At 70.3% G+C, this 113,666-nt stretch carries 106 protein-coding genes and 2 pseudogenes (1 of these 108 only partly in view); 26 read left to right on the plus strand and 82 right to left on the minus strand.

What is annotated here, in order from left to right; translation table 11 throughout:
• Positions 1–73: 73 nt before the first annotated feature.
• From ABZ622_RS01280 to guaA, 4 genes are all read right to left on the minus strand, one after another.
• Positions 74–1,342, minus strand: a complete 1,269-nt coding sequence (locus tag ABZ622_RS01280; protein ID WP_360539201.1) for a hypothetical protein — start codon at positions 1,340–1,342, stop codon at positions 74–76.
• Between the two features lie 134 nt (positions 1,343–1,476).
• A complete protein-coding gene (locus ABZ622_RS01285) occupies positions 1,477–2,247 on the minus strand; it encodes a class II aldolase/adducin family protein (protein ID WP_124716877.1) in 771 nt (256 codons plus the stop codon).
• A gap of 115 nt (positions 2,248–2,362) precedes the next feature.
• Positions 2,363–2,971: a Uma2 family endonuclease gene (locus ABZ622_RS01290; RefSeq protein WP_360539204.1), complete on the minus strand. Its 609-nt coding sequence runs from the start codon at positions 2,969–2,971 to the stop codon at positions 2,363–2,365.
• Positions 2,972–3,085: 114 nt separating this feature from the next.
• Positions 3,086–4,681 (minus strand): glutamine-hydrolyzing GMP synthase, encoded by a 1,596-nt coding sequence (guaA, locus tag ABZ622_RS01295; protein WP_360539206.1) that lies wholly within the window; start codon positions 4,679–4,681, stop codon positions 3,086–3,088.
• Between the two features lie 387 nt (positions 4,682–5,068).
• On the opposite strand from guaA, the gene ABZ622_RS01300 reads away from it, so the two are divergent.
• Together ABZ622_RS01300 and ABZ622_RS01305 are read left to right on the plus strand one after the other, a co-directional pair.
• The gene (locus ABZ622_RS01300) at positions 5,069–5,401 is read left to right on the plus strand and encodes a chorismate mutase (RefSeq protein WP_360539208.1); all 333 of its coding nucleotides are present in this window, start codon (positions 5,069–5,071) and stop codon (positions 5,399–5,401) included.
• 577 nt (positions 5,402–5,978) lie between these two features.
• Positions 5,979–7,043 carry an LAETG motif-containing sortase-dependent surface protein gene (locus ABZ622_RS01305; RefSeq protein WP_360539210.1) on the plus strand — a complete coding sequence of 355 codons (1,065 nt, stop codon included), beginning with the start codon at positions 5,979–5,981 and terminating at the stop codon, positions 7,041–7,043.
• A gap of 75 nt (positions 7,044–7,118) precedes the next feature.
• Here ABZ622_RS01305 and ABZ622_RS01310 read toward each other — a convergent pair whose 3' ends face one another.
• From ABZ622_RS01310 to ABZ622_RS01330, 5 genes are all read right to left on the minus strand, one after another.
• Positions 7,119–8,951 (minus strand): GMC family oxidoreductase, encoded by a 1,833-nt coding sequence (locus ABZ622_RS01310; protein ID WP_360539212.1) that lies wholly within the window; start codon positions 8,949–8,951, stop codon positions 7,119–7,121.
• 65 nt (positions 8,952–9,016) lie between these two features.
• Entirely contained in the window at positions 9,017–10,645 is a 1,629-nt protein-coding gene (locus ABZ622_RS01315) for a succinic semialdehyde dehydrogenase (protein WP_360539214.1), read from the minus strand.
• Between the two features lie 141 nt (positions 10,646–10,786).
• A complete protein-coding gene (locus ABZ622_RS01320; RefSeq protein WP_360539217.1) occupies positions 10,787–12,499 on the minus strand; it encodes a serine/threonine-protein kinase in 1,713 nt (570 codons plus the stop codon).
• A gap of 131 nt (positions 12,500–12,630) precedes the next feature.
• Positions 12,631–15,834, minus strand: coding sequence for a protein kinase (locus ABZ622_RS01325; RefSeq protein WP_360539219.1), 3,204 nt, complete (start codon positions 15,832–15,834; stop codon positions 12,631–12,633).
• Between the two features lie 205 nt (positions 15,835–16,039).
• Positions 16,040–18,046, minus strand: coding sequence for a serine/threonine-protein kinase (locus ABZ622_RS01330; RefSeq protein WP_360539221.1), 2,007 nt, complete (start codon positions 18,044–18,046; stop codon positions 16,040–16,042).
• Positions 18,047–18,166: 120 nt separating this feature from the next.
• Between ABZ622_RS01330 and ABZ622_RS01335 the strand changes: the two genes are divergently transcribed.
• Positions 18,167–19,252 carry a serine hydrolase domain-containing protein gene (locus ABZ622_RS01335; protein ID WP_360539223.1) on the plus strand — a complete coding sequence of 362 codons (1,086 nt, stop codon included), beginning with the start codon at positions 18,167–18,169 and terminating at the stop codon, positions 19,250–19,252.
• Here ABZ622_RS01335 and ABZ622_RS01340 read toward each other — a convergent pair.
• Positions 19,249–20,955 carry a glycerol-3-phosphate dehydrogenase/oxidase gene (locus ABZ622_RS01340; protein WP_360539225.1) on the minus strand — a complete coding sequence of 569 codons (1,707 nt, stop codon included), beginning with the start codon at positions 20,953–20,955 and terminating at the stop codon, positions 19,249–19,251. The two genes, ABZ622_RS01335 and ABZ622_RS01340, sit on opposite strands and share 4 nt — an antisense overlap.
• A gap of 259 nt (positions 20,956–21,214) precedes the next feature.
• Between ABZ622_RS01340 and ABZ622_RS01345 the strand changes: the two genes are divergently transcribed.
• Positions 21,215–22,477: a nucleotide sugar dehydrogenase gene (locus tag ABZ622_RS01345; RefSeq protein ID WP_360539227.1), complete on the plus strand. Its 1,263-nt coding sequence runs from the start codon at positions 21,215–21,217 to the stop codon at positions 22,475–22,477.
• Between the two features lie 104 nt (positions 22,478–22,581).
• Positions 22,582–23,157: a hypothetical protein gene (locus ABZ622_RS01350; RefSeq protein ID WP_360539229.1), complete on the plus strand. Its 576-nt coding sequence runs from the start codon at positions 22,582–22,584 to the stop codon at positions 23,155–23,157.
• A 76-nt stretch (positions 23,158–23,233) separates the two neighbouring features.
• On the opposite strand, the gene ABZ622_RS01355 is transcribed toward ABZ622_RS01350, so the two are convergent.
• The 4 genes from ABZ622_RS01355 to ABZ622_RS01370 all read right to left on the minus strand — a co-directional run bounded on the left by ABZ622_RS01355 (position 23,234) and on the right by ABZ622_RS01370 (position 27,612).
• A complete protein-coding gene (locus ABZ622_RS01355) occupies positions 23,234–24,358 on the minus strand; it encodes a GuaB3 family IMP dehydrogenase-related protein (RefSeq protein WP_003966886.1) in 1,125 nt (374 codons plus the stop codon).
• A gap of 104 nt (positions 24,359–24,462) precedes the next feature.
• Positions 24,463–25,968, minus strand: coding sequence for an IMP dehydrogenase (guaB, locus tag ABZ622_RS01360; RefSeq protein ID WP_124716890.1), 1,506 nt, complete (start codon positions 25,966–25,968; stop codon positions 24,463–24,465).
• A 159-nt stretch (positions 25,969–26,127) separates the two neighbouring features.
• Positions 26,128–26,703, minus strand: a complete 576-nt coding sequence (locus ABZ622_RS01365; RefSeq protein WP_259932496.1) for a sigma-70 family RNA polymerase sigma factor — start codon at positions 26,701–26,703, stop codon at positions 26,128–26,130.
• A gap of 297 nt (positions 26,704–27,000) precedes the next feature.
• Entirely contained in the window at positions 27,001–27,612 is a 612-nt protein-coding gene (locus ABZ622_RS01370) for a response regulator transcription factor (protein WP_003948568.1), read from the minus strand.
• Positions 27,613–28,024: 412 nt separating this feature from the next.
• On the opposite strand from ABZ622_RS01370, the gene ABZ622_RS01375 reads away from it, so the two are divergent.
• Complete coding sequence (locus ABZ622_RS01375) at positions 28,025–28,360, plus strand: WhiB family transcriptional regulator (protein ID WP_124716892.1); 336 nt, start codon at positions 28,025–28,027, stop codon at positions 28,358–28,360.
• Between the two features lie 93 nt (positions 28,361–28,453).
• Here the strand turns inward: ABZ622_RS01375 and ABZ622_RS01380 are convergent, their stop codons facing one another.
• A complete protein-coding gene (locus ABZ622_RS01380) occupies positions 28,454–29,344 on the minus strand; it encodes a LysR family transcriptional regulator (RefSeq protein WP_360539232.1) in 891 nt (296 codons plus the stop codon).
• A gap of 108 nt (positions 29,345–29,452) precedes the next feature.
• On the opposite strand from ABZ622_RS01380, the gene ABZ622_RS01385 reads away from it, so the two are divergent.
• Both ABZ622_RS01385 and ABZ622_RS01390 read left to right on the plus strand, forming a co-directional pair.
• The gene (locus ABZ622_RS01385) at positions 29,453–30,127 is read left to right on the plus strand and encodes an MOSC domain-containing protein (RefSeq protein ID WP_360540218.1); all 675 of its coding nucleotides are present in this window, start codon (positions 29,453–29,455) and stop codon (positions 30,125–30,127) included.
• A 35-nt stretch (positions 30,128–30,162) separates the two neighbouring features.
• Positions 30,163–30,936 carry an SDR family oxidoreductase gene (locus tag ABZ622_RS01390; protein WP_360539234.1) on the plus strand — a complete coding sequence of 258 codons (774 nt, stop codon included), beginning with the start codon at positions 30,163–30,165 and terminating at the stop codon, positions 30,934–30,936.
• An 8-nt stretch (positions 30,937–30,944) separates the two neighbouring features.
• Here ABZ622_RS01390 and ABZ622_RS01395 read toward each other — a convergent pair whose 3' ends face one another.
• Positions 30,945–32,474, minus strand: a complete 1,530-nt coding sequence (locus tag ABZ622_RS01395) for a right-handed parallel beta-helix repeat-containing protein (protein WP_360539236.1) — start codon at positions 32,472–32,474, stop codon at positions 30,945–30,947.
• Between the two features lie 224 nt (positions 32,475–32,698).
• On the opposite strand from ABZ622_RS01395, the gene ABZ622_RS01400 reads away from it, so the two are divergent.
• From ABZ622_RS01400 to ABZ622_RS01420, 5 genes are all read left to right on the plus strand, one after another.
• Entirely contained in the window at positions 32,699–33,787 is a 1,089-nt protein-coding gene (locus ABZ622_RS01400; protein ID WP_360539238.1) for a substrate-binding domain-containing protein, read from the plus strand.
• Positions 33,788–34,038: 251 nt separating this feature from the next.
• Positions 34,039–35,367 carry a sugar ABC transporter substrate-binding protein gene (locus ABZ622_RS01405; RefSeq protein ID WP_360539240.1) on the plus strand — a complete coding sequence of 443 codons (1,329 nt, stop codon included), beginning with the start codon at positions 34,039–34,041 and terminating at the stop codon, positions 35,365–35,367.
• Entirely contained in the window at positions 35,367–36,260 is an 894-nt protein-coding gene (locus ABZ622_RS01410) for a sugar ABC transporter permease (RefSeq protein ID WP_259932504.1), read from the plus strand. The genes ABZ622_RS01405 and ABZ622_RS01410 overlap by 1 nt, the downstream gene beginning before the upstream one ends.
• Complete coding sequence (locus ABZ622_RS01415) at positions 36,257–37,111, plus strand: carbohydrate ABC transporter permease (RefSeq protein ID WP_360539243.1); 855 nt, start codon at positions 36,257–36,259, stop codon at positions 37,109–37,111. Before ABZ622_RS01410 ends, ABZ622_RS01415 begins: the two co-directional genes overlap by 4 nt.
• A gap of 35 nt (positions 37,112–37,146) precedes the next feature.
• Positions 37,147–38,175 (plus strand): hydroxyacid dehydrogenase, encoded by a 1,029-nt coding sequence (locus ABZ622_RS01420; protein ID WP_360539245.1) that lies wholly within the window; start codon positions 37,147–37,149, stop codon positions 38,173–38,175.
• A 112-nt stretch (positions 38,176–38,287) separates the two neighbouring features.
• Here the strand turns inward: ABZ622_RS01420 and groL are convergent, their stop codons facing one another.
• The 4 genes and pseudogenes from groL to ABZ622_RS01440 all read right to left on the minus strand — a co-directional run bounded on the left by groL (position 38,288) and on the right by ABZ622_RS01440 (position 41,787).
• Complete coding sequence (gene groL / locus ABZ622_RS01425; protein ID WP_124716901.1) at positions 38,288–39,913, minus strand: chaperonin GroEL; 1,626 nt, start codon at positions 39,911–39,913, stop codon at positions 38,288–38,290.
• Between the two features lie 99 nt (positions 39,914–40,012).
• Positions 40,013–40,321 carry a co-chaperone GroES gene (groES, locus tag ABZ622_RS01430; RefSeq protein WP_093540722.1) on the minus strand — a complete coding sequence of 103 codons (309 nt, stop codon included), beginning with the start codon at positions 40,319–40,321 and terminating at the stop codon, positions 40,013–40,015.
• Between the two features lie 312 nt (positions 40,322–40,633).
• Positions 40,634–40,759 (minus strand): annotated as a pseudogene (locus ABZ622_RS01435) (polysaccharide deacetylase family protein); the annotation flags it as partial.
• Positions 40,756–41,787 carry a polysaccharide deacetylase family protein gene (locus tag ABZ622_RS01440; RefSeq protein WP_360539247.1) on the minus strand — a complete coding sequence of 344 codons (1,032 nt, stop codon included), beginning with the start codon at positions 41,785–41,787 and terminating at the stop codon, positions 40,756–40,758. The gene ABZ622_RS01440 and the pseudogene ABZ622_RS01435, both read right to left, overlap by 4 nt.
• Before the next feature lie 115 nt (positions 41,788–41,902).
• On the opposite strand from ABZ622_RS01440, the gene ABZ622_RS01445 reads away from it, so the two are divergent.
• Positions 41,903–43,165 carry an SAM-dependent methyltransferase gene (locus ABZ622_RS01445; RefSeq protein ID WP_360540221.1) on the plus strand — a complete coding sequence of 421 codons (1,263 nt, stop codon included), beginning with the start codon at positions 41,903–41,905 and terminating at the stop codon, positions 43,163–43,165.
• A gap of 10 nt (positions 43,166–43,175) precedes the next feature.
• Here the strand turns inward: ABZ622_RS01445 and ABZ622_RS01450 are convergent, their stop codons facing one another.
• The 6 genes and pseudogenes from ABZ622_RS01450 to ABZ622_RS01475 form a co-directional block, all read right to left on the minus strand.
• Positions 43,176–43,541 (minus strand): hypothetical protein, encoded by a 366-nt coding sequence (locus tag ABZ622_RS01450; protein ID WP_360539249.1) that lies wholly within the window; start codon positions 43,539–43,541, stop codon positions 43,176–43,178.
• A gap of 59 nt (positions 43,542–43,600) precedes the next feature.
• Positions 43,601–44,266, minus strand: a complete 666-nt coding sequence (locus ABZ622_RS01455; protein WP_360539251.1) for a hypothetical protein — start codon at positions 44,264–44,266, stop codon at positions 43,601–43,603.
• Between the two features lie 100 nt (positions 44,267–44,366).
• A pseudogene (locus ABZ622_RS01460) lies at positions 44,367–44,487 on the minus strand (VOC family protein); the annotation flags it as partial.
• Between the two features lie 62 nt (positions 44,488–44,549).
• Complete coding sequence (locus ABZ622_RS01465; RefSeq protein WP_360539253.1) at positions 44,550–45,815, minus strand: RNA polymerase sigma factor; 1,266 nt, start codon at positions 45,813–45,815, stop codon at positions 44,550–44,552.
• A gap of 46 nt (positions 45,816–45,861) precedes the next feature.
• Positions 45,862–46,227, minus strand: coding sequence for a YciI family protein (locus ABZ622_RS01470; RefSeq protein ID WP_360539255.1), 366 nt, complete (start codon positions 46,225–46,227; stop codon positions 45,862–45,864).
• 41 nt (positions 46,228–46,268) lie between these two features.
• A complete protein-coding gene (locus tag ABZ622_RS01475) occupies positions 46,269–47,897 on the minus strand; it encodes an MFS transporter (RefSeq protein WP_360540223.1) in 1,629 nt (542 codons plus the stop codon).
• A gap of 111 nt (positions 47,898–48,008) precedes the next feature.
• On the opposite strand from ABZ622_RS01475, the gene ABZ622_RS01480 reads away from it, so the two are divergent.
• Positions 48,009–48,716: a TetR/AcrR family transcriptional regulator gene (locus tag ABZ622_RS01480; protein WP_360539257.1), complete on the plus strand. Its 708-nt coding sequence runs from the start codon at positions 48,009–48,011 to the stop codon at positions 48,714–48,716.
• 33 nt (positions 48,717–48,749) lie between these two features.
• Here the strand turns inward: ABZ622_RS01480 and ABZ622_RS01485 are convergent, their stop codons facing one another.
• The 4 genes from ABZ622_RS01485 to tsaB are packed head-to-tail and all read right to left on the minus strand — an operon-like array spanning position 48,750 to position 51,323.
• Positions 48,750–49,037, minus strand: a complete 288-nt coding sequence (locus tag ABZ622_RS01485) for a hypothetical protein (protein ID WP_360539259.1) — start codon at positions 49,035–49,037, stop codon at positions 48,750–48,752.
• Entirely contained in the window at positions 49,034–50,140 is a 1,107-nt protein-coding gene (gene tsaD, locus ABZ622_RS01490; RefSeq protein WP_360539261.1) for a tRNA (adenosine(37)-N6)-threonylcarbamoyltransferase complex transferase subunit TsaD, read from the minus strand. Before tsaD ends, ABZ622_RS01485 begins: the two co-directional genes overlap by 4 nt.
• Entirely contained in the window at positions 50,140–50,637 is a 498-nt protein-coding gene (rimI, locus tag ABZ622_RS01495; protein WP_360540225.1) for a ribosomal protein S18-alanine N-acetyltransferase, read from the minus strand. The genes tsaD and rimI overlap by 1 nt, the downstream gene beginning before the upstream one ends.
• A 23-nt stretch (positions 50,638–50,660) precedes the next feature.
• Positions 50,661–51,323, minus strand: coding sequence for a tRNA (adenosine(37)-N6)-threonylcarbamoyltransferase complex dimerization subunit type 1 TsaB (gene tsaB / locus ABZ622_RS01500; protein WP_360539263.1), 663 nt, complete (start codon positions 51,321–51,323; stop codon positions 50,661–50,663).
• A 177-nt stretch (positions 51,324–51,500) separates the two neighbouring features.
• Between tsaB and ABZ622_RS01505 the strand changes: the two genes are divergently transcribed.
• Positions 51,501–52,037 (plus strand): L,D-transpeptidase, encoded by a 537-nt coding sequence (locus ABZ622_RS01505; RefSeq protein WP_360540227.1) that lies wholly within the window; start codon positions 51,501–51,503, stop codon positions 52,035–52,037.
• Between the two features lie 35 nt (positions 52,038–52,072).
• On the opposite strand, the gene ABZ622_RS01510 is transcribed toward ABZ622_RS01505, so the two are convergent.
• From ABZ622_RS01510 to glmS, 8 genes are all read right to left on the minus strand, one after another.
• Positions 52,073–52,252 (minus strand): hypothetical protein, encoded by a 180-nt coding sequence (locus ABZ622_RS01510; RefSeq protein WP_360539265.1) that lies wholly within the window; start codon positions 52,250–52,252, stop codon positions 52,073–52,075.
• 192 nt (positions 52,253–52,444) lie between these two features.
• The gene (tsaE, locus tag ABZ622_RS01515; protein WP_360539267.1) at positions 52,445–53,017 is read right to left on the minus strand and encodes a tRNA (adenosine(37)-N6)-threonylcarbamoyltransferase complex ATPase subunit type 1 TsaE; all 573 of its coding nucleotides are present in this window, start codon (positions 53,015–53,017) and stop codon (positions 52,445–52,447) included.
• Positions 52,986–54,254, minus strand: a complete 1,269-nt coding sequence (locus ABZ622_RS01520; RefSeq protein WP_360539269.1) for an alpha/beta hydrolase — start codon at positions 54,252–54,254, stop codon at positions 52,986–52,988. The genes tsaE and ABZ622_RS01520 overlap by 32 nt, the downstream gene beginning before the upstream one ends.
• Before the next feature lie 93 nt (positions 54,255–54,347).
• Positions 54,348–55,502, minus strand: a complete 1,155-nt coding sequence (alr, locus tag ABZ622_RS01525) for an alanine racemase (protein ID WP_360539271.1) — start codon at positions 55,500–55,502, stop codon at positions 54,348–54,350.
• A gap of 107 nt (positions 55,503–55,609) precedes the next feature.
• Complete coding sequence (locus tag ABZ622_RS01530; protein WP_360539273.1) at positions 55,610–55,993, minus strand: DUF488 family protein; 384 nt, start codon at positions 55,991–55,993, stop codon at positions 55,610–55,612.
• 60 nt (positions 55,994–56,053) lie between these two features.
• Positions 56,054–57,541, minus strand: a complete 1,488-nt coding sequence (locus tag ABZ622_RS01535) for an NAD(P)H-hydrate dehydratase (protein ID WP_360539275.1) — start codon at positions 57,539–57,541, stop codon at positions 56,054–56,056.
• Between the two features lie 4 nt (positions 57,542–57,545).
• A complete protein-coding gene (locus tag ABZ622_RS01540) occupies positions 57,546–57,914 on the minus strand; it encodes a holo-ACP synthase (protein ID WP_360539277.1) in 369 nt (122 codons plus the stop codon).
• A 20-nt stretch (positions 57,915–57,934) separates the two neighbouring features.
• A complete protein-coding gene (gene glmS, locus ABZ622_RS01545) occupies positions 57,935–59,782 on the minus strand; it encodes a glutamine--fructose-6-phosphate transaminase (isomerizing) (protein ID WP_360539279.1) in 1,848 nt (615 codons plus the stop codon).
• Between the two features lie 214 nt (positions 59,783–59,996).
• Here glmS and ABZ622_RS01550 point away from each other — a divergent pair, with 214 nt between their 5' ends.
• The 4 genes from ABZ622_RS01550 (at position 59,997) to ABZ622_RS01565 (ending at position 64,704) form a co-directional block, all read left to right on the plus strand.
• Positions 59,997–61,730 carry a hypothetical protein gene (locus ABZ622_RS01550; RefSeq protein WP_360539281.1) on the plus strand — a complete coding sequence of 578 codons (1,734 nt, stop codon included), beginning with the start codon at positions 59,997–59,999 and terminating at the stop codon, positions 61,728–61,730.
• Positions 61,731–62,054: 324 nt separating this feature from the next.
• Positions 62,055–62,651 carry a hypothetical protein gene (locus tag ABZ622_RS01555; RefSeq protein WP_360539283.1) on the plus strand — a complete coding sequence of 199 codons (597 nt, stop codon included), beginning with the start codon at positions 62,055–62,057 and terminating at the stop codon, positions 62,649–62,651.
• A gap of 73 nt (positions 62,652–62,724) precedes the next feature.
• Positions 62,725–63,720: a type I pantothenate kinase gene (gene coaA / locus ABZ622_RS01560; protein ID WP_360539285.1), complete on the plus strand. Its 996-nt coding sequence runs from the start codon at positions 62,725–62,727 to the stop codon at positions 63,718–63,720.
• 27 nt (positions 63,721–63,747) lie between these two features.
• Entirely contained in the window at positions 63,748–64,704 is a 957-nt protein-coding gene (locus tag ABZ622_RS01565; RefSeq protein ID WP_360539287.1) for a DUF389 domain-containing protein, read from the plus strand.
• A 55-nt stretch (positions 64,705–64,759) separates the two neighbouring features.
• On the opposite strand, the gene glmM is transcribed toward ABZ622_RS01565, so the two are convergent.
• The 4 genes from glmM to ABZ622_RS01585 form a co-directional block, all read right to left on the minus strand.
• A complete protein-coding gene (glmM, locus tag ABZ622_RS01570) occupies positions 64,760–66,118 on the minus strand; it encodes a phosphoglucosamine mutase (RefSeq protein ID WP_360539289.1) in 1,359 nt (452 codons plus the stop codon).
• Positions 66,119–66,356: 238 nt separating this feature from the next.
• Entirely contained in the window at positions 66,357–66,884 is a 528-nt protein-coding gene (gene rpsI, locus ABZ622_RS01575; protein WP_030979658.1) for a 30S ribosomal protein S9, read from the minus strand.
• A gap of 44 nt (positions 66,885–66,928) precedes the next feature.
• Positions 66,929–67,372 carry a 50S ribosomal protein L13 gene (gene rplM / locus ABZ622_RS01580; RefSeq protein WP_360539291.1) on the minus strand — a complete coding sequence of 148 codons (444 nt, stop codon included), beginning with the start codon at positions 67,370–67,372 and terminating at the stop codon, positions 66,929–66,931.
• Positions 67,373–67,901: 529 nt separating this feature from the next.
• Positions 67,902–69,530 (minus strand): ATP-binding cassette domain-containing protein, encoded by a 1,629-nt coding sequence (locus ABZ622_RS01585; protein ID WP_360540229.1) that lies wholly within the window; start codon positions 69,528–69,530, stop codon positions 67,902–67,904.
• A 57-nt stretch (positions 69,531–69,587) separates the two neighbouring features.
• Between ABZ622_RS01585 and ABZ622_RS01590 the strand changes: the two genes are divergently transcribed.
• Both ABZ622_RS01590 and ABZ622_RS01595 read left to right on the plus strand, forming a co-directional pair.
• Positions 69,588–70,442: a hypothetical protein gene (locus ABZ622_RS01590; protein WP_360539293.1), complete on the plus strand. Its 855-nt coding sequence runs from the start codon at positions 69,588–69,590 to the stop codon at positions 70,440–70,442.
• 171 nt (positions 70,443–70,613) lie between these two features.
• Positions 70,614–73,718 (plus strand): glycosyltransferase, encoded by a 3,105-nt coding sequence (locus tag ABZ622_RS01595; RefSeq protein WP_360539295.1) that lies wholly within the window; start codon positions 70,614–70,616, stop codon positions 73,716–73,718.
• A 28-nt stretch (positions 73,719–73,746) separates the two neighbouring features.
• Here ABZ622_RS01595 and truA read toward each other — a convergent pair whose 3' ends face one another.
• The 31 genes from truA to rpsJ form a co-directional block, all read right to left on the minus strand.
• The gene (truA, locus tag ABZ622_RS01600) at positions 73,747–74,601 is read right to left on the minus strand and encodes a tRNA pseudouridine(38-40) synthase TruA (RefSeq protein ID WP_360539297.1); all 855 of its coding nucleotides are present in this window, start codon (positions 74,599–74,601) and stop codon (positions 73,747–73,749) included.
• Between the two features lie 106 nt (positions 74,602–74,707).
• Positions 74,708–75,208, minus strand: coding sequence for a 50S ribosomal protein L17 (gene rplQ / locus ABZ622_RS01605; RefSeq protein ID WP_124716932.1), 501 nt, complete (start codon positions 75,206–75,208; stop codon positions 74,708–74,710).
• A 182-nt stretch (positions 75,209–75,390) separates the two neighbouring features.
• On the minus strand, positions 75,391–76,413 hold the full coding sequence (locus ABZ622_RS01610; protein WP_024755423.1) for a DNA-directed RNA polymerase subunit alpha: 1,023 nt from the start codon (positions 76,411–76,413) through the stop codon (positions 75,391–75,393).
• A 133-nt stretch (positions 76,414–76,546) separates the two neighbouring features.
• Complete coding sequence (gene rpsK, locus ABZ622_RS01615; protein ID WP_003956432.1) at positions 76,547–76,951, minus strand: 30S ribosomal protein S11; 405 nt, start codon at positions 76,949–76,951, stop codon at positions 76,547–76,549.
• A gap of 105 nt (positions 76,952–77,056) precedes the next feature.
• Positions 77,057–77,437 carry a 30S ribosomal protein S13 gene (rpsM, locus tag ABZ622_RS01620; protein WP_014047799.1) on the minus strand — a complete coding sequence of 127 codons (381 nt, stop codon included), beginning with the start codon at positions 77,435–77,437 and terminating at the stop codon, positions 77,057–77,059.
• A 194-nt stretch (positions 77,438–77,631) separates the two neighbouring features.
• The gene (gene rpmJ, locus ABZ622_RS01625) at positions 77,632–77,745 is read right to left on the minus strand and encodes a 50S ribosomal protein L36 (RefSeq protein WP_003956441.1); all 114 of its coding nucleotides are present in this window, start codon (positions 77,743–77,745) and stop codon (positions 77,632–77,634) included.
• A 60-nt stretch (positions 77,746–77,805) separates the two neighbouring features.
• The gene (gene infA, locus ABZ622_RS01630; RefSeq protein WP_003956442.1) at positions 77,806–78,027 is read right to left on the minus strand and encodes a translation initiation factor IF-1; all 222 of its coding nucleotides are present in this window, start codon (positions 78,025–78,027) and stop codon (positions 77,806–77,808) included.
• Between the two features lie 335 nt (positions 78,028–78,362).
• Positions 78,363–79,199 (minus strand): type I methionyl aminopeptidase, encoded by an 837-nt coding sequence (gene map / locus ABZ622_RS01635; protein ID WP_266913322.1) that lies wholly within the window; start codon positions 79,197–79,199, stop codon positions 78,363–78,365.
• Between the two features lie 138 nt (positions 79,200–79,337).
• Entirely contained in the window at positions 79,338–79,994 is a 657-nt protein-coding gene (locus tag ABZ622_RS01640; protein WP_360539300.1) for an adenylate kinase, read from the minus strand.
• Entirely contained in the window at positions 79,994–81,313 is a 1,320-nt protein-coding gene (gene secY / locus ABZ622_RS01645) for a preprotein translocase subunit SecY (RefSeq protein ID WP_093540755.1), read from the minus strand. Before secY ends, ABZ622_RS01640 begins: the two co-directional genes overlap by 1 nt.
• Before the next feature lie 215 nt (positions 81,314–81,528).
• Positions 81,529–81,984: a 50S ribosomal protein L15 gene (gene rplO, locus ABZ622_RS01650; protein ID WP_018550610.1), complete on the minus strand. Its 456-nt coding sequence runs from the start codon at positions 81,982–81,984 to the stop codon at positions 81,529–81,531.
• Between the two features lies 1 nt (position 81,985).
• Positions 81,986–82,168 (minus strand): 50S ribosomal protein L30, encoded by a 183-nt coding sequence (gene rpmD / locus ABZ622_RS01655; RefSeq protein ID WP_018550611.1) that lies wholly within the window; start codon positions 82,166–82,168, stop codon positions 81,986–81,988.
• Positions 82,168–82,773 (minus strand): 30S ribosomal protein S5, encoded by a 606-nt coding sequence (rpsE, locus tag ABZ622_RS01660; RefSeq protein ID WP_266913326.1) that lies wholly within the window; start codon positions 82,771–82,773, stop codon positions 82,168–82,170. The genes rpmD and rpsE overlap by 1 nt, the downstream gene beginning before the upstream one ends.
• 46 nt (positions 82,774–82,819) lie before the next feature.
• Positions 82,820–83,203 (minus strand): 50S ribosomal protein L18, encoded by a 384-nt coding sequence (gene rplR, locus ABZ622_RS01665; protein WP_093540756.1) that lies wholly within the window; start codon positions 83,201–83,203, stop codon positions 82,820–82,822.
• A 2-nt stretch (positions 83,204–83,205) separates the two neighbouring features.
• Positions 83,206–83,745 (minus strand): 50S ribosomal protein L6, encoded by a 540-nt coding sequence (rplF, locus tag ABZ622_RS01670; RefSeq protein ID WP_124716935.1) that lies wholly within the window; start codon positions 83,743–83,745, stop codon positions 83,206–83,208.
• 21 nt (positions 83,746–83,766) lie between these two features.
• A complete protein-coding gene (gene rpsH / locus ABZ622_RS01675; RefSeq protein WP_124716936.1) occupies positions 83,767–84,165 on the minus strand; it encodes a 30S ribosomal protein S8 in 399 nt (132 codons plus the stop codon).
• A 224-nt stretch (positions 84,166–84,389) separates the two neighbouring features.
• Positions 84,390–84,575 carry a type Z 30S ribosomal protein S14 gene (locus ABZ622_RS01680; protein ID WP_024491590.1) on the minus strand — a complete coding sequence of 62 codons (186 nt, stop codon included), beginning with the start codon at positions 84,573–84,575 and terminating at the stop codon, positions 84,390–84,392.
• 2 nt (positions 84,576–84,577) lie between these two features.
• Positions 84,578–85,135: a 50S ribosomal protein L5 gene (rplE, locus tag ABZ622_RS01685; protein ID WP_326767226.1), complete on the minus strand. Its 558-nt coding sequence runs from the start codon at positions 85,133–85,135 to the stop codon at positions 84,578–84,580.
• Entirely contained in the window at positions 85,135–85,458 is a 324-nt protein-coding gene (gene rplX, locus ABZ622_RS01690; RefSeq protein ID WP_003966949.1) for a 50S ribosomal protein L24, read from the minus strand. The genes rplE and rplX overlap by 1 nt, the downstream gene beginning before the upstream one ends.
• Before the next feature lie 2 nt (positions 85,459–85,460).
• Entirely contained in the window at positions 85,461–85,829 is a 369-nt protein-coding gene (rplN, locus tag ABZ622_RS01695) for a 50S ribosomal protein L14 (RefSeq protein ID WP_003966950.1), read from the minus strand.
• 106 nt (positions 85,830–85,935) lie between these two features.
• Positions 85,936–86,220, minus strand: coding sequence for a 30S ribosomal protein S17 (rpsQ, locus tag ABZ622_RS01700; protein ID WP_030977953.1), 285 nt, complete (start codon positions 86,218–86,220; stop codon positions 85,936–85,938).
• Positions 86,220–86,444, minus strand: coding sequence for a 50S ribosomal protein L29 (gene rpmC, locus ABZ622_RS01705; protein ID WP_124716937.1), 225 nt, complete (start codon positions 86,442–86,444; stop codon positions 86,220–86,222). Before rpmC ends, rpsQ begins: the two co-directional genes overlap by 1 nt.
• Positions 86,444–86,863, minus strand: a complete 420-nt coding sequence (gene rplP, locus ABZ622_RS01710) for a 50S ribosomal protein L16 (RefSeq protein ID WP_014047785.1) — start codon at positions 86,861–86,863, stop codon at positions 86,444–86,446. Before rplP ends, rpmC begins: the two co-directional genes overlap by 1 nt.
• Before the next feature lie 5 nt (positions 86,864–86,868).
• Positions 86,869–87,711 (minus strand): 30S ribosomal protein S3, encoded by an 843-nt coding sequence (gene rpsC / locus ABZ622_RS01715; RefSeq protein WP_093540760.1) that lies wholly within the window; start codon positions 87,709–87,711, stop codon positions 86,869–86,871.
• Complete coding sequence (gene rplV / locus ABZ622_RS01720) at positions 87,711–88,058, minus strand: 50S ribosomal protein L22 (RefSeq protein ID WP_004571827.1); 348 nt, start codon at positions 88,056–88,058, stop codon at positions 87,711–87,713. The genes rpsC and rplV overlap by 1 nt, the downstream gene beginning before the upstream one ends.
• Positions 88,059–88,098: 40 nt before the next feature.
• Positions 88,099–88,380, minus strand: coding sequence for a 30S ribosomal protein S19 (gene rpsS / locus ABZ622_RS01725; RefSeq protein ID WP_003966956.1), 282 nt, complete (start codon positions 88,378–88,380; stop codon positions 88,099–88,101).
• Positions 88,381–88,392: 12 nt separating this feature from the next.
• Complete coding sequence (gene rplB / locus ABZ622_RS01730) at positions 88,393–89,229, minus strand: 50S ribosomal protein L2 (protein WP_360539305.1); 837 nt, start codon at positions 89,227–89,229, stop codon at positions 88,393–88,395.
• 40 nt (positions 89,230–89,269) lie between these two features.
• Positions 89,270–89,593, minus strand: coding sequence for a 50S ribosomal protein L23 (gene rplW, locus ABZ622_RS01735; RefSeq protein WP_093897250.1), 324 nt, complete (start codon positions 89,591–89,593; stop codon positions 89,270–89,272).
• The gene (gene rplD, locus ABZ622_RS01740) at positions 89,593–90,243 is read right to left on the minus strand and encodes a 50S ribosomal protein L4 (RefSeq protein WP_360539307.1); all 651 of its coding nucleotides are present in this window, start codon (positions 90,241–90,243) and stop codon (positions 89,593–89,595) included. Before rplD ends, rplW begins: the two co-directional genes overlap by 1 nt.
• Positions 90,244–90,247: 4 nt before the next feature.
• The gene (gene rplC / locus ABZ622_RS01745; protein WP_072485542.1) at positions 90,248–90,892 is read right to left on the minus strand and encodes a 50S ribosomal protein L3; all 645 of its coding nucleotides are present in this window, start codon (positions 90,890–90,892) and stop codon (positions 90,248–90,250) included.
• 13 nt (positions 90,893–90,905) lie between these two features.
• Positions 90,906–91,214, minus strand: a complete 309-nt coding sequence (gene rpsJ / locus ABZ622_RS01750) for a 30S ribosomal protein S10 (RefSeq protein ID WP_003948644.1) — start codon at positions 91,212–91,214, stop codon at positions 90,906–90,908.
• A 509-nt stretch (positions 91,215–91,723) separates the two neighbouring features.
• Between rpsJ and ABZ622_RS01755 the strand changes: the two genes are divergently transcribed.
• The 4 genes from ABZ622_RS01755 (at position 91,724) to ABZ622_RS01770 (ending at position 98,669) form a co-directional block, all read left to right on the plus strand.
• A complete protein-coding gene (locus ABZ622_RS01755) occupies positions 91,724–93,394 on the plus strand; it encodes an RNA ligase family protein (RefSeq protein ID WP_360539309.1) in 1,671 nt (556 codons plus the stop codon).
• A 94-nt stretch (positions 93,395–93,488) separates the two neighbouring features.
• Positions 93,489–95,894 carry an RNA repair domain-containing protein gene (locus tag ABZ622_RS01760; RefSeq protein WP_360539311.1) on the plus strand — a complete coding sequence of 802 codons (2,406 nt, stop codon included), beginning with the start codon at positions 93,489–93,491 and terminating at the stop codon, positions 95,892–95,894.
• Between the two features lie 47 nt (positions 95,895–95,941).
• Positions 95,942–96,400 (plus strand): GNAT family N-acetyltransferase, encoded by a 459-nt coding sequence (locus ABZ622_RS01765; protein ID WP_360539313.1) that lies wholly within the window; start codon positions 95,942–95,944, stop codon positions 96,398–96,400.
• A 202-nt stretch (positions 96,401–96,602) separates the two neighbouring features.
• Positions 96,603–98,669 (plus strand): PIG-L family deacetylase, encoded by a 2,067-nt coding sequence (locus ABZ622_RS01770; RefSeq protein ID WP_360540230.1) that lies wholly within the window; start codon positions 96,603–96,605, stop codon positions 98,667–98,669.
• 122 nt (positions 98,670–98,791) lie between these two features.
• On the opposite strand, the gene tuf is transcribed toward ABZ622_RS01770, so the two are convergent.
• The 9 genes from tuf to ABZ622_RS01815 form a co-directional block, all read right to left on the minus strand.
• A complete protein-coding gene (gene tuf, locus ABZ622_RS01775) occupies positions 98,792–99,985 on the minus strand; it encodes an elongation factor Tu (protein WP_266913357.1) in 1,194 nt (397 codons plus the stop codon).
• Positions 99,986–100,145: 160 nt separating this feature from the next.
• Entirely contained in the window at positions 100,146–102,275 is a 2,130-nt protein-coding gene (gene fusA / locus ABZ622_RS01780; protein WP_360539316.1) for an elongation factor G, read from the minus strand.
• A 38-nt stretch (positions 102,276–102,313) separates the two neighbouring features.
• The gene (rpsG, locus tag ABZ622_RS01785) at positions 102,314–102,784 is read right to left on the minus strand and encodes a 30S ribosomal protein S7 (protein ID WP_007445917.1); all 471 of its coding nucleotides are present in this window, start codon (positions 102,782–102,784) and stop codon (positions 102,314–102,316) included.
• A 2-nt stretch (positions 102,785–102,786) separates the two neighbouring features.
• Positions 102,787–103,158, minus strand: coding sequence for a 30S ribosomal protein S12 (rpsL, locus tag ABZ622_RS01790; RefSeq protein ID WP_003948652.1), 372 nt, complete (start codon positions 103,156–103,158; stop codon positions 102,787–102,789).
• A gap of 456 nt (positions 103,159–103,614) precedes the next feature.
• Entirely contained in the window at positions 103,615–107,514 is a 3,900-nt protein-coding gene (locus ABZ622_RS01795; protein WP_360539318.1) for a DNA-directed RNA polymerase subunit beta', read from the minus strand.
• A gap of 129 nt (positions 107,515–107,643) precedes the next feature.
• Complete coding sequence (rpoB, locus tag ABZ622_RS01800; RefSeq protein ID WP_360539320.1) at positions 107,644–111,129, minus strand: DNA-directed RNA polymerase subunit beta; 3,486 nt, start codon at positions 111,127–111,129, stop codon at positions 107,644–107,646.
• Between the two features lie 619 nt (positions 111,130–111,748).
• Entirely contained in the window at positions 111,749–112,132 is a 384-nt protein-coding gene (gene rplL, locus ABZ622_RS01805; RefSeq protein WP_116511090.1) for a 50S ribosomal protein L7/L12, read from the minus strand.
• A 111-nt stretch (positions 112,133–112,243) separates the two neighbouring features.
• Positions 112,244–112,774 (minus strand): 50S ribosomal protein L10, encoded by a 531-nt coding sequence (gene rplJ / locus ABZ622_RS01810; protein WP_093540771.1) that lies wholly within the window; start codon positions 112,772–112,774, stop codon positions 112,244–112,246.
• 274 nt (positions 112,775–113,048) lie between these two features.
• Positions 113,049–113,666: the 3' portion of a hypothetical protein gene (locus ABZ622_RS01815; RefSeq protein ID WP_360539322.1), read on the minus strand. 285 nt of this gene lie beyond the right edge of the window; only the last 618 of its 903 coding nucleotides appear in the window; its start codon lies beyond the right edge, outside the window — the gene reads right to left on this strand; its stop codon occupies positions 113,049–113,051.

The following is a 113,666-nucleotide window of genomic DNA, read 5'->3' on the forward strand; positions in this document are numbered from 1 at the left end:
GGGGCGCAGGAGCCTGGAGCCAGGAGTCGCGGGAGCCGGGGGCCGCAGGAGCCGGGAGTCGCAGGAGCCGGGGTCAGTCCGTCACATCGATCTCGACGCGGTTCGTCTCCACTCCGGCGGCGGTCACCACTTGCACCTGGACCACCCCCGGTTCGACCTCCACCGGCACCGGCACGGTCAGCACGCCGTCCGTCGGGTTGGCGAAGCCGCCGGTGACCGGGATCAGCGGCACGTGCACATGGACCCGGCCGATCCGGACGACCAGCCGGGCCAGCCGCTCCGGCGTCCCGGCGCCGGGCGGCACGAAGCCCGCGCCGCGGATCTCGATGTCGTCCCCGGTGCGGACCGGCGCGTCCAGGTCCCCGGCCTCACGGGCCCGGACCACCGAGAGGATCACCGGGCGCCCGCCCTCCGCGTACTTCCCGGCGAAGTAGGCGAGCGCCGAGACGGTGACCAGCAGCGCCAGACCCCAGGGCAGGTCCGGCAGCTGCTCGGGCCGGCGGGCGAGGCGGACCGCGGCGAACAGCACGGCGACGGTGCTCACCAGCACGTACTGCACGTCCGTGAAGCTGCCCCGGCCCGAGTCGTCGGTGAGCAGATCGGCGGCGCGCGGCCGGACGGCCCGCAGCTTCTGGAGCCGCCCGGACAGCGTCCGTACGGTCACCACCCGGCGTACGACGACGGCGACGGCGCAGACCAGCGCGAGCACGGTCACCACCCCGGCGCCCCGGGCCAGGTCCAGCCCCTCGATCAGCTCGTCCCGCTCGGCGTGGCCGGAGGCGCCGGCCAGCTGGAGCGCCAGCACGAGGACGGAGAAGACCGCGAGCAGCACCCAGGAGGCGGCGACCGCCCGGGAGGTGGAGAGCCGGTGGTCCTCGCCGATCAGCGGGGCGAGCAGGCCGCCCCGGGCACGGTGGACATGGGCGGCGCCGGTCAGCAGGCCCGCGGTGACCAGTCCGGCGACCAGCCCGGCCGTACGGGCGTTGGTCCAGCCCGCGCCGATGGCGGTGGCGGCCTCACCGATGACCAGCAGGGCGACGCCCGCCCACACCGCGATCAGGGTGCGCCGCCAGACCCGGTACAGCCAGACCTCGCCCGCCTCCCGGCCCCGTTCGGCGACGGTCCTGGCGGACTGGGTCAGCTCGTCCGAGACCCACTGGCGGGTCGCCGAGACGGACTGCGCGACCCCGGGCGGCAGCCCCTGCCCGGCGGCGAGTTCGTCCCGCTTGGCCAGGAACGCGGCCACCGCGCGCCGGTGGCCCTCGCGCGCCCCGTGCGGGCAGTCGCCGCACGTGCAGCCCCCGCCGTGCGTGCTGCCCGCCCTCGCCTCGTCCAACGCCACTGGGAACGCCGCCCTTTCAACCCCCGGTACAGCCAACTCGGCTGTGATTGCTGCGAATTGTGCCGTACGGAGGGGCTCGGGACCGCATCGGGGCGGCCCGTGGGCGTGGATCGCCGAAATGCGCGAAGGAATCGTCAGTACGTGCGACTGATCCGGCGCCAGAGTGGCTGGTAGTTGATCCAGGCCACCAGGTCGCTGCCCAGCTGTTCACGGGTGGCGAGCGCGTCCGGGTGCTCGATCGGCACCGGCTTCCCGGCCGCCCGCGCGGCCAGCTGCACCTGGCAGGAGCGCTCCAGCGCGATGAACCACCAGGCGGCCGCGTCCACCGAGTCGCCGACGGTCAGCAGCCCGTGGTTGCGCAGCACGATCGCCTTGTGCCCGCCGAGCGCGGCGGCGATCCGGCGCCCCTCGTCCTCGTCCACGACGACCCCGGTGTAGGCGTCGTACAGGACGTGGTCCTCGTAGAAGGCGCAGGATTCCTGGGTGATCGGCTCGATGAGCTCGCCGAGCGCGGACAGGGCCCGCCCGTGCAGGGAGTGGGTGTGGGCGACGGCCACGACGTCCGGGCGGGCCCGGTGTACCTGTGCGTGCACGGCGAACGCCGCCTGGTTGACGTGGTGGCGCCCCTCGACGACCTGGCCCTCGCCGTTGACCAGAATCAGTTCGTCCGGCGCCAGTCCGGCGAACGGGGCCCCGAAGGGGTTGACCCAGAAGCAGTCGGCGAATTCCGGGTCGCGTGCGGTGATGTGACCGGAGACCCCGTCCTCGTACCCGAACTCCCCGAACAGCCGGAGCGCCCCGGCCAGCCGTTCCTTGCGGTGCGCCCGCTCGTCGGCCACGGACTCGTGGACGGGCGGCAGCGCGAAGTGGAGCTGGTCCACGGGTATGGGTGTGGGCTCGGACATGGCGGCTCCTCGGGGCTCCCAGGGCGTACGGGATCGGAAGTTACCGCCGGTTGCCGCAAGTGGCCAGGGGTGCGGGGGGACGGCCGGACGCGGGGCCGCCCCGGGGACGCGCCCCTTACCTGCCGCGGTTGTAGATCTGAGTGAGGTCCGCTTCGATCAGGAACGGAACGTCCAGCTTGAGCTTGTTGTGGTAGATACCCGTCGGGGTGTACGCCTGTCGGGCCGGGTCGAGTTCGTACACGTACACGATCGGCAGACCGTCGGCGTCCGCTTCCACCCGCCAGAAGTGAACGACTCCGGCAGCGGCGTACTTGCGCGGCTTGACGTCGCGGTCACGGTCCTGGGAGTCGGGCGACACCACTTCCACGGCCAGGACGACGTCTTCGGGCTCGTACCAGGTCTGGTCGGCTCCGGTGTCCGCCTCCGCCCGGTAGACCACCATGTCGGGCTCCGGGCGATTCCGCTTGTCGATCCTGATGGTCATTTCCCGGTCGACATCGAGATCCTGCGGCAGATGCGCGAGCAGCGCCTGCTCCAGCAGCCACATCGTGCGGGTGTGGAATTTCCGCTGCGGACTCATGAAGACGAGACTCCCGTCGATCAGCTCGGTGTGGGGCGGGAGGCCCGGAATCCGGTCGAGGTCGTCCGCTGTCCATCCGCCCTCGGGCGGGACGGGCCACCGGTACCGCTGCTTCTCAAGCCTGGGCTCGGGTGCGGCGCTCATGATTGCTCCCATGGGGCAGAGTCTCGTCTCCACAGCCAGCGTACCCAGCTCATACGACGATGCCGCCGCCCAAACGAATGAGCGACGGCATCGGCGTTGACCTTGCGGGAGGGGTCACTCCCACTCGATGGTGCCCGGCGGCTTGCTCGTGACATCGAGCACGACGCGGTTGACGTCGGCCACCTCGTTGGTGATGCGGGTGGAGATCCGGGCGAGGGTCTCGTAGGGCAGCCGCGACCAGTCGGCCGTCATGGCGTCCTCGGAGGAGACCGGGCGCAGCACGATCGGGTGGCCGTAGGTGCGGCCGTCGCCCTGGACGCCGACCGAGCGGACATCGGCGAGGAGGACCACCGGGCACTGCCAGATGTCGCGGTCCAGGCCGGCTGCGGTCAGCTCCTCGCGGGCGATGGCGTCGGCCTCGCGGAGCAGGTCGAGCCGCTCCTTGGTGACCTCTCCGACGATCCGGATGCCGAGGCCGGGGCCGGGGAACGGCTGGCGCTGGACGATCTCCTCCGGCAGGCCGAGCTCCTGGCCGACCATCCGGACCTCGTCCTTGAACAGCTGGCGCAGCGGCTCGACGAGCGAGAACTCGATGTCCTCGGGGAGGCCGCCCACGTTGTGGTGCGACTTGATGTTGGCGGTGCCGGTGCCGCCGCCGGACTCGACGACGTCCGGGTAGAGGGTGCCCTGGACGAGGAAGGCGACTTCCTCGCCGCCCGCGGCGCCCTCGGCGACGATCTCGGCCTGGGCCTGCTCGAAGACCCGGATGAACTCGCGACCGATGATCTTCCGCTTCTGCTCGGGGTCGGAGACCCCGGCCAGCGCGGTCAGGAAGCGCTCCTCGGCGTCGACGACCTTCAGCTGGACTCCGGTGGAGGCCACGAAGTCCTTCTCGACCTGCTCGCTCTCGCCCTTGCGCATCAGACCGTGGTCGACGTACACGCAGGTCAGCTGGGAGCCGATGGCCTTCTGCACGAGGGCCGCGGCGACCGCCGAGTCCACCCCGCCGGACAGACCGCAGATGGCGCGCCTGGTGCCGACCTGCTCGCGGATCAGCGCGATCTGCTCCTCGACCACATTGGTCGTGGTCCAGGTCGGCTCGATGCCGGCACCCCGGTAGAGGAAGTGTTCCAGAACCTGCTGGCCGTGCGTGGAGTGCAGGACCTCGGGGTGGTACTGGACGCCGTAGAGCTTCTTCTCGTCGTTCTCGAAGGCGGCGACCGGTACGACGTCGGTGGACGCGGTGACGGTGAAGCCCTCGGGGGCGGCGGAGCAGGCGTCGCCGTGCGACATCCAGACCGACTGCTCGGCGGGGGTGCCCTCGAAGAGCGTGGAGCCGGTCTTGGAGACGGTGAGCGGGGTACGGCCGTACTCACGGGCACCGTTGTCGTCGACGGTGCCGCCGAGCGTGGTGGCCATCAGCTGGAAGCCGTAGCACATGCCGAAGACCGGGACCCCGGCCTCGAACAGCGCACGGTCGAGGGTGGGCGCGCTCTCCGCGTAGACCGAGGAGGGGCCGCCGGACAGGATGATCGCCCGGGGGTTCTTGGCCAGCATCTCGGCCACCGGCATGGTGGACGGGACGATCTCGCTGTATACCCGGGCCTCACGGACGCGTCGGGCGATGAGCTGGGCGTACTGCGCGCCGAAGTCGACAACGAGGACCACGTCGGTGGCGGTGTCGGGGGCGGCGGGGGGTGCTGCTGGCACGGGCGGCCTTCCGGCGGTGAAGGGGGGTCTGTTTTGTCGATTCTACCGGGGTTGCGGAGTCCGTCGTCGTCCCGCCCGTACGGGGGCACGGGGGCCGTCGTCGTCCCGCCCGCATGGGCGGCGGGGAGGCCGTCGTCCGCGGATGCGGCGTCTCAGCATCCGGTCGCCGTGTTGGTCCGCCCGCGGCGGCCGGGCCATACTGGTTCCATGCTTCAGCACACGACCTACGTCTTTACCTATGGCACCCGGCCCGCCGGCTGCCGTGGTCGTGCTGCTTGATCCCACCGACAAGCAACGTTCCAGGCGCCCCGGGCCGAAAGGCCCGGGGCGCCTTGGCGTTACGGACCGGCCGGCCTCGGGGACCACACCCCACGAGGAGTCACCACCATGACCAGCACCGCCCCCGCGAAGACCGCCCCGGCGAAGAGCACCGCCGAGAAGACCGCCGCTGAGAAGACCGGCGCGCACACGGAGGAGGCCGCCGCGCTGATCGACGACGCGCGGGCCCGGATCGACACCCTGGACGACCGGATCATCGGGCTCGTCCAGGAGCGGATGGCCGTCTCGGCGGTCATCCAGGAGGCCCGGATCACCTCCGGCGGCCGCCGGATCAGCCTCTCCCGCGAGATGGAGATCCTCGGCTCGTACCGGGACGCGCTCGGCCGGCCCGGCACCTCCCTCGCCATGACGCTGCTGGAGCTGTGCCGCGGCCGGGCGTGACACCCCGGGGGCCGGGGGTACCCCGGCGTATCCCAGTTCGGGCCGACTCTCACCCGTACGGCGCGTGACCGGGTCCGGCGCGGCTTCGTTGGTCCCGGTGTCCGCGCCAGCCAGGGGCGGCTCCGGCAAGAAACCACGCGTGGCTCCGCTGGTGCGTGTGGCGTACCGCAGGTACGCCGTGGGACCGCGCCCCGGCGTGCGTGACCGGTCGGCAGGGGACAGCAGCCCGGTCACCCCAGGAAACGGCCGGCTTCGGGGACGCCCGGGGCCGGCCGTTTCCGTTCGGGGTCCAGGTGGAATCCGGTCGAAGCGGCCCGTGCGACGCGGGCCGTGTCCCGGCGCAGACGTTACGAGGGCCCCGCAGGCCGACTCCCGGTCCGCGGGGCCTTTTCCCTGTTCCGGGCCGCTCTCCGCGTGAGGGGCGTCACATAAATGTTCTGTGAGCGCCCGGACAACCATTGCGGCGGACCACGGGTCAACCATGCGGAACCACCGGCCCCGCTCGTGCTGCGCGCGCGGCGGGCCCGTCCCGAAACCCGTATCGCCCATCGCGGTGCGCCGGACTCCTGAGGTCACCATGAAGCTTCGCCGAACCCTGGCGCTCGCCGCCGCCACGGCAGTCATCACCCCTGCCGCGGTCCTGGCCGCCCCCGCCGCGTTCGCCGTGACGACGGACGGGACCGCTGCCGCCGAGACCACCGTCTCGCCCTCGCCGAGCGACTCCGGACCGCCGGAGACCGAGCCGGCCCCGGCCGCCTCCGAGTCCGGGTCCGGGTCCGGGTCCGGGTCCGGGTCCGGGTCCGGGTCCGCCGAGGACCCCGCCGGGGAGACCGGCGAGCCCGCTCCGGCGGAGACCCCCGGGACCGCCGAAAGCTCCGCTCCGGCGCTGGACGAGACCCCCGGAGCGACGCCCAGCGACTCGGCGAGCGCCTCGGCGTCCGCGTCCGCCTCCCCGTCGGAGTCCGAGGACCCGGAGGAACCGGCGCAGTGCGCCAAGTCCGACCTGGACATCTCCGTCAACGGCCTGCCCGGACGGATCGCCCGGGGCAGCGGCTGGCACAAGTTCAAGATGAACGTCTACAACTCCTCGAAGTCCGCCGTGAAGGAGATCGACTACTTCGCCGGCGCCTCCTCCGACCAGGAGGGCAACGACCTCTTCCGCTCGAAGCAGGTCAGTCTCCAGGCCCTCGACCCGGAGACCGGCACGTGGGTGGAGCTCAGCGAGGACGGCCGCGCGGTCGGTTACGTCGGCCAGTCCGACGAGATCCCCGCGGGCTACGAGGTCGACATCCCGCTGCGCGTCAATGTGCGGCCGACCGCCCCCGTCGGCGCCGGCTTCACGCTCGGTGCCGGTCTGTACGTGGGCGACAAGGACTGCATGGGCGTCAGCGACGTCGCGTACAGGTTCAAGATCGTGAAGTCCGGCGACAGCGGCTCGACGCCGCAGACCGGTGGCAGCGCCCCGGTCCCGGCCGCGAAGCCGGCCGACAACCCGGCGGGCAAGGTGTCCGGCAGCCTCGCGGAGACCGGTTCGTCCTCCGCGCTGCCGGTGTTCGCCACCGCGGGCGGCGCGGCCGTGGTGCTCGGCGCGGGCGCGATGTTCATCGTGCGGCGCCGCAGGAACGGTGCTGCCGGCGCGTGACGCGTCCGGCTCGCCGTAAGCATGGAGGGGCTGCACTCGGAGGGGGGTGCAGCCCCTTTCTGCTGTCCCGACCGGCTAGGACTCCTGTGGTTTCTTCGGCGGGACGGCCGGCAGCCCGAGGAACGGCAGCTTCAGCGCGCCGAACGCCTCCTTCGGCACGGCCGGTGACCGCGGCTCGACCGCGGCCAGCCGCTCGTAAGCCTCGCCCTGCGCCGGACGCGGGTCCGCCTCGCCCTTGTTGGGCCACAGCGACATGGCGCGCTCGGCCTGTGCGGTGATGGTGAGCGACGGGTTGACGCCGAGGTTCGCGGAGACCGCCGAACCGTCGACCACCGAGATGCCGGGGTGTCCGTAGAGCCGGTGGTACGGGTCGATCACCCCGTCGTCGGCGGTGGCGCCGATGGGGCAGCCGCCCAGGAAGTGCGCGGTGAGCGGGGTGCCCATCAGCTCTCCCACGTTCGAACCGGCGAAGCCGTTGATCTCCTCGGCGAGCAGTGTGGCGCTGCGCGTCGCCGCCTCGATCTGGTTCGGGTTGGGCGCGCCGTGCCCCTGCCGGGCGGTGAGCAGGCCCTTCCCCAAGCCGCCCGGCTTGCGGTACGTCGTCAGGGAGTTGTCGAGCGACTGCATGACCAGCCCGATGATGGTCCGTTCCGACCAGCGGCGGTTGGAGAGCGACCGGGCCGCGAGCGTGGGGTGCTTGACCAGTTCGAGCAGCCACCTGCGCACCCGGTGCGCGCCGTACGGCACCTGGAGGACGGTCAGCGCGCCCATCGAGTTGGAGCCCTTGCCGTATCGGACCGGTTCGATGTGGGTGTTCTCGTCCGGGTGGATCGAGGAGGTGATGGCGACGCCCCGGGTGAAGTCGGCCCGCGCGGTCCCGTGCTTCTTCCGGTAGCGCCGGTCGCTGGTCTGCGAGCCGACCAGACCCTCGGAGTTGGTACGGGTCAGCTCGCCGAGCCGGGACGAGATCCGGGGCAGGAGGCCGGTGTCCTTCATCCGGTGCAGCAGGGTCTGGGTGCCGTACGTGCCCGCGGCGACGACGACCTCGCGGGCCGTGAAGGTGCGGCCCCTGCCCTTCTTCCGGTTGTCGGTGGGGAGGGTCTTGACCGCGTAGCCGCCCCGGGAGTTCTCGGTGACCGCGACGACCGAGGTCATCGGGTGGACGACCGCGCCCGCCTGCTGAGCGAGGTGGAGGTAGTTCTCGTTGAGGGTGTTCTTCGCGCCGTGGCGGCAGCCGGTCATGCATTCGCCGCACTCCGTGCAGGCCTTGCGGGAGGGCCCGGCCCCGCCGAAGAACGGGTCGGGCACCTCGCCGCCCGGCCGGGCCTTCGCCGTGCCGTCGCCGTCCTCGCCGTCCCCGAAGAAGACGCCGACCGGCGCCATGTGGAACGTGTCGCCGATGCCCATGGCCTGCGCGGTCGCCTTCAGGTGGACGTCCGACGGGGTCGTGGTCGGGTTGAGCCGGACCCCCAGCATCCGCTTGGCCTGGTCGTAGTACGGGCCGAGCTCCTCGCGCCAGTCGGTGATGTCCTTCCACTGCGGGTCGTCGAAGAACGGCGCGAGCGGCTCGTACAGGGTGTTGGCGTAGTTCAGCGAACCGCCGCCGACGCCCGCGCCCGCCAGCACCATGACGTTGCCCAGCAGGTGGATGCGCTGGATGCCGTACAGACCGAGCGTCGGGGCCCACAGGAAGTTCTTCAGGTCCCAGGAGTTCCTGGGCAGTTCGGACCGGGTGAAGCGGCGGCCCGCCTCCAGCACCCCGACGCGGTACCCCTTCTCGGTCAGCCGCAGCGCCGACACCGCACCGCCGAAGCCCGAACCGACGACGAGCACGTCGTAGTCGTGGGCGGCGTCGTCGGTCCTTTCCGGGGCAACGGGCCGATTCTGGGCAGGGCTGTCCTGGGACATGGCTCTCCTCGGTGCGAAACGGGCGGAAAGTGCCGCGGTACCGGGAAGCGCCGCGGTACCCGGTGTCAGCGCAGGCGGAACGCCTTCATCGCCTTGAGGCTGACGCTCATGAACGCCGCGTACTTCTCGTCGTCCATCCCGAAGGACGGGGCGAGCGGGATCAGCCGCTGCTGGGCGACGGTCTGCGCCTCGGTGTACTTGAGGATGCCCTCGGAGCCGTGCCGGCGGCCGAGACCGGAGTCCTTCATGCCGCCCATCGGGGACTGCACGCTGCCGTACGCGGGGGCGTACCCCTCGTTGATGTTGACCGTGCCGGTGCGCAGCCGGGCGGCGACCTGGTGGCCGCGCCTGGAGTCCTTGGTCCAGACGCTGGAGTTCAGGCCGTACGGGGTGGCGTTGGCGAGGGCGACGACCTCGTCCTCGTCGGTGAAGCGGTAGATGGAGACGACCGGGCCGAAGGTCTCCTCGCCGCACACCGCCATCGGCGCCTCGACGCCGTCGAGGATGGTCGGCTCGTAGAACAGCGGGCCGATGTCGGGGCGGGCGACGCCGCCCGCGACGAGCTTGGCGCCCTTCTCGACGGCCTCCGCGACGTGCCGGGTGACGGTCTCCAGCTGGCGCACGCCGACCAAGGAGCCCATGTCGGCGCCGTAGGCGAGGGAGTTGCCGAGCCGCATGGCCTTCGTACGGGCCGCGAAACGGGCCACGAAGTCGTCGGCGACCGACTCGTGGACGTACAGCCGCTCGATGGAGATGCAGAGCTGGCCGGCGGAGGAGAAGCAGGCGCGGACGGCGCCCGCGGCGGCCTTCTCCACGTCGGCGTCCTTCAGGACCAGCATGGCGTTCTTGCCGCCGAGCTCCAGAGAGACGCCGACGAGCCGGGCCGCCGCGCCCTGCGCGACCTCGCGGCCGGTGCGGGTGGATCCGGTGAACGAGACGTAGTCGGCGTGCTTGACGACCTCGGGGCCGACGACGGGGCCCTCGCCGAGGACGACCTGGAAGACCTCGGCGGGCAGTCCGGCCTCGATCAGCAGGTCACGGGCCCACAGCGCGGTCAGCGCGGTCTCCGTGTCGGGCTTCATCACGACGGCGTTGCCGGAGACGAACGCGGGCAGCGCGTCGCCGACGGACAGCTCGAACGGGTAGTTCCACGGCGCGATCTGGCCGATGACACCGCGCGGCTGGCGCAGCTCGGTGACCTTGGTGAGGGTCGGTACGACCCCGGTGTGCCGCTTCGGCTTCAGGTACGCGCCGGCCTTGCGCCCGTAGTGGCGGGCCGCGACGGCGACGGCCTGCACCTCCTCGTGGGCGTGCAGCCGGGCCTTGCCGGTCTCCAGCTGGATGAGGTCGAGCACCTCGGCCTGGCGGCTGAGCACCAGGTCGTGGAAGCGGAGCAGTACGGCGGCCCTGGCGCGGACGGGGGTCGCGGCCCAGGCGGGCTGGGCGGCACGGGCCCGCTCGAAGGCGCCGGCCACGTCCTCGGGGGTGGACTCCGGCAGGTCGGCCAGCTTCTCCCCGGTGAAGGGGGTGTGGTTGGCCGTACGGCCCGAGCCGGCCACGCCCCGGGTCAGCTGGGCGACCACCTCGGGGGTCACCACATCGGCGGCGGTGCGTACGCCCGCCGGGGCGGCGGCCACCGGGTTGGTGCCGACCGGGGCTGCGGAGGTGGATGTGGAGGCCTGCGAGTCCGTCATGAGGGCGAGAGTACGTCCAGCCGCACGCTTTGGGTACCCGTGGGTAACGGGTTTTCACAGTCCCCACAAACGAGCCAGCGATCACTGGCAACAAAGCCCCTGATCAGGAGCCCTGCCGTTTACGGAACGGTCCGGCGGGCCTCAGCCGGAGCTGCCCGGCGGACGCCATCCGCGCAGCATCGTGTCGAACTGCGCCCGGGTCGTGTCCCAGTCGTCCGCCGGGCCCGTCATGTACAGCGCGTACTCGGGACCGCCCTCCTCGCCGAAGTACATCTGGTCGATGGCGTGGCGCGGGCCCGGGTGGTCCTTGGTCTCGGTCCAGGTGAACTCCCACAGCGAACCCGGCCGATCCCGGTACGTGTTGGAGTGCAGGGTCTTGCGCTCGTAGCCGGGCAGCCGCTTGGCGAGCTGGGGCTCCAGGCTCGTCACCATGTGCATGTACGGGTTCTCGAAGTCGGGCGCCGGGTCGATGCTGATCCGGATGTAGTGCACGCCGTTGTCCGGGGTGTAGTCGATCTGGTTGCCGTCCGCCCGGCGCTCCCAGCCCTCGGGCACGGTCAGGCTGAAGCCCTCGGGGTCGTCCACCCGCTTCCAGCCGTCGGGCACGTCCTTGACCGGCTCATCGGCCTTGCCGGCCTTGCCGGCCTTGTCGGTCTTGTCGGTCTTGTCGGGCTCCGTCGAGGGCGGGGTGGCGGCGGGGTGCTTCCCGGGGGTGACGCCCGCGTGGTTGCCCTTGTCGCCGCCCCGGGTGGTGCTCTTCGACTCGTCCCCCAGCTTCATCGCGGCGAGTCCCGCGCCGCCGCCGACCAGCGCCGCGGCCGCGATGACCAGGACCGCGGTGCGCCAGCGGCTGCGGCTGCGGCTGCGCCGGGGTGCCGGCGCCGGTGCGGGGGGCACCGGGTGGGGCAGTTGGGTGGTTCCGGGCCCGGCGGGGCCGGCGGGGCCGTCCGGGCCCAGCGAGCGCAGGACCTCGTCGGGAACGCTCTGCGTCGGCACGAACGCCTGGGCGGCCACGGGCGCGCGGCCCTCCATGGCGTCCAGCAGCATCCGTTCCGTCTCCGCGGCCGACGGGCGCTCGTCCGGCTCCTTGCGGAGCAGCGCGGTGATCACGGGGGCCAGCGGGCCCGCCCGTCCGGGCGGCGGGGGCTCATCGGCGACGACGGCCTGCATGGTGGAGATCGGGGACGTACGGCGGAACGGCGAGCGGCCCTCGACCGCGGTGTAGAGCGTCGCGCCGAGCGACCACAGGTCGGAGGCCGGTCCCGGGTCGCTGCCGCGCACCCGCTCGGGTGCCAGGTAGTCGATGGAGCCGACCAGTTCACCGGTTCGGGTGATGGTCGAGTCGCCCTCGATGGCGGCGATCCCGAAGTCGGTGAGCAGCACCTGGCCGTCCTTGGCGAGGAGCACGTTGCCGGGCTTCACGTCACGGTGCAGGACCCCCGCCCCGTGTGCGGCGCGCAGAGCGCTCAGTACGTGCAGGCCGATCCTGGCGGCCTCGCGCGGATCGATCTCGCCGGACTCCTTGGCGGCGTCGGCGAGGGACGGGCCGTCGACGTACTGCATGACGATCCAGGGCCGGTTGTCGTACTCGATCACGTCGTGCACGGTCACCACGCCCGGGTGGGTGATCCGGGCGGCCGCGCGGGCCTCCTTCTGCGTGCGTGCGTGCAGCACGATCCGGTCGGCCTCCGCAACGTACAGACCGGCGGTCAACTCCTTGACCGCGACCGTGCGGTGCAGCACCTCGTCGTGGGCTCGCCAGACCTTGCCCATGCCGCCGCGCCCGAGGACCTCGCCCAGCCGGTACCTTCCGGCCAGCAACAGTCCCGCGTCCGTGCTCTGTGATCGATCCACGTAATCCCCGCCCCGTTCCTCAGGTGCCAGATTACGGAGCGGATGCACGGCCACGGAACCTCGCACCGCTCACGAGACCGCACTGTGATGCTTGTCGCTCCGGCTTCGCCCGGGAGTTGCACGGAGAGGGTTCAGGACGTCACGCGATAGGAAGCGATGGCTTGTTCGTAGATGTCCGATACCTTGTCGCGCCGGTTCTCCGGGCCGATGACCTGGATGACGTGGTAGCGGCCCTCGACGATCATCACCAGGTTGCGGGCGTACACCTCGCGTCCCGACGCGTCCTGCCAGGTGAACTGCCCCTCCGCCATGGCCTGTCGTCCGACGTCGATCCGGCGCAGCCCGCTCGACCCCGACCAGCTGGAATCGCGGAACGGCCGCAACTCCAGTTCCTTGTCGGCCTGGTACGTCAGCGGGTCGTCGCCGTTGGCCTTGACGGTGTCGCGGCCCGGGACGATCAGCAGGCTGAAGCCGTCGCTGCCGTAGTGGATCTGACGGTCCGTGTTGGCGGGGCTGCGCTGCCAGCCCTTGGCCACACCGACCTCGAAGCCCTCCTTGTCCTTGCGCAGGGTGTAGCCGGGGGCGAGCGCGACGGCGGAGCGGCTGGTCTGCGGCTGCTGGGCGGTGGGCGATCCGGAGGAATCCTGGCCGCCGGACTCGCCCGTGCCGGGATCCGGCGAGCCGGATACCGAGGACCCGGGGCCGGTGGAGCCGCCGCCCGGTTCGTCGTCCGACCCGGGCATGAACATCACGGCGTACGCGACGGCCGCGGCGAGGGCCAGCAGGATCAGCACCAGGAGCAGCCGCCCGAGCCGCCGCGGCGCCCGCCCCTCGCCATCCTGGGGGCGGGGCGGGGTGCGCAGCGCCTTGGGGCCCTTGGGCTCACGCGGCGGCCTGGGGGCCTTGGGCTCACGCGGCGGCCTGGGGGCCCGCTCCGCCTTGGGCCGGTCGAACCTGTCCGGCCTGTCGAGCCCGCCCGGCCTGTCAAGCCCGCCCGGCCGGCCGAATCCGTCCTGCCGGTCGAATCCGTCCTGCCGGTCGGGGGCGTTTCGGGGGTCGGGCCTGTCCTGACGGCCGGACCTGTCCTGACGGCCGGGCTTGTTCTTGGTGTGGCGGTGGCGGCCGTGGGTCGCGTTGCGACCGCGGCGCCTGCGGACCAGCTCGCCGCGGCGGCGCACGATGGGGAGCCGGGCGGTGTCGGCGGACGGCAGGGGTACGACGTCCAGACCGGCCTCGGGCTCGGGCGCCGAGCGCACCAGGGAGCGCAGCCAGCCGCTCAGCTCCTCGAAGTCCGGCCGCTCGGTGGGGTCCTGACGCAGCAGGGACTCGACGACGGGGCGCAGCGGACCGCACTCCTCGGCGAAGGCGGGCGGCTCCCCGCACACCATCTGGACGAGCTCGGCCGCGTTCTCCTCGGGATAGGGGGCGTGGCCCTGGACGGCGCGGTAGAGCAGCGCGCCCAGCGCCCAGAGGTCGGTGGCGGGCCCGATCGGCGGCGCCAGCCGCCAGTTCTCGTGCACGGGGCCGGCCTGCTCGGGCGCCCAGCGCTCGGTGACCGCGCCGACCACGGCAATCCGGGCCTGCCGGGCGCGCTCGGCGGCCAGCGGGGTGGCGGGGCCCCGGTAGACGGAGTCCGTACGGCCGCTCCCGGCCACCCCGTCCCAGCGGCCCGGCTGTTGCGGCGGGGCCGTCCGGTGCGCGGGCAGTGCCGGGGAGTCGTCGTGGCGCCGGGCGTCGGCGCGCAGGGCGTCCTCGCCGGAGCCCCCGGCGGGAACGGGGCGACCGGAACCGGGGCCGTCGCTCCAGAATCCGGTGAGATGCAGCCGCCGCGGGGGCGGGTAGCCGTCCTCGTCGTCGCTGTCGCCTTCGTCGCCGTCACCCTCGTCGCCGTTGCGGGGACCGGGTGCGTACAGGTCGTCGGCGTACCGGTCCTTGGTGTACGGGTCGTCGGCGGCCCGGCTCCAGGGGGCGGCGGCCCGCGAACGGCTGTGGTCCGGGTCGGACGGGTCGGCGAGGCCGAAGGGGTCGGTCAGGTCCGAGGGGTCGGCCAGGCCGGAGGGATCGGCCAGGCCGGAGGGATCGGTCAGGGCTGGAGGGTCGGCCAGGCCCGACGGGCCCGACAGATCCGTGTCTTCCGGCCGTGCGGAGCGCTGGACCGGCAGGGTTCCGGTGTCCTCCGCATCGCCCGCCTCGGCGCGCCGCCGGTCCTCGCTGACGCGGTCGGCGGCGCGGGCGCCCTCGCGGTAGGCGACGACGGCTCCGGCGCGCTCGGCCCGCAGCTGCGCGGATTCTCCCGTGCCGCCGAGCGGGACGCCGTCGGCGTGGTTCCCCACGTCGTACAGGTCGCTGTCCCCGTACCGGTCGCTGCCCGCGTTCGGGTCGCTGTCCCCGTACGGGTCGCTCTCGTCGTACGGATCACTGTCCCCGTACGGATCGTCGCCGTGCGAGGCGTCGTCGTGCGAGGCGTCGTCGTCAGCGGTGTGCGGGGCGCCGACCGGCCGGCCCGTCTCGATCGCCGCCGGGCCGCGTGAGGCCGGTACCTCGGCCGGAGGGGCGGGCAGGGGCGGCATGGCCGGCGGGGGCGGCGCGAACACGCCCGCAGAGCCCGTACCGAGCGCCGGGCGGCCGAACCCGGCCTCGTACCCGCCGCCCTCGTACCCGTGGTCGCGCTCGCTCTCGTACCCGCCTCGGCTCTCGTACCCGCCCTGGCTCTCGTATCCGTCCTCGTCCGCGTCCTCGTCGAGCCGCGGTGTCGTCACGTAGCCGCAGAGCGCCTCCTCCGCCGCCCCGGCCGCCAGGCCGGTCAGCACGACGCGGCCGTCGTCACAGATCAGCACCGTGCGGACGGTGATGTTGCGGTGGGTCCAGCCGTGGGCGTGCAGCACTCGCAGCGCGGCCAGCACGTCGGAGCCGATCTCGGCGGCCCGGAAAGGGTTGAGCGGGCGTTCCGCCAGCAGGGAGGCGAGCGGGCGGGCCTCGACGAGTTCGCTCACGATCCAGAGCGATCCCGCCTCGGCGAACACGTCGAAGACCTGGTCGAGTCTGGGGTGGTCGGGCACCTGGGCCGCCGCCTGCGCCGCTTCCACGGCGCGCCGGACCACCGGGTCGGCGGGCATCCGCAGGGCCCGTCCGGTGGCCCGCCGGGCCGCCGGGACCGGATCCTCGGCGTCGAGCACCTCGGCGTCCACCACCTCGGGCAACGGCACCTGCCGGACCAGGACTTCCTGTCCGCTATAGGTATCGAACGCCCGGGTCTCGACCGTTTCGTACGCATCGTCCGGAGGCAGCGGAAGGCGGTAGCGGTCGGCAAGTACCCGACCCGCATAGTCGTCCACGACGCCTCCCCAGAGCGCGCTGTCCCCCCGGCCATGAAAGACCGCACCGATCCGTCAATTGCGGTCACTTACCGTGCAATTGACCCACCGTTCCGGCTGCGTACGGTCTTCAGGCTCTCACGATACGTGGCAAGCGCCGGCCACGCGGCCGGGTCGGCGCATCCCGGCCCTTTCCGCCCATGGAACGGGTGGCGCGCCGGAACGTTCAGTCGATGGGCTTGAACGTGTCGAACGCGACCTTGCGCATCGTCCGGCACTCCGCGCTGTCCCATTCATCGGTCTTGCAGCTGATCATGATCGCGTAGCCGTGGCTGCCGTCCACCTTGAAGCCGCGGTTGATCACCCGGACCCGCTGGCCGTGCTGGGTGCGCTCGAACTGCCAGTCGGCGACGGTCGGGTAGCCCTTGTACTGAACCTTGTTGATGCCGAGGTGGTGGTAGCCGTTGCTGCTGGCCGCCACGGCGGCCTTCGCCGCGTTCCAGGCCGCGGCCGCGTCGCCACCGGGCGAATCGGTGTAGTCGACCTGGATACGGGGGAAGCCCCCGCTGACGTTGTGGATGGCGCCGGAGTTGCTGACCGCCTTCTGGTCGAAGCGGAAGTTCTCGGGCATGGCCATCGAGAAGTGGAACTCCTTGTTCGTGACCAGTTTGAATCCGGCGGGCAGCGCGTCCTCCGGCTTGTCGCCCTTCGAACCGCCCGACTCCTTGTCGGTCTTGCCCTTGCCCTTGCCCTGGCCCTCGTCCTGGCCCTGGCCCTGGCCCTGATTGTCGTTCTGGTCCTTGCCCTTGCCGCTGCCGCTGCCGCTGTCGGTGTCCGCGGAGCCGCCGGTCGCCGTCGAGGCCCCGGCCGAGGTGGACTTGTCGCCCTTGCCGCCGCCCTTGTCCGCGTCGTCCTCGTCTCCTCCGCCGAGCGTGAGGGCGAGGACCGTGCCGAGGACGGCGAGCACGATCACGGCCGCGATGATCGCCAGGGTGCGGCGCGGCACCACGTCCGTGATGGATGCCCGGGGCGGGGCGGCCGGGGACGTGGCCGGGCGCGGCGGCGGCACGGCGGCGGAGGCCGTGGCAGCGGTGGCCGCAGGCTTGGCCGGCTTGGCGGGGGTGCCCGTTCCGGCCGCCGAGGGGGCGGCCGACGGGGGTGCCGGGGGCGGGGGCGGCGTGGTGGTCGCCGCCGCGGCGGCGGCCGGTGCCGCCTTCGCGTTCCGCACCGAGCGCAGCGCGCCGCGCAACCGGTCCCGGGTGCCCTCGCCCTGTTCCGCGGGCTTGGGCGTCGCCTTGGCGCGGGGTTCGTCGACCTTCCCGGGCAGTGCCATGACCTGGGTGGCGTCGGCGGGCGGCACGACCACCGGGTCCGGCTTCTCGGGGGCGTGGATCACATCGTTGAGCAGGGCGCGGGCGCCCGCTTCGTCGAGCCGCTGCTCGGGGTCCTTGGCGAGCAGGCCGTATATGACCTCCTCCAGCGGACCGGCGTTCTTCGGCGGGTCGAGCGGCTCGGTCATCACCGCGGTCAGGGTGGCGATGGCCGAGCCCTTGTCGTACGGCGGGGAGCCCTCGGTGCTGGCGTACAGCAGTCCGCCCAGCGACCAGAGGTCGGCGGGCGGCCCCGGCTTGTGGCCGCGGGCGCGCTCGGGCGAGATGTACGAGGGGGCGCCGACGAGCATGCCCGTGGAGGTGACCGAGGGGTCACCCTCGACCTGGGCGATGCCGAAGTCGGTGAGCACGACCCGGCCGTCCTCGGCGATCAGCACGTTGGACGGCTTCACATCGCGGTGCAGGATTCCCTCGCGGTGCGCCGAGCGCAGCACGTCGAGGATGGCGAGGCCGACCTCGGCGGCCCGCCTCGGCGTCAGCACGCCGTCCTCGCGCACCGCTTCGGCGAGGGACTTGCCCTCGATGAGCTCCATCACGATCCACGGCCGGTCGTCCTCGTCGACCACGTCGTAGACCGTCACCGCGCCGTTGTTGCGGATCCTGGCGATCGCCTTCGCCTCGCGCAGCGTGCGCGTGATGAGCCGGCGCTTCTCGTCCTCGTCGATGGCCGTGGGGAACCGCAGTTCCTTGACCGCGACCGTGCGGCCCAGCGTCTCGTCGACGGCACGCCAGACCGTGCCCATACCGCCCCGGCCAAGCACCTCCCCGAGCCGGTACCGCCCCGCAAGGAGACGTCCGTCCTTGTCCCGTTGGGGCTCCCGTGCCTGCTCCGCCTCCGACATGCGTCCCCTCTGCGATCAACCCGCCCTGGCAGAGCGTTCATTGTCCCTCACCCCGGCGCCGGTCATGGTGCCGGGTCCGCAGGCCCGCCATGATGTGCCCCGAGGAAGGGAATCCCCGCCATGCCGATACTCAGGGCGCTGTTCGCCGCCCCGCTGCTGCTGGCGCTGCTCGGCCTGGCGACAGTGCCCCTGCCCAGCGAACCACACCTCACCCCCGCGGCCACCTACCTCCCCCGGCTCGTCGCCGAAGGCCGTGCGCCCACGGCGGCGCTGCTGGCGCACCGCTCCGACACCGCACCGTACGACACCTACCGCTCGACAGGTCCCGGAATCCGACGGGCGGACCGGTTCCGGGCGGGCAGCATCACCAAGACCTTCGTCGCCACGGTCGTGCTCCAACTCGCCCGGGAACGAAGGCTGCACCTGACGGACACGGTCGAGCGACTGCTGCCGGGGCTGGTGCGGGGCAACGGCAATGACGGCCGCCGCATCACCCTGCGCACCCTGCTCGGCCACACCAGCGGCCTCTACGACTACACCGGCGATCCATCCGCCCACCCTCTCTCCCCCGTCGCGGCGGTCCGCGTCGCCCTGGCCCACCGCCCGACGAACGCCCCCGGCCGCTACGCCTACTCCAACACCAATTACGCCCTACTCGGACTCGTCGTTCAACGGGTCACCGGACGCGGCTACGCCACCGAGATCCGCAACCGCCTCATCACCCCCCTCCACCTCAAGGGCACCTCCCTCCCTGGCTCCCGGACCTCCCTGCCCGCCCCGCACGGCCGTGCCTACACTCGCGATCCGGCCGACGGCACCCTGCGCGACGTCACCGCGCTGGACCCCCGCACGGCGGGCCCGGCCGGCGAGCTGATCTCCACGCTCGACGATCTGAACCGCTTCTACGCGGCCCTGCTGGGCGGCCGTCTCCTCGCGCCCGCCCAGCTGAGGGTCCTGCTGAACACCGAAGCCACACACGGCGTCTACGGCCTGGGCATCTATCCGCAGAAGCTCTCCTGCGGCACCACCGTCTGGGGGCACAACGGCCACATCGCGGGCAGTTACGTCCGTACCGCCGCCACCCGCGACGGCCTGCACACCCTGACGTACCGCATCGACACGGACACCCTGGCCGACGCGGACACCCTCGAAGCCGCACTGCTCGAAGCGGAGTTCTGCCCCGCGGCGCCCGGGAACAGCCCCTAGATCGGCACGATGTCCGGAGCGCCGAGCCGCGCCGCGTCCGCCGTGAGGTCGTCCGGCTGGCGCTGCGACTCCCGCTCCGCCTGCACCCGCTTCTCGTAGTGCTCGACCTCCCGGTCGATCTGGCCCTCGTCCCAGCCCAGTACCGGCGCCATCAGCTCCGCGCAGAGCCGGGCACTGCGCGTGCCCCGGTCGAAGGTCTCGATGGAGATCCGGGTCCGGCGGGTCAGTACGTCGTCGAGGTGGCGGGCCCCCTCGTGCGAGGCGGCGTAGACGATCTCGGCCTTCAGGTAGTCGTCCGCCGAGGGCAGCGGCTCGCCCAGCACCGGATCGACGAGGATCAGTTCGAGCAGCTGCTCGGCCGCCGAGCCGTACCGGTTGAGCAAATGCTCCACCCGGGCGACATGGAGCCCGGATCTCGCCGCGATCCTCGCCCTGGCGTTCCACATCGCCGGGTAGCCCTCCGCGCCCAGCAGCGGGATCTCCTCGGTGACGCAGGCCGCCACCCGCTGGTCGAGGCCGTGCACCGCCTCGTCCACGGCGTCCTTGGCCATCACCCGGTACGTCGTGTACTTGCCGCCCGCCACGACCACGAGGCCCGGCAGCGGGTGCGCCACCGTGTGCTCGCGCGAGAGCTTGCTGGTCGCGTCGGACTCGCCGGCCAGCAGCGGGCGCAGCCCGGCGTAGACGCCCTGGACGTCGTCCCGGCTCAGTGGCGTGGCCAGCACCGAATTGACGTGTTCGAGCAGGTAGTCGATGTCGGCGCTGGACGCCGCCGGGTGCGCCTTGTCCAGGTCCCAGTCGGTGTCCGTGGTCCCGATGATCCAGTGCCGTCCCCACGGGATGACGAAGAGGACGGACTTCTCGGTCCGCAGGATCAGGCCGGTCGAGGAGTGGATGCGGTCCTTGGGGACGACCAGGTGAATGCCCTTGGACGCCCGGACGTGGAACTGTCCGCGCTCCCCGATCAGCGACTGGGTGTCGTCCGTCCAGACCCCGGTCGCGTTGACCACCTGCTTGGCCCTGACCTCGTACTCGCCGCCCGCCTCGACGTCCTCCACCCGGGCGCCGACGACCCGCTCGCCCTCCCGGAGGAAGCCGATCACCCGCGCTCGGTTGGCCACATGTGCCCCGTAACCGGCGGCGGTGCGCACCAGGGTCGCCACATAGCGGGCGTCGTCCATCTGCGCGTCGTAGTACTGCAACGCCCCGACCAGGGCGTCCTTCCGCAGCGCCGGGGCGACGCGCAGGGCCCGGCGGCGGGAGAGATGGCGGTGCACGGGCAGGCCTCGGCCGTGGCCCGAGGACACCGACATCGCGTCGTAGAGCGCCACGCCCGAACCGGCGTAGAGCCGCTCCCAGCCCTTGTGCTGCAACGGGTAGAGGAACGGCACCGGCTTCACCAGATGCGGGGCCAGCCGCTCCAGGAGCAGCCCGCGTTCCTTCAGCGCCTCGCGGACGAGCGCGAAGTCGAGCATCTCCAGATACCGCAGCCCGCCGTGGATCAGCTTGCTCGACCTGCTCGATGTGCCGGACGCCCAGTCGCGGGCCTCGACCAGGCCGGTCGAGAGTCCTCTCGTCGCCGCGTCCAACGCCGTACCGGCGCCGACCACGCCCGCTCCCACGACCAGCACGTCCAGTTCGCGCTCGGCCATCGCGGCCAGCGCCTCGGCGCGCTCCGCAGGTCCCAGTGTCGCTGTCCTCACTGCTGCCTCCCGGGTAGATCGGGGTGGTCCGGCACGGGAAGCGACCCGGCCCGGCGGGCGGGGCGGCCCGTGCCCACCTCTCGATTCTGTCCGGCGTCCACGACTTCGGCCACCGCCTGTGGACAACACCAGGACGACAGGAGGCCCACAATGCGACATATAGGTCATATTTAAGCCTAGTGTGACATTGCGCTGTCCACAGCGGTTGCGCTTTCTGCCCTCATGGTCATAGTCCGACCGGGAAGGACGGCCCATCCACATGCCCGCAGACCTCGCAGTCATCGGACTCGGCCACCTCGGCCTGCCCCTCGCCCAGGCCGCCGTGGCCGCGGGCGTGCAGACCGTCGGCTACGACACCGACCCACGCGCCTGCACGGAGCTCTCGGCGGGCCGCACCCCCGTCGAGGGATCGCTCACCGCCTCGGAGATCCGCCGGATGCTCTCGGGGGGCTTCCGGCCCACCACCAACCCGGCCGAGCTGGGCCGGGTCCGTACCGCGGTGATCTGCGCGCCCACGCCCCTCGGCGCCGACCGCACCATCGACCTCACCGCCGTCGGCGACGCGGCCCGCGCGCTCGCCGCCCGGCTGCGCCCGCACACCACCGTGCTGCTGGAATCGGCCGTGCCGCCCGGCACCACCGAGAACTACCTGCTGCCGCTGCTCGAAGAGGGCTCCGGGCTGCGCGCCGGCCGCGACTTCCACCTGGCCTGCTCCCCCAGCCGCCTCGACCCCGGCAACCGGACCCACGTCCACTCCAACACCCCCAAGGTCATCGGCGGCCTCACCCCCGCCTGCACCGAGTCCGCCGCCGCCTTCTACGGCCGTCTCACCGACAAGGTCGTCCGGGCCCGCGGGCCGCGCGAGGCCGAGATGACCAAGGTCCTGGAGACCAACTTCCGGCACGTCAACATCGCCCTGGTCAACGAGATGGCGGTGCTCTGCCACGACCTCGGCGTCGACCTGTGGGACGTCATCCGGTGCGCCGAGACCAAGCCCTTCGGCTTCCAGCCGTTCCGCCCCGGCCCAGGCGTCGGCGGCCACGGCGCCCCCGTCGACCCGGGCTACCTCCCGTACAACAGCCGCACCCCCGGCCACCCCCTGCGGATGGTCTCACTCGCCCAGGAGATCAACGACCGGATGCCGCAGTACGTGATCCAGCGCTGCGCCACCCTGCTGAACGAGCACGGCAAGTCCGTCCGCGGCGCCCGGGTGCTGCTGCTCGGGGTCACCTACAAGCCCGACCTCGCCGACCAGGAGGGCTCCCCCGCCCGGGAGATCGCCACCCGGCTGATGGACATGGGCGCCCAGATCGGCTACCACGACCCGCACGTCCTGGACTGGCGGGTGCGCGAGCTCCCGGTCCCGCGCGCCGACTCGCTGTACGAGGCGGCGTCCAGCGCCGACCTCACGGTGCTGCTCCAGCACCACCGGACGTACGACCTCCAGGGCCTCGCCGTGAAGGCCCAGCTCCTCCTGGACACCCGGGGCGCGACCCCGGCGGGGGCCGCCCACCGGCTGTAGCACCTCTCGCCCGGGATTTCGGTAGGAGATGTCACAGGCTGCTGCTAGCCTGCGGCGTCACTTCTCGCACAATCGTGCGCTTCCGTCCCAGGGGGAATACCACCATGAGCCAGCCCGTGCCGCCGCCGAACCAGCCGCAGCAGCCCTACGACGCCCAGTCCGGCGGCAACCCCTTCGCGGGCCAGCAGCAGCCCGGCGACCCGAGCGGCAACCCCTTCGCCGGCCAGCAGCCCGGCGCCCCGTTCGGCGGCGCGCCGTTCACCCCGCCGGCCCCGGCACGCAACAACCTCGGCCTCGGCCTGGCCGCCGGCTTCGTCGCGGCCGTCGTCGCCGCGGCCATCTACGGCGCCATCATCGGCGCCACCAAGCACGAGATCGGCTACGCGGCCGTGGGTGTCGGCTTCATCGTCGGCTTCGCGGCGGGCAAGGTCGGCGGCCGCAACCCCGTCCTGCCGGTCGTCAGCGCCGTGCTCTCGCTGGTCGCCGTCTACTTCGGCCAGCTGCTCGGCGAGGCGATGATCGCGGCCAAGGAGCTCCCGGTCACCGTCTCCGAGCTCTTCTTCGACCACTTCAGCCTGCTGAACGAGGCGTGGAAGGCCGACTCGGACTTCATCTCGTACCTCTTCTTCGCCGTCGCGGCGGTCGCCGCGTTCTCCGGCGCCAAGAAGGCCGGCGAATAGTCGCCGAGCGCCCCGCACACACGGGAGGGCCCGGACCGCAACCGCGGTCCGGGCCCTCCCGTCATGTCCGTAACACTCAGCGGCGGTGCTGTGAGTCCGCCACCGTGACCTCGACGCGCTGGAACTCCTTGAGGTCGCTGTACCCCGTCGTCGCCATCGCCCGGCGCAGCGCGCCGAAGATGTTCATCGAGCCGTCGGGGGTGTGCGAAGGACCGGTCAGGACCTCCTCGGTGGTGCCGACCGAGCCCAGGTCCACCAGCTTGCCGCGCGGCACGTCCTCGTGGACGGCCTCCATGCCCCAGTGCCGGCCGCGGCCCGGCGCGTCCGTCGCGCGGGCCAGCGGGGAGCCCATCATCACGGCGTCCGCACCGCAGGCGATGGCCTTCGGCAGGTCGCCGGACCAGCCGACGCCGCCGTCCGCGATCACGTGCACGTACCGGCCGCCGGACTCGTCCATGTAGTCACGGCGGGCGCCGGCCACATCGGCGACCGCGGTCGCCATCGGCACCTGGATGCCGAAGACGTTGCGCGTGGTGTGCGCGGCGCCGCCGCCGAAGCCGACGAGGACACCGGCCGCGCCGGTACGCATCAGGTGCAGGGCGGCGGTGTACGTGGCGCAGCCGCCGACGATCACCGGGACGTCCAGCTCGTAGATGAACTGCTTGAGGTTGAGCGGCTCGGCCGCACCCGAGACGTGCTCGGCGGAGACCGTCGTACCGCGGATGACGAAGATGTCCACGCCCGCGTCCACGACGGCCTTGGAGAACTGCGCGGTGCGCTGCGGGGAGAGCGCGGCGGCGGTGACGACACCGGAGTCGCGCACCTCCTTGATGCGCTGCCCGATCAGCTCCTCCTGGATCGGCGCGGCGTAGATCTCCTGGAGGCGGCGGGTCGCCGACTCGACGGGCATCTCGGCGATCTCGTCGAGCAGCGGCTGCGGGTCGGCGTGCCGGGTCCACAGCCCTTCCAGGTTGAGGACGCCCAGGCCGCCGAGCTCGCCGATCCGGATGGCGTGCTGCGGGGAGACCACGGAGTCCATGGGAGCGGCCAGGAACGGCAGCTCGAAACGGTAGGCGTCGATCTGCCAGGCGATCGAGACCTCCTTCGGGTCACGGGTACGGCGGCTCGGAACGACGGCGATGTCGTCGAATGCGTACGCCCGGCGGCCGCGCTTGCCGCGCCCGATCTCGATCTCAGTCACGTGTGTGGCCTTTCCCTCTGCGTTTCAGCGCCTTCCAGTATCCCCGACATATGCGCCAGGGGCGGCCCCGGGAGTCCCGGGACCGCCCCTGGCCCTGTCGGCGGCTACTTGCTGCGGCTGTAGTTCGGTGCCTCGACCGTCATCTGGATGTCGTGCGGGTGGCTCTCCTTGAGCCCCGCGGACGTGATGCGGACGAAGCGGCCCTTGGTCTCCATCTCGTCGATGGAGGCGGCGCCCACGTAGCCCATCGTCTGACGGAGGCCGCCGACGAGCTGGTGCAGCACGTTGCCCAGCGGGCCTCGGTAGGGCACCTGGCCCTCGATGCCCTCGGGCACGAGCTTGTCGTCCGAGGCCACGTCGGCCTGGAAGTAGCGGTCCTTGGAGTACGAGCGGCCCTGGCCGCGGGACTGCATCGCCCCGAGGGAACCCATGCCGCGGTACGACTTGAACTGCTTGCCGTTGATGAAGAGGAGCTCACCGGGAGACTCCTCGCAGCCCGCCAGGAGGCTGCCCAGCATGACCGTGTCGGCACCGGCGGCGAGCGCCTTGCCGATGTCGCCGGAGTACTGCAGACCGCCGTCCCCGATGACCGGGACACCGGCCGCGCGGGCGGCGAGGGCGGCCTCGTAGATCGCGGTGACCTGCGGGACGCCGATGCCGGCGACCACGCGCGTGGTGCAGATGGAACCGGGGCCCACACCGACCTTCACGCCGTCGACACCGGCGTCGATCAGGGCCTGCGCACCGTCACGCGTCGCGACGTTGCCGCCGATGACGTCGACGCCGACGCTGGACTTGATCTTCGCCATCCAGTTCAGCGCGTTGCTGTTGTGTCCGTGCGAGGTGTCGACGATGAGGAAGTCCACGCCCGCGCCGGCCAGCGCCTGCGCGCGCTCCAGCGCCTCGGGGCTCGCGCCGACCGCCGCGCCGACGAGGAGCCGGCCCTCGGCGTCCTTCGCCGCGTTCGGGTACTGCTCGGCCTTCACGAAGTCCTTGACCGTGATGAGGCCCTTGAGGACGCCCGCGTCGTCGACCAGCGGAAGCTTCTCGATCTTGTGGCGGCGCAGCAGCTCCATGGCGTCGACGCCGGAGATGCCGACCTTGCCGGTCACGAGCGGCATCGGCGTCATGACCTCGCGCACCTGGCGGCTGCGGTCGGACTCGAACGCCATGTCGCGGTTGGTGACGATGCCGAGCAGCTTGCCCGCCGGGTCGGTCACCGGGACGCCGCTGATGCGGAACTTGGCACACAGCGCGTCGGCCTCGGCCAGCGTCGCGTCCGGGTGCACGGTGATCGGATCGGTCACCATGCCGGACTCGGAGCGCTTCACGAGGTCGACCTGGTTTACCTGGTCCTCGATCGACAGGTTGCGGTGCAGCACACCGACGCCGCCCTGCCGCGCCATGGCGATGGCCATGCGGGACTCGGTCACCTTGTCCATCGCTGCGGAGAGCAGCGGGATGTTCACTCGTACGTTGCGGGAGATACGGGACGAGGTGTCGACCGCGTTCGGCAGCACCTCGGATGCGCCGGGCAGCAGCAGCACGTCGTCGTATGTCAGCCCGAGCGTCGCGAATTTCTCGGGCACTCCGTCGACGTTTGCAGTCATGACACCTTCCCCAAATGGCCTTGATCGGTGCGGATGTCCATGCTAACGGCCTCCGGGGGTGTCTCATTCCACGAGCAAGATCACCCAGAGGTTCTGTAGCTTCGCACGGAAGCTTCGCGCTTCGTACGGAACCCCGCTCGCGGCCGCGACCCCGTCCGTTCACTGCTCCGCGAGGGCCCGCAGCCTGCTCAGGGCCCGGTGCTGGGCGACCCGGACGGCGCCGGGCGACATGCCCAGCAACTGTCCGGTCTCCTCGGCGGTGAGCCCGACGGCGACCCGCAGGACCAGCAGTTCGCGCTGGTTCTCCGGAAGGTTGGCGAGGAGCTTCTTCGCCCACGCGGCATCGCTGCTGAGCAGGGCACGCTCCTCGGGCCCGAGCGAATCGTCCGGCCGCTCGGGCATCTCGTCGGACGGCACGGCCGTCGATCCCGGGTGCCGCATGGCGGCGCGCTGGAGATCGGCGACCTTGTGGCCCGCGATGGCGAACACGAAGGCTTCGAAGGGCCTGCCGGTGTCCTTGTAGCGCGGCAGCGCCATCAGCACCGCGACACAGACCTCCTGCGCCAGGTCCTCCACGAAGTGGCGGGCATCACCCGGCAGCCGGCTCAGCCGGGACCTGCAGTAGCGCAGCGCGAGGGGGTGGACATGGGCCAGCAGATCATGGGTGGCCTGCGCGTCGCCCTCGACGGCTCGGTGCACCAGGGCACCGATCGCCGTCGTCTCGTCGTCGCGCATCGGACCATGGTGCCTCGGAGCCGCGTCATCCGTGCCGCCGCGTCCGTAGTTGTGCACCGAAGCGTTATGAGCGGGTGCGCCGGAAGTCATGTCCTGCGCCCTCCCCTTCCGCTCGACCGAATCGTTCCCGAGGAACTCCACATCTCAAGGATGCGGCATCGGCCGGGAAGCGTCACATACCGTCGGCGCGACGGGCTCCGCCGGTGGGGCGGAGCCCGTACCGCGCATGTCGGTCACATCGCCCCGTCCGCCGCTGCGCGGACGGGGAATCGATCGACCGCCGGCCATGGCCGGCCCTCAGCGGACCAGGCCCCAGCGGAAACCGAGCGCGACGGCGTGCGCCCGGTCCGAGGCTCCGAGTTTCTTGAACAGACGCCTGGCGTGCGTCTTCACCGTGTCCTCGGAGAGGAACAGCTCACGGCCGATCTCGGCGTTCGAACGGCCATGGCTCATTCCTTCGAGCACCTGGATCTCACGCGCGGTGAGCGTCGGCGCCGCACCCATCTCGGCCGACCGCAGCCGACGCGGGGCGAGCCGCCACGTCGGATCGGCCAGTGCCTGGGTGACGGTGGCGCGCAGCTCCGCACGGGAGGCGTCCTTGTGCAGATAGCCGCGGGCGCCGGCGGCGACCGCGAGCGCGACACCGTCCAGGTCCTCGGCGACGGTCAGCATGATGATCCTGGCGCCGGGGTCGGCGGAGAGCAGCCGCCGGACCGTCTCCACACCCCCGAGACCGGGCATGCGTACGTCCATCAGAATCAGATCCGAACGGTCGGCGCCCCAGCGGCGGAGGACTTCCTCGCCGTTGGCCGCCGTCGTCACCCGCTCCACGCCGGGCACGGTCGCGACCGCACGACGAAGCGCTTCTCGGGCAAGCGGGGAGTCGTCGCAGACGAGAACGGATGTCATGACCGTCCTCCGAAGCCGATGCGCGTCACCTTGAGCCTCCAGGCTGTTACAAGTCGTCACCTGTGCGGTTGACACTCTCGGACACCTGCCCGATCGCTTTTTCCGTCAACCGCCTCCGCCCTCTCAACGACGGTCACTCGAAAGAGTTACGGGTCGGGGAACCGGGTTCGGCACTCTACGTGAGGGGGTGCACACGGAGGAGAACGACTCGGATCATCCAATCGTCAACCGAAACTTCACATGAAGGTATGCCCCATTTAGCGGGTTTTCTTCCCTTTTGCTGGTGTCTGTGGATAGATTCGCAATCAGTCATATTTACATCTACTTACACCGTAGATGTACGGTCGTGGGCACGGTCGATGACGGACAACAACGACGTTTCCGACTCAGCATGGTTTCGAGGGGACAAGCAATGGCAGATTTCTCCCGCCTTCCCGGACCCAACGCCGATCTGTGGGACTGGCAACTGCTGGCGGCCTGCCGAGGGGTCGACAGCTCACTGTTCTTCCACCCGGAGGGTGAGCGCGGGGCAGCCCGGAGCGCCCGCGAGAACTCGGCGAAAGAGGTCTGCATGCGATGCCCCGTGCGCGCCGAGTGCGCGGCTCACGCCCTGGCGGTGCGCGAGCCCTACGGGGTGTGGGGCGGACTGACCGAGGACGAGCGCGAGGAGCTCATGGGACGGGCCCGCAGCCGGCTGATCGCGGCCGCGGCGCCCTCGGGCGTGCCGTCCCCGTCCGGGCACGGCTGATCCCGGCATCCCGTACAGCAACAAGAGAAACGTTTCCGCAGTGAGGGCGGTACACACCCGGCCGCGCCAGGGGGCCGGGCCACAGGCAGGCCGTCAGCGGGCGGCCGCCAGGGACAGCCGGTCCAGGGTGGCCGCCACCGCCGGGACCTGGGCCAGGTCCGGCAGGGTCAGCGCGACGATCTCACGCTCGATGGCCGGCTCCACCGTCACGGTGCGTGCCCCTTTGGGGCGTACCGACTCGATCGCCAGCTCCGGCAGCACGGCCACCCCGAGCCCGGCGCCGACCAGGCCGATCACCGCCGGGTAGTCGTCGGTGGCGAAGTCGATCCGGGGAGTGAAGCCCGACGCCTCGCAGACCTCCACGAGCTGGCGGCGGCAGCGCGGACAGCCCGCGATCCAGGACTCCCCGGCCAGCTCGGCGATGTCCACCGCGGCGGAGCGCGACAGCCGGTGTCCCTCGGGGACCAGGCCGATCAGCCGGTCGGTGAGCAGCGGGCGCACCACCAGGTCGTCCCATTCGGTGCCGGAGGTGCCGTAACGGAACGCCAGCGCGATGTCGCAGTCGCCGTCGCGCAGCATCTCGACGGAGCGCGGCGGCTCGGCCTCCACCAGCGAGACCCGGGTGCCGGGGTGGGCCGCGCGCAGTGCGGCGAGGGCGCCGGGGACCAGGGTGGAGCTGCCGCTGGGGAACGAGACGAGCCGGACCCGGCCGGCCCGCAGCCCGGCGATGGCGGCGACCTCCTCCTCGGCGGCGGTCAGACCGGCGAGGATGCCGGAGGCGTGGCGGACCAGGGCCTCACCGGCCTGGGTGAGCCGCATTTCGCGTCCGGTGCGGATCAGCAGCGTGGTGCCCGCCGAGGCCTCCAGGGCCTTCATCTGCTGGCTGACCGCGGGCTGGGTGCAGCCCAGTTCGCGGGCGGCGGCGGAGAACGAGCCGGTGGCGGCCACGGCGCGCAGGACACGGAGATGACGGGCTTCGATCACCCTTCAACCATAAGCGACTCTTGGGTCGCTTGCGCATTATTGCCGCACATCTTTGAGGGTGGAGTGGTTAGCGTTCTCGGTATGACGTCCATGGAACCGACCGGGCCGATGCGGCTGCTCACCGTGAACACGGGGCGCCCGAAGGCCGTCCCCTACACCGACGCCCCCGCCGGCGTGACCGGCATCGACAAGCGGCCTGCCGAGGGTCCGGTACATGTCACCGACCCCGGGCCCAAGGGCGTCGGCGGCAGCGGCCTGGCCGGGGACTCGGTGTGCGACCTGCGCCATCACGGCGGCTCCGACCAGGCGGTGTACGCCTTCGCCCGCGAGGAGCTCGACACGTGGGAAAGGGAGCTCGGCCGGCCGCTGGCCAATGGCACGTTCGGCGAGAACCTGACGACCCATGGGGTCGATGTGAGCGGTGCGAGGATCGGTGAACACTGGCGGATCGGCGCCGATCTGGTGCTGGAGGTGACGTCGGGCCGGATTCCGTGCCGTACGTTCGCCGGTCATGTCGGCGAGGAGCGCTGGGTCAGGAGGTTCACCCGTGCGGCGGCTCCGGGCGCCTATCTGCGGGTGATCGAGCCGGGCGAGATCAAGGCGGGGGACCCGGTCGGGATCGTGTACCGCCCGGACCACGACGTCACCGTGCGGATGGAGTTCCTGGCCACCACCACGCGGCGGGACCTGCTGCCGGGGCTCCTCGCGGCCGGGGACGCGCTGCATCCCGAGGCGCTGCGGGCCGCCCTGAAGTACGCCGGAAAACCGGCGGCGGACGGCTGATCACCGCGTGCCGGACAGGCGCTAACGTGCCGCGTATGACGACTGCACTGATTACGGGCGCGACCGCGGGGATCGGTGCCGCCTTCGCGCGGCGGCTCGCGGCGGACGGGCACAACCTGGTGCTGGTGGCGCGCGACGCCGAGCGGCTGCGCGAGCAGGCGACGGAGCTGCACGACCGGCACGGCATCGAGGCCGAGGTGCTGAGAGCCGATCTGTCCGAGGACGAGGGGATCGCCTCGGTCGAGGACCGGTTGACGGACCGTCGGCACCCGGTGGACCTGCTGATCAACAATGCCGGGTTCGGCAACAAGGGCCACTATCTGGACGTGCCCATGGCCGATGAGCTGAAGATGCTGAAGGTGCACTGCGAGGCGGTGCTGCGGCTGACCTCGGCGGCGGCGTCCGGGATGCGGGAGCGCGGCCGGGGCGGTGTGGTCAACGTGGCCTCGGTGGCCGCGTTCGTGCCGCGCGGGACGTACGGCGCGTCCAAGGCGTGGGTCGTGCAGTTCACCCAGGGCGCGGCGAAGGACATGGCCGGTACGGGTGTCCGGCTGATGGCGCTGTGCCCCGGGTTCGTACGGACGGAGTTCCACCAGCGGGCCGGGATGGGGACCGGCAACATCCCGGGCTGGATGTGGCTCGACGCGGACAAGCTGGTGGCGACGGCCCTGGCGGACCTGGCGCGCGGCAAGTCGGTCTCGGTCCCGGATCCCCGGTACAAGGCGCTGATGGGGGTCGTGAAGGTGACGCCGCGCGGCCTGCTCGGAGGGATGACCTCCAAGACAGGCCGCAAGTACGGTCCTCAGTGAGCGGTCGGTTACCGCACCCCGCGGCCCGCGTAGGCACCGATGTTGGGGGCGCCGGGCCTGAGCCGGTTCCCGAAGTAGTCCTTGCCGCCGTTGTTGTCGATGACGGCTCCGGCGGCGAGGGCGGGCGAGCCGGCGCCGAGCCGGAAGTCGGCCCGGAGCTTCGGGTCCGCCGTGATGCCGCCGGGGTTCGGGCGGGTCATGTCGATGCCGTAGAAGGCGTTGTGGTCGAAGGAGAGCCCGGGGGTCGGGTTCTTGAAGGCGTAGCCGCCGGTGCCCTCGCTCACGAAGACGTTGTTGCGGATGGCCAGTTCGTGCTGGGTGGTGGCGGGGCTGCCGGCGTCGTCCTGGACGAGGTGGCCGGGGATCTGCTCCTTGTTGTGGAAGGTGTTGTTGTAGATCTCGGTGCCCAGGATCGGGCCCCAGCAGTTCTGGACGAGGCGGGCGCCGTCGTCGCGGCTGACGTTGTACCGGGCGACCGTGCCGATGGTCTTGGCGCCGCTGTACGGGCAGATCAGCAGGAAGCCGCCCTTGTTGTCGTGGCTGTAGTTGTACTGGAAGACGGTGTTCTGGGAGGCGCCGTCGGCGTCGAAGGACATTCCGTCGTGGGTGTTGCCGCCGCCGGAGACCTCGTTGTACTCGACGGTCGTGTCGTCGGTGTTGAAGGTCCAGATGCCCGCGTTGGCGGAGGGCGAGCGGAGCTGGAAGCCGTCGACCCGGTTGTGGTCGACCCGGGCGCCGCTGGTGGTGTCGAGCTTCATCCCGTCACCGGCCAGGGACTTCAGCGTGTTGTGGTGGATGCGGACGCCGGTGCTGGGCGTCCACTCCCCCGGGTAGACGTTCGGGTCCTGCTGCTGGCCGACCAGATCGCGCTTGGAGAAGGTCGACTTGAAGTAGATGCCCTCGCGGTCGACTTCCTCGATGCGGTTGTTGCCGATGTCCAGGCCGTCGTACCAGCTGGCCTTCGCCCTGCCCTCGACCGCGATGTGGATCGCGCTGGAGCCGGACACCGTCTTGTAGTCGCCGCCGCGCACGTCGTGGATGTAGAGGCCGGAGATGTCGAAGCCGCGGGCGACGCCGTAGTCGGTCAGGCGGAGGCGGACGCCGTTGCGCTCGCTGCCGGGGTTGTCGGCGTTGGTGATCTCCAGGGCCTTGAGGTGCACGTACTGCGTGTTGGAGAGCAGGACCACGTCGTGGGCGCCCGCGCCGTCGAGCCGGGCGCGGGCCGGGCCGCTGCCGTAGTCGGCGATGGTGAACGGGGCGCGGGCGGAGCCGGTGCCCGTGGGGGCGAGGGTGCCGGTGCAGGTGGCGCCGCGCTTGAACAGGAGCCGGTCGCCGGGGCCGTAGGCGTGCGCGTTGGCCTCGGCGAGCGAGGTCCAGGGGTGCCGCTTGCTGCCGGTGGCGCCGGCCGGGTCCGCGGCGCAGTCGACGTGGAAGCTGCGGCCGGCCGGTGCGGCCTGCGCGGCGGTCTGGCCCGCGACGGTCAGGCCGGCTGCGGCGGTCAGGGCCGCGAGCGCCGCAGCGGTGACGCGATGTCTCACAATTCCTCCGTACGAACAGTCAGGATCGGGCGAACAGTCGGGGTCGGGACGGGGACGAGTCCGCATCGCCGGGAATCCTGGACTTGGATTGATCGAACGTCAATGGATTGCGTTTGAATGATCGAAACTCCCATCGTTCGATCACGTTGGTCTAGGGTCGGAAGACGGGCCCCGGCGCCGGCCGGACCGGGGGCCGGGCCACACACTGCGAGGGGACTGCTGCCGTGCGCGAAAGTGCTGCTGAACGTCATGACCGCCTGCTCGGGCTGGTACGGGAACGGGGTTCGGCCCGGGTCTCGGACCTGGCCTCGCTGCTGGGGGTCTCGCCCGTCACGGCGCGCCGGGACGTGGAGGAGCTGGCCGGCCGCGGCCTGCTCGACCGGGTCCACGGTTCGGTGTCCTGGCCGCAGGACGCCACCCCGGGCGCCGCCGCCGGTCCCGGGGCCGGCGGCGGACTGGTCCTCGGCATGCTCGCGCCCTCGTCGACCTACTACTTCGCCGAGGTCATCCGCGGTGCCCACGAGGCCGCCGCGAAGGCCGGGGCCAGGCTGATACTGCGGATCTCCGACTACCGGCCGCAGGAGGACCACGCCCGCACCGAGGGCCTGCTCTCCGCGGGCGCCGAGGGGCTGCTGGTCGCACCCGGCTGGCAGGACCCGGGCGACCCCGCGGCGTTCGGCGACTGGATCACCTCGCTGCCCGTGCCGACCGTCCTGCTGGAGCGCAGGCCCACCGCGGGCTCCCCGCTGGACGGCCTGGACCGGGTCTGCTCGGACCACGCGCACGGCGTGCTGCTGGCGGTGCGCCACCTGGTGGACCTCGGACACGGGGCGCCGCTGCTGATGGCCCGCGCGGACTCCCCGACCGCCGTCGCGGTGCGGTCCGGGTACCGGGAGGCGCTGTCCGTGCTCGGGCTGCGCGCACCGCAGGACGTGATCGATTCCGTACCGGCCGAACTCGCCCCGGACGCCTTCGAGGAGGCCGTGCGGGCGCTGCGCGAGGCGGTCCTTTCGGGGGTGGCGACGGCGGCGCTGATCCACAACGACGTGGACGCGATCCAGGTGGTGCAGCGCCTGGCCGAACTGGGCGTGCGGGTGCCGCAGGACCTGGCCCTGATCGCCTACGACGACGAGGTGGCGGCCCTCGCGGACACCCCGCTCACGGCGGTGGCGCCGCCCAAGCGCGAGGTGGGCCGGCACGCCACGGAGCTGCTGGTGGAACGGCTGGGGCAGAGCGGGGGCGCTCCCCGGCGCCATCTGACGTTGCTGCCGCAGCTGAGGGTCAGGGAATCGTGCGGGGCGCGCCTCCCGTAGACATTCCCGCGCCTCCCGTAGGCGTTTCCGCGCCCCCGTGGGCGTTTCCGCGCCCCTTGTAGGCGTTTCCGCGCCTCCCACGTGCGTTTGCGCAGCTTCCGTGCCCGATTCCGCAGGGTATCCCACGTACGTCCGTAGATAACTTATCTGATCTTTTTTCGATCAATCGATCTTTCGCTCTTGACTTCGGTCACGACTGGTCCAAGGATCACGGCCAACGCCAATGTCGCCGCCAGTTCAGGAGCCTCGCTGTGAGCCGCAGTCCGAGCAGAACGTCCCTCGCCGTAGTCGGCACCGCCACCGCCCTCGCCCTCCTCACGGCCTGTGGCGGCAGCGACGACGACTCCGCGGCCACCGGAACCGACGGCAAGCCCGTCAGCATCACCTTCTGGGGCTGGGCCAAGGGGTCCAAGGAGGTCGTTGACGCGTTCAACGCCTCGCACAAGAACATCAAGGTGGTGTACGAGGAGATCCCGTCCGGCAACGCGGGCGGCTACGCCAAGATCTCCAACGCGGTCAAGGCCGGCAACGCGCCCGACCTGGTCTCCATCGAGTACCCGCAGCTTCCGGAGTACGTCAGTCAGGGCGCGCTCCAGGACATCGGCGAGTACTTCACCGAGGACGTCCGCAAGAAGCTGCTGCCGCAGGCGGTCGAGCTGACGACGCTCGGCGGCAAGAACTGGGCCGTTCCGTTCGACGCCTCGCCGCAGTCCTTCTACTACCGCAAGGACCTGTTCGAGAAGTACGGCGTCGAGGTCCCCAAGACCTGGGACGAGTTCCGCAAGGCCGCCGAGAAGGTCAAGAAGGCCGACAAGAAGGCCCGGATCGGCACCTTTTTCCCCGACGACCCGACCACGTTCCAGGCGATGGCCTGGCAGGCCGGCGCCCAGTGGTACAAGCCCGAGGGCGACACCTGGAAGGTCAGCACCGCCGACGCGGCCACCAACAAGGTCGCCGACTACTGGCAGGGTCTGCTCGACGACGACCTGATCCGCGCCAACGCCTCGTTCAGCCCCGAGTGGACCAACTCCCTCAAGAACGGCGGCACGGTCGGCTACCTCGGCGCCGCCTGGGGCGCGGGTGTCCTCAAGGGCACGCTGCCCGAGCAGAGCGGCAAGTGGGCCGTCGCCCCGATGCCCAGCTGGGACGGCAAGCCCGCCAGCGGCATGCTCGGCGGCTCCACCTTCGCGGTGACCAAGACCAGCAAGAAGGCGAAGGCCGCGGTCGAGTTCGCCACCTGGATGTCGACCACCGAGGACGGCATCAAGGCCCGCATCGAGTCCGGCACTTCGAGCGCCTTCCCGGCCGCGTCGGCACTGCGCCCGGTCGCCAAGAAGTCCTTCGACGCCGGCTTCTACGGCGGCGAGGACATCTACCAGGTCTTCGAGGGCGCCGCGACGTCGATCGGCCCGAACTGGAACTGGGGCCCGACCACCGGCACCACGAACACCACCATGAAGGACCAGTTCGGCAAGGTCGCCAGCGGTGGCACCACCATCAAGGACGCCGTGAAGGCCGGGCACGACGCCACGGTCGCCGAGCTGAAGAAGCGCGGGCTGAAGGTCGAGGACGCAGGCTGATGAAGCGCGCCCGGACGACCAGAGCCGCCGCCATCCTGCTGGGGCCCTTCTTCGTACTGTTCACCGTGGCCATGCTGCTGCCGATCGGTTACGCGGTCTGGCTCAGCCTGTTCACCGAGAAGCAGTCCGGCCTGGGCTTCGGCGGCACCGAGACCGTCTTCAGCGGACTCGACAACTACACGGCGGCCCTGGGCGACCGGGCGTTCCGCGAGGGCTTCGGCGTACTCCTCGGATACTGCCTGTTCTACATTCCGCTGCTGCTCGTCGGAGCCCTCGCCCTCGCCCTGCTGCTGGACTCCACGCTGGCCCGCGCCCGCCGGTTCTTCCAGCTCGCGCTCTTCCTGCCGCACGCCGTGCCCGGCATCATCGCCGCGCTGATCTGGGTGTACCTCTACACACCACAGCTCAGCCCGGTGGTCAGCGCCATGGAGTCCGGCGGGATCGGCTTCGACTTCTTCTCCCCCGAAGGCGCCCTTCCCTCCATCGTCAACATCGCCCTGTGGGAGTGGCTCGGCTACAACATGGTGATCTTCTATGCCGCGTTGCAGGCGATCGACCGCTCGGTGCTCGAAGCGGCGACGGTCGACGGGGCCGGTGCCTGGCGCGTCGCGCTCAGCATCAAGGTTCCGCTGATCCGGGCCTCCGTCGTGATGGTCGCGCTGTTCACGGTCATCGGCTCGCTCCAGCTGTTCACCGAGCCGCTGATCCTCAACAAGGGGACCGGTTCCGCCGTCACCTCCACCTGGACGCCGAACATGTACGCGTACACCGCGGCCTTCGAGCGCAACGACTACGGTCTCGCCGCGGCCGCCTCCATCCTGCTGGCGCTCACGGCCGCGCTGCTGTCCTTCGTCGTCACCCGCTTCACCGGCCGGAAGGGCAAGAAAGCATGAACTCCCCCTCCTCCCGCAGCCGCTGGATGTCGAAGACCGCCGTCAACGGCTTTCTCGTGCTCGCCGTCGTCTACATGCTCTTCCCCCTCGTCTGGCTGGTCACCGCCGCCACGAAGGACACCGGCGGCCTGCTCGCGGGCAACGCCTTCTCCTTCGAGGGCTTCAACCTCGGCGAGAACCTGTCGAACCTGGCCTCCTACGGCGACGGCATCTACTTCCGCTGGTACCTCAACAGCCTCATGTACGCGGGCGGCGGGGCGATCGTCTGCTCGCTGATCTGCGTCGCCGCGGGATACGCCTTCGACAAGTACGAATTCCGGGGCAAGGAGAAGCTGTTCGGCCTCGTGCTGATGGGCGTGCTGGTGCCCACCACGGCGCTCGCCCTGCCGATGTATCTCCTGGCCTCCAAGACCGGCCTGGTCAACACCTACTGGTCCGTGCTGATCCCGGTGCTGGTCAACCCGTTCGGCGTGTATCTCGCCCGGGTGTTCAGCACCGGCTACATACCCAACGAGGCCCTGGAGGCCGCCCGTATCGACGGGGCCGGCGAGCTGCGCGTCTTCTGGTCCATCGGACTGCGCATGGTCATGCCGGGCTTCGTGACGGTCTTCCTCTTCCAGTTCACCGCGATCTGGAACAACTTCTTCCTCCCCCTCGTGATGCTCTCGGACCGCAAGCTCTTCCCGCTGAGCCTCGGTCTGTACTCCTGGAACACCAACACCCACGGCGAACCGAGCTTCTACCCGCTCGTCGTCACCGGGTCGCTCCTCGCCGTCATCCCCCTGATCGTCGCCTTCGTCTCGCTGCAGCGGCACTGGAAGGCCGGACTGACCGCCGGCAGCGTCAAGTGACCTCACCGCGAGCCCTGAGGAGTACGAGTTCCACCATGCCCCACGCCACTGACAACCGGCCGACGGCCCTGCTCGCGATGGGGCCCGGCATCGCCGACCGCCTCCTCGCCGACCGCCACCGCACCCGGCTGGCCGCCCTCACCCGTACCGACCCGGCCTTCGTCGCCCACGACCTGGCCGACCCGACGCCCGAGGTGGCCGCCGCGCTCGCCGAGGCCGAGGTGCTGTTCACCTGCTGGGGCGCGACACCGCTCACCGCCGGGGTGCTGGCCGCCGCACCCCGGCTGCGGGCCGTGGTGCACGCCGCGGGTTCCGTGAAGCACCACATCACCGACGCCTGCTGGGAACGCGGCATCACCGTCACATCGACGGCCGGGGCCAACGCCCTGCCGGTCGCCGAATTCACCCTCGCCGCGATCCTGTTCGCCGGCAAGCGGATCCTGCGCTCCGCGGAGCGCTACCGCGAGCTGCGCGCCGACCACGACTGGCTCGCGGAGCTCGACGGGGCCGGCAACTACCGCCGTACCGTCGGCATCGTCGGCGCCTCCCGGATCGGCCGGCGCGTGATCGAGCTGCTGCGCCCCTTCGACCTGGACGTGCTGCTGTACGACCCGTACGTGGACGGCCCGGAGGCGGCCCGGCTCGGCGTACGGCTCACCTCCCTCGACGAGCTGTGCGCGAGCAGCTCCGTCGTCTCGGTGCACGCGCCCCAGCTGCCGGAGACCCACCATCTGATCGGCGCGGCGCAGCTGGCCGCGATGGCGCCCGGGACGACGCTGATCAACACGGCGCGCGGTTCGCTGATCGACGAGGACGCGCTGCTGCCCGAGCTGACGGCCGGGCGCCTCCAGGCGGTCCTGGACGTGACGGACCCCGAACTGCCGCCCGCCGACTCGCCGTTGTACACCCTGCCGAACGTGCTGCTCACCCCGCACGTCGCGGGTTCGCTGGGCGACGAGCTGCACCGGATGGCGGACCAGGCACTGGACGAGCTGGAGCGGTTCGCGGCCGGTCTGCCCTTCGCGGACCCGGTGCACTCCGGGAGCCTGAGCCACTCGGCCTGAACCGCGCTCCGGAACACCGGAAGGCCCCCTGTCCCGCCGCTCGGCGGTGGGACAGGGGGCCTTCTTCGGCTGTCGGCCTTCCGAGAGCTCACGAGCCCTCAGCGGCTACGCGTCAGTGCGAGTGACCGTGACCGCCGTGGCCGGCCTCGGCCTCTTCCTCGGCCGGCTTCTCGACGACCAGGGTCTCGGTCGTGAGCAGCAGCGACGCGATGGACGCGGCGTTCTCCAGCGCGGAGCGGGTGACCTTGACCGGGTCGATGACGCCGGCCTTCACCAGGTCGCCGTACTCGCCGGTCGCGGCGTTGAAGCCCTGGCCCTTGTCGAGCTCGGAGACCTTCGAGGTGATGACGTAGCCCTCAAGGCCGGCGTTCTCGGCGATCCAGCGCAGCGGCTCGACGGCGGCGCGGCGCACGACCGCGACACCGGTGGCCTCGTCGCCGGTCTTGTCGAGGTTGCCCTCCAGGACCTTGACGGCGTGGACCAGAGCGGAGCCACCACCGGAGACGATGCCCTCCTCGACCGCGGCGCGGGTCGCGGAGATGGCGTCCTCCAGACGGTGCTTCTTCTCCTTGAGCTCCACCTCGGTGGCGGCACCGACGCGGATCACGCACACGCCGCCGGCCAGCTTCGCGAGGCGCTCCTGGAGCTTCTCGCGGTCCCAGTCGGAGTCGGTGGCGTCGATCTCGGCCTTGATCTGGTTGACCCGGCCCTTGACGTCGCCGGGCTCGCCGCCGCCGTCCACGATCGTGGTGTCGTCCTTGGAGACGGTGACGCGGCGGGCGGTGCCCAGCACGTCCAGACCGGCCTGGTCGAGCTTGAGGCCGACCTCCTCGGCGATGACGGTCGCACCGGTGAGGGTGGCGATGTCGCCGAGCATGGCCTTGCGGCGGTCACCGAAGCCCGGGGCCTTCACCGCGACGGCGTTGAAGGTGCCACGGATCTTGTTGACGACGAGGGTCGACAGCGCCTCGCCCTCGACGTCCTCGGCGATGATCAGCAGCGGCTTGGAGCCACCGGCCTGGATGACCTTCTCCAGCAGCGGGAGCAGCTCCTGGATCGAGCCGATCTTGCCCTGGTGGATCAGGATGTACGGGTCGTCGAGGACGGCCTCCATACGCTCCTGGTCGGTCACCATGTACGGGGACAGGTAGCCCTTGTCGAAGGCCATGCCCTCGGTGAAGTCGAGGTCCAGACCGAAGGTGTTGGACTCCTCGACGGTGATGACACCGTCCTTGCCGACCTTGTCCATCGCGTCCGCGATGAGCTCGCCGACCTGCGGGTCCTGCGCGGAGAGCGCGGCCACGGCGGCGATGTCGGTCTTGTCGTCGATCGGCCGGGCGGTCGCGAGGAGCTCCTCGGACACGGCCTTGACCGCGGCGTCGATGCCCTTCTTCAGGGCGGCCGGGGAAGCACCGGCGGCGACGTTGCGCAGACCCTCGCGGACGAGCGCCTGGGCCAGCACGGTCGCGGTGGTCGTACCGTCACCCGCGACGTCGTTGGTCTTGGTCGCCACCTCCTTCACCAGCTGGGCACCGAGGTTCTCGTACGGGTCGTCGAGCTCGACCTCGCGCGCGATGGTGACACCGTCGTTGGTGATGGTGGGAGCGCCGAACTTCTTGTCGATGACGACGTTGCGGCCCTTGGGGCCGATCGTCACCTTGACCGTGTCGGCAAGCTTGTTGACGCCGCGCTCAAGGGCGCGACGGGCGTCCTCGTCGAACTTCAGGATCTTCGCCATGGGAGCTGAGCTTTCCTCTCGAACGAACTGCGCCCCCGACCGCCCGGCTGGTTATTCGCAGGGGGCCAGGGGCGCAGAACAGAAGCAAACGTGGGTGAATTACTTCTCGATGATCGCGAGCACGTCGCGAGCCGAGAGGACGAGGTACTCCTCGCCGTTGTACTTCACCTCGGTGCCGCCGTACTTGCTGTACAGCACGACGTCGCCGGTCTTGACGTCGAGCGGAAGGCGCTCGCCGTTCTCGAAGCGGCCCGGGCCCACGGCCAGGACGACGCCCTCCTGGGGCTTCTCCTTGGCGGTGTCCGGAATGACCAGGCCGGAGGCCGTGGTCTGCTCGGCGTCGAGCGGCTGGACCACAATGCGGTCCTCGAGCGGCTTGATCGCAACCTTGGTGCTGGCGGTCGACACGATCCGGTCTCCCCCTTCGGAGATCTCACGGGGTAACAGTCTTGGGTGGCGACCAGGTCGATCCGTCGTCGCGGGTGCCGGACCTGCCAGTCGCGCAGTACTGCTGGCACTCTCCAGTGGTGAGTGCCAGCACCGAGACTATGACCGGGATTAGCACTCGGTCAAGCGGAGTGCCAATTCGGACGATCGTGGCGTCACCGCCGGGGCACGGTCCGGACAGCAGTCCGGACAACACGGAGGCAACGTACGGACGGGCCGGGCCGTTCCGCACCGCCGCGCGGGCGGGCCCGCCGCCGGCGTCCGCGACGGATGGTTCACCTTCTGCGCGGCCTTGCGGCCCAGCCGTTCGATCGGATCCACCGACTGCGCGCAGCCGGTGGTGGTGAGGAGCGCACCGGCCGCCAGCAGTCCGGCCAGCAGCCGGTGCGCCCTTCTCATACGTAGTCCTCCAGCCGGGCCACGGCGTATCCCCGGTCCGTGACGGTCTTCATGACCGCCCGGACCAGGTCGGTCATGCTGCCGTCCCATTCACCGCGGCCCCGGAAGTGAGTGAGGATGATGTCGCCCGGGTGCAGGTCCTCGTCCTCCTCGCGCCACTCCATGTGGTCCGGGAACGCCTCGGCGTTCCAGAGGGGCACGGCCTTGATCCCGCAGGACTGGGCGATGCGGAGGGTGTCGCCGTTGTAGTTGCCGTACGGCGGGCGGAAGAGGGTGGGCCGCTTGCCGAACCGCTTCTCGATGATCTCCTGCTCGCCGCAGATCTCCCGCTCCTGCTCGGCGTACGAAAGTCCGGGCAGATAGGGGTGGTTGAGCGTGTGATTGTTGAGGCCGACGCCCAGCCGCTGCGCCTCGCCGAAGTACCCGTAGTTGTCGCTCACCTCGTAGTCGCTGAGGAACGCGCTGTACGGGATGTCCAGCTCGTCCATCATCTGCAACAGCTCGGGGTCCTTCTCGGAGCCGTCGTCCATCGTCAGGAAGACGACCCGGTCCTTGGTCGGGACGGTGGTGAAGACCGGCGGCAGCGAGTCGTCGCCGCCCTCCACCTCGAAGCCCTCGCGGGTGGTGACGCGCGGCTTCACGGCGGGCGGTCGCGGTGCGATCAGCGGCGTCTTGTCCAGCCCCCACTTCTTGGCGAGCGTCGCCCGTACGGCCGGGCCGAGCTGCGCGTTCTCACGGGCCCCGCCGGGCGCCCGGTCCCGGCCGGCGCGCTGTCCGGGGCCGCCCGGGTGCCCGGCGGCGGGGTTCGTGCCGGGGGTCTCGGCGGGGTTCAGCTCCGGGTTCGGGCCCGGGTTCCCGGCCGGGGGCCGGTCCCGGTGCTCGATGTCGCCCGGCTGCCCGCCGGACCCGGAGTCGCAGCCCGAGCCGACCGCGGCGACCAGGAGTGCGGCCAGGACGGCGAGGGCGGGCCGGTGCGCACCGGCCCGCCCTCGCCCGGATCGAGGCGTGGCCGATCCGATCCTCTTCATGGTGTTTTTTACGTTTTGTCGTACAAGCTGCATGGCGCCGCATACTGCCAGCAGGGAATCGGCCTCCCGGTCCGACACCGCCGCCCGGCCCGGCGGTCTACCCGGCTGGCTCACAATGGGGCGGGTGAACGCTCTCGCCCCGAACGACCCGTCCGCCGCCGACGACCGGTCCGACGCCCCCGACCCCATCGCGTCCTTCCTCGCCCTGCGCACCCCCGAGGGCGCCGCGCTGCTGGACGAGCTGCGGTCGTACGACCCCTCCCAGGAGCTCGCCACCGCCACCCGGCTGCGCCGCTCCCACCCGGCCCCGCTGGTCTCGGCGGCGCTGGGACAGGCGCGGCTGCGGCAGCGGGCGGTGGCGAAGTTCGGCGCCGCGGACGCGTACCGGATGTTCTTCACGCCGAACGGCGTCGAGCAGGCGACCCGCACATCGGTGGCCACCCATCGCGCGCGGCGGTTCGCGGCGGGCGGGGTGCGCAGCCTCGCCGACCTGTGCTGCGGGATCGGGGGCGACGCGATCGCGCTCGCGCGGGCGGGCGTGTCCGTCCTCGCCGTCGACCGCGACCCGCTGACCGCCGAGGTGGCCCGCGCCAACGCCGTCGCGCTGGGCCTGGACGGCCTGATCGAGGTGCGGTGCGCCGATGTCGCCGGCATCGACACCTCGCCGTACGACGCGGTCTTCGTCGACCCGGCCCGGCGCGGCGGCCGGGGCCGGATCTTCGACCCCGAGGCGTACTCACCGCCGCTCTCCTGGGCGACCGGTGCCGCGCTCGCGGCCCCCCGCGCGGCCCTGAAGATCGCCCCGGGGATCCCGCACGAGGCGATCCCGGCGCAGGCGGAGGCCGAGTGGATCTCGGACGGCGGCGACGTGAAGGAGGCGGTGCTCTGGTTCGGCGAGGGCTTCGCGGCCGGTTCGTTCCGCGCCACCGTGCTCCCGGCCGGGGCCGGCCTGTGGTCCGCGGCCCCGCTGCCCGCCCCGCCGGTCGGCCCGGTCGGCCGCTATCTGTACGAGCCGGACGGCGCCGTCATCCGCGCCCATCTGGTCGCCGACCTCGTGGCACGGTGCGACGGCCGGCTGATCGACGAGACGATCGCGTACATCACCGGCGACGAGCCGTACGAGTCCCCGTACACCTCCGGGTACGAGATCACCGACCATCTGCCCTTCAACATGAAGAAGCTGAAGGCGCTGCTGCGGGAGCGGAAGGTGGGCGTGCTGACCGTCAAGAAGCGCGGCTCGGCGGTCGAACCGGAGGAGCTGCGCCGCAGGATGAAGCTCCAGGGACCCAACTCCGCGACGGTCTTCCTGACCCGGGTGGCCGGCGCACCGACGATGCTGATCGGCCACCCGCTCACCGGCCCGGCCCGGCCGGCCTGACCGGCGGGTGTCAGGCGCGGTCGGTCAGATCCGGGGCGTACACCTGCGAAAGCGGCTCAGGACCCACGTACTGCTGGCAGTTGCACTGCCCGGACTCGAAGCGGACCGGCTTCTTGGTCTCGTCCCAGGCCGTCGGCACCTCGACCCGCTCATGGCACTTGCCCTGCTTGTCGTGCTTGGCGAGGTGGTGCGTGCAGCCGCAGACGGGCTCCGGCGGCTGGCTGGCCGATTCGAGGGCCAGCCGCTCCTGCCGGGCCGCCTCGATCAGTTCCAGCTTGCGGGTGTGCCGATTGCGCAGCGCCGTCCGGGCGTTGTCGACGGCCCATCCGAAGCCGCCCGTCCAGAAGATGATGAGCACCCACCAGTACCACTCCATGTCGGCCTCCCCCTGTTTCCCCTGTGCGACTCACCGGTCCCGCCAGAATAGGTCCGCGATCAGCGGTGGGCACCGCCCCCGACGGAGATCAGCGGCTCCGGAGCGGGCACACCGGCCAGTACCCGCAGCACCCAGCGCCGGTGCGCGAACGCCTTGACGAGGCCGATGAGTCCGACGATCCAGGCGACCAGCCCGAGGCCCATGACCAGGGCGACCAGGCTGTAGCTGTCCCGCTCCGCGGTGGCGGCCGCCGGGACGACGAAGCAGGTGACCAGCCCGACCGCGCACAGCACGGAGGACATCACCAGCCAAGCGGTGCCGGCGCCCGGCATCCGCAGCGCCGCGTCGCGTGCCGGATCGCGGTCCAACCCGCCCCAGGCGTCGAGCAGTCGGCGGATCCTGCGGTCGCGGCGCAGGCCGACGGCGACGAGGACGACCGCCGGCACCATGCAGCCGACGCCCATGGCGGCGATGATCACGCCGATCCCGGCGCTGATGACGTCGTACGACTCCTCGAAGGTCATGAGCGCGGTGCCCACCAGGAGCCAGCCGAGCGCGCAGATCGAGCCCCACAGCCACAGCATCGCCAGCCGTCCCGGCGCGACATGGGCCCTCACCAGTTCCCCGAGCACCGCGGCCCGGTCGGCGAGCATGGCCTCCCGGTCGGGCCAGGAACGTACTTCCACGGGCGGTGGTGGCGGCGGCAGTTGTGCTCGGCGAGACATGTGCATGACCCTACCGACCGCGCGCGGGTACCGGTTCAGGCGTTGCGCAGTGCCTCGATGCCCCGCGACGCCGCCCCCCGATTGCCGGTCGGTCCAAGGGGAACCGCGGGCCGCCGTTGAGCGCGACGTACTCCTGGCCGGCCGGCCGGAACCGAACGGTCATCACCTATCCCGTCCTCGGCCCGGGTGTCGAACCAGAGGAAGGTGGTGATCTTCTGCATGGTCCGCTCCTGTCGGGTGGTGCGGGAGGCCGTGGAGGGTGGACCCGTGCGGTGGCCGGAACTCATCGGCCGTCGCGGGCCGGATGCTCCGCGCGGTCCAGGAGCATCGCCCGTTCCCGTTCGTTGCGGGTCAGCCCGGCCGCCCGCAGGAACTCCGCCCGTGCCTCGTCCGTACGCCCCGTCCTGGCCAGCAGGTCCCCGCGCACGCTGGGCAGCAGGTGGTAGTCCTTGAGCACCGGGTCGTCGGTCAGGGCGTCGACCAGCGCGAGGCCGGCGGCCGGGCCGCGCGCCATCGAGACGGCCACGGCCCGGTTCAGCTCGACCACCGGGGAGGGCGCGACCGCGGCGAGGCGGTCGTAGAGGGCGGCGATGGTGGCCCAGTCGGTGTCCTGGTACGTCACGGCGCGCGCGTGACAGGCGGCGATCGCGGCCTGCACGGTGTACGGGCCGAACCCGGCCCCCTCCCCGGTCACCGCCACGGCCCGCTCCAGGGCCGCGACCCCGCGCCGGATCAGCAGGCGGTCCCAGCGGGCCCGGTTCTGGTCGGCGAGCAGCACCGGCGCGCCGTCCGGCCCGGTCCTGGCGACGGTGCGCGAGGCCTGGAGCTCCAGCAGCGCCGCCAGGCCGTGGACCTCGGGCTCCCGCTCCATCAGCCCGGCCAGCACCCGGGCCAGCCGCAGCGCGTCCTCGCAGAGCGCCGGGCGCAGCCAGTCGTCGCCCGCGGTGGCCGCGTAGCCCTCGTTGAAGATCAGGTAGATGACTTCGAGGACGGAGCCGAGGCGGGCGGCGCGCTCCGGCCCGTACGGCACCTCGAAGGGGATGCCCTCGCGGCCCAGGGTCCGTTTCGCCCGGACGATGCGCTGGGCGACGGTCGGCTCGGGGGCCAGGAACGCGCGGGCGATCTCCTCCGTGGTGAGGCCGCCGAGCAGCCGCAGGGTGAGGGCGATCCGGGCCTCGGTGGAGAGCACCGGATGGCAGGCGGTGAAGATCAGCCGAAGGAGATCGTCGTCGATGGCATCGGCCTCGGCGGGCTCGGGCGGCGGCACGTCCTCCAAGGACCGGCCCACCTCGGCGAGTTTGCGGGCGTAGGTCTCCCTGCGGCGCACGAGATCGATCGCGCGGTGTCCGGCGGTGGCCATGAGCCAGGCGCCCGGCCGGTCCGGGACACCTGACTCCGGCCACTGTTCCAGTGCGGCCACCAGGGCGTCCTGCGCGAGTTCCTCGGCGATGCCGACGTCCCGCACGATGCGGGCGACACCTGCGATGATCCGCGCCGACTCGATCCTGAAGACCGCCTCGACCGCCGCTGCCGGGCTTGCTGCCGTCATGATCACTCATCACAGCAGCCGTGCCGGGGCGGGGCAAGCGGGCCGGTCAGGGGCCCGTGGTGGCCTCGTCGATCCGGCGGACCTCGGAGGTCACGGTCCAGCTCTCCGGGTGGATCCGCAGGAAGCGCCGGGTCCATTCCAGGGCCTCCTCCATGTCCTTGGCCTGGAGGATGGCGTAGCCGCCGACGACCTCCTTGGTCTCGGTGAAGGGCCCGTCGGTCTGGCTGAGCCTCCCGCCGGACCAGGTGACCCTGGACCCCTGGGAGGTCGGGGTGAGCCCGGCCGTCTCCAGCATGACGCCGGCCTTGGTGATCTCCTCGAACAGGGCACCCACACGGGCCTCGAACCCGGGGTCCGGCTCGTCGAAGGGGCTCTGCTCGTCGATGCGGATCAGTGACATGAAGCGCGGCATGGTGACTCCTCGGTCGGGAGGGCGGGGGTTCTCCCCGCCTCTCACCCTTGCGTCGAACGGGTCCGGGCCGGATCGACAGGTCCCTGGAAATTCTTCTGAGAATTTTCCGGACCGGCCACCGGACGGGCCACCGGACCGGCCACCGGACCGGCATCCGGACGGGCGTCCCGGTCGGCGTTCGCAGCCGCCTCGGGGGTGGCCTCCGCAGCAGCCGTCCCGGGACCGGGAGCGGCCTCCTCGGCAGCCGCCCCGGCGCCCCGCGCCGAGGTCTTCGGGAGCAGCAGCAGGGCCGCGAGCGCCGCGACCACGAGCAGTCCGGCGCAGACCCAGAACGCCGCCGCGTACCCGGCGGCCAGGCCGGCCGGGCGGTGTCCGTCGCCGGTGACCCGGGCGGCGACGGTGACCAGCATCGCCAGCCCCAGCGAACCGCCCACCTGGCGGGCGCTGTTCAGCAGCCCGGAGGCCATGCCCGTCTCGTCGGGCGCCACATCGGTCGTGGCCGCCGTGCCGAGCGGTACGAAGCACATCCCGACGCCGACGCTGCACACCAGTGACGGGCCGAGGATCGAGTACAGGAAGCTGCCGTCGGCCTGGGCGGTCGCGGCGAATCCGGCGAGGCCGAGCGCGGCCAGGACGCCGCCGAGCGCCAGCAGCCGTCCGGCGCCGAACGTCGCGACCGTACGGGTGGCGATGACCGAGCCGGCCACCACGCCCGCCGTGAACGGCAGGAAGGAGACACCGGCGGCGGTCGGCCCGTAGTCGAGCACCTGCTGCATGTAGAGCGAGACGAAGTAGAACGCGGCGAACTGCCCGGAGCTGAGCAGCAGGCAGAAGAGATTCGCGGCCAGGACCGGCCGCTGCTTCAGCAGCCCGGGGCGGAGCAGCGGAGTACTGGTGCGCAGTTCGACGGCGACGAAGGCGATCAGCAGCAGCACGGCCGCGCCGAGTGTGCCGAGCGTCCGGGGAGATCCCCAGGCGTCGGTCGAGGTGCGGACCAGCCCGAGGACCAGCAGCGTCGTACCGGCGGTGGCCAGCAGCGCTCCCGCCACGTCGAGCCGGGCACCGGTCCGGCCCCGGTCGCCCGGCAGTCCGGCGCGCACGGCGCCCACCAGCGCGAAGCCCACGATCGGCACGTTCACCAGCATCACCGCGCGCCAGCCCGCCGCGTCGGTGAGCATCCCGCCCGCGAGCGCGCCGACCGCGCCGCCCGCCGCGCCCGCCATGCCCCACAGCCCAAGGGCCCGGGAGCGGGCCGGCCCGGCCGGGAAGGCCAGGGCGATCAGCGCGAAGGCGACCGGGGCGAGCGCCGCCGCGCCGACCCCCTGCACCGCCCGCGCGGCGATCAGCATGCCGGGCGAACCGGCGAACCCGCCGCCCAGGCTCGCCACGCCGAAGAGCACCAGGCCCACCATCAGGACCCGGCGGCTGCCGAGCAGATCGGCCAGCCGCCCGCCGAGCATCAGCAGCCCGCCGAAGGCCAGCGCGTAGGCGTTCACCACCCAGAGCAGCCCCTGGGGCGTGAAGCCCAGATCGCTGCGCATGTCCGGCAGCGCGACGTTCACCACCGACATGTCCAACGCCACCATGAACTGCACGGCGAGAGCCACCACCAGCAGCCAACGCGTGTCCCGTGACTGTTCGTCCACGACTTTCCCTTCCTCCACGGCCATCCGGTCGAGAATTATTGTACGCATATAGAAATTAGTCGCAGGCGGGCCGGGAGGGGCGGGGGCGGCGGCCCCGGAAGGCACACGGACGGCGGCACGGGAGACAATGCCCAGGTGTCAGGTACAGAGAAGAAACAGGCACCGACTGCGAGCCGGGCTCCTGCGAAGCGATCCGTGGGGCGGCCGCGCAGGCTCGACCCGGACGCCATGGTCGCCATCGCGCGCCGCATCATCGAGGAAGAGGGCGTGGACGCCCTGAGCATGCGGCGGGTGGCGAAGGAGCTCGGCTCCACGCCGATGGCGCTCTACCACTACGTGCAGGACAAGGACGAGCTGCTGATGCTCACCCTGTCGGGCACCGCGGCCGCCTTCCCCCGCCCCGAGCTGCCGGACGACCCGCGCGAGCGGCTGCTGGCCGTGGCCGTGCACATGCACGGCCTCCTGGAACGGGTCCCGTGGGTGCTGGACATCCTGGCGCTGGGCGAACTGACCGACAAGAACGCGCTGTGGATGGTCGAGGAGATCATCGACTCGGCGCTCGCCTGCGGCCTCTCCCCCGCCCAGGCGGTACGCGCGTACCGGACGATCTGGAGTTACGTCTACGGCGACCTGATATTCCGCCGGGCCGCCGATCGCCGCGCGCAGACCCCGCCGAGCAGGCGCTTCTTCCCCGAGATGGTGACCGATCAGGACGCGGCGGCGCTGCCCCGGCTCGTCGCGATCAAGGACGACTGGCGCGCGTACGCCGCCGACTACGACGTGGCGGACGAACTCGACGCGATCATCCGCGGCCTGCTGGGCCGGGGGGCCGCCGGCCGATGAACCCGGTCGGCCCTCCGCCGGCCGATGAACCGCTCAGCCCCCGGCAGGTCCGGCTTCCCCCAGCGACTCGAAGCGCCAGCGGTGCACCGGGCGGGTGATCAGCCCGGCGTCCGGTTCGGGGAGTTCGGGCAGCTCGTCGCCGTAGGCGCCCTCCCACCAGGTGATGACCAGGACCCGGTCCTGCGGGGCGCGCAGCAGCTCGCGGCGGAGCGGCTCGCGGGCCAGCTCCGCCGAACGGGCCCGTGCCCACTCCAGGAGTTCGGCGCCCCGGCCGTCGGTGGCGCGGGCCTCCCACATCAGTGCGACGGTCGTACCGCTCATGAGTAGAGGTTGTCCTTGCTGATCTCGTGCACGTGGTCGTGATCGTGGGTGTGCGGGTGGGCGCCCGGTACGTGGGGGTCGGTGACCGGCAGCGAGGAGTCCGCGGACAGCTCCAGGTCCGAGGCCGGCCGGTTGCGGGCGACCATCTCCGCGCCCAGCGCCGCGACCATCGCGCCATTGTCGGTGCACAGCCCGGGGCGCGGCACCCGCAGCCGGATGCCGGCCCGCTCGCACCGCTCCTCGGCCAGCGCCCGCAGCCGCGAGTTGGCCGCGACCCCGCCGCCGATCATCAGGTGGTCGACGCCCTCGTCCTTGCAGGCCCGGACGGCCTTGCGGGTGAGCACGTCGACCACGGCCTCCTGGAAGGACGCCGCCACGTCGCGTACCGGCACCTCCTCGCCCGCCGCGCGCCTGGCCTCGATCCAGCGGGCCACCGAGGTCTTCAGACCGGAGAAGGAGAAGTCGTAGGCGGGGTCGCGCGAACCGGTGAGCCCGCGCGGGAACGCGATCGCGGCCGGGTCGCCCTCCTTCGCCAGCCGGTCGATGACCGGGCCGCCGGGGAAGCCCAGGTTCAGCACCCGGGCGATCTTGTCGAAGGCCTCGCCCGCCGCGTCGTCGATGGTCGCGCCGAGCGGCCGTACGTCATTGGTGATGTCCGGCGCGAGCAGCAGCGAGGAGTGGCCGCCGCTGACCAGCAGCGCCATCGTCGGCTCGGGCAGCGGGCCGTGCTCCAGCTGGTCCACGCAGATGTGCGAGGCGAGGTGGTTCACCCCGTAGAGCGGCTTGTTCAGCGCGTACGCGTACGCCTTCGCCGCCGAAACGCCGACCAGCAGCGCGCCCGCGAGGCCGGGGCCCGCGGTGACGGAGATGCCGTCGAGGTCGCGGGCGCTGATCCCCGCCTCCTTCAGGGCGCGCTCGATGGTGGGGACCATCGCCTCCAGATGGGCGCGGGAGGCGATCTCCGGGACGACGCCGCCGAAGCGGGCGTGGGTGTCGACGCTGGAGGCGACGGCGTCGGCGAGCAGGGTCGTGCCCCGGACGATGCCGACGCCGGTCTCGTCGCAGGAGGTCTCGATGCCGAGTACGAGCGGTTCGTCAGCCATCAGTCAGTCTCTGTTCCCTGTACGTGCTCTTGCACGTGTTCCTGTACGTGTTCCTGTACGTGGAGGCGCATGACGAGTGCGTCGATGTTGCCCGGCTGGTAGTAGCCGCGTCGGAAGCCGATCGGTTCGAAGCCGAAGCGTTCGTACAGCTTCTGGGCCCGGGTGTTGTCGACGCGGACTTCGAGGAGCACCTCCGCGCACTCGAAGGCCGTGGCGTGCTTCAGCAGATCGGTCAGGAGCTCGGAGCCGAGGCCGCCGCCCCAGTGGTCGCGGGTGACCCCGATCGTCTGTACGTCGCCGAGGTCGCCGGCCGCGGCGAGCCCCGCGTAACCGACGATCCGGCCGGTGGCGGGGTCCTCGGCGACGACATAGCGGCGGGTGGCCCGCGGGCCGCGGGAGTGCGCCAGCTCGGACCAGAACATGCCGGCCGACCAGGCGTCGTCCGGGAACAGCTCGTGTTCGAGCTCCAGCACCGGATCGATGTCCCACCAGCGCATCTCGCGCAGAACGGCAGTCGTCGTCACTTCGGGGTGACCACCTTGTAGTTCTTCGGCACCTGGGCGTCGGGCCTGCGCAGGTAGAGCGGCTGCGGCGGCAGCAGCTCCACACCCGCGGCGAGCCGCTCGGCGGCGAGGGCGGCCAGCGCTCCGGCGCTGACGTGCTCGGGCTCCCGGGCGTCCGGGAACGCCTCGGGGTAGAGCACCGCGCCCGCGCCGACGACGGGCAGTCCGGCGAGCTGCCCGGCGATGTCGGCGGGCCGGTCGACGGCGGGCTCCGTGACCCGGGTGCGCGCGTCGTCGTATCTCGCCCAGTAGACCTCCTTGCGGCGGGCGTCCGTCGCGACGGCGAACGGCCCCTCCAGCCCGGCCGTGCCCGCGGCGTACGCGAGACCGTCCAGGGTGCACAGCCCGTGCACCGGCACGGAGAGGGCGGAGCCGAAGGTCGCGGCGGTGACCAGACCGACCCGGAGCCCGGTGTACGGTCCGGGGCCGACGCCGACGACCACGTCCGTCACGGCGTCGAGTTTCACCCCGGCCTCGGCCAGGACCCGGTCGACGGCGGGCAGCAGCAGCTCCCCGTGCCTCCGGGCATCGACCTGACCGGACTCGGCGACGACGGAGGTCCCGTCGTGCAGGGCGACGGTGACGGCGGGGGTTGCGGTATCCAAGGCGAGCAAGAGCACGCAAACAGCCTACGGCTCCGCCGACGGGGGTACGGCGCCCCGTACGGCGTCCCGGTACGCCCGGCACCGGCTGCTACCGTCACCGTGCACACACGGGTACGACGTAAACGCTAAACGCTTGTACGACATACGGAAGCGAAAGGGGCGCGCACGGTGTCTAGGGGCAGCTCGGGAATCGTGGCCGGGCTCACTGCGGCGGCGCTGGTCGCCGTGGGCGTGCTGGCCTACCAGGCATCGGCGAACGCCCCCGACAGCCTCGCGGCCCCCAGGCCGAAGGCGTCCAGCAGCGCCGCCACCGAGCACGCGAAGCCGAAGGAGAAGTCGCGCCCTGCCGCCCTTCCCAAGGGCTCCGGCGCCGGGAAGCGGGTCGTGTACGCCCTGGAGGACCGCCGCGTGTGGCTCGTCGACGCGGACGGCAAGGTGGCCCGGACCTTCGAGGTCATGCCCAGCGCGCTGAGCCCGCTGCCCGGGCGCTACCAGGTGGGCACCCGCCAGGGCACTCCCACCAAGGGCTCGGACGGCGTGATGATCGAGCACGTGGTGCGGTTCGCGATGGTGGACAACGTGGCCGTCGGGTTCAGCGCGGCGGTGGACGGCTCGATGGAGAACCCGGACCCGACGCTGAAGACGGGCGGCGTGCGGATGTCCCGGGCCGACGGGGACGCCATGTGGCCCTTCGCGATGGTCAACACGAAGGTGGTCGTCGTCCCGTAGGACGCCCCTCCCGGCGGCTCACCCGGCCCGCCGGGTCACCCCGCCCGTCGTTCGAGGCCGGCCCCGGAACGGGGTACGGGAGCGGCGGCCGGGGCTTCGTCGTCCCGGTCCGCGGACGGTGGCGGCGTGGAGACCGCCGTGGCCGCGGCACAGGCCGCCAGCAGGTCTCTCATCGATGGCGGCGGCGGCACTTCACGTTCGGCGGACGTCGTCATGGATGCCTCCTGAGGCTCCGGTGGAAGGCGTGGTTAGGTAGACCTAACCCGCTCTCGTCATCCATGTGACCACGCCCGTGCCGCCCGGCGCAACAATTTGCCGACAGCCTGTCGGAATCCGGCCCCCGCCCAGGATCCGCCGCACACGGCCCGGAACTCGCGCAGCCCCGCCCAGGACCCGCCCGACACGGCCTAGAACTCGCGCGGCCCCGCCCAGGACCCGCCCGACACGGCCTGGAACTCGCGCAGCCCCGCCCAGCGCGCGCCGATCCCGATCAGCGTCACCTCGCGCCGCTCGTCGTCCGTGTCGCCGACCGCGCGGTCGATCACCACCTGGAGCCGGTCCTCGGACAGCTCCTCGACCTTGCCGTCGCCCCACTCCACGACCACCACCGACTCCGGCAGCGACACGTCGAGGTCCAGGTCCTCCATCTCGTCGAGCCCGCCGCCCAGGCGGTACGCGTCCACGTGGACCAGGGCCGGGCCGCCGGTCAGCGACGGGTGGACGCGGGCGATCACGAAGGTGGGAGAGGTGACCGCGCCGCGCACGCCGAGGCCCTCGCCCAGGCCCCGGGTCAGCGTCGTCTTCCCGGCGCCCAGCTCTCCGGTGAGCATCACGAGGTCGCCCGGGAGCAGGATCCCGGCGATCCGGCGGCCGAGCGCCCGCATCTGTTCGGGGGACTCGACGGCCAGGTTCAGGGTGACGGTGCCGGACGCGGCGCCCTCGGCGAGCTCAGTCGCCGGGCTGTTGTGCGGTGCTTCCATGTCCGCCAACGTTAGCCGCTGCCGGCACCGCTCCGACGCGTACCAGCAGGTCCGCCAGCCGGTCCGTGACCGTCTCGGGGTGCTCCAGCATCACCAGATGGCCGGCGTCCGGGACGATGACCAGCTCCGCGTCCGGGAGCTCGTCCGCGATGGCCTCGCTGTGCGAGCTGGGCGTCACCAGGTCCTTGTCACCCGCCAGGATCAGCACCGGGGCGTCGCGGAAGGCGGGCAGCGCGCCGCTCTTGTCGTGCTCGGTGAAGGCCGGGTAGAACTCGGCGACCACATCGATCGGGGTGGACTCGATGAGCCGCTCGGCGAACCGCTCGACCGCCGGATCGACGTCCCGCGAACCGAACGAGTACCGCTTGATCAGCCCGGCGAACAGATCGGCGGTCGCCCGGCGGCCCCGTTCCACCAGTTCGGCCTGGGAGCCGAGCGCCCTGAGCACCCCGGGCAGCACCCGGCGCACCGCGTTCACGCCCGCGACCGGCAGCCCGAAGCTGACCTCGCCGAGCTTCCCGCTCGATGTGCCGACGAAGGCGACGGCGGCGACCCGGTCCCGGATCAGCGCGGGAAACTGGTCGGCCAGCGCCATCATCGTCATGCCGCCCATCGAGTGCCCCACGAGCACCAGCCGCCCCTCGGGGGCCGCCGCGTCGATCACCGCCTTCAGGTCGCGGCCGAGTTGGTCGATGCCGACCGTCACGCCCTCCGCCTGGGCCCGGCCCCGCTCGGAGCGGCCGTGGCTGCGCTGGTCCCAGTGGACGGTGCGGACCAGGCCGCGCAGCGCCGCCCGCTGGAAGTGCCAGGAGTCCTGGCTGAGGCAGTAGCCGTGGCTGAAGACCACGGTGACCGGCGCGGGGGCCTTGCGGCCGAAGAGCCTGCGGCGGCGGGTGCCGGTACCCGTGGCGGTGCCGGAGCCGGTGGTGCCGCTGCCGCCGTCGATCCCCGCGGCGCCGTCCGGTTCGACCTCGTCGACCTCGTAGTACAGCTCGGTGCCGTCGTCCGCCGTGGCCCGGCCCGGCAGTCCGCGCAGCGAGCCGTACGGCCCGGTGGCGTCCAGCGCCAGCCTGGCCCTTCTGCGCATGCCCCGGCCGACGGTGAGCCGCTCGACCGCGACACCGGCCGCCGCCCCCGCCGCGATCACGCCTATGGCGGCGCCGGCGAAACCTGCCCGGCGCCAGCCGACCGCCGCAGCAGCCGTCGTCACAGCGTCCCCCGCACCGATCTCGCTCACCGTGCCGCGCTCCTCGTCGGTCGTATCAGTCAGGTCAGGGCCGGTCCGTTCCGGTCGTGATCCGATCGTGCCTGGTCAGCGGCGCCGGATCGGTCAGGACTCGGCCGGGGTGGCGTGCAGATGGACGCGCGGTACGCGGGTGCCGATCCGGGTGACGATCTCGTACGCGATCGTGTCGGCGGCCTGCGCCCAGTCCTCGGCGGTCGGCTCGCCCCGGTCCCCCGGGCCGAAGAGCACCGCCTCGCTGCCCACCTCGATCTCGTCGCCGTCGAGATCGACGACGAACTGGTCCATGGCCACCCGGCCGGCGATCCGCCGGGTGACGCCACCGACCAGGACCGGCGCCCGGCCGGAGGCGTGGCGCGGGATGCCGTCCGCGTAGCCGACCGGCACCAGGCCCAGGGTCGTCTCGGCGCGGGTCGTGTAGTGGTGTCCGTAGCTGATCCCGTGACCGGCAGGCACCTGCTTGACCAGGGCGACCGACGCGACGAGCCGCATGACCGGACGGAGCCCGAAGTCGGCCGGGGTGCCCAGCTCGGGGCTGGGCGAGATGCCGTACATCGCGATGCCGGTCCGCACCAGGTCGAAGTGGGCCTCGGGGATCGTCAGCGTCGCCGGGGAGTTCGCCATGTGACGCACCTCGGGTTCGACGCCCGCCTTCTCGGCGTGCTCCAGCATGTCCCGGAACACGGCCAGCTGGGCGGCGATGGAGGGGTGGCCGGGCTCGTCGGCGCAGGCGAAGTGGGACCACAGGCCGGTGATCCGGACAGTGCCCGCGTCCTCGGCGGCGCGGGCGGCGGCGACCAGCTCCGGCCAGTCGGCGGGCTGGCAGCCGTTGCGTCCGAGGCCGGTGTCGGCCTTGAGCTGGATCCGGGCCGGGACGCCCGCCTCCGCGGCCGCGGCGACGACCTCGCGCAGCGCCCACATCCCGCTCACCGACACGTCGATGTCGGCCTCGATCGCCTCGCGCCAGGGGCCGCCCGGGGTCCACAGCCAGCACATCACCCGGCCGCCGAGTCCGGCGGCCCGCAGGGCGAGCGCCTCCTGCGGGGTCGCGGTGCCCAGCCAGGTCGCCCCGGCCTCCAGCGCGGCGCGGGCGCAGGGCACCGCCCCGTGCCCGTACGCGTCGGACTTGACGACGGCCATGAGTTGCGCACCCGCCGCCCGCGCGCGCAGCACACGCACGTTGGCGCGCAGTGCGGCGAGGTCGATCTCGGCACGGGCTCTCAAGGACGCTGTCTCGTTCATCGCGCCCAGTCTCTCAGAGGCGCCCGGCAGGGCCCTCGGGTGACCTCTGACCGGGCGGCCACGCCCTGGCACGCACGCTTTCCGGTCGAAGGCCACCCGAGAGGCTCTCAGTGATGGCGCAGCTCGTGTTCCAGGTGCTCGACGATGACCGGGACATGGCTGTGGGGTACGTCCTTGACCGCCGTGATCAGTGTCACCGGGCCGCCCTCCTCGACGAGTTCGACCAGCTCCCGCACGGCCGCCGTGTGGACGGGGTCGGTCAGTTCGGCGCGGTAGCGGTCGACGAACTCGTCGTAGCGGGTGGCGGTGCGGTCCTCGTGGTACCAGTCGCGGAGCTCGTTCGACGGGGTGATGTCCTTGAGCCACTTGTCGATCGCGGCCTTCTCCTTGGACTCGCCGCGTGGCCAGAGCCGGTCGACGAGGACGCGGGTGCCGTCGGCGTCCTCCTTCGGCTCGTACACCCGGCGTACGCGTACGTCGCTGCTGCCCACGGTCGGCCCTCCTGTCACCCGACAGCCTCCGAGGTCGGTGCTGCCTGCGCCCAGGATCACTCAGGCCCGTACGTCCCGCCACGCCGCCGGGATCGACTCCGCGACGTCCTGCGCGGCGACCGGCGAGCCGTCGGAGGCGTGGCGGGCGGCGAGTCCGTGCAGATGGGCACCGGCCGACGCGGCGTCGCGCGGGGCGAGGCCCGCGGCGAGCAGGGAGCCGGTCAGCCCGGAGAGCACGTCGCCGCTGCCGGCCGTGGCCAGCCAGGAGGTGCCGGTCGGGTTGACCCGTACGGGGGTGTCCGGGTCGTCGGTGGCGATCAGGGTCGTCGACCCCTTGAGCAGCACGGTGGCCCGGTAGCGGGCGGCCAGCTCCCGTACGGCGGCGAGCCGCCCCGCCTCGACCTCCTCGCGCGGGACGCCGAGCAGGGCGGCGGCCTCACCGGCGTGCGGGGTGAGGACGGTCGGCGCGGTGCGCTCGCGCACGGCACCGGCGTCGAGCAGCCGCAGCCCGTCCGCGTCCACCAGCACCGCGACCTCCGCCGCCAGCACGTCCCGGACCGCCTCGGCGGCCTCCGCGCCGTCACCGAGGCCGGGCCCGACGACCCACGCCTGCACCCGCCCCGCCTTCGACGGCGGCCCCGCGTGGACCAGCGTCTCCGGATGGCGGGCGATCACCGCACCGGCGCCCGGCCCGACGTACCGCACGGCCCCCGCGCCGCCCCGCAGCGCCCCGGAGACGGCCAGCACCGCCGCCCCCGGGTAGCGCGCGGACCCGGCGACGACGCCGACGACCCCGCGCCGGTACTTGTCGCTCTCCGCTCCGGGGACCGGCAGCAGCGCGGCGACATCCGCGTACTGGAGCACCTCCAGCTCGGGCACGCCGGGCAGTTCGGGTCCGAGCCCGATGTCGACGAGGTGCAGCGCGCCCGCCCGTTCGGCGGCCGGGTCGATGAGCAGGCCCGGCTTGTACGTGCCGAACGTCACGGTCGCGTCGGCGCGCACCGCCTCCCCAAGCACCTCGCCGGTGTCGGCCTCGACCCCGCTGGGCAGGTCGACGGCGATCAGCGGCGCACCGGTCGACGCGAAGACCCGCACCAGCTCGGCGGCGTCCGGCCGCAGCCCGCCGCGGCCGCCGATGCCGGTGATCCCGTCGACGACGAGATCGATGTGGCCGTCCCAGGTGTCCGCGCCCTCCGCGGTCCGCCCGGACCCCGCGACCCGGTCGGCCTCCGCGATCCGCCCGCCGGCCGCGAGCAGGGCTGCCAGGCCGCCCTCGTGGGCGCGGCCCGGCGCGGTGAGCACGGCGCGCACTCCGGCGCCGCGACGGGCCAGCCGGGCGCCCGCGTACAGCGCGTCGCCCCCGTTGTCGCCGCTGCCGACGAGGAGGACGACCCGTGAGCCGTAGACCCGGCCGCGCCGCCGCAGCACGTCGGCGCAGGCCGCCGCGAGTCCGGCGGCGGCGCGCTGCATCAGCGCGCCCTCGGGGAGCCGGGCCATCAGGGCCCGTTCGGCGGCCCGTACGGTCCGGACGCTGTAGGCGGTACGCATGTGCTCAACCCTCCGCGATCACCACGGCCGACGCCACCCCCGCGTCATGGCTGAGCGATACGTGCCAGTGCCGTACGCCCAGCGCGGCGGCGCGGGCGGCGACGGTGCCGCGGACCCGCAGCCGGGGCTGCCCGCTGTCCTCGACGTACACCTCGGCGTCCGTCCAGAGCAGTCCGCCGGGCGCGCCGAGCGCCTTCGCGAGGGCCTCCTTCGCGGCGAACCTGGCGGCGAGCGAGGCGGCGCCCCGCCGCTCACCGCTGGGCAGCAGCAACTCCTTTTCCATGAAGAGCCGTTCGGCCAGCTGCGGCGTACGCTCCAGCGCCGCGTCGAACCGTTCGATCTCGGCCACGTCGATCCCGACCCCGATGATCACGCGTGTTCCCTCATCCCTCGCTACTCCACGGTCACGGACTTCGCCAGATTGCGCGGCTGGTCCACGTCGTTGCCGCGGGCCGTGGCCAGTTCGCAGGCGAAGACCTGGAGCGGCACCGTCGACACCAGCGGCTGGAGCAGCGTAGGCGTAATGGGGATCCGGATCAGGTGGTCGGCGTACGGGACGACCGCCTCGTCGCCCTCCTCGGCGATGACGATGGTGCGGGCGCCGCGGGCCCTGATCTCCTGGATGTTCGACACGACCTTGTCGTGCAGCAGCGACCGGCCACGCGGTGACGGCACCACCACGACGACCGGGAGACCGTCCTCGATGAGCGCGATCGGGCCGTGCTTGAGCTCACCGGCGGCGAAGCCCTCGGCGTGCATGTACGCGAGCTCCTTGAGCTTCAACGCGCCTTCCAGGGCCACGGGGTAGCCGACATGGCGGCCGAGGAACAGCACGGTGTCGTGACCGGCGAGGGAGCGGGCGAGTTCGCGCACCGGCTCCATGGTCTCCAGGACCTGTTCGACCGCGCCGGAGATCTCGGAGAGCTGGCGGATGACGGTGCGGATCTCGTCGCCCCACTTCGTGCCCCGGATCTGTCCGAGGTACAGGGCTACGAGGTAGCAGGCGACCAGCTGGGTGAGGAATGCCTTGGTGGAGGCGACGGCGACCTCGGGCCCGGCGTGCGTGTAGAGCACGGCGTCGGACTCCCGGGGGATGGTGGAGCCGTTCGTGTTGCAGATGGCGAGGACCTTCGCGCCCTGTTCGCGGGCGTGCCGCAGGGCCATCAGGGTGTCCATCGTCTCGCCGGACTGCGAGATCGCGACGACCAGGGTGCGGTGGTCGAGGATCGGGTCGCGGTAGCGGAACTCGCTGGCCAGCTCGGTCTCGCAGGGGATGCGGGTCCAGTGCTCGATGGCGTACTTGGCGATCATCCCGGAGTGGAAGGCGGTGCCGCAGGCCACGATGACGACCTTGTCGATCTCCCGCAGCTCGTACGGCGGGATGCGGACCTCGTCGAGGCGGAGCGAGCCCGCGCCGTCGATCCGTCCGAGGAGGGTGTCGGCGACGGCCTTCGGCTGCTCGGCGATCTCCTTGAGCATGAAGTAGTCGTGGCCGCCCTTCTCGGCGGCACGGACGTCCCAGTCCACGTGGTACTTGCGGACCTCGGCGGGCCGGCCGTCGAAGTCGGTGACGGTGACGCCCTCCCGGCGCAGCTCGACCACCTGGTCCTGGCCCAGTTCGATCGCGGAGCGGGTGTGCGCGATGAACGCGGCGACGTCGGAGGCCAGGAACGACTCGCCCTCCCCCACCCCCACCACGAGCGGTGAGTTGCGCCGGGCGCCGACCACCGTGCCGGGCGCGTCCGCGTGCACGGCGACGAGGGTGAAGGCGCCCGCCAGCCGGCGGCAGACCTGCCGCATCGCCTCCGCCGGGTCGGCGCAGGAGGAATACGCCTCGGCGAGCAGATGGGCGACGACCTCGGTGTCCGTCTCGGAGGCCAGGTCGTGGCCGCGCTCGTCGAGTTCGGCGCGCAGCGCGGCGAAATTCTCGATGATCCCGTTGTGCACGACGGCGACCCGGCCCGCGTTGTCCAGGTGCGGGTGGGCGTTGGCGTCGGTGGGGGCGCCGTGGGTGGCCCAGCGGGTGTGCCCGATCCCGGTGGTCCCGGCCGGGAGCGGCGCCTCGACCAGCGCCTTCTCCAGATTGACGAGCTTTCCGGCCCGCTTCGTCGCGGCGAGGCCGCCGTCCGCGAGGACCGCGATGCCCGCCGAGTCGTAGCCCCGGTACTCAAGTCGCTTGAGCCCCGCGACGACGACGTCCTGCGCCGACTGCCCACCGACGTAACCGACGATTCCGCACATACCGTTCCCTTCCTGGTCACTCCCCCTTCTTCTCCGCATCGTCGCAGAAGGCGAACGGGGCGGCAGGGAAGGCGGCGTGGCGCGTGCGGCGGGCGGCCGGGCCCGGGACCCAGCCGCCCGATGGGGTCCACAGGCCCTGTCCCGGGTCCGTACCCGTTCCTACGCTCGAAGGCTCGCGGGAGAAGCACGGGGGCTGACCGAAGGGTGGGGCGGCATGACGGGAAGCGGCGGCCGGACGCGGTGGCGGACGGGCCGGTTCGGGAGGGGCGGGGGATGCGAGGGCCAGACCGCGATCGAGTACGTGGGCATCGGCGCCGTCGTCCTCGCCCTGATCCTGGCGATGCTGGTGGCGGGCCGGGCGTCCGGCGTGGGCGTCACCGTCGGCGGGCGGCTCTGCGAGGCGGTCGCCGCGATCGGCGCGGGCGAGGCGGGCGACTGTGCCGGGTCCGGTGCGGATGACAGCGGTCCGGGCGATGAGGGCGACGGCGGTGACGGCTCTTCTGACAACGATGTCGGCGATGCGGACGAATCGACTCCGACCGCGAGCGACTCGCCCGGCGGCGACGCCGAGGACGGCGAGGACGGCGAGGAGGACCCCTTCGAGCCGGACAAGTGCCTGCTGTCCTCGGACGACCGCAGGACGACCACCCGGATCCAGATCCTGTTCTTCAAGATCTCCAGCTCGGAGCAGGTGACGATCGAGCAGTGGTCGGACGGTTCGGTCACCCTCTCCCGGAACGTGGACGTCGGGGCCGGCGTCGAGGGCGGCGTCAGCGCCGGCATCGGCAAGCTCGGCAACTGGAGCGGCGAGGCCGAGCTCAGCGCGGGCTACAACTGGAGCTCGGGCAGCGGTGGCCAGTGGATCTTCAACGCACACAAGGAGGGCGCCTCGCTCCAGGAGGACCTGGAGCACAACGTCGAGGACGCCAAGAAGTACGCCAAGCTCCTCGCCAAGACCGACGAGTGCGGCAGCGACCCGGACCCCGAGGGGCAGATCGCCTGCTCGGCCGCGGCGTCCTGGTTCGTACCGGACCAGGACCCGGAGAAGGCGCCGGACGTGGACATCAGCAGGACCACCACGGAGGCGTCCGGCGAGGTGGGCTTCGGACTCTCCACCCACAAGGGCTCCGACGAGGACGACAACGTTGCCAATGTGGGCGCCTCCGGGTCGATGAGCGATGACGTGACCGTGCTCCGGGCCCAGTCCGGCGAGGACGCCGGAAAGATCACCTTCGTCTACACCTTCACGATGAGCGGGAAGCTGGAGGCGGACGCGGCGGGCAGGGTGGGCGCGTCGGGCGAGGGCACCCACATGCAGCAGGTGGCCGTCACCTACGACGCCGAGAAGTACGACAAGGAGGAGGACGACGGCAAGCCGCACCACCCGGAGAACATGGAGATCACCACGAGCCAGCAGGGCGGCGTCGTCGGCAAGGGCGATGGCTCCACGGAGGTCGAGGTCTCCGCGGGGAGCGGACTGACCCTCAGCGTGGAGGGCGGCGCGGGCAGTTCGACGTCCACGCTGCACACCGAGTCCGCCTCGGTGGACCTGGACACGGACGAGAAGAGCGCCGCCGTCGAGGACTGGCTGCGCGGTCGCGGCAAGCACCCGGCGAAGGGCACGCTCCCGTCGCCGCGCGACGCCGCGGAGCCGCTCGCCGCCGACGCGAGCCCCGTGCAGAAGCTGCTCCACGACAACGCCAAGGTCACCAGCCTCGACTACGACGTCAACAAGGACTGGTGGGACACCTCGCTCGCGATCGGCATCGGCGTCGCCGCCGGCTCGGTGAACCTCGGCTTCAAGCTGTTCGGCCTGTCGGTGGAGCACGAGGAGACCGAGCAGACGATCACCGGGAACCCGACGTACGCCGGAAGGCCCGAGGACGACGGCACGCGCCCCTGGAAGCCGTTCACCAAGTGCACGGACGTGAGGCCCGTGGAGAGCTGAGCGGTCCGGCCGCCACGCCGGCATCAGGGCACGTCCCGGTCCGGGGCGTGCCCCTGATGGCGTACGGGACCACCGGGGCGTGCCCGACGTCCGGGTTCGGGACGGGACAGATCCTGACGAGCGGTGCCCGGGGCGAAGCCGCCGCCGTCGACACCGAGGACGAGAAGCCCTGATCCTCGCGGGGCCGTGAACCGGGGGCGGTGTCCGCCGCGGGGAGCGGACACCGGACCCCGCCGACGGCGGTAGGCGGCCCCGGGTGCATCATGGCGTCGCCGCGGGCCGCCGCCGCCCGGCGCCGATTCCGTCCGGCCAGCCGAGAGGCCCGTGTCCGGCGCCGGAGGACCCGTCACACCACAGCAGCGCCCGCCGTGGGACCTCCGCTCCTCCCGGCCGCTCCCGGGCCCGCCTCCGCCCCGGCGCGGGATCTCGAACGGGGCCGCCGTCGCACTGGGACTGTCCTTCGGCGCGGTCCTCGTCGTACTCGTACCCCTGGGCCTGTTCGCCGCGGTCCTCCTCCTGCGCTTCGTGAACGTGCCCCCGGAGCCGGACGGCCCGCCGCTCGTCCTCGCGCACAGCCGGTTGCAGGGCACCTGGCAGGACGACGACGGCGGCCGGCTCGTCCTCGCGGCGGACGGCACCTTCAGCGCCACGGACATCTGCGGCGACTACACGGACGCCGTCACCGGCGACAGCTCCGGATTCGGCTTCCCCTCCACGATGAGCGGGACCGGCACCTGGGAGTCCGGCGTGTACGCGTCCCGGGACGGCGCGACGGAACTGTCCACCGAGTTCGCCCCCGGCCGGGTCGGTGGCCAACTGGTGGCCAGGGGGACGCCCGGATCGCCCCTCCTGTGGACCTACGTCGGCGACCCCGACGACGGAGAACTCTGCGTACTGAGGAAGGCGGACACCGAGCCGTGAACGCCGCCCCCGCCCCACCCCACGTGACCGAGCCCACCCCCCACTGCGGCGGAACTCCCGCGACAATGAACCCGTGATCACTTCGCCGCCACGGAGCACCCACCGACGCGCCGAGCACGCGGCGACGCCGTACGTCGATCTGTCCCGCGCCGAGTGGAGCGCCCTGCGCGACAAGACTCCGCTGCCGCTGACCGCCGACGAGGTGGAGCGGCTGCGCGGACTCGGGGACGTCATCGACCTCGACGAGGTCCGGGACGTCTACCTGCCGCTGTCCCGGCTCCTCAACCTCTACGTCCAGGCCACCTCGGGCCTGCGCGGCGCCCTGAACACCTTCCTCGGGGACGCGGGCAACGGCCACGGCGCGCAGCGTGGCACCCCGTTCGTCATAGGCGTCGCGGGCAGTGTCGCGGTCGGCAAGTCCACCACCGCGCGCATCCTCCAGGCCCTGCTGGCCCGCTGGCCCGAGCATCCGCGCGTCGAGCTGGTGACCACGGACGGGTTCCTGCTGCCGATGAAGGAGCTCCGGGCCCGCGGGCTGATGTCGCGCAAGGGGTTCCCCGAGTCGTACGACCGGCGTGCCCTGACCCGGTTCGTCGCCGACATCAAGGCCGGCAAGGACGAGGTGACCGCACCCGTCTACTCGCACCTGATCTACGACATCGTGCCGGACCAGCGGCTCACCGTACGCCGCCCCGACATCCTGATCGTCGAAGGGCTGAACGTGCTCCAGCCCGCGATGCCCGGCAGCGACGGCCGGACCAGGGTCGGTCTCGCCGACTACTTCGACTTCAGCGTGTACGTGGACGCGCGCACCGAGGACATCGAGACCTGGTACCTCAACCGCTTCCGCAAGCTGCGCGACACCGCGTTCCAGGACCCGTCCTCGTACTTCCGCAAGTACACCCAGGTCTCCGAGGAGGAGGCCATGCAGTACGCGGCGACGATGTGGCGGACCATCAACAAGCCCAATCTGGTGGAGAACGTCGCACCCACCCGGGGCCGTGCAACCCTGGTGCTGCGCAAGGGCCCGGACCACAAGGTCCAGCGGCTGTCCCTGCGCAAACTCTGAGCCTGCGAGCCCTCCGGGAGTCACCACGTGCTGCATCTGCGCCTGATCGTCCCCGCCGACCGCACGGACGAGGTGCTGCACCTGGTGGACAACACCCTCGGTACGACGCATCTCGTCGTGCTGACCGGGGCCGCCCGCGATCCGGCGGGCGACATGATCCTGTGCGATGTGGCCCGTGAGGCGGGCGACGGGCTGATCTCCGCGCTGCGCCGCCTCGGGATCGACAAGTCCGGTTCGATCACCGTCGAGAACATGGACCTGACGCTCTCCGCGCACGCCGACAGGGCCGAGGAGGACGCGCCGGGCGAGGGCGCGGACGCGGTGCTGTGGGAGGAGCTGACGGAGGCGACCCACGAGGAGTCGACGTTCAGCGTCACGTACGTGGCGTTCCTCACCGTCGCGACGATGCTCGCCGCCTGCGGTGTGATGCTCGACAACGCGATCCTGATCGTGGGCGCGATGGCGGTCGGCCCGGAGTTCGGCCCGCTGGCCGGGATCTCCACGGCCCTGGTGCAGCGGGCGCCACGGCTGGCGCTGCGTTCCCTGTACGCCCTGATCGGCGGCTTCGCCGTGGCGATGGTGCTGACGGCCGGGTTCGCCTGGCTGATGGACGCCTCCGGGCTGTTCACCCGCTCGATGATCGAGGCCGACCGCCCCAACACGGCGTTCATCTGGAAGCCGGACGCGATGTCGTTCGTGGTGGCGTTCCTGGCCGGGATCGCCGGAACGCTCTCGCTCACCTCGGCGAAGTCCGGGGCGCTGATCGGCGTGGCCATCTCGGTGACGACCGTGCCGGCCGCGGCCAACGCGGCGGTGGCGTTCAGCTACAGCGACTACCACCAGATGTCGGGCTCCACGACCCAGTTGCTGGCGAACCTGGGCGGAATCGTGGTCGCGGGAACGCTGACCCTGCTGGTCCAGAAGGCGCTGTGGGCCGCCCACCACCGCCGGACGGGCCCCACCACGGACCCGTCCGGCGATTGAGCGGCTTCGGCGCAGGCGGGACTGTCCCAGCCCGGACATCACCACGCAGGCGGGACTACCCCAACGCGGACTTCACCACATCGGCCAGCCGCTCGGCGATCGCCCGGGCCTGCTCGATGTCGGCCGCCTCGACCATGACCCGCACCAGCGGCTCGGTGCCCGACTTGCGCAGCAGTACGCGTCCGGTGGAGCCCAGCTCACGCTCGGCCTCGGCCACGGCCGCGGCGATCTCCGGGGAGGTGTCGACCCGGGACTTGTCGACGTCGCGGACGTTGATCAGCAGCTGCGGCAGCCGCTGCATGACCCCGGCCAGATCGGCGAGCGTACGGCCGGTGGCAGCGACCCGGGCCGCCAGCAGCAGGCCGGTCAGCGTGCCGTCGCCGGTCGTGGCGTGGTCCAGGACGATGACATGGCCGGACTGCTCGCCGCCCAGCGCGTAGCCCTCGGCCTTCATCGACTCCAGTACGTAGCGGTCGCCGACGGCGGTCTGGACGAGCTGGATGCCCTCCCGCTCCATCGCGATCTTGAAGCCGAGGTTGGACATGACGGTGCCGACCACGGTGTCCTTGCGCAGCTGTCCGGCCTCACGCATGGCGAGGGCCAGGACGGCCAGGATCTGGTCGCCGTCGACCTCCTCACCGGTGGAGTCCACGGCCAGGCAGCGGTCGGCGTCGCCGTCGTGCGCGATGCCGAAGTGGGCGCCGTGCTCGACGACGGCGGCCTTCAGCGGCTCCAGGTGGGTGGAACCGCAGCCGTCGTTGATGTTCAGGCCGTTCGGGTCCGCGCCGATCGTGACGACCTCGGCGCCGGCCCGCGCGAATGCCTCGGGCGAGACCCGGGAGGCCGCGCCGTGCGCCTCGTCGAGCACGACCTTCAGCCCGTCGAGCCGGTTCGGCAGGACCGCGACGAGGTGGGCCACGTAACGGTCGAAGCCCTCCGCGTACTCGGTGACGCGGCCCACACCGGCCCCGGTCGGGCGCTCCCACGGCTCGCCGGAGCGGTGCTGCTGGTAGATCGACTCGATGCGGTCCTCCAGCTCGTCGGAGAGCTTGTGACCGCCGCGCGCGATGAACTTGACACCGTTGTCCGGCATCGAGTTGTGGCTCGCGGAGAGCATCACACCGAGGTCGGCGCCCAGCACGCCGGTGAGATACGCCACCGCCGGGGTGGGCAGCACCCCGACGCGCAGGACATCCACGCCGGCGCTGGCGAGACCGGCCACGACGGCGGCCTCCAGGAACTCTCCGGACGCGCGTGGGTCACGGCCCACCACGGCTGTCGGCCGGGCCCCGTCGTGGGCGCTCCCCTCGGCGAGAACATGCGCCGCCGCGACCGAGAGACCGAGCGCCAGCTCGGCCGTCAGATCCGCATTGGCCACACCGCGCACACCGTCCGTGCCGAAGAGTCGTCCCACTGGTGTCCTCCGAAGATGCTCCGAAACCGCACAACCAAATCAACCAAAGCAAAGCAAAGCAACACCGCAACAGGATGCGCGGAACACCACACACCGACCGCCGGGCGGCACAAAGCCACCACAAACAAGCCTATGAACGTCTTATGCCGTTATACGCCCGAGGGTGCCGATAAACGAACGCCCCGGCAGCACGAGAAGTGCCGCCGGGGCGAACGTGTAAAGCAGATGAGCAGGCGGTTTAGCGCTTGCTGTACTGCGGGGCCTTGCGGGCCTTCTTGAGACCGGCCTTCTTGCGCTCGACCGCACGGTCGTCACGGGAGAGGAAGCCGGCCTTCTTCAGCGGGGCGCGGTTGTTGTCCACGTCCGCCTCGTTCAGCGCACGGGCCACACCGAGACGCAGGGCGCCGGCCTGACCCGAGACGCCGCCACCCGAGATGCGGGCGATGACGTCGTAGCGGTTGTCGAGTTCGAGCACCTTGAAGGGCTCGTTGACTTCCTGCTGGTGCACCTTGTTGGGGAAGTAGTCCTCAAGGGTGCGACCGTTGATCTTCCACTTGCCGGTGCCCGGAACGATCCGGACGCGGGCAATGGCGTTCTTCCGACGGCCAAGGCCGGCGGCGGGCTGCGGGTCGCCGAAGCGGGACGCCAGCGACTCGCTGGTGTACTCGCCCTCGACGGGAACCTCGGACTCGAAGGTGGTCACCTCGGCGAAGACCTCTTCGCCCTCGGTGCCCTCGATGGGGTTCTCAACAGTGGTCTCGGCCACGATTCTCCTCAGATCTTTCTTTTGGTCTTAGGGGGAGGCCGGAACTACTGCGCGACCTGGGTGATCTCGAACGGGACCGGCTGCTGAGCAGCGTGCGGGTGCTGGTCGCCCGCGTAGACCTTGAGCTTCGAGAGCATCTGACGGCCCAGGCTGTTCTTGGGGATCATGCCCTTGATGGCCTTCTCGACGGCCTTCTCGGGGCTCTTGGCGAGCAGCTCGTCGTAACGGACGGAGCGGAGACCACCCGGGAACCCGGAGTGGCGGTACGCCATCTTCTGGGTCTTCTTGTTGCCGGAGAGGTGAACCTTCTCGGCGTTGATGATGATGACGAAGTCGCCCATGTCCATGTGGGGGGCGTAGATCGCCTTGTGCTTGCCTCGGAGGAGGTTCGCAGCCGTGGTGGCCAGACGACCGAGAACGATGTCCTCGGCGTCAATGATGTGCCACTGGCGAGTGACATCGCCGGGCTTGGGGCTGTACGTACGCACTTCGTAGCCTTCGCTTCTTCAGTGGATGGGGTCCAGACACACGGCACCCCTGAAGCGATCATGCAGCTGGGGCTCGCAATGCCGGGGACGCTGCCCGTATGCGAGCCACTGGTAACTGCTCCAGGGAACCTACGTAAGGGCCCTTCGCGTGAGAACGACGAAGCCAATACGTATAACAGCCCCCGACACTACCCGCCCTGCCCCGGACGGGTCAAAACGCGTCGCCCGGGACGGCTTCCCGGCCCTTTTCGGACGGGCTCCGGCGCGGGTGCCCCGCCGTCCGCACCGTTACCCGGCGGGTGGGGTCTGCGTCTGCGCCTGCGGCAGTCGTATCGCCGGTGTGCAGACGCGAGCGATGCCGGGTGGGGACGTGCAGGGCAGTCCCCGCAGAAAATGGCGTACGACCCGGCCCCCTCCCGGACCCGGGTGAACACGCCATTTTTGAGGAGTCTGCCCGGAGCGGCACCACCCCCACCCACCGGACACGGCGCACCGCACCCTGCGGAGCACCCACGTCAGCGCACCCACGTCACCGCGCCCGCTCCACCCTCCGCTCGTCCCACACCGGCTCCGCCGTCTCGCGTACGACGCCGTCGGAGCCGAACACCAGGTAGCGGTCGAAGGACTTCGCGAACCAGCGGTCGTGGGTGACGGCCAGCACCGTTCCGTCGTAGACCTCAAGACCGTCCTGGAGGGCCTCCGCCGACTCCAGGTCCAGGTTGTCCGTCGGCTCGTCGAGCAGCAGCGCGGTCGTTCCGGCCAGCTCCAGGAGGAGGATCTGGAACCGTGCCTGCTGGCCGCCGGACAGCTTCTCGAAGGGCTGGTCGCCCTGCCGTTCCAGCTCGTAGCGGCGCAGCACGGACATCGCCCCGCCGCGGTCCTTGGCGTGCTCGGTCCACAGGATCTCGACGAGGGTGTGCCCGAGCAGCTCGGGGTGGGCGTGGGTCTGTGCGAAGTGGCCCGGTACGACCCGGGCCCCGAGCTTCCACTCCCCGGTGTGCGCGACCTGCTCGCCCGCGAGGAGCCGCAGGAAGTGCGACTTGCCCGAGCCGTTCGAGCCGAGGACGGCGACCCGCTCCCCGTAGAAGATCTCCAGGTCGAACGGTTTCATCAGGCCGGACAGCTCAAGGTTCTTGCAGGTCACCGCGCGTACCCCGGTCCGGCCGCCGCGCAGCCGCATCTTGATGTCCTGCTCGCGCGGCGGCTCCGGCGGCGGGCCCGCGTCCTCGAACTTCTTGAAGCGGGTCTGCATCGCCCGGTAGCGGGACGCCATGTCGGGGCTGATCGCCGCCTGCTGCCGCAGCCGGTGGACCAGCGCCTTCAGCCGGGCGTGCTCCTCCTCCCAGCGCCGCAGCAGCTCCTCGAACCGGGCGAACCGGTCCTTGCGCGCCTGGTGGTACGTGTCGAAGCCGGCGCCGTGCACCCACACGTCGCTGCCCGCCGGGCTCGGCTCCACGCTGACGATCTTCTCGGCGGCCCTGGAGAGCAGCTCGCGGTCGTGCGAGACGAACAGGACCGTCTTACGGGTCTCCTTGAGCCGGTCCTCCAGCCACCGCTTGCCCGGCACGTCGAGATAGTTGTCCGGCTCGTCGAGCAGCAGCACCTCGTCGGGCCCGCGCAGCAGCGCCTCCAGCACCAGCCGCTTCTGCTCACCGCCGGAGAGCGTGCGCACCTCGCGCCACTGCGCCTTCTCGTACGGGACGCCGAGCGCGGCCATGGTGCACATGTCCCAGACGGTCTCGGCCTCGTACCCGCGGGCCTCCGCCCAGTCGCTCAGGGCCTGCGCGTACTTCATCTGCGCGGCCTCGTCGTCGACGGTGAGGATCAGCTCCTCGGCCCGGTCGACCGCGAGGGCCGCCTCCCTGATGCGCGGCTGGGAGACGGAGACGAGCAGGTCCCGGACCGTGCGTTCGTCCCGCACCGAGCCCACGAACTGCTGCATCACCCCGAGCCCGCCACTCACCGAGACGGAGCCGCCGTGCGGCTGGAGGTCCCCGGCGAGCAGCCTGAGCAGCGTCGTCTTGCCGGCCCCGTTGGCCCCCACGAGGGCGACCACGGCCCCGTCCGCCACCCGGAACGAAGCATCGCCGAGCAGCACCCGCCCGTCCGGTAGGTAGTACTCCAGGTGGCCCGCTTCAAGATGTCCCATACACAGCATTGTCACGGCCCGCGAAGCCCTGGCCCAACCGGTTTACGTCTCCTCTAGGATCGCGGCATGAGCTTTGGGCAAGGGGAGCCCTCCTGGGGGCCCGGGGGCACACAGACTCCGGACTGGGCAGCGCTGGCCGACGAGTCCGCCGCGCGCAAACGGCGCAAGAGGTGGCTGCTGATCGGCGGCGGTGTGCTCGCCACCGCGGCGATCGGCGCGATCGTGGCCACCGCCGTCATCTCGGCCAACAAGAACAACAGCCCCACCGGCTCCGGCAAGAACACGAGCGAGCTGCCCGCGCCGAGCGACCTGCCGAGCGAGACCGCCGAGCCCGAGCCGTCCTTCTCCTCGGTGGCGCCGCCGCCCCCGCCGAACCCGAAGGACTACATCTCCGACGCGAAGAAGGACCGGGCGCCGATCACCGTCGACGCCTTCTTCCCCGGCAAGAAGCTGACGATGGGCGACCGCGTCTACGCCAAGGGCGCGACGCAGCAGACGAAGAACTGCGCCGCGGCCACGAAGGGCGCGCTCGGCTCGGTCCTCGTGAACAACGGCTGCGACCAGGTGATCCGGGCCACCTACAGCAAGGACGGCGTCGCCGTCACCATCGGCCTCGCGGTCTTCCCGACGGAGGCCCGGGCCAAGAAGGCGGCCCGGCAGGCGAGCGGCAGCATCGCCACACTGAGCGGCTCGGGCGTGCCGGCCTTCTGTCCCCCCGGCTCGGTCTGCCGCCGCACCGCCAACTCCTACGGCCGTTACGCCTACTTCGCCATCAGCGGGTTCACCAACGGCAAGAGCGTCACCACGGCCGACAAGAACGCCTACACCACCGGCAACGACCTGACGAACTTCACGTTCCGGCAGATCCACCGCCGCGGCGAACTCCAGGCCTCGGCGGCCGCCACCGCCCCCGCCGCCTGACCCGGGCCGGGGATCTCGCGCGCCTTCCCTTCCTACGCCCCTTCCCCGCGGCCGTCGGCGCCGGGGCCGCAGCAGCCCCGCAGTGACTTCGTCGACGCCCGCGAACTCACCTGTGTAGGGTCTGCGGGTCCGAAGTGACGGACTTGTGTGCAGCTGAAAGCGTGGGGTGGGATGGCGGTCAAGGTCACGGTGGTGGTCCCGACGTACAACTCGGGGAGCCACATCGAAGCACTGGTCGATTCGCTGCTGCGGCAGACGCTGCCCGCGGACGAGTTCGAGGTGCTCTTCGTCGACGACGGTTCGACCAACGACACACCCGCGCGGCTGGCGGCCCTGGTCGGCGAGCACGACCACTTCCGGATGACCCGCATCCCGAACTCCGGGTGGCCGGGCAGGCCCCGCAACATCGGCGTCGAACAGGCCAACGGTGAGTACGTGCAGTTCGCCGACCACGACGACCGCATGGCACCCGAAGCACTTGAGCGGCTCTGCGACATGGCGCGGCGCAACGGTTCCGACATCGTCATCGGGAAGGTCGCGAGCAACTTCCGCAGCCGCGGGGTTCCCTACGGCCTGATGAGCCGGACCCGTGAGTCCTGCACCGTCTGGAACGCCCCGCTGATCGACAGCCTGACGCCGCACAAGATGTTCCGCACCGCATTCCTGCGTGAGCAGGGCATCGTGCACCCCGAGGGTCCTTGGATCCTGGAGGACCAGCTCTTCATGGTCCGCGCCTATCTCAAGGCGTCCGTGGTCTCGGTGGTGGGCGACTACGTCACGTACTCGTACTGGGCGCGCGAGGACGAGGAGAACGCCGGCACCGCGCTCATGGACCCGCGCTGGTACTACGGAAATCTGCGCCAGATCATGGCGACCGTGGTCGCGGGCACCGAGCCCGGCGCCGATCGCGACCGCCTCCTCCGCCGTTTCTACCGGGTGGAGATGCTGTCCAGGCTCGGCGTACCGGCGCGTGGCGCTCTCATGGACCCCCGGTTCGACGGCGACCCGTTCGAGGCGGTGAGCGAGCTGGCCGAGGAATTCGTCACCGACGGAATGCACGACGGCCTGGCCCCGCTCCTGCGGGTCCGTTCCACACTGCTGCGGCAGAACCGGCCCGAGGAACTGGATGAGTTCACCCTCCGCCAGACGGACCTCAAGGCCCGGTGCACAGCGCAGTCCGCGACCTGGAACCGCGACCGGCTCAAAGTCGCGTTCACCGCGCGCTTCGAAGAGAGACCCGACGGCTCGGGGCTCGTACTCTCCCGCGACGGCGACCGGCACTTCCTCGCGCCGTACCTGACGGACGGCATCGTCGACGAACCCGTCGACGTGACCCGCGAGTTGAAGACCTTCAAGGTCGATGTGCTGCTGCGCCACACGGAGACCGCACATGTGTGGGTCCTCCCGCACCGGACGTCCCTCGTTCTTGAGGAAGAACGCGGCGCCGACGGCACCATGCTCGTACGCCCCCTCGTCACCGGGACCGTGACGATCGACCCGCGGCATGCCGCGGGTGGCGGACCGCTCGTGGAGGGCCGGTGGCAGGTCCAGGTCCGGCTGTCGGGAGCCGGCCTCGACCGGTACGCGGAACTCGGCGAAGCCACCCCGGCCGCCGGCCTCCCGGTCCCCGCCCCGCAGGTCCTCGCCGGTCACAGGATCACCCCCGCCCACACCGACACCGGCCTCACCCTCGTCGTACGCGCCACCGACGACACCCCCGCGCTCCGCCCGCCCAAGGTCAGCGTCGTCGTCCCCACCCACGAGGCCTCGCCGGAGTCCCTCCGGGAAACGCTCGACTCGCTCACCGCCCAGACGCTGCCCGCCCGCGACATCGACGTCGTCCTCGTCGGCGATGGCGACGGAGAGGTGCTCCCCCCGAGCGACGCCGCCTCCCGCAACACCGGAATCGACGCGGCCACCGGCCAGTACGTGCTGTTCATGGAGGCCGGCGACCGTCTCGCCCCCGACGCGCTGCGGCGGATGTACGACTACGGCATGGAGCACGACGCCGACATCGTCGTCGGCAAGCTCGCCGGCAAGGACCGTGCCCTGCCGCGCGAACTCTTCGTACGGGACCGGCCCCGGGCAACGCTCGCCAAGGACCCCCTCGCCGACAGCCTCACCGCCAACAAGCTCTTCGACCGGGCCTTCCTCACCGAGCACGCCCTCCGTTTCCCGGAGGACCGGCACCCGCTGTCCGAGCAGCTGTTCACCGCACAGGCATATCTGCGGGCGGGCCACGCCTCCGTACTCGGCAGCCAGGTCTGCTACCACTACGGCCCGAAGCGCCCCGCCGCCCCCGTGCCGGCCGCCGAGTTCTACGCGGCGCTGCCCGCACTCCTGGAGACCGCCGACACCCTGGCCGGTCCCGGAGCGGCACGCGACCGGCTGCACCGGCGATGGCTGCGCGTCGAGGTGCTCGACCGGATCGGCGGCAGACAGTTCCTGGAACTGGACGAGGAGACCCGCACCGAGTTCCTCCACGAGATCCGCGGGGCACTGAGCGGCCGGGTGTCCGGGACCGCGGTGGCGGGCCTTCCGGTCTCCCGCCGCGTGGCCATCGGCCTGATCGAGGACGGGGACCAGGACTCCCTGGTGCGGCTCATTGAGTGGGAGAACTCCATCGCCTGCCGCCCCACCCTCACCGAGCTGTCGTGGCAGGACGACGGCACGATGCACATCGCCTTCGGCGCCCGGCTGCACGCCGCCGACGGCCCGGTCGGAGTCACGACCGGCGACGGCGACGACGGGGACCGGCACGTCCTCACCCCGACGGGCCTCCCCCAGCCCCTCCTCGACCGATTCGCCGCCGAACCGCTCACCGGCGGCGCCTCCCCGGACAAGGCATCCGTGGTCCTGGTCCTGCGAGAGCGCAGCAGCGGCGCCGAGTACCGCATGGTCACGGAGAGCACCGTCGTCCGCGGCGACGGCGGCCTGACGGTGACCGGCTCCACCGGACTGGATCCCGCCCGTGCGGTCGCCGGTTCACCGCTCGGCCAAGGCATCTGGGACCTGTCCGTACGCCTCAACGCGCTCGGCTGGACCAAGTCGACCCGCCTCGGCAAGGAATGCGCGCCCGAGGTCCCCGCACAGCTCACCGCTGTGGCGCACCCCACCGAGCGGCCCCTCCGCATCACCCCGTACTGGACCAATCCGCACCGCGACCTGTCGCTGCGTGTCGAAGTCCCCGAACCGCCGAAGCCGGCCGCCGCCGCGCCCCGGCCCCGCAGGCCGCGCCTGCTCAGCCGGGTCGCCCGGATCGTACGCAAGCGCTGACGGACCGGCCCCGGCCGCCCCGCGGCTCTCAGCAGCACCCGCCCCCGGGAAGCGTCCGCACATTGCGCGCCTCCCGGGCGCGGGCGGCCAGCAACTCGTCGGCGGGGTAGGCCACTTCCTCCAGTGTCAGTCCGTGCGGGCGCACCACGTGCACGCCGGGGTCGCGGACGCGGGCCGCGAGCACCTGGGCGGGCCACTCGGCGGGACGGCGTCCGTCGCCGACGAAGAGCGCGGCGCCGATCAGCGCGCGGACCATGTTGTGGCAGAACGCGTCCGCCTGCACGGTCGCCGTCATGATGCCGCTCGCCCCGTCGCGGACCCAACTCAGCTTCTGCAGCGTACGGATGGTCGTCGCGCCCTCGCGCTTCTTGCAGTACGCGGCGAAGTCGTGCTCGCCGGTCATCCGGGCGGCCGCCTCGTTCATGGCGGCCACGTCCAACGGCCGGTCGTGCCACAGCACATGACCGCGCAACAGCGGATCCACCCCGCCGGGGCGGTCGGCGACGCGATAGGCGTAGCGACGCCACAGCGCCGAGAACCGCGCGTTGAAGCCCTCGGGGGCCGGTGCGATCCGCCAGATCCGCACGTCCGGCGCCATCCGCCCGGCCATCCGCCGCAGCAGCTTGTCGCCGTGCTCGGCCCACACCTCGTCCGGCAGGTCGACGTGCGCGACCTGGCCCCGGGCGTGCACCCCCGCATCGGTCCGGCCGGCGACGGTCAGGTCGTACGTCCGCGAGGAGCGCGTCACGGTCCGCAGCGCGTCCTCGATCTCGCCCTGGACGGTCCGCCTGGCGGTCTGCTTCGCCCAGCCCGAGAAGTCCTTGCCGTCGTACGCCAGGTCCAGCCGCACCCGTACGGAGCCGGGCTCCACCTCGTCACTCACCCATGGGTCCTTTTCTACCGGTGCACGCGGCACACGCGGGTACATGCGGAACGGGCCCGCACCGCCCCGAAGGGTGGTGCGGGCCCGTCCAGTGGTCTCAGAACGCTCAGGCGTCCTTCGACTCGGCGTCGTCGGCCGGCTTGGCGTCCTCGACGGCCTCGGCCGGAGCCTCGTCCTTCTTGAGGGCGTCTTCCTTGACCGCACGCTTCGTCGCGGCCTCGGCCTCACCGGTGGCCTGCTGGGCCACGGTCAGCGCCTCGACCAGCTCGATGACCGCCATCGGGGCGTTGTCGCCACGACGGTTGCCGATCTTGGTGATGCGGGTGTAACCACCGGGGCGGTTCTCATACCGCGGGGCGATCTCGGTGAAGAGCGTGTGGACGACGCCCTTGTCCGTGATCGACTGCAGCACCAGGCGACGGTTGTGGATGTCGCCCTTCTTCGCCTTGGTGATGAAACGCTCGGCGACCGGACGCAGGCGGCGGGCCTTGGCCTCGGTCGTGGTGATGCGGCCGTGCTCGAACAGCGACTTCGCGAGGTTGTTGAGAAGAAGCTTCTCGTGCGCAGCGCTGCCGCCCAGACGGGCACCCTTGGCGGGCTGAGGCATGGTTTTTCTCCTTGTGTGCTGCACCGGCCGTATCAGGTACCGGTGTCAGTTCCCGTGCGGCGGACGCCACCCGGAAGTTCAAGAGCCGGCGGGCGAGATCAAGCCCGTCCGACGATCGAGGCCAGAGCCTCACCCCGGTCCGGGGCACCCAGGAGAACCCGGGCACCCCGGCCGGAGGCGGATCAGTACTGCTCGGTCTCCACGAAACCGGCGTCCGCGTCGTCGTCGGCGCCGAAGGCGTCGGCGGCGGCGGTCGGGTCGAAGCCGGGAGGCGAGTCCTTCAGCGCGAGGCCCATACCGGCCAGCTTCGCCTTGACCTCGTCGATCGACTTCGCACCGAAGTTGCGGATGTCGAGCAGGTCGGCCTCGGAACGGGCCACGAGCTCACCCACGGAGTGGATGCCCTCGCGCTTGAGGCAGTTGTACGAACGGACCGTGAGCTCCAGCTCCTCGATCGGCAGCGCCAGATCGGCGGCGAGCGCGGCGTCCGTCGGGGACGGGCCCATGTCGATGCCCTCGGCGTCGATGTTGAGCTCGCGCGCCAGACCGAACAGCTCGACCAGGGTCTTGCCGGCCGAAGCCATGGCGTCACGGGGACGCATGGCCTGCTTGGTCTCGACGTCGACGATCAGCTTGTCGAAGTCGGTGCGCTGCTCGACACGGGTCGCCTCGACCTTGTACGTGACCTTGAGCACCGGCGAGTAGATGGAGTCGACCGGGATACGGCCGATCTCCTGGCCCGCCTGCTTGTTCTGGACGGCGGAGACGTAGCCGCGACCGCGCTCGACGGTCAGCTCCATCTCCAGCTTGCCCTTGCCGTTGAGCGTGGCCAGGACCAGGTCCGGGTTGTGCACCTCGACACCGGCCGGCGGGGCGATGTCGGCAGCGGTGACCAGGCCGGGACCCTGCTTGCGCAGGTACATCACGACCGGCTCGTCGTGCTCCGAGGAGACGACCAGCTGCTTGATGTTGAGGATGAGGTCGGTGACGTCCTCCTTGACGCCCGGCACGGTGGTGAACTCGTGCAGGACACCGTCGATCCGGATGCTGGTGACAGCAGCGCCGGGGATCGAGGAGAGGAGCGTACGGCGAAGAGAGTTGCCGAGGGTGTAACCGAAGCCCGGCTCCAGCGGCTCGATGACGAACCGGGAGCGGAACTCGTCAACGACCTCTTCGGTCAGCGACGGACGCTGAGCGATAAGCATGTTGCGTTCCTTCAGTCGTGGGCGCCCACTATTTGACGCCCCCAGATACTGACAAGGGTACGGGCGGCACGACCCCGAAGGGGCCGTACCGCCCGGACCCACGGGCTACTGCTTGGAGCAGAGCCCGAAAAAATCAGACGCGGCGACGCTTGGGCGGGCGGCATCCGTTGTGCGGGGTGGGGGTGACGTCCTGGATCGAACCGACCTCCAGGCCGGTGGCCTGGAGCGAACGGATCGCGGTCTCGCGGCCGGAGCCCGGACCCTTGACGAAGACGTCAACCTTGCGCATGCCGTGCTCCTGCGCGCGGCGGGCGGCCGACTCGGCGGCCATCTGCGCGGCGAAGGGGGTGGACTTGCGCGAGCCCTTGAAGCCGACGTGGCCGGCGGAGGCCCAGGAGATCACGTTGCCCGAGGGGTCCGTGATCGAGACGATCGTGTTGTTGAACGTGCTCTTGATGTGCGCGTGGCCGTGAGCGACGTTCTTCTTTTCCTTGCGACGCACCTTCTTGGCTGCGCCCTGACGACCCTTGGGGGGCATGTCTTGACTCCAGATGGAGAGGGGAGGTGATCGGTCCTACAGCGAAGACCGCTGGTTGCTGCGGATGACCGGTGGCCCGGACGCCCGCAGTGCGTCCGCTGAGGACTACTTCTTGCCCGGCTTCTTCTTGCCGGCGATCGCGCGACGCGGGCCCTTGCGGGTACGAGCGTTCGTGCTGGTGCGCTGGCCGTGGACCGGGAGACCGCGACGGTGGCGGATGCCCTGGTAGCAGCCGATCTCGATCTTGCGGCGAATGTCGCCCTGGATCTCGCGGCGAAGGTCACCCTCGGTGCGGAGGTTGGCGTCCACGTACTCGCGGATCTTGACCAGGTCCTCTTCGGCCAGGTCACGAACGCGGGTGTTCGGGTTCACGCCGGTGGTGGCGAGGATCTCCTTGGACCGGGTGCGCCCGATACCGAAGACGTAGGTGAGGGCAACCTCCACGCGCTTTTCGCGCGGGATGTCAACACCTGAAACGCGTGCCATTCAATGGCTCCAGTTGTTAATTCGGGGGTCTTCCGCAGTGCCGCTCCCGACCGCCGACCTCTCGTGCCGAGAGGTGGTACGCCCGGGTCCCCGGCCCCCACCGGAGGTGTCGTCAGCCGAAGCTTGGACGGACTCTGCGTATGTACGTTTTACGTGCGTCGCGCGAAGTACTGCGAGATGCAGGGGGTCGTGCGTCAGCCCTGGCGCTGCTTGTGGCGCAGGTTGTCGCAGATGACCATGACCCGACCGTGACGGCGGATCACCTTGCACTTGTCGCAGATCTTCTTGACGCTCGGCTTGACCTTCATGGGATGTCAGGTTCTCCGGGTCAGTGCCGTCACCGCGCAGGAGCGAGGTGCAGGCAAGATCTACTTGTAGCGGTAGACGATCCGGCCACGCGTCAGGTCGTACGGGGAGAGCTCCACGACGACCCGGTCATCCGGAAGGATTCGGATGTAGTGCATCCGCATCTTGCCGCTGATGTGCGCGAGGACCTTGTGACCGTTCTGGAGTTCCACCTTGAACATGGCGTTCGGGAGGGACTCGATCACGGTGCCCTCAATTTCGATGGCACCTTGCTTCTTGGCCACGCTTCGCCTTTCGAATCGGCTACCTTGATCGACTTTCGGCACAGCATGCGGACACACTGATGCACGAGAGCCGACGAGTCAGTCTACGTCAGCTGACCCCAAAAGACGAATCCGTCAAGTTTGCCCACCGGAGGAGATCCTTAGACCTCGACAAGCGGGTCAAATCCCCCGGGCTCCGTCAGCCGATGGGGCCTCCCCTGGTCCTCAAGACCTTGGGGAAGGGTCCGGCGCCGCCTCGATCCCGACCCCTCCTACACGCAGCCCTCGCGGGCTCGGCGCCGGAGCGCCTCACAGGCTTCGGCCGGCTGCGCCGGGCGCCGCCCGGCGGCATGCCGTCAGCCCAGCGGGTCCGGCGCCGCCTCGATCCCGTACTGCGCCAGCTTCTCCCGGCCGCAGTCGGGGGCGGTCAGGACCAGCGGGCCCTGTTCGGTGAGGGCGATCGAGTGCTCCCAGTGGGAGGACCAGGTGCCGTCCGTCGTGATGACCGTCCAGTCGTCCTGGAGCACCTCGGTCTGCGCCGTACCGAGCGAGACCATCGGCTCGATGGCCAGGCAGACGCCGGGGACCAGCTTGATGCCCTTGCCGCGCTTGCGGGCGACGTAGTTCAGCAGGTGCGGGTCCATGTGCATCTCGGTGCCGATGCCGTGGCCGCCGTAGTCCTCGATGATCCCGTACTTGCCGGTGGCGGGGCGGGGCTGGCGGCGGATGTAGGACTCGATCGCCTTCGAGATGTCGACGAGGCGGTTGTTCACCTTCATCGCGGCGATGCCGGCCCACATCGACTCCTCGGTCACCCGGGAGAGCTCGACCAGCTCCGGTGCGTGACCGGTGCCGACGAAGGCGGTGTACGCGGCGTCGCCGTGCCAGCCGTCGACGATCGCGCCGGCGTCGATGGAGATGATGTCGCCGTCCTTGAGGACCGTCTTCTCGTCCGGGATGCCGTGGACGACGACCTCGTTGACCGAGGTGCAGATGGTCGCGGGGAACCCGCCGTAACCGAGGAAGTTCGACTTGGCACCGTGGTCGGCGATCACCTTGCGGGCGACCTGGTCCAGGTCCAGCGTGGTGGCGCCGGGCACCGCCGCCTCGCGGGTGGCCGCGTGAATGGCAGCGACCACCAGCCCCGCCTCGCGCATCTTCGCGATCTGCTCGGGGGTCTTGATCTGCACCATTGCGCGGCGCCTCTCTGCATCGGACTGCATCGAACGGTGATGTCTGCGGCGTACTCACACAACGATACGGCGCAAACAGTCGGCCGCGGCGCCCATGGACGCCGCGGCCGACTGCACAAGTACTGCGGGGTTCTGCGCTCAGCCCTTGTCGGACTTGAGAGCCTCCATCGCGCGCTCGGTCACATCGGTGACCTTGCCGAGCGCGGAGATGGTGACCACCAGGTTCTGGGCCCGGTAGTAGTCGATGATCGGCTCGGTCTGCGTGTGGTAGACCTCCAGCCGGGTGCGCACCGTGTCCTCGGTGTCGTCGTCGCGCTGGTACAGCTCGCCGCCGCAGACGTCGCAGACGCCCTCGGTCTTCGGCGGGTTGTACGTCGCGTGGAAGACGTGGGAGCCGTCGTTCCGGCAGATCCGGCGGCCGGCGATGCGCTTGACCACCTCGTCCTCGGGGACTTCCAGGTCCAGGACCGCGTCGAGCTTGGTGCCCTCGTCCTTGAGCATGTCGTCAAGAGCCTCGGCCTGACCCACGTTGCGCGGGAAGCCGTCCAGCAGGAAGCCGTTCTCGGCGTCGGGCTGGGACATGCGGTCCTTGGCCATCCCGATGGTGACCTCGTCCGGCACCAACTGACCCTTGTCCATGTAGGAGCGGGCCTGCTTGCCAAGGTCGGTGCCCTGGCTGATGTTGGCGCGGAAGAGATCGCCCGTGGAGATCTGCGGAATCGACAGGTTCTTGGCAAGGTACGCAGCCTGCGTTCCCTTGCCGGCACCGGGCGGCCCGACGAGGACGATTCGCATCAGCGGAGGAACCCTTCGTAATTGCGCTGCTGGAGCTGACTCTCGATCTGCTTCACGGTCTCCAGCCCCACACCCACGATGATCAGGATGCTCGTCCCGCCGAACGGGAAGTTGGCGTTCGCACCGCCGAAGCCTGCCAACGCCATCGTCGGCACGAGAGCGATCAGACCCAAGTACAGCGAGCCCGGCCAAGTGATCCTGTTGAGCACGTAGCTCAGATACTCGGCGGTAGGTCGACCAGCCCGGATACCCGGGATGAACCCACCATACTTCTTCATGTTGTCGGCGACTTCCTCGGGGTTGAACGAAATCGCCACATAGAAGAAGGCGAAGAAGACGATCAACAGGAAGTAAGCGGTGATGTAGTACGGGTGGTCGCCCTTGACGAAGTTGTCCTTGATCCAGGTCGCCCAGCCCGCGGTCGAGTTGGAGAACTGGACGATCAGGGCGGGGATGTAGAGCAGCGAAGAAGCGAAGATGACGGGGATCACACCCGCCTGATTGACCTTCAGCGGAATGTACGTCGAGGTACCGCCGTACGACCTACGGCCGATCATGCGCTTCGCGTACTGCACCGGGATACGGCGCTGGGCCTGCTCGACGAAGACGACGAGGCCCACCATCACGAAGCCGATCAGGATGACGGTGCCGAACTCGATCCAGCCGTCGGCCAGCTTGCCGCTGGTCTTGATGGCCCACAGGGCGCCGGGGAAGCTGGCGGCGATCGAGATGAACATCAGGATCGACATGCCGTTGCCGATGCCGCGGTCGGTGATGAGCTCACCGAGCCACATGACGGCCGCGGTGCCCGCGGTCATCGTGATGACCATCACGATGGTCGTGAAGATCGACTGGTTCGGCACGATCTGGTCGGCGACCGGGCAGCCGCTGAACAGCGCGCCACTGGTGGCGGTGGCCACCAGGCCGGTGCCCTGGAGGATGGCCAGCGCGACGGTCAGATAACGCGTGTACTGCGTGATCTTCGCCTGGCCGGACTGCCCCTCCTTCTTGAGCGCCTCTAGTCGGGGGATGACCACGGTCAGCAGCTGAAGAATGATGCTGGCCGTGATGTACGGCATGATGCCGAGCGCGAAGATCGTGATCTGCAGCAGTGCACCACCGCTGAACATGTTCACCAGGCCGAAGAGGCTGTTGTTGCCCTTGCTGGCCTGATCAACACAGGTCTGGACGTTCTCGTAGCTCACTCCCGGTACCGGGATGTGTGCCCCGAGCCGGTAGAGCACGATGATGCCGAGCGTGAAGAGCAGCTTCTTGCGCAGGTCGGGCGTCTTGAACGCCCGGGCGAACGCGGTGAGCACGGTGCCTCCTGCGACCCCCGCGCAATGCGTAGAGGTGACGGTCTTGAGGATCGACGAATACGTAAAAGTCAAAGTCCCCGGGGCGGGTGCCCAGAGGGATACCACACAACAACGCACGCCACCTTACCGGCGACCATGCCCCCCTAGGAACGACCAACCGGGGATGCCCCATATGAGAGGCATCCCCGGTCGGATGTTCAGGCCATCGAGTTGTCTCAGACGAGCTCGGTGACGGTGCCGCCCGCGGCGGCAATCTTCTCCTTGGCGGAGCCGGAGACGGCGTCAACCGAAACCTGCAGTGCCACGGAGATCTCGCCCTGTCCGAGGACCTTGACGAGGTGGTTGTTGCGCACCGCACCCTTGGCGACCAGGTCGGCCACGGTGACCTCTCCACCCTCGGGGTAGAGCGTCGCGAGCTTGTCCAGGTTCACGACCTGGTACTCGGTGCGGAACGGGTTCTTGAAGCCCTTGAGCTTCGGGAGACGCATGTGGAGGGGCATCTGCCCACCCTCGAAGCGCTCCGGAACCTGGTAACGGGCCTTGGTGCCCTTGGTGCCACGACCGGCGGTCTTACCCTTGGACGCCTCACCACGACCCACACGGGTCTTGGCGGTCTTGGCGCCCGGGGCGGGCCGGAGGTCATGGGCCTTCAGCGGCTTGTTCTCCGCCATGTCAGTCGACCTCCTCAACCGTCACGAGGTGGCGGACGGTGTGCACCATGCCGCGGAACTCGGGGCGGTCCTCCTTGACAACCACGTCGTGCAGGCGCTTGAGCCCGAGCGAACGCAGGGTGTCGCGGTGGTTCTGCTTGCTGCCGATGTATGACTTCGTCTGCGTGATCTTGAGGCGAGCCATTACGCACCCGCTCCCGCACGTGCACGAAGCAGAGCCGCGGGGGCGACGTCCTCAAGCGGCAGACCGCGGCGGGCCGCGATCTCCTCGGGACGCTGCAGGCCCTTGAGGGCCGCCACGGTCGCGTGCACGATGTTGATCGCGTTGGACGAGCCAAGCGACTTCGACAGGATGTCGTGAACGCCGGCGCACTCCAGAACGGCACGCACCGGGCCACCGGCGATAACGCCGGTACCGGGGGAAGCCGGCTTCAGCAGCACGACACCCGCGGCCCGCTCGCCCGTGATCGGGTGAGGGATGGTGCCCTGGATGCGCGGAACCTTGAAGAAGCTCTTCTTGGCTTCCTCCACGCCCTTGGCGATGGCCGCGGGAACTTCCTTGGCCTTGCCGTAACCGACACCGACGGTGCCGTCACCATCGCCCACCACGACCAGCGCGGTGAAGCTGAAGCGACGACCACCCTTCACAACCTTGGCGACGCGGTTGATCGCGACAACGCGCTCAACGTACGCGGTCTTCTCGGCGGCAGCTGCGCCGCCGTCACGGCCCTTCCGGTCCCGCCGCTCGCCGCCACCGGCACCGCTTCCGCGGCGCTGGGGTCCAGCCATTGGATTTACCTCTCTCTGTTACGTCCGCTGTGCGTAGGAACCGGGCTCAGAACTTCAGACCGGCTTCACGGGCGGCGTCAGCCAGAGCGGCAATCCGCCCGGCGTACTGGTTACCACCGCGGTCAAACACGACGGCCTCGACGCCTGCGGCCTTGGCACGCTCAGCGACCAGGGCGCCGACCTGCTTGGCCTGGGTGCTCTTGTCGCCCTCGCCACCACGGATGGAGACGTCCAGGGTCGACGCCGACGCGAGCGTGTGGCCCGCGATGTCGTCGATGACCTGAGCCACCATGTGGCGGTTGGACCGCGTCACGACCAAGCGCGGACGCTCCGGCGAACCGGAGATGTGCTTGCGGACGCGGATGTGGCGACGCTTGAGGGCGGCACGCTTGTAGGCGTCGCCCTTGGCGATCTTCACGCCGTATGCCATGGCTACTTACCAGCCTTTCCGACCTTGCGGCGGATGACCTCGCCGGCGTACTTGACGCCCTTGGCCTTGTACGGGTCAGGCTTCCGCAGCTTGCGGATCTTGGCCGCGGTCTCGCCGACCTTCTGCTTGTCGATGCCCTCGACGGAGAACTTCGTGGGGGACTCCACCTTGAAGGTGATGCCCTCCGGGGCCTCGATCAGGATCGGGTGGCTGTAGCCCAGGGCGAACTCCAGGTTGGAGCCCTTCGCCTGGACGCGGTAACCGACACCACTGATCTCGAGCGCCTTGGTGTATCCCTGGGTCACACCGGTGATCATGTTCGCCACCAGCGTGCGGGACAGGCCGTGAAGGGCCTTGTTCTGACGCTCGTCGTTCGGGCGGGCGACGTTCAGGACGCCGTCCTCACCCTTGGTGACCTCGATCGGCGACGCGACGGTGTGCGAGAGGGTGCCCTTGGGCCCCTTCACCGCGACCGTGCGGCCATCGATGGTGACGTCCACACCGGCGGGAACCTGGATGGGGAGCTTGCCGATTCGCGACATGAGCTATTCCTCCGTTCCCGACTACCAGACGTAGGCGAGGACTTCCCCACCTACGCCCTTCTTGCTGGCCTGCTGGCCGGTCAGGAGACCGTGGGACGTGGAGATGATCGCCACGCCCAGGCCGCCGAGGACCTTCGGCAGGTTGGTGGACTTTGCGTATACACGCAGACCCGGCTTCGAGATTCGCTTGATGCCGGCGATCGAACGCTCGCGGTTCGGCCCGAACTTCAGCTCGAGGATGAGGTTCTTACCAACCTCGGCGTCCTCGACCTTCCAGCCGGTGATGAAGCCCTCCTGCTGGAGGATCTCCGCGATGTGCGACTTGATCTTGCTGTGCGGCATCGCGACATCGTCGTGGTACGCCGAGTTCGCGTTACGCAGACGCGTGAGCATGTCTGCGATGGGATCAGTCATGGTCATGAGTTGGCCTTCGGCCTCTCTCGCCGGGGTTTCCTGTATGCGCCATCCCTCTCCCCACTCAGAGGCAGGACGGGTGCGGTGCGGGGACCTACGGCGTAGTAAGTCGGTCTTGGGCGGCAGGCGCCCAACCCTTCAAGCCTACGGCATGAAAGGAGGGGCTCCTGCCGACCAGATGCTTACCGAGAGTCTCCGGGTAATCCCAACGCCCAAAGGGCGAAGGAGATTTACCAGGAGCTCTTGGTCACGCCCGGCAGCTCGCCACGGTGAGCCATCTCACGAAGGCACACGCGGCACAGGCCGAACTTGCGGTAGACGGAGTGGGGCCGGCCGCAGCGCTGGCAGCGGGTGTACCCGCGAACGCCGAACTTCGGCTTACGGGCGGCCTTAGCGATCAGGGACTTCTTCGCCACGGTCAGTTCTCCTTGAACGGGAAGCCGAGGTGACGAAGGAGGGCACGACCCTCGTCGTCATTGGTCGCCGTGGTGACCACGGTGATGTCCATGCCCCGGACCCGGTCGATCTTGTCCTGGTCGATCTCATGGAACATGACCTGCTCCGTGAGACCGAAGGTGTAGTTGCCACGGCCGTCGAACTGCTTCGGCGACAGACCACGGAAGTCACGGATACGCGGCAGCGCGAGCGACAGCGTACGGTCCAGGAACTCCCACATGCGGTCACCACGGAGGGTGACGTGGCAGCCGATCGGCTGACCCTCGCGCAGCTTGAACTGCGCGATGGACTTGCGGGCCTTGGTGACGGCCGGCTTCTGGCCGGTGATCGTGGTGAGGTCGCGCACGGCGCCGTCGATCAGCTTGGAGTCGCGGGCGGCGTCGCCCACACCCATGTTGACCACGATCTTGACCAGACCGGGGACCTGCATGACGTTCTCGTACGAGAAATCCTCACGCAGCTTGCCGGCGATTTCCTCGCGGTACTTCGTCTTCAGACGCGGAGTGGTGGTGGTAGCCATCAGATGTCCTCACCCGTCCGCTTGGCAACGCGGATCTTGTTGCCTTCGTCGTCGAAGCGGTAACCGACGCGCGTGACGACCTTGTTGCCGTCCTTCTCCACGACGAGCTGAACGTTGCTCACGTGGATGGGGGCCTCGGTCGTGACGATGCCACCGGTCTGCGAACCGCGAGCGGTCTGACCGGCCTTGGTGTGCTTCTTGACCCGGTTGACACCCTCGACGAGGACGCGGTCCTGAGCGGGGTAGGCCACGATGACCTTGCCCTGCTTGCCCTTGTCCTTACCGGTGATGACCTGAACCAGGTCGCCCTTCTTGATCTTCATGCTTACAGCACCTCCGGCGCGAGCGAGATGATCTTCATGAACTTCTTCTCGCGCAGTTCCCGGCCCACCGGGCCGAAGATGCGGGTGCCGCGGGGGTCACCGTCGTTCTTCAGAATGACGGCGGCGTTCTCGTCGAAGCGGATGTACGAGCCATCCTGACGGCGACGCTCCTTGACGGTGCGAACGATGACGGCCTTGACGACGTCACCCTTCTTCACGTTGCCACCGGGGATCGCGTCCTTGACGGTGGCGACGATGACGTCACCGATGCCCGCGTAGCGGCGACCCGAACCACCGAGAACACGGATGGTGAGGATTTCCTTCGCACCCGTGTTGTCGGCGACGCGAAGTCGCGACTCCTGCTGGATCACGTCTATCTCCTGATCGTCTGCCGGTTCCCGGCGGGGGCCGCTCCGTCACCGGAGCGGGCCCCACCGAGCCTGGCGGAACTTGCCTGCGGGGAATGCCCCTCAGGAATTACTTGGCCTTCTCGAGGATCTCGACGACGCGCCACCGCTTCGTGGCGGACAGCGGCCGGGTCTCCATCAGGAGGACGCGGTCGCCGACGCCGGCGGCGTTCTGCTCGTCGTGCGCCTTGAGCTTGTTCGTACGGCGGATGACCTTGCCGTACAGCGCGTGCTTGACACGGTCCTCGACAGCGACGACGACGGTCTTGTCCATCTTGTCGCTGACGACCAGACCCTCACGGGTCTTGCGGAAACCGCGGTCGGTGTTCGTCTCAGTCACAGTCTTCTCGCTCATCAGGCGCTCTCCACCGTCTCGATGCCCAGCTCGCGCTCGCGCATCAGGGTGTAGATCCGGGCGATGTCCTTACGGACGGACTTGAGCCGACCGTGGTTCTCGAGCTGCCCGGTCGCCGCCTGGAAGCGGAGGTTGAACAGCTCTTCCTTGGCCTCGCGGAGCTTGTTGAGGAGCTCCTCGCCGCCCAGTTCGCGCAGCTCGGACGCCTTGGTACCGGCCGACATCACGACTCACCTGCCTCGCGCCGAACGATCCGGCACTTCATCGGAAGCTTGTGAGCAGCGCGGGTGAGCGCCTCACGAGCAATCTTCTCGTTCGGGTAGGACAGCTCGAACATCACCCGACCGGGCTTGACGTTCGCGATCCACCACTCGGGAGAACCCTTACCGGAACCCATGCGGGTCTCGGCAGGCTTCTTCGTCAGGGGGCGGTCCGGGTAGATGTTGATCCAGACCTTGCCGCCACGCTTGATGTGGCGGGTCATCGCGATACGAGCTGCCTCGATCTGGCGGTTCGTCACGTACGCCGGGGTCAGCGCCTGGATGCCGTACTCGCCGAACGCAACCTGCGTGCCACCCTTGGACATACCGCTGCGCTTCGGGTGGTGCTGCTTGCGGTGCTTGACCCTACGGGGGATCAGCATTTCGGTCAGGCCTCCGTTCCGGTGCTCTCGGCAGCCGGAGCGGCAGCGGCGGGAGCCTCGGCCTTGGGGGCCTCGGCAGCCGGAGCCGACTGCTGCTGCGGCTTGCGACCGCGGCCGCCACGCTCGCCACCGCGGCCACCACGGCCGGCCGGGCGGTCAGCGCCGCCACGGGCCGGGCGGTTGCCGGCGCGGGCAGCGGCGTTCTCGGCGCGGACCTCGGCGATGTTCTTGACGTCGCCCTTGTAGATCCAGACCTTCACACCGATGCGGCCGAAGGTCGTCTTGGCCTCGAAGAAGCCGTAGTCGACGTTCGCGCGGAGCGTGTGCAGGGGCACACGGCCCTCGCGGTAGAACTCCGAGCGGGACATCTCGGCGCCGCCGAGGCGGCCACCGCACTGGATCTTGATGCCCTTGGCGCCGGCCTTCATCGAGGACTGCATGCTCTTGCGCATGGCCCGACGGAAGGAGACGCGGGAGGAGAGCTGCTCGGCGACGGCCTGGGCCACCAGCTGAGCGTCCACCTCGGGGTTCTTGACCTCGAGGATGTTCAGCTGGACCTGCTTGCCGGTCAGCTTCTCCAGCTCGCCACGGATGCGGTCGGCCTCGGCGCCGCGGCGGCCGATGACGATGCCCGGGCGGGCGGTGTGGATGTCAACGCGGACGCGGTCGCGGGTGCGCTCGATCTCGACCTTCGAGATGCCGGCCCGCTCCATGCCCTTCGTCATCATGCGACGAATGGCGACGTCTTCCTTGACGTAGTCCTTGTACAGCTTGTCGGCGTACCAACGGGACTTGAAGTCCGTGGTAATGCCGAGCCGGAACCCGTGCGGGTTTACCTTCTGGCCCATTACCGGGTTCCTTCCTTGCTGCTGACGACCACGGTGATGTGGCTGGTCCGCTTACGGATCCGGTAGGCACGGCCCTGAGCACGCGGACGGAACCGCTTCAGGGTCGGGCCCTCGTCCACGTACGCCTCGCTGATGACCAGCGAAGAGGCGTCGGTGTGGTCGTAGTTGTGTGCAGCGTTGGCGATGGCGCTGTCCAGCACCTTGCCAACCGGCACGCTCGCGGCCTGCGGGGCGAAACGCAGGACCGCCTGAGCCTCCGTGGCATCCATGCCACGGATGAGGTCCACCACGCGGCGGGCCTTCATGGGCGTGACGCGGATGTACCGCGCCTGGGCCCTGGCTTCCATGGTTGTCCCTTCGGTGTAAGTCATAGTCAGTCACCCCGCGCTAGCGGCGCTTCGACTTCCGGTCGTCCTTGACGTGGCCGCGGAAGGTGCGAGTCGGCGAGAACTCGCCGAGCTTGTGGCCGACCATCGACTCGGTGACGAACACCGGGACGTGGATCTTGCCGTTGTGCACCGCGATGGTGTGACCCAGCATGGCCGGGACGATCATCGAGCGACGGGACCAGGTCTTGATGACGTTCTTGGTGCCTGCCTCGTTCTGTACGTCCACCTTCTTGATGAGGTGGCCGTCGACGAAGGGCCCCTTCTTGAGACTGCGCGGCATCTAAACCCGCTCCTAGCGCTTCTTGTTCGTCTTGCGGCGGCGGACGATGTACTTGTTCGATGCCTTCTTCGGCGAACGAGTACGACCCTCCTTCTGACCCCACGGCGAGACCGGGTGGCGACCACCGGAGGTCTTGCCTTCACCACCACCGTGCGGGTGGTCAACCGGGTTCATCGCGACACCGCGGACGGTCGGGCGAACGCCCTTCCAGCGCATGCGGCCGGCCTTGCCCCAGTTGATGTTCGACTGCTCGGCGTTGCCGACCTCGCCGATGGTGGCGCGGCAGCGGGCGTCGACCAGGCGGATCTCACCCGACGGCATACGAAGGTGGGCCATGGTGCCCTCCTTCGCCAGCAGCTGCACGGAGGCACCCGCGGAACGGGCGAACTTCGCGCCGCCGCCGGGCCGCAGCTCGATGGCGTGGATGGTCGTACCGACCGGGATGTTGCGCAGCGCCAGGTTGTTGCCGGGCTTGATGTCGGCGGCCGGGCCGTTCTCGACACGGTCGCCCTGCGTCAGGCCACGCGGCGCGACGATGTAGCGCTTCTCGCCGTCCGCGTAGTGCAGGAGCGCGATGCGCGCGGTGCGGTTCGGGTCGTACTCGATGTGCGCGACCTTGGCCGGCACGCCGTCCTTGTCGTGACGACGGAAGTCGATCACTCGGTAGGCGCGCTTGTGGCCACCGCCCTGGTGGCGAACGGTCACACGACCGGCGTTGTTACGGCCGCCCTTGCTGTGCAGGGGGCGGACCAGCGACTTCTCCGGCGTGGACCGCGTGATCTCGACAAAGTCGGCGACGCTGGAGCCACGACGGCCCGGGGTCGTCGGCTTGTACTTGCGGATACCCATTTCTCAGTCCTCGTCCGATTCCGGACGATCCAGACCGCCCTTAGGCGGTCGGACCGCCGAAGATGTCGATACGGTCGCCCTCGGCGAGGGTCACGATGGCGCGCTTGGTGTCAGCGCGCTTGCCGAAACCGGTCTTGGTGCGCTTGCGCTTACCCTGCCGGTTGATCGTGTTGACCCCGGTGACCTTGACCGAGAAGACCGCTTCCACGGCCTGCTTGATCTGGGTCTTGTTGGAGCCGGGCGCGACGATGAACGTGTACTTGTTCTCGTCGAGCAGCGCGTAGCTCTTCTCGGAAACAACCGGCTTGACGAGAACGTCGCGCGGGTCCGAGTAGGTCTTGCTGGTAACGGTCGCCTCGCTCATCAGGCGTCGCTCCCTTCGGTCTCAGCGGTCTGGGGGCCAGACACGAAGGACTCGAGGGCGGCCTGGGTGAAGACCACGTCGTCAGAGACGATCACGTCGTACGTGTTCAGCTGGCCCGGCTCCAGGATGTGCACCTGGGGCAGGTTGCGGGCGGACAGCCACGCGGCCTCGTCGGCACGGTCGACGACCAGGAGCAGGTTCTTGCGCTCCGAGATCTTGCCGAACAGCGTCTTGGCGGCCTTCGTGGAGACAGCTCCGTCGACCACGCCGGTGACGACGTGGATGCGGGAGTGACGGGCCCGGTCCGAGAGGGCACCGCGCAGGGCGGCGGCCTTCATCTTCTTCGGGGTCCGCTGCGAGTAGTCACGCGGCTGCGGGCCGTGGACGACGCCACCGCCGACGAACTGCGGCGCACGGGTCGAACCCTGGCGCGCGCGGCCGGTGCCCTTCTGGCGGTACGGCTTGCGGCCACCACCACGGACTTCGCCGCGGGTCTTGGTCTTGTGCGTGCCCTGACGGGCAGCTGCCAGCTGTGCGACGACGACCTGGTGGATCAGCGGAACGCTGGTCTTCGCGTCGAAGATCTCCGCGGGGAGCTCGACGGTACCGGCCTTGTCGCCTGCCGGCGAAAGGATGTCAATGGTGCTCATTACCTCAAGCCCCCTTGGCCGCGGTACGGACCAGGACGAGGCCGCCGTTCGGACCGGGGACTGCGCCCTTGATGAGGAGCAGACCCTTCTCCGCGTCAACCGCGTGGATGGTCAGGTTCTGGGTGGTGACACGCTCGTTGCCCATGCGACCCGCCATGCGCATGCCCTTGAAGACACGGCCGGGGGTGGCACAGCCACCGATGGAGCCGGGCATACGGTGCACACGGTGGGCACCGTGGGACGCCTTGCCACCCTTGAAGTTGTGACGCTTCATCACACCGGCGAAGCCCTTGCCCTTGCTCTTGCCCGTGACGTCGACCTTGACGCCGGACTCGAACACCTCGGCAGTGACCTCCTGGCCCAGCGTGTACTCGCTGGCGTCAGGGGTGCGGAGCTCCACCAGGTGGCGGCGCGGGGTCACGTCGGCCTTGGCGAAGTGGCCCTTGAGGGGCTTGTTCACCTTGCGGGGGTCGATCTCGCCGAAGGCGATCTGGACTGCCTCGTAGCCGTCGTTGTCGTTGGTGCGGACCTGGGTGACGACGCAGGGCCCGGCCTTGACGACGGTCACCGGGACGACCCGGTTGTTCTCGTCCCAGACCTGGGTCATGCCGAGCTTCTCGCCCAGGACGCCCTTAATGTTCTTAGCCATCTCGCGCGTCACCTCAGAGCTTGATCTCGATGTCGACGCCCGCCGGCAGGTCGAGACGCATCAGCGAGTCAACCGTCTTCGGCGTGGGGTCGAGGATGTCGATGAGGCGCTTGTGCGTGCGCATCTCGAAGTGCTCGCGCGAGTCCTTGTACTTGTGCGGCGACTTGATGACGCAGTACACGTTCTTCTCAGTGGGCAGCGGCACCGGGCCCGCGACCGACGCACCAGTGCGGGTCACCGTCTCGACGATCTTCTTCGCCGAGGAGTCGATGACCTCGTGGTCGTAGGCCTTGAGCCGGATGCGGATCTTCTGTCCCGCCATGGCTACTAGTAGTCCTGTCTCTCATAACGCTCTGGAACCCGGGAGTTCTAACGACTCCACCTCCGACCCACGCGGTCGGGCGTGTCGCATCCCCTCTACGCAGATCTCCCGAAGGATTTCCCAACCAAGGGGGTGCGGGCCCGAGGACCGCAGGACCGGGGGCGAAACACCCACCGGGCGCCTGGCCGGTGCCCCACTGACGCTTCCCGGAAGATTCCCGTACGTCCGACCCGCGGGGGGTCGACGAGTACTGTGGGACTCGCTTCCGGTCCTCCCGGCGGGAGGCGCGCAGCATTGACACTCAACCGAGCAACCTGGTCAGTGTGCCATACAGGGCCTGAGCCTGGCCAATCGGGCCGAGGATCTTACCCCGCGTGGTCGCTCGGTCAAACGCGGGCGCGCTGCGGGGGCCGTGCCGGGCACCGCACATCGTAATTGGGTCGAGCGGGGCGCACCCCCGCCCCTACAGTGACCGGCCGGGCAAACCGTCGTCACCAGGGGCATCGATCATGCGTACGCACTATCCGCGCACCGCGCATCTGCCCTGGTCCCCCGGGGCCACCTCCGACGACGTACGGATCGCGGATCTCGCCGCGCTGACCGGCCGCGAGGTCGTCGTCACCGAGAAGCTGGACGGCGAGAACACCACGCTCTACGCCGACGGGCTCCACGCCCGCTCCCTGGACTCCGCGCACCACCCCTCGCGGGGCTGGGTGAAGGCGCTCCAGGGCCGGGTCGGGGCGCGGATCCCCGGCGGATGGCGGGTGTGCGGCGAGAACATGTTCGCGCGCCACTCCATCCCGTACGAGGACCTGGAGTCCTTCTTCTACGGCTTCTCCGTCTGGGACGGGGAGCGCTGCCTGGACTGGGACCGGACCGTGGCGTTCCTGCGGGATCTGGGGATACCGGTGCCGCCCGTGCTGTGGCGCGGAGTCTTCGACGCCCGCGCCGAGAAGGCGCTGCGGGCGCTGAAGCCCGACACCGGGCGCCAGGAGGGGTACGTCGTACGGCCCGCGGACGGGTTCGGCGCACCGGCCTTCGGGCGCCTGGTGGCCAAGTGGGTGCGGCCCGGTCACGTACAGACCGATACGCACTGGATGCACGCCGCCGTCGTCGAGAACGGGCTCGGTCCGGCCGCCGCCCTGTGGGCCGTACGGTCCGGGGCCCCGGTCGACGCGGCGGCGCTGGCCGCCGCCACCGGGACGGACGCGTGGGACGCCGGGGCCGCCACCGCGATGGGCGACGCCCTCGACGCGGCCGGCCGGACGGGCGAGGACCGGCTGACCGGGGTGCTGGCCGCGCTGCTGCACCGTTCCCGGCGCGCCGGGCTCGCGCCCGCGCTGGCCCCGGCGCTGGGGATGCCGCTCGCCCGCCGCGTCGCGGACCTCGTCGGACTGCACCCCGCGCTGCACCACCCGTACCCGGACGAGGAGCGCCGCACCGGACTGGTCCGGATGTCCTTCGCCGCCGGTCTGCCGCTGCTGCACGCACTGGCCGGCACGGTCGCGGACACCCCCGGGGCGCGCGAGCAGGTGGAGTGGTCGGCGCTGCACGCGGAGGGCGTGCGCGAACCCGCCGGGCTGCGCGAGGCGTTCGCGGATCTGGAGCCGGACGCCGCCGACCGCTGCCTGGCACAGGCCCGTGAGGCGTACGCCCTGGGCCGGGTCGGCACCGCCGAGGAGGCGGTCGCCGCGACCTGGCGCTGGCGGTCCGGGGACTTCCCGCGCCTGGTCCAGCTGGTCGGCCCGTCCGGCAGCGGCAAGAGCACCTTCGGGCGCGCCCTGCCCGGCGTCGACACGTATCTCTCGCTCGACGACCTGCGCTCCGCCCGGGGCTCGCGCGCCGACCAGAAGGCCAACGGGGACGTGCTGCGCGAGGGGCTCGACCGGCTGGACGCCGCGCTCGCGGCGGGCTCCACGGTCGTCTGGGACGCCACCTCGCTCAACGCCCAGCAGCGCTCCCTGGTGCACTCGGTGGCCCGGCGCAGGGACGCGCTGCTCACCCATGCCGTGGCGCTGGTCGACGAGGCGGAGCTGATCCGCCGCAACGGCAGCCGCAGCCACCCCGTACCGCCCGGCGTGCTGACCGCGCAGCTGCACAGATTCGTGCCCCCGTATCCCGGCCAGGCGCACCGCACCTGGTACATCGGCGCGAGCGGAACCGTGGAGGACAGGGCGTAGGGCCGTCCGTCCGGGCCATGCCGGGCTCGCGGGGCCCGGCACGCAAGCCCCCTGCTCCGTCCTGCTCCGTCCTGCTCCGAACGAAAGGCCCTTGATGCGTACCAGCGAGGAGATCTACCACCGGGTCCGCTGGGACGCCCGTTTCGACCCGGCGCGCTTCGTGATGGGCGTGGCGCAGCGCGGGACCGTGCCCAAGCGGGTGCCGCTGCCCCGCTTCACGCCCGGCGGGGACATCCCCTGGCACCGGGTGCTGTTCTTCGAGGCGGACGGCGAGGTGGTGTGGGACCGGTCCTCGGGCGTGGACCGGATCGACGCCACGGACGCCGGGCGGATACGCGCCCCGCGCCGGCTGCCGTCCCCGTACTTCATCTCCCGTACGCCGCACGTGTTCTCGGCACCGGAGGCCGCCTGGACGCCGGTGCCCGAGGACGCTCCGGAGCCGGAGCCGCCCGCCTCGCTGAAGCTGCTGACCTGGAACACCCTCTGGGACCGCTACGACAGCGAACGCATCGACACCGCCCGGCGCCGGCCGCTCCTGCTAGACGCGCTGCGCGCCGCGGACGCCGATGTGATCGCCCTCCAGGAGGCCGAACCGGCCCTGCTCTCCCTGCTGTTGGCGGCGCCCTGGGTCCGCGCGGGCTATACGTTCTGGGCCGATCCGGCGGGCCGGGACGTCGCCGACTGCGGTCTGCTGCTGCTCAGCCGGGTTCCGGTGCGCGAGGCGGGCCTGCATTCCCTCGGCCCGCACAAGGCGGTCGCGGCGGTCGTCGTGGACGGGCCGGACGGACCGGTCACGGTCGCCGCGACCCATCTCAGCAGCGACCACTCGACCGACGGCGCCACCCGGCGTGATGCCGAACTGGCCGATCTGGCAACGGGGTTGGCAGCGGTCGAGGGCGATGTGTCGCTGCTCGGCGACTTCAACGACGGCGGGGACACCCCGCAGGACCGGCTGGGGATGGCGGACGCCTGGAGCCTGGTGCACGGCGCGGACGACCGGACGCCCACCTTCGACCCGTCGGTCAATCCGCTGGCCGCGGTCTCGTCCCTGAGCGGGCGGGTGTCCCGGCTGGACCGGGTCCTGGTCCGCTCGGAGCGGCTGCGCCCCGCCTCGGCGGTGCTGCTGGGCGATGTCCCCGCACCGGACGGGCTGTACGTGTCGGACCACTTCGGGGTACGCGTGGAGCTGGCCGCCGGGGCCGCACGGGAGACGGCGGAGGAGGAAGCGCGGGAGGAGGCGTGCGCGGCCGACGCCGTGCGCCGGGTGGCCGCCGCCCTGCCCGATGGCCATGTCCACCTGGCCGGCTCCCGGCGGATGGGCTGTGCGCTGCCCGGCGCGGACGTGGACCTGGTCGCGGCGCTGCCCGGCGAGGTGAATCCGCCGGGGGTGCGGGAGCGGCTGGCCGCGGCCCTGCCGGACGCCGTGGACCTGCACGAGGTGACCGGCGCCCGCGTACCGGGGCTGCGCTTCGGTCTCGGCGGCCTGAAGGTGGACCTGGTGACCGCGGCCACCGGCGGCCTCGCCCCGGCCGAGGCGGTGGCCGGGCGCGCCGGGCTGGGCGGGGCGGCGGCCACGGCGCTCAGCGCGGTGAGCGACGCGGACGCGGTGCTCGCGGCGGCGGACCCGCACCGGGCAGCGTTCGTGGGCCTCGCCCGCGAGGTGAAGGGCTGGGCGCGGGCACGCGGCCTGGACTCCGCGCCGTGCGGCGGACTGCCGGGCCTCGCCTGGTCGGTGCTCGCGGCCCGTACCGCCCACGAGTCGGGCGGCCTGCCTCCGCTCCCCCTTCTCAGGTACTTCTTCGCGACCTGGGCCACCTGGGACTGGGACCACGCGGTCGGCTCCGGTGGGGCCGGCGGCTCGGACGGGGCCGGTGGACCCAGCAGTCCCGACGGCCCTGATGGGACCGGTGGGACCGGCGGGACCGGCGGGACCAGCAGGACCAGCGGGACCAGCGGGACCAGCGGGACCAGCGGGACCAGCGGGACCAGCGGGACCGGCAGCCCTGGCAGCCCCAACGACCCCAACCCACTCCCTCTCACCGTCCTCACCCCGACCGCCCCTGTCCGCTCCTGCACCACCCAGGTATCCCCCGCCGGCCGCGACCTGATCGCCGAGGAACTCTTCCGCGCCTGGGAGATCCTGGAGTCCGCCGACGACACAGGCCCCGTACCGCACGCCCTGCTCCGCACCCCGCCGCCGCTGCGCCTGCGCCACGCCGCCTGGGCGATCGTCTCCGTACGGCGGGGCGCCGACGAGGGACGGCTGCGCGGCCGCCTGCCGGCCCTGCTCGCCGCCCTCGCGCAGGCCGGTTCCCCGGACGCGCACGCCTGGCCCCGCCCGTGCGGCAGCGACACGACCCACGTCCAGTACGCCATCGGCCTGGGCCGCACCCCGCCCGACGGGACCCGGCTCGCGGAGATCGGCGCGGAGCTGCTGCGCGGCATCCCGGAGGCGGGGCTGCGCCGGGCGGACCGCGCCGAGGCGCCGGACCTGCGGTGAGGGCGGCCGCAGCGGGCCCGCCCCTCCCGCCCCGCGAGAATCCGTCCATGAACACGAGCACGACCGCCACCTGGGCCCTGCGCCCCGCCCTGCCCGAGGACATCGAGGCCCTGGCCGATCTCAGGGCCGTCGTGATGCGCCCCGACCTGGAGCGGCTCGGGCGCTACGACGAGCACCGCGTACGCCGGCGGATGCGGGACGGCTACGTACCGGAGCACACCTCGGTCGTGGCCGTGGACGGCGAGCTCGCCGGGACCGTCACGCTGCGCCCGGTCGACGGCGGGTTGCGGCTGGAGAACTTCTGCCTCTCCCCCGCGCTCCACGGGCGCGGCATCGGCACCGCGGTGCTCCGCGCCCTGCTCGCGCGGGCCGACGAGCAGGGCGCGACCGTGCGGCTGGACGTGCTCCAGGGCAGCGCCGCCCGCGCGCTCTACGAACGGCACGGGTTCACCGAGGAGCGCCAGGACCCGATCGATGTGTTCATGGTGCGTCCACCCGCGCGTTGAACCGTCCGGGTCACATCATCGGATATCCAGGCAACCCGCCTCCTGGAATCTCCGTCTATCCCCCCGCAGCAGCGGCTCGCCACCCGCCGCGACCTGCCTGGATTCGGTACGCAGCACAGGCCCGTCCGGCCGCCCGCTGCGGGGGAAGTGGACGGAGCACGGTGTGACGGATCGACCCGCCCTGCGCGCAGCCCGCCGGGGAATGCCGCGGCGCACCCTGCTGGCGACGGCCGGCGCGACCGGCCTGGCGGCCCTCAGCGCCTGCACGGCGCCCTCGCCGCCACGCCGCCGCGATCCGGCCGCGGACCCGACGCCCGGGCTGCGGATAAGCACCTCGCACCCGGCCCTGATGATGCAGATCCTCGCCCACCCGGACGACGACCTGTACTTCATGAACCCGGACACCCAGCAGGCCCTCGACGCCGGAACCCCGCTGGTCTGCGTCTATCTGACCGCCGGTGAGGCCACCGGCATAAATCGCATGCCGGGCCGCCCGGTTCCCGCGCCCGACAAGGCCGCGTACTCCTCCTCGCGCCACCAGGGGCTCCGCCAGGCGTACGCGTCCCTGCTCGGCCTCGGCACGTTCGCCCCGTGGCAGAAGTCCGTCATCGAGCTGCACGGCGGCCACCGCGCCGAGATCGACACCCTCACCAACCGCGGCCGCCGGGTCGAGCTGATCTTCATCAACACCGCCATGCACACCACGTACGGGCGGCTCGGCCTGCCCAGCCTCTGGCAGGACCGGCGGCTGGTGCTGCCGACCGTCGTCGCCGACGGCTCGCCGCTCAGGAAGGCGGGCTCGTACACCTACGACGGGCTGATCGACGTACTGGCCGGGCTGTTCGAGCGGTACCGGCCGAGCATCCTGCACACCATGGACCCGGACCCCGACATCCAGCACAGCAGCGAGGCCGTCCGGCGCCGGGACAGCGAGCAGCAGGGCTACTCCGACCACCCCGACCACACCGCCGCGGCGCTGTTCACCTGGGCGGCGCTGATCCGGTGGGTGGCCCGGGCCGTCCAGGACGGCGGCCAGGTGCCGAGCTTCGCCACCACGGCGTTCCGGGCCTACTACAACCGGCACTGGCCGAAGAACCTGCCGCCCGCCGTGCTGGCCGAGAAGGCGTCGCACCTGGTGCCGTACGGCGGCTCCGCGGACTGGCGGTGCGGCAATCCGGCGGGCTGCGGGGACTACAACGTGGGCGGCGACCGGCCGCTGACCAACCGGAAGGGCTGGGTGCGCTCCACCCACTACCGCTATCCCGGCCCCCGCCCCGCCGTCGCCGCCGAACCGGACGGCCGGCTCGTCGCCTACGAGGTGCTGGGTCTGCGGGCGGTGCGGCGGCGCGAGAGCACGCCGGGCAGCGGAGTGTGGGACGCGCCGGACGACCTCGGCGGCGGCCCGCTCGCCCCGGTGCTGGGCAGCACGACGCTGCCGGACGGGCGCCATCTGCTCTTCGGGCTGCGGTTCTCGGCGCTCGGCGGGCACGGCGCGGACAACGAGCGCGAGATCGTCGCGCTGGAGCAGCACTCCCCCGGCGGCCCCTTCCGCGCCTGGCAGGGGCTGGGGAACCCGGAGCGCCGCCACGACGACGGGCGCCGGATCGGCGTCCCGGTCGCGGTCGCCGCGCCGGACGGGCGGGTGCACCTCTTCGTACGGAACGCGGAGAAGGGCATCAGCACCCGGGTACGGGACACGGCCGGCCGGTGGAGCGGGTGGCAGGACACGGGCGGCGGCGAGATCCAGGACGGGCTGAGTGCCGTGGTGGACTCCGAGGGGTGTGTCCATGTCTACGCGGCGGGCCGGTTCGCGGTGCACCACTGGACGCAGGACGCGCCCGGCGAGGCGCTGACCGCGCGCACCCAGATCTCCGGGGGGCCGGTGCCCGGGGACGGACCGGCCGCGCTGCCCGGGGCGGACGGCACCGTCGAGCTGTTCTACCGGGCGGCGGCGAAGGCCGCCCTGACGACCGTACGGACCGGGGAGACGGCCGACGAGACCGGCATCGACGGCTACGGGCGGCTGGTCGGGGGCCGGGCGGGCCTGGACGGGTACGGGCCGGTGGCCGCCGCCGGGTCGCCGGGTGCCCCGGTGCTGCTCGGCCGCACCGCCTCGGGCCTCCTCCAGCTCCGTACGCCCCGGGGGCACTTCGTACGGCGGCGCGGGCCGGTGGCGCTGGACGGGCCGGCCCTGCACGTCGGGAAGGACGGACGGCCGACGGTGGTGGCGACGGGCCCGGACGCCCTGCCCTGGATCTGGCGCCCCTGAACGGTGCCCCCTGCCGCACGAGGACCCGCACATGAAGAAGGGCCCCGGTCCACCGCTCGCGCGGCGGGCCGGGGCCCTTCTCGGTGCTCTGTGCGGAGCAACCAGGTCAGACAGTCAGGTAATTACTTGACGATCTTGGTGACCTGGCCGGCGCCCACGGTCCGGCCACCCTCACGGATGGCGAACTTCAGGCCCTCTTCCATCGCGACAGGCTGGATGAGGTTGACCGTCATGACGGTGTTGTCGCCCGGCATGACCATCTCGGTGCCCTCGGGAAGGGTCACCACGCCCGTCACGTCCGTGGTACGGAAGTAGAACTGCGGGCGGTAGTTGTTGAAGAACGGGGTGTGACGGCCACCCTCGTCCTTCGACAGGATGTAGGCCTGGGCCTCGAACTCGGTGTGCGGCGTGACCGAACCGGGCTTGATGATGACCTGGCCGCGCTCGACGTCCTCGCGCTTGATGCCACGGAGGAGCAGACCGACGTTCTCACCGGCCTGGCCCTCGTCGAGCAGCTTGCGGAACATCTCGATGCCGGTGACCGTGGTGGTGGTCTTCTCCTGCTTGATACCGACGATGTCGACGGTCTCGTTGACCTTCAGGATACCGCGCTCGATACGACCGGTGACGACGGTGCCACGACCGGTGATCGTGAAGACGTCCTCGATCGGCATCAGGAACGGCTTGTCGACGTCACGCTCGGGCTGCGGGATGTTCTCGTCGACGGCCTTCATCAGGTCGAGGACGGTCTGGCCCCACTCCTTGTCGCCCTCAAGAGCCTTGAGCGCCGAGACCTTGACGACCGGCAGGTCGTCGCCCGGGAACTCGTACTCGGAGAGGAGCTCACGGACCTCGAGCTCGACGAGCTCCAGGATCTCCTCGTCGTCCACCATGTCGGCCTTGTTCAGGGCGACGACGATGTACGGAACGCCGACCTGGCGGGCCAGGAGCACGTGCTCCTTGGTCTGCGGCATCGGGCCGTCGGTGGCGGCGACCACGAGGATGGCGCCGTCCATCTGCGCGGCACCCGTGATCATGTTCTTGATGTAGTCCGCGTGACCCGGGCAGTCGACGTGCGCGTAGTGACGCGACTCCGTCTGGTACTCGACGTGCGCGATCGAGATCGTGATACCGCGCTGGCGCTCCTCGGGAGCCTTGTCGATCTGGTCGAAGGCCGAGGCCTCGTTCAGGTCCGGGTACGCGTCGTGCAGCACCTTGGTAATGGCGGCCGTGAGGGTCGTCTTACCGTGGTCAATGTGACCGATGGTGCCGATGTTGACGTGCGGCTTAGTCCGCTCGAACTTCGCCTTCGCCACTGGGTCCTCCTGTGGAGTGGTTCTGTACGCCTTGCTTCATCGGCGCCAGGTGATCTTTGCTGGGATGCCGGGGCCGGGGGCATTCACCGCAAAGCTTCCGCTCTGCGACGAATGCCCCACCAGGCTCCGGTGACAAGCCTAAAGCGTGAGCTCGGGAGAGTTACTCGCCCTTGGCCTTCGCGATGATCTCCTCGGCGACGTTCCGCGGAACCTCGGCGTAGGAGTCGAACTGCATCGAGTAGCTTGCGCGACCCGAGGTCTTGCTGCGGAGGTCTCCGACGTAGCCGAACATCTCCGAGAGGGGCACGAGGCCCTTCACGACGCGAGCGCCGCTGCGCTCCTCCATGGCCTGGATCTGGCCACGGCGGGAGTTGAGGTCACCGATGACATCACCCATGTAGTCCTCGGGCGTGGTGACCTCGACGGCCATCATCGGCTCAAGGAGCACGGGGGACGCCTTGCGAGCACCCTCCTTGAACGCCTGCGAACCGGCGATCTTGAAGGCGAGCTCGGAGGAGTCGACCTCGTGGTAACCACCGTCGAGAAGGGTGACGCGGACGCCCACCATCTCGTAGCCGGCCAGGATGCCGAACTGCATGGCTTCCTGGGCACCCGCGTCCACCGAGGGGATGTACTCACGGGGGATGCGGCCACCGGTGACCTTGTTGACGAACTCGTAGGACGCGTCGCCACCCTCGATGGGCTCAAGGGCGATCTGCACCTTCGCGAACTGGCCGGTACCACCAGTCTGCTTCTTGTGCGTGTAGTCGATGCGCTCGACGGCCTTGCGGATCGTCTCGCGGTACGCGACCTGCGGCTTGCCGACGTTCGCCTCGACGCGGAATTCGCGCTTCATGCGGTCGACGAGCACTTCGAGGTGAAGCTCGCCCATACCACCGATGATGGTCTGGCCGGTCTCCTCGTCGGAGTGCACCTGGAAGGACGGGTCCTCCTCGGAGAGGCGCTGGATGGCGACACCCAGCTTCTCCTGGTCACCCTTGGACTTGGGCTCGATGGCGACCTGAATGACCGGCGCCGGGAAGTCCATGGACTCCAGGATGACCGGGTTCTTGTCGTCACACAGCGTCTCACCGGTGGTGGTCTGCTTCAGGCCCATGACGGCGATGATGTCACCGGCGCCCACCGACGCGATCTCCTCACGCTTGTTCGCGTGCATGCGGTAGATCTTGCCGATGCGCTCCTTCTTGCCCTTGACGGAGTTCAGCACCGCGGTGCCGGCCTCCAGGCGACCGGAGTAGATCCGGACGAAGGTGAGCTTGCCGAGGTGCGGGTCGCTGGCAATCTTGAACGCGAGACCGGAGAACGGCTCGTCGTCCGAAGGCTTGCGCTTGATGACCTTCTCGGGGTCCTTGACGTCGTGGCCCTCGATGGCCTCGACGTCCAGGGGGGAAGGCAGGTAGCGGACGACCGCGTCGAGCAGGGGCTGGACGCCCTTGTTCTTGAACGCCGTGCCACAGAACACCGGGGTGACGGTGACCGAGTCGGCGCTGCCCTTCGACGCGAGGGTGATCCGGCGGACCGCCTCGTACAGCTGCTCCTCGGTGGGCTCGACGCCCTCCAGGTACAGCTCCATCATCGCGTCGTCGTTCTCGGAAACGGCCTCAAGGAGCTTGCCGCGCCATTCCTCGGCGGCCTCCTTGAGGTTGTCCGGGATCTCGACGGTGTCGTACATCTCGCCCTTGACGGCCTCTTCGGGGTACACGAAGGCCTTCATCGTCACGAGGTCGACGACACCGCGGAAGTCGGCCTCCGCACCGATGGGGAGCTGCATGACGATCGGGACCGCGCCGAGGCGCTGGACGATCATGTCGACACAACGGAGGAAGTCGGCTCCGGTGCGGTCGAGCTTGTTGACGAAGCAGATACGCGGCACGCCGTAGCGGTCCGCCTGACGCCAGACAGTCTCGGACTGCGGCTCGACGCCCGCCACACCGTCGAACACGGTGACGGCGCCGTCGAGGACGCGGAGCGAACGCTCCACCTCGACGGTGAAGTCGACGTGACCCGGGGTGTCGATGATGTTGATGGTGTGGTCAACATCATTGAGCGGCCAGTGACAGGTCGTCGCGGCGGACGTGATCGTGATGCCGCGCTCCTGCTCCTGCTCCATCCAGTCCATCGTGGCAGCGCCGTCGTGGACTTCACCGATCTTGTACGAGACGCCGGTGTAGAACAGGATCCGCTCAGTGGTGGTCGTCTTGCCCGCGTCGATGTGGGCCATGATCCCGATGTTGCGGACCTTGGCCAGGTCAAGCGAAGTGGTGGCCATAAGGCTCAATCTTCTCTCGGTCTCGATGTGGGTAGCGACTACCAGCGGTAGTGCGCGAAGGCCTTGTTGGACTCGGCCATCTTGTGGGTGTCCTCGCGCTTCTTGACGGCAGCGCCAAGACCGTTGGAGGCGTCGAGCAGCTCGTTCATGAGGCGCTCGGTCATGGTCTTCTCACGGCGGGCGCGGGAGTAGCCCACGAGCCAGCGCAGCGCGAGGGTGGAGGCACGACCGGGCTTGACCTCGATCGGCACCTGGTAGGTGGCGCCACCGACACGGCGGGACTTGACCTCGAGCGAGGGCTTGACGTTCTCAAGCGCGCGCTTCAGCGTGATGACCGGGTCGTTGCCGGTCTTCTCGCGGAGGCCCTCCATGGCGCCGTACACGATTCGCTCGGCGGTGGAGCGCTTGCCGTCCAGCAGGATCTTGTTGATCAGCGAGGTGACAAGAGGAGAGCTGTAGACCGGGTCGATGATGACCGGGCGCTTCGGGGCGGGGCCCTTACGAGGCATTCTTACTTCTCCTTCTTGGCGCCGTAGCGGCTGCGGGCCTGCTTGCGGTTCTTGACACCCTGGGTGTCGAGCGAGCCGCGGATGATCTTGTAACGAACACCCGGCAGGTCCTTCACACGGCCACCACGCACGAGCACGATGGAGTGCTCCTGCAGGTTGTGTCCCTCACCCGGGATGTAGGCCGTGACCTCGATACCGGAGGTCAGACGCACACGCGCGACCTTACGGAGGGCCGAGTTCGGCTTCTTCGGGGTGGTCGTGAACACACGCGTGCAGACGCCGCGGCGCTGGGGCGAACCCTCGAGCGCGGGCGTCTTGTTCTTCTCGACCTTGTCCTGCCGGCCCTTCCGGACCAGCTGCTGGATCGTAGGCACTACTTCTCCGGTTTCTGTGTGCCGTTCGTGAAACTAACCTGGAACGTCACCGACCCACGCGGTCGGGTGTGTCGAATACTGCAGGCTTCTGCCGCGAGGCAGAAGGAGCGCAGATTGCGGTAGCCACTGACGGACTCGCCATGCGGTTGAGGACACGCACACGAGCCCAGGCACACCCCAGGCACAAGGTCTGAGCGTACCCACCTCGTCGACTCCGGTCAAAACAAATGCCACCCGCCGCGACACGCCGCGCCGAGTGCCCGGCTTGTCCCGACCCGTACGAGTAGCCTCCGCACCCCGCACGACCCCGTGCAGGGCCCCCGTGACCCCTCCCGGGCCACAAGGGCCTCCGCCGGCCCACCCGGCCCGCCGCGGGACAGTGACGTATCACACGCCGGAGGGCGGCCACCCCGTACGAAACGGGGTGACCGCCCTCCGGTCGGTCAAGCGGCTCGCCTACTGGTTGTACGGACCGTAGTCGTAGTCCTCCAGCGGAACGGCCTGGCCGGAGCCCGTGCCGAACGGCGAGTAGTCGATGTCGTCGTAGCCGACGGCCGAGTACATCGCGGCCTTGGCCTCCTCGGTCGGCTCGACCCGGATGTTGCGGTAGCGGGACAGGCCCGTACCGGCCGGGATGAGCTTACCGATGATGACGTTCTCCTTGAGGCCGATGAGGCTGTCGGACTTGGCGTTGATCGCCGCATCCGTCAGGACTCGGGTCGTCTCCTGGAAGGAGGCGGCCGACAGCCAGGATTCCGTCGCCAGCGAGGCCTTGGTGATACCCATCAGCTGCGGGCGGCCGGAGGCGGGGTGACCGCCCTCGGTGACCACACGACGGTTCTCGGTCTCGAACTTCGAGCGCTCGACGAGCTCGCCCGGCAGCAGTTCCGCGTCGCCGGACTCGATGATCGTCACGCGGCGCAGCATCTGCCGGATGATGATCTCGATGTGCTTGTCGTGGATCGACACACCCTGCGAGTTGTAGACCTTCTGGACCTCGCCGACCAGGTGGACCTGGACCGCGCGCTGGCCGAGGATCCGCAGCACGTCGTGCGGGTTGGTGGCACCCACGGTGAGCTTCTGGCCCACCTCGACGTGGTCGCCCTCGCCCACCAGCAGACGGGCACGCTTCGAGATCGGGAACGGGATCTCGTCGCTGCCGTCGTCCGGCGTGACCACGAGCTTCTTGGTCTTCTCGGTCTCCTCGATCCGGACCCGGCCCGCGGACTCCGAGATCGGGGCGACACCCTTGGGCGTACGGGCTTCGAAGAGCTCGACGACACGGGGCAGACCCTGAGTGATGTCGTCACCGGCCACACCACCGGTGTGGAAGGTACGCATCGTCAGCTGGGTACCGGGCTCACCGATGGACTGGGCGGCGATGATGCCGACCGCCTCACCGATGTCGACCAGCTTGCCGGTGGCGAGCGAGCGTCCGTAGCAGAAGGCACAGGTGCCGACCGCGGACTCACAGGTCAGGACCGAACGGGTCTTGACCTCCTCGACGCCGGCGCCCACCAGGGCGTCGATCAGGACGTCACCGAGGTCGACGTTGGCAGGCGCGATGACCTTGCCGTCGACGACGACGTCCTCGGCGAGCATGCGGGCGTAGACCGAGGTCTCGACGTCCTCCGTCTTGCGGAGCACACCGTCCGCACCCTTGACGGCGATCTTCAGCTTGAGGCCGCGGTCGGTGCCGCAGTCCTCCTCGCGAATGATCACGTCCTGCGAGACGTCCACCAGACGACGGGTCAGGTAACCCGAGTCGGCGGTACGCAGGGCGGTGTCCGCCAGACCCTTACGGGCACCGTGCGTGGAGATGAAGTACTCCAGAACGGTGAGGCCCTCACGGAAGGACGCCTTGATGGGACGCGGAATCGTCTCGTTCTTGGCGTTGGACACCAGACCACGCATACCGGCGATCTGACGCATCTGCATCATGTTTCCTCGGGCACCCGAGTCAACCATCATGAAGATGGGGTTCGTCTTGGGGAAGTTCGCGTTCATCGCCTCGGCAACCTCGTTGGTCGCCTTGGTCCAGATCGCGATGAGCTCCTGCGTGCGCTCGTCCTTGGTGATCAGACCGCGCTCGTACTGCTTCTGGACCTTCTCGTCCTGCGCCTCGTAGCCGGCGACGATGGCCTTCTTGGCCTCGGGCACGACGATGTCGGCAACAGAGACGGTGACCCCGGAACGGGTCGCCCAGTGGAAGCCCGCCGCCTTCAGGTTGTCGAGCGTCGCCGCCACGATGACCTTGGGGTAGCGCTCGGCGAGGTCGTTGACGATCTCGGAGAGCTGCTTCTTGCCGACCGAGTAGTCGACGAACGGGTAGTCCTCGGGCAGCAGCTCGTTGAAGAGCGCGCGGCCCAGGCTCGTCCGCAGCCGGAAGGTGTCACCCGGCTGGTACTCGGGCTCGCCCTCCTCGGCGACCGGCGGCACCCAGCCACGCGGCGGGATGGTGCCCACCGGGAAGCGGATGTCGACGGACGACTGGAGCGCCAGCTCGCCGGCGTCGAACGCCATGATCGCCTCGGCCGTGGAGCCGAACGCGCGGCCCTCGCCCTTGGTGTCACGGAGCTCGCCGTCGGTGGTCAGGAAGAACAGACCCAGCACCATGTCCTGCGTAGGCATGGTGACGGGACGACCGTCGGCCGGCTTCAGGATGTTGTTCGAGGACAGCATCAGGATGCGGGCCTCGGCCTGCGCCTCCGCGGAGAGCGGCAGGTGCACGGCCATCTGGTCACCGTCGAAGTCCGCGTTGAACGCGGTGCAGACGAGCGGGTGGATCTGGATGGCCTTGCCCTCGACCAGCTGCGGCTCGAAGGCCTGGATGCCGAGGCGGTGCAGGGTGGGTGCACGGTTCAGCAGCACCGGGTGCTCGGCGATGACCTCTTCGAGGACGTCGTACACCACGGTGCGGCCGCGCTCGACCATGCGCTTGGCCGACTTGATGTTCTGCGCGTGGTTCAGGTCGACCAGGCGCTTCATCACGAACGGCTTGAAGAGCTCCAGCGCCATGGCCTTCGGCAGACCGCACTGGTGCAGCTTGAGCTGCGGGCCGACGACGATCACGGAACGCGCGGAGTAGTCCACACGCTTACCGAGAAGGTTCTGACGGAATCGACCCTGCTTGCCCTTCAGCATGTCGCTGAGGGACTTGAGCGGGCGGTTGCCGGGACCGGTGACCGGGCGACCACGACGACCGTTGTCGAAGAGGGCGTCAACAGCCTCCTGAAGCATGCGCTTCTCGTTGTTGACGATGATCTCCGGAGCGCCCAGGTCCAGCAGACGCTTCAGACGGTTGTTGCGGTTGATCACGCGGCGGTACAGGTCGTTCAGGTCGGAGGTCGCGAAGCGGCCACCGTCCAGCTGCACCATCGGGCGCAGGTCCGGCGGGATGACCGGCACGCAGTCGAGCACCATGCCCTTGGGCTTGTTGCTGGTCTGCAGGAACGCGGAGACGACCTTGAGGCGCTTGAGCGCACGGGTCTTCTTCTGGCCCTTGCCGGTACGGATGATCTCGCGGAGGCGCTCGGCCTCCTCGTCGAGGTCGAAGGACTCCAGGCGCTTCTGCAGGGCGGCAGCACCCATGCAGCCGTCGAAGTACGTGCCGAAGCGGTCACGCAGCTCGCGGTAGAGCAGCTCGTCGCCCTCCAGGTCCTGGACCTTGAGGTTCTTGAAGCGGCTCCACACCTCGTCGAGACGGTCGATCTCGCGCTGCGCACGGTCGCGCAGCTGCTTCATCTCGCGCTCGGCACCTTCGCGCACCTTGCGGCGCACGTCGGCCTTGGCGCCCTCGGCCTCCAGCTCGGCCAGGTCGGTCTCGAGCTTCTTGGCGCGGGCTTCCAGGTCGGCGTCGCGGCGGTTCTCGACCTGCTGACGCTCGACGGAGACGTGCGCCTCCAGCGAAGGCAGGTCGCGCGTACGGCGCTCCTCGTCCACGAACGTGATCATGTACGCGGCGAAGTAGATGACCTTTTCGAGGTCCTTCGGCGCGAGGTCGAGGAGGTAGCCCAGGCGCGACGGGACGCCCTTGAAGTACCAGATGTGAGTGACGGGAGCGGCAAGCTCGATGTGGCCCATGCGCTCACGGCGCACCTTGGCGCGCGTGACCTCGACGCCACAGCGCTCACAGATGATGCCCTTGAAGCGGACACGCTTGTACTTGCCGCAGTAGCACTCCCAGTCCCGGGTCGGACCGAAGATCTTCTCGCAGAAGAGTCCGTCCTTTTCGGGCTTGAGCGTGCGGTAGTTGATGGTCTCCGGCTTCTTCACTTCGCCGTGGGACCAGGTCCGGATGTCGTCCGCGGTGGCAAGGCCGATCCGCAGCTCGTCGAAGAAGTTGACGTCGAGCACTTGTCGTCAATCCCTCTTTCGGGGGTTCGAGCCCCCTCGCGTCAGGCGAGAAATCGGGGCACTTCAGCAATGGTCTGAACGGGTCCGGGGAGAGCCGGCCGGATCAATGGGATCCGGCCGGCCAACCCGTCAGACCTCTTCGACGCTGCTCGGCTCGCGCCGGGACAGGTCGATACCGAGCTCCTCCGCCGCGCGGAAGACGTCCTCGTCCGTGTCGCGCATCTCGATGGACATGCCGTCCGAGGACAGCACCTCCACGTTGAGGCAGAGCGACTGCATTTCCTTGATGAGCACCTTGAAGGACTCGGGGATGCCGGGCTCGGGGATGTTCTCGCCCTTGACGATGGCCTCGTAGACCTTCACGCGGCCGGTCACGTCGTCGGACTTGATCGTCAGGAGCTCCTGGAGGGCGTATGCGGCGCCGTAAGCCTCAAGGGCCCACACCTCCATCTCACCGAATCGCTGACCACCGAACTGAGCCTTACCACCCAGCGGCTGCTGGGTGATCATGGAGTACGGACCCGTCGAACGAGCGTGCAGCTTGTCGTCGACGAGGTGGTGCAGCTTCAGGATGTACATGTAGCCGACCGAGACCGGCTCCGGGAACGGCTCGCCGGAGCGGCCGTCGTACAGGTTGGCCTTGCCGGAGGGCTGCACCAGGCGGTCGCCGTCGCGGTTCGGGATCGTGGCCTCGAAGAGACCGGAGATCTCGTCCTCGCGCGCACCGTCGAAGACGGGGGTGGCGACGTTGGTGCCGGGGGCGACCTGGTCGGCGCCGATGGCCTGCAGGCGCTTGGCCCACTCGTCACCGAGGCCGGAGACGTCCCAGCCGCGGCTGGCGAGCCAGCCGAGGTGGATCTCCAGGACCTGTCCCGGGTTCATTCGGGACGGGACACCCAGCGGGTTGAGGATGATGTCGACCGGGGTGCCGTCCTCCAGGAACGGCATGTCCTCGATCGGCAGGATCTTCGAGATGACGCCCTTGTTGCCGTGACGGCCGGCGAGCTTGTCACCGTCGGTGATCTTGCGCTTCTGCGCGACGTAGACGCGGACCAGCTGGTTCACGCCCGGCGGCAGCTCGTCGCCCTCTTCGCGGTCGAAGACGCGGACGCCGATGACCTTGCCGATCTCACCGTGCGGCACCTTCAGCGAGGTGTCGCGCACCTCGCGCGCCTTCTCACCGAAGATCGCGCGGAGCAGGCGCTCCTCGGGGGTCAGCTCGGTCTCACCCTTGGGCGTGACCTTGCCGACGAGGATGTCGCCGGCGACGACCTCGGCACCGATACGGATGATGCCGCGCTCGTCGAGGTCGGCGAGGACCTCCTCGGAGACGTTCGGGATGTCCCGGGTGATCTCCTCCGGGCCGAGCTTGGTGTCACGGGCGTCGACCTCGTGCTCCTCGATGTGGATCGAGGAGAGGACGTCGTCCTGCACGAGGCGCTGCGACAGGATGATCGCGTCCTCGTAGTTGTGACCCTCCCACGGCATGAACGCCACGAGCAGGTTCTTGCCGAGGGCCATCTCACCGTTCTCGGTGGCCGGACCGTCGGCGAGGACCTGGTCGGCGACGACCCGGTCGCCCTCGGAGACGACAACCTTCTGGTTGACCGAGGTGCCCTGGTTGGAGCGCATGAACTTGGCGATGCGGTACGTGGTGTACGTGCCGTCGTCGTTCGTGACCGTGATGTAGTCCGCGGAGACCTCCTGGACCACACCGTCCTTCTCGGCCTTGAGCACATCACCGGCGTCGGTGGCGCAGCGGTACTCCATGCCGGTGCCGACGAGCGGGGCCTCGGACTTGATCAGCGGCACCGCCTGCCGCATCATGTTCGCGCCCATGAGGGCACGGTTGGCGTCGTCGTGCTCCAGGAAGGGGATCATCGCGGTCGCGACGGACACCATCTGGCGCGGCGAGACGTCCATGTAGTCGACGTCCGTGCCGGGCACGTAGTCGACCTCGCCGCCACGGCGGCGGACCAGCACGCGGGACTCGGCGAACCGGAGATCGTCGGTCAGCGGCGCGTTGGCCTGCGCGATGACGAAGCGGTCCTCCTCGTCGGCGGTCAGGTAGTCGACCTCGTCGGTGACCTGGTCGTCGACGACCTTGCGGTAGGGCGTCTCGATGAAGCCGAAGGCGTTGATCCGGCCGTAGGAGGCGAGCGAGCCGATCAGACCGATGTTCGGGCCTTCGGGCGTCTCGATCGGGCACATGCGGCCGTAGTGCGACGGGTGCACGTCACGGACTTCGAAGCCGGCCCGCTCACGGGAGAGACCACCCGGGCCCAGCGCGTTGAGACGACGCTTGTGCGTCAGGCCGGACAGCGGGTTGTTCTGGTCCATGAACTGGGACAGCTGGCTGGTGCCGAAGAACTCCTTGATGGAGGCGACGACCGGCCGGATGTTGATCAGGGTCTGCGGCGTGATCGCCTCGACGTCCTGGGTGGTCATGCGCTCGCGCACGACGCGCTCCATACGGGCGAGACCCGTACGGACCTGGTTCTGGATCAGCTCGCCGACGTTACGGATACGACGGTTGCCGAAGTGGTCGATGTCATCGGTCTCGACCATGATCGAGCGGCCGGACTCGCCGACCGTCTCGGTCTCACCGGCGTGCAGCTTGACCAGGTACTTGATCGTCGCGATGACGTCGTCGCTGGTGAGCACACCGGCGTCGAGCGGCTCGTCGGCGCCGAGCTTCTTGTTCACCTTGTAGCGGCCGACCTTCGCGAGGTCGTAGCGCTTCGGGTTGAAGTAGAGGTTCTCCAGCAGCGTCTGAGCGGCCTCACGGGTGGGCGGCTCGCCCGGGCGCAGCTTGCGGTAGATGTCGAGCAGCGCGTCGTCCTGGCCCTGGGTGTGGTCCTTCTCCAGGGTGGCGCGCATGGACTCGTACTCGCCGAACTCCTCCAGGATCTGCTCGGTCGTCCAACCGAGAGCCTTCAGGAGAACGGTGACGGACTGCTTGCGCTTGCGGTCGATGCGGACACCGACCATGTCGCGCTTGTCGATCTCCATCTCCAGCCAGGCACCCCGGGACGGGATGATCTTGGCGGAGAAGATGTCCTTGTCGGACGTCTTGTCGATGGAGGAGTCGAAGTAGACACCCGGCGAGCGGACCAGCTGCGACACGACGACACGCTCGGTGCCGTTGATGACGAAGGTGCCCTTGTTGGTCATGAGCGGGAAGTCGCCCATGAAGACCGTCTGGGACTTGATCTCGCCGGTCTCGTTGTTGGTGAACTCGGCGGTGACGAAGAGCGGGGCGGCGAACGTGAAGTCGCGCTCCTTGCACTCGTCGATCGAGTTCTTCGGGGGCTCGAAGCGGTGGTCGCGGAAAGTCAGCGACATCGACCCGGAGAAGTCCTCGATCGGCGAGATCTCCTCGAAGATCTCTTCCAGGCCGGACTTGGTCGGGACGTTCTGTCCACTGTCCAGAGCAGCCTCGACGCGAGCCTTCCATGCGGCATTGCCGAGGAGCCAGTCAAAGCTCTCGGTCTGCAGCGCGAGGAGGTTCGGAACCTCGAGGGGCTCCTTGATCTTTGCAAAGGAGATGCGCAGCGGGGCGGTGCTGGCACCGTTGTTCGTATTCGCGGTCGAGGCGTTGCGCGAGGCGGCCAAGAGGGGGTCCTTCCGAGGGCTCGGACTCACTACGCGCGTACCGGTCCCAAGCCGGACACGGTGACAGTCAATTCCTGATTCGACCGAATAAGGCCAGGTCAGAGACGATCAGTCATCGGTGCTCAAGCGAGGGCATGCCCCTGGTGACGGGCAGGAGGCAGCTAACAGGCAGCGCAAAGGGTCAGTGTAGCCAAACGGCACACTGATGTCCAGTCGGGGTTCTCAGAGACCCACGTTGCTCTCAACAGCTGTTCTCAACCTCTATGGCTAGCCCTTGCGCGTGGTGCGCTCTTCTTTACTGCCCGCTTCGCCCACGATCCATGCCTCGGATTCGGATCGATGTGACGACGCGTCCTGAGAATTGCGCGCCGCGTGCGGTTCGTCAAGGCCCCCCTGCGGGGACAACGCCCCGAGGTCCGCACCCGACCGCCTCCCGGCGCCGGTCGGCCGCTCCGGAGAGGCAACGGCGAAGATCACCATACTCGTCGGCGCCGGAAGAGCAAGGCAGCCGCCTCGGGTACGCCGAAGGGCGACCACCCGGATGGGTGATCGCCCTTCGTGTGATGACGTCCGTGCCGTACGGCAGGAGGCGTCAGAAGGAGTCAGCAGACTCCCTGAGTCACTTGACCTCGACGGAAGCGCCGGCGGCCTTGAGGGACTCGGCAGCCTTCTCGGCGGCCTCCTTGGCGACCTTCTCGAGGACCGGCTTCGGGGTGCCGTCGACGAGGTCCTTGGCCTCCTTCAGGCCCAGCGAGGTCAGCTCACGCACGACCTTGATGACCTGGATCTTCTTCTCGCCGGCGCCGGTGAGGATGACGTCGAACTCGTCCTGCTCCTCGACGGCCTCAGCAGCGGCACCCGGGCCGGCCGGGCCGGCGACGGCGACGGCCGCGGCGGCGGTGACGTCGAACTTCTCCTCGAAGGCCTTCACGAACTCGGAGAGCTCGATGAGGGTCATCTCTTCGAACTGCGCGAGCAGGTCGTCCTGGGACAGCTTCGCCATGATGGCGTCCTTCCACTAATTCGGCAGGTGCCGGATGTACATGTAGGCGGGCGTACGTTCGGCCCGCTGCGACCGTCTCCCTAGTGGGCGACGATCATTGCGCGAGCCGAGTTACTCGGCACCGCCCTGCTCTTCGAGCTTGACGCGAAGCGCCTCCGCGGTGCGGACGAACTTCGACGGCAGCGCCTGGAAGAGCGAAGCAGCCTGAGACTGCTTGCCCTTGAAGGCACCGGCCAGCTTGCTGAGCAGAACCTCGCGGGACTCAAGGTCCGCAAGCTTCTTGATCTCATCGGCGGACAGCGCCTTACCGTCAAGGACACCGCCCTTGATGATCAGGTTCGGGTTCTCCTTGGCGAAGTCACGAAGACCCTTCGCCGACTCCACCGGGTCACCGGTGATGAAGGCAACCGCCGTCGGACCAGTGAACTGGTCGTCCAGCGAAGTGATCCCGGCCTCGTTGGCCGCAATCTTGGTCAGCGTGTTCTTCACCACGGCGTACTGGGCGTTCTCACCGAGCGAACGACGCAGCGTCTTGAGCTGCGCCACGGTGAGACCCCGGTACTCGGTCAGCACAGCGGCGTTCGAGCTGCGGAACTGGTCCGCGAGCTCGGCTACCGCGGCAGCCTTGTCGGGCCTTGCCATGAGCGTCGGCCTCCTTCCGGGTGATGAGGACCGCTCAGAAGGGGCCGGGAAAGACGAAACGCCCCGGCGCAGGCGCCAGGGCGTAGCTCGACCGAACGAATCCGGGAGCTTTCCACAGTCACCTGCGCAGGTCGCCCGTACTCTACGGATCCTTCGGTCACTGTCCCCTCTTGCGAGAGCACAGCAACGACCAGCGGTCTTTGGCTTCTGTAGGAGAGTACGCGACCGGGGTCGCGCCGAGCAAATCCGTCCCGCTCAGTGCGGCGGGAGAGGGTCAGGACGCGCCCGCACCCGCCCCCTGCTGCTGCTTCAGGAGCTCGGCGAAGTCGACCGTGTCCGCGGCCGGCGGCTGCTCGACCGAGACCTTCGTCCCGTAGTCGCTGTAGAACACCGTGGAGTTGAGCTCGCCGGTCTTCATCTGGCCGCGCTCGGTCTTCTTGACCAGCAGGTCGTTGTCGTCGACCCAGATGTCGACCGTCTCCGTGGTGATGCCGGCGTCGCTCAGCTGCTTCTTCAGCTGCTCCACCTGGTCGGCGTCGAGCTCGGAGTTCTTCGCGGTCAGAGCGGCGACGTCGACCGTGCCGGAGTAGTGCGTGGCGGAGACGCCCCGTACGTCCTCCTTGCCGACCTTCTTGACGTCACCGGAGGCCAGCAGCGACTTCACACCCTGGTCGGGGGTGGTGTTCTGCATCTGCTGCTTCATCGCCTCGCCGGAGGCACCCGCCATCTTGGCGAGGTCGGCGTAGCTGTAGTTGATCCAGTGCTTGCCGCCGGTCTGCTTCGCGAAGCCGTCGCCCATGTTGACGACATAGCCGTCCTTGAAGTAGCGGGCCTGCATCGTGCCGGTGCCGCCGGTCTGCTTCATGGCGTCCGCCATGCTGCCGCCGGTGTA

This window comes from Streptomyces sp. NPDC007164, assembly GCF_040634135.1.
Classification (GTDB): Bacteria; Actinomycetota; Actinomycetes; order Streptomycetales; family Streptomycetaceae; genus Streptomyces; species Streptomyces sanglieri.

What these genes read in the sequence shown, in the direction of transcription:
- ABZ622_RS01610 (WP_024755423.1), bottom strand. Translation starts at nt 76,413, where the DNA reads ATGCTTATCGCTCAGCGTCCGTCGCTGACCGAAGAGGTCGTTGACGAG.
- rplP (WP_014047785.1), bottom strand. Translation starts at nt 86,863, where the DNA reads ATGCTGATCCCCCGTAGGGTCAAGCACCGCAAGCAGCACCACCCGAAG.
- ABZ622_RS01365 (WP_259932496.1), bottom strand. Translation starts at nt 26,703, where the DNA reads ATGCGCGACGACGAGACGACGGCGATCGGTGCCCTGGTGCACCGAGCC.
- rpmC (WP_124716937.1), bottom strand. Translation starts at nt 86,444, where the DNA reads ATGTCGGCCGGTACCAAGGCGTCCGAGCTGCGCGAACTGGGCGGCGAG.
- rplQ (WP_124716932.1), bottom strand. Translation starts at nt 75,208, where the DNA reads ATGCCTCAGCCCGCCAAGGGTGCCCGTCTGGGCGGCAGCGCTGCGCAC.
- rpsS (WP_003966956.1), bottom strand. Translation starts at nt 88,380, where the DNA reads ATGCCGCGCAGTCTCAAGAAGGGGCCCTTCGTCGACGGCCACCTCATC.
- ABZ622_RS01420 (WP_360539245.1), top strand. Translation starts at nt 37,147, where the DNA reads ATGCCCCACGCCACTGACAACCGGCCGACGGCCCTGCTCGCGATGGGG.
- alr (WP_360539271.1), bottom strand. Translation starts at nt 55,502, where the DNA reads ATGAACGAGACAGCGTCCTTGAGAGCCCGTGCCGAGATCGACCTCGCC.
- rplO (WP_018550610.1), bottom strand. Translation starts at nt 81,984, where the DNA reads ATGGCGGAGAACAAGCCGCTGAAGGCCCATGACCTCCGGCCCGCCCCG.
- ABZ622_RS01330 (WP_360539221.1), bottom strand. Translation starts at nt 18,046, where the DNA reads ATGTCGGAGGCGGAGCAGGCACGGGAGCCCCAACGGGACAAGGACGGA.
- ABZ622_RS01385 (WP_360540218.1), top strand. Translation starts at nt 29,453, where the DNA reads ATGCGGCTGCTCACCGTGAACACGGGGCGCCCGAAGGCCGTCCCCTAC.
- ABZ622_RS01535 (WP_360539275.1), bottom strand. Translation starts at nt 57,541, where the DNA reads ATGCGTACCGCCTACAGCGTCCGGACCGTACGGGCCGCCGAACGGGCC.
- ABZ622_RS01470 (WP_360539255.1), bottom strand. Translation starts at nt 46,227, where the DNA reads ATGCCGCGCTTCATGTCACTGATCCGCATCGACGAGCAGAGCCCCTTC.
- ABZ622_RS01350 (WP_360539229.1), top strand. Translation starts at nt 22,582, where the DNA reads ATGAGCCAGCCCGTGCCGCCGCCGAACCAGCCGCAGCAGCCCTACGAC.
- map (WP_266913322.1), bottom strand. Translation starts at nt 79,199, where the DNA reads ATGGTGCAGATCAAGACCCCCGAGCAGATCGCGAAGATGCGCGAGGCG.
- ABZ622_RS01315 (WP_360539214.1), bottom strand. Translation starts at nt 10,645, where the DNA reads ATGACGGACTCGCAGGCCTCCACATCCACCTCCGCAGCCCCGGTCGGC.
- ABZ622_RS01375 (WP_124716892.1), top strand. Translation starts at nt 28,025, where the DNA reads ATGGCAGATTTCTCCCGCCTTCCCGGACCCAACGCCGATCTGTGGGAC.
- ABZ622_RS01465 (WP_360539253.1), bottom strand. Translation starts at nt 45,815, where the DNA reads ATGACGGCAGCAAGCCCGGCAGCGGCGGTCGAGGCGGTCTTCAGGATC.
- rpsM (WP_014047799.1), bottom strand. Translation starts at nt 77,437, where the DNA reads ATGGCACGCGTTTCAGGTGTTGACATCCCGCGCGAAAAGCGCGTGGAG.
- rpsQ (WP_030977953.1), bottom strand. Translation starts at nt 86,220, where the DNA reads ATGAGCGAGAAGACTGTGACTGAGACGAACACCGACCGCGGTTTCCGC.
- ABZ622_RS01410 (WP_259932504.1), top strand. Translation starts at nt 35,367, where the DNA reads ATGAAGCGCGCCCGGACGACCAGAGCCGCCGCCATCCTGCTGGGGCCC.
- ABZ622_RS01765 (WP_360539313.1), top strand. Translation starts at nt 95,942, where the DNA reads ATGAACACGAGCACGACCGCCACCTGGGCCCTGCGCCCCGCCCTGCCC.
- ABZ622_RS01445 (WP_360540221.1), top strand. Translation starts at nt 41,903, where the DNA reads ATGGGGCGGGTGAACGCTCTCGCCCCGAACGACCCGTCCGCCGCCGAC.
- rpsK (WP_003956432.1), bottom strand. Translation starts at nt 76,951, where the DNA reads ATGCCCCCCAAGGGTCGTCAGGGCGCAGCCAAGAAGGTGCGTCGCAAG.
- rpsE (WP_266913326.1), bottom strand. Translation starts at nt 82,773, where the DNA reads ATGGCTGGACCCCAGCGCCGCGGAAGCGGTGCCGGTGGCGGCGAGCGG.
- ABZ622_RS01595 (WP_360539295.1), top strand. Translation starts at nt 70,614, where the DNA reads ATGGCGGTCAAGGTCACGGTGGTGGTCCCGACGTACAACTCGGGGAGC.
- ABZ622_RS01305 (WP_360539210.1), top strand. Translation starts at nt 5,979, where the DNA reads ATGAAGCTTCGCCGAACCCTGGCGCTCGCCGCCGCCACGGCAGTCATC.
- rplD (WP_360539307.1), bottom strand. Translation starts at nt 90,243, where the DNA reads ATGAGCACCATTGACATCCTTTCGCCGGCAGGCGACAAGGCCGGTACC.
- glmS (WP_360539279.1), bottom strand. Translation starts at nt 59,782, where the DNA reads ATGTGCGGAATCGTCGGTTACGTCGGTGGGCAGTCGGCGCAGGACGTC.
- ABZ622_RS01590 (WP_360539293.1), top strand. Translation starts at nt 69,588, where the DNA reads ATGAGCTTTGGGCAAGGGGAGCCCTCCTGGGGGCCCGGGGGCACACAG.
- rplR (WP_093540756.1), bottom strand. Translation starts at nt 83,203, where the DNA reads ATGGCATACGGCGTGAAGATCGCCAAGGGCGACGCCTACAAGCGTGCC.
- ABZ622_RS01390 (WP_360539234.1), top strand. Translation starts at nt 30,163, where the DNA reads ATGACGACTGCACTGATTACGGGCGCGACCGCGGGGATCGGTGCCGCC.
- guaB (WP_124716890.1), bottom strand. Translation starts at nt 25,968, where the DNA reads ATGACTGCAAACGTCGACGGAGTGCCCGAGAAATTCGCGACGCTCGGG.
- ABZ622_RS01310 (WP_360539212.1), bottom strand. Translation starts at nt 8,951, where the DNA reads ATGTCCCAGGACAGCCCTGCCCAGAATCGGCCCGTTGCCCCGGAAAGG.
- rimI (WP_360540225.1), bottom strand. Translation starts at nt 50,637, where the DNA reads ATGCGCTGGTGGGACATCGATCCGGTGCTGGAGCTCGAACACGAGCTG.
- ABZ622_RS01440 (WP_360539247.1), bottom strand. Translation starts at nt 41,787, where the DNA reads ATGAAGAGGATCGGATCGGCCACGCCTCGATCCGGGCGAGGGCGGGCC.
- rplW (WP_093897250.1), bottom strand. Translation starts at nt 89,593, where the DNA reads ATGAGCGAGGCGACCGTTACCAGCAAGACCTACTCGGACCCGCGCGAC.
- rpmD (WP_018550611.1), bottom strand. Translation starts at nt 82,168, where the DNA reads ATGGCTCGCCTCAAGATCACGCAGACGAAGTCATACATCGGCAGCAAG.
- ABZ622_RS01415 (WP_360539243.1), top strand. Translation starts at nt 36,257, where the DNA reads ATGAACTCCCCCTCCTCCCGCAGCCGCTGGATGTCGAAGACCGCCGTC.
- tsaE (WP_360539267.1), bottom strand. Translation starts at nt 53,017, where the DNA reads ATGGAAGCACCGCACAACAGCCCGGCGACTGAGCTCGCCGAGGGCGCC.
- ABZ622_RS01455 (WP_360539251.1), bottom strand. Translation starts at nt 44,266, where the DNA reads ATGTCTCGCCGAGCACAACTGCCGCCGCCACCACCGCCCGTGGAAGTA.
- rpmJ (WP_003956441.1), bottom strand. Translation starts at nt 77,745, where the DNA reads ATGAAGGTCAAGCCGAGCGTCAAGAAGATCTGCGACAAGTGCAAGGTG.
- ABZ622_RS01760 (WP_360539311.1), top strand. Translation starts at nt 93,489, where the DNA reads ATGCGTACCAGCGAGGAGATCTACCACCGGGTCCGCTGGGACGCCCGT.
- rpsG (WP_007445917.1), bottom strand. Translation starts at nt 102,784, where the DNA reads ATGCCTCGTAAGGGCCCCGCCCCGAAGCGCCCGGTCATCATCGACCCG.
- rplJ (WP_093540771.1), bottom strand. Translation starts at nt 112,774, where the DNA reads ATGGCAAGGCCCGACAAGGCTGCCGCGGTAGCCGAGCTCGCGGACCAG.
- rplB (WP_360539305.1), bottom strand. Translation starts at nt 89,229, where the DNA reads ATGGGTATCCGCAAGTACAAGCCGACGACCCCGGGCCGTCGTGGCTCC.
- ABZ622_RS01585 (WP_360540229.1), bottom strand. Translation starts at nt 69,530, where the DNA reads ATGCTGTGTATGGGACATCTTGAAGCGGGCCACCTGGAGTACTACCTA.
- ABZ622_RS01640 (WP_360539300.1), bottom strand. Translation starts at nt 79,994, where the DNA reads ATGCGAATCGTCCTCGTCGGGCCGCCCGGTGCCGGCAAGGGAACGCAG.
- ABZ622_RS01510 (WP_360539265.1), bottom strand. Translation starts at nt 52,252, where the DNA reads ATGACGACGTCCGCCGAACGTGAAGTGCCGCCGCCGCCATCGATGAGA.
- ABZ622_RS01370 (WP_003948568.1), bottom strand. Translation starts at nt 27,612, where the DNA reads ATGACATCCGTTCTCGTCTGCGACGACTCCCCGCTTGCCCGAGAAGCG.
- rplC (WP_072485542.1), bottom strand. Translation starts at nt 90,892, where the DNA reads ATGGCTAAGAACATTAAGGGCGTCCTGGGCGAGAAGCTCGGCATGACC.
- ABZ622_RS01770 (WP_360540230.1), top strand. Translation starts at nt 96,603, where the DNA reads ATGCCGCGGCGCACCCTGCTGGCGACGGCCGGCGCGACCGGCCTGGCG.
- ABZ622_RS01475 (WP_360540223.1), bottom strand. Translation starts at nt 47,897, where the DNA reads ATGGCCGTGGAGGAAGGGAAAGTCGTGGACGAACAGTCACGGGACACG.
- rpsH (WP_124716936.1), bottom strand. Translation starts at nt 84,165, where the DNA reads ATGACCATGACTGATCCCATCGCAGACATGCTCACGCGTCTGCGTAAC.
- ABZ622_RS01550 (WP_360539281.1), top strand. Translation starts at nt 59,997, where the DNA reads ATGACGGGAAGCGGCGGCCGGACGCGGTGGCGGACGGGCCGGTTCGGG.
- groL (WP_124716901.1), bottom strand. Translation starts at nt 39,913, where the DNA reads ATGGCGAAGATCCTGAAGTTCGACGAGGACGCCCGTCGCGCCCTTGAG.
- rplL (WP_116511090.1), bottom strand. Translation starts at nt 112,132, where the DNA reads ATGGCGAAGCTGTCCCAGGACGACCTGCTCGCGCAGTTCGAAGAGATG.
- rpsJ (WP_003948644.1), bottom strand. Translation starts at nt 91,214, where the DNA reads ATGGCGGGACAGAAGATCCGCATCCGGCTCAAGGCCTACGACCACGAG.
- rplF (WP_124716935.1), bottom strand. Translation starts at nt 83,745, where the DNA reads ATGTCGCGAATCGGCAAGCTCCCCATCCAGGTTCCCGCCGGTGTGGAC.
- ABZ622_RS01300 (WP_360539208.1), top strand. Translation starts at nt 5,069, where the DNA reads ATGACCAGCACCGCCCCCGCGAAGACCGCCCCGGCGAAGAGCACCGCC.
- ABZ622_RS01335 (WP_360539223.1), top strand. Translation starts at nt 18,167, where the DNA reads ATGCCGATACTCAGGGCGCTGTTCGCCGCCCCGCTGCTGCTGGCGCTG.
- ABZ622_RS01485 (WP_360539259.1), bottom strand. Translation starts at nt 49,037, where the DNA reads ATGAGCGGTACGACCGTCGCACTGATGTGGGAGGCCCGCGCCACCGAC.
- fusA (WP_360539316.1), bottom strand. Translation starts at nt 102,275, where the DNA reads ATGGCCACCACTTCGCTTGACCTGGCCAAGGTCCGCAACATCGGGATC.
- ABZ622_RS01450 (WP_360539249.1), bottom strand. Translation starts at nt 43,541, where the DNA reads ATGGAGTGGTACTGGTGGGTGCTCATCATCTTCTGGACGGGCGGCTTC.
- rpsC (WP_093540760.1), bottom strand. Translation starts at nt 87,711, where the DNA reads ATGGGCCAGAAGGTAAACCCGCACGGGTTCCGGCTCGGCATTACCACG.
- rplE (WP_326767226.1), bottom strand. Translation starts at nt 85,135, where the DNA reads ATGGCTACCACCACCACTCCGCGTCTGAAGACGAAGTACCGCGAGGAA.
- ABZ622_RS01285 (WP_124716877.1), bottom strand. Translation starts at nt 2,247, where the DNA reads ATGTCCGAGCCCACACCCATACCCGTGGACCAGCTCCACTTCGCGCTG.
- rplX (WP_003966949.1), bottom strand. Translation starts at nt 85,458, where the DNA reads ATGAAGATCAAGAAGGGCGACCTGGTTCAGGTCATCACCGGTAAGGAC.
- ABZ622_RS01755 (WP_360539309.1), top strand. Translation starts at nt 91,724, where the DNA reads ATGCGTACGCACTATCCGCGCACCGCGCATCTGCCCTGGTCCCCCGGG.
- rplV (WP_004571827.1), bottom strand. Translation starts at nt 88,058, where the DNA reads ATGGAAGCCAGGGCCCAGGCGCGGTACATCCGCGTCACGCCCATGAAG.
- tsaD (WP_360539261.1), bottom strand. Translation starts at nt 50,140, where the DNA reads ATGGCTGACGAACCGCTCGTACTCGGCATCGAGACCTCCTGCGACGAG.
- ABZ622_RS01290 (WP_360539204.1), bottom strand. Translation starts at nt 2,971, where the DNA reads ATGAGCGCCGCACCCGAGCCCAGGCTTGAGAAGCAGCGGTACCGGTGG.
- ABZ622_RS01345 (WP_360539227.1), top strand. Translation starts at nt 21,215, where the DNA reads ATGCCCGCAGACCTCGCAGTCATCGGACTCGGCCACCTCGGCCTGCCC.